70 protein-coding genes, 1 tRNA gene, 1 other RNA gene and 1 pseudogene (2 of these 73 cut by a window edge) are annotated in these 115,343 nt (G+C 60.5%); 47 read left to right on the forward strand and 26 right to left on the reverse strand.

What is annotated here, in order from left to right:
- From FYK55_RS16735 to FYK55_RS16755, 5 genes are all read right to left on the reverse strand, one after another.
- Positions 1 to 531, reverse strand: partial view of a PSD1 and planctomycete cytochrome C domain-containing protein gene (locus FYK55_RS16735; protein ID WP_150077688.1) — the beginning only. The gene continues 2,376 nt to the left of window position 1, outside the view; only the first 531 of its 2,907 coding nucleotides appear in the window; it begins with the start codon at positions 529 to 531; the stop codon falls past the left edge of the window.
- A gap of 379 nt (positions 532 to 910) precedes the next feature.
- On the reverse strand, positions 911 to 3,088 hold the full coding sequence (locus FYK55_RS16740; RefSeq protein WP_150077577.1) for a hypothetical protein: 2,178 nt from the start codon (positions 3,086 to 3,088) through the stop codon (positions 911 to 913).
- 85 nt (positions 3,089 to 3,173) lie between these two features.
- A complete protein-coding gene (locus tag FYK55_RS16745; protein WP_150077578.1) occupies positions 3,174 to 5,765 on the reverse strand; it encodes a DUF1553 domain-containing protein in 2,592 nt (863 codons plus the stop codon).
- Between the two features lie 156 nt (positions 5,766 to 5,921).
- The gene (locus FYK55_RS16750) at positions 5,922 to 7,280 is read right to left on the reverse strand and encodes a DUF1501 domain-containing protein (protein ID WP_150077579.1); all 1,359 of its coding nucleotides are present in this window, start codon (positions 7,278 to 7,280) and stop codon (positions 5,922 to 5,924) included.
- A 924-nt stretch (positions 7,281 to 8,204) separates the two neighbouring features.
- Positions 8,205 to 11,498: a WD40 repeat domain-containing protein gene (locus tag FYK55_RS16755; protein WP_161604567.1), complete on the reverse strand. Its 3,294-nt coding sequence runs from the start codon at positions 11,496 to 11,498 to the stop codon at positions 8,205 to 8,207.
- Between the two features lie 543 nt (positions 11,499 to 12,041).
- Here FYK55_RS16755 and FYK55_RS16760 point away from each other — a divergent pair.
- The 4 genes from FYK55_RS16760 (at position 12,042) to FYK55_RS16775 (ending at position 18,873) form a co-directional block, all read left to right on the forward strand.
- On the forward strand, positions 12,042 to 14,297 hold the full coding sequence (locus FYK55_RS16760) for a DUF1549 and DUF1553 domain-containing protein (protein WP_150077581.1): 2,256 nt from the start codon (positions 12,042 to 12,044) through the stop codon (positions 14,295 to 14,297).
- 268 nt (positions 14,298 to 14,565) lie between these two features.
- A complete protein-coding gene (locus FYK55_RS16765) occupies positions 14,566 to 16,719 on the forward strand; it encodes a serine protease (protein WP_201743732.1) in 2,154 nt (717 codons plus the stop codon).
- Positions 16,716 to 18,200 carry a DUF1501 domain-containing protein gene (locus FYK55_RS16770; protein ID WP_150077582.1) on the forward strand — a complete coding sequence of 495 codons (1,485 nt, stop codon included), beginning with the start codon at positions 16,716 to 16,718 and terminating at the stop codon, positions 18,198 to 18,200. Before FYK55_RS16765 ends, FYK55_RS16770 begins: the two co-directional genes overlap by 4 nt.
- 154 nt (positions 18,201 to 18,354) lie before the next feature.
- A complete protein-coding gene (locus FYK55_RS16775; RefSeq protein ID WP_150077583.1) occupies positions 18,355 to 18,873 on the forward strand; it encodes a CBS domain-containing protein in 519 nt (172 codons plus the stop codon).
- 139 nt (positions 18,874 to 19,012) lie between these two features.
- Here the strand turns inward: FYK55_RS16775 and FYK55_RS16780 are convergent, their stop codons facing one another.
- Positions 19,013 to 19,861 carry a DUF1559 family PulG-like putative transporter gene (locus FYK55_RS16780; protein ID WP_150077584.1) on the reverse strand — a complete coding sequence of 283 codons (849 nt, stop codon included), beginning with the start codon at positions 19,859 to 19,861 and terminating at the stop codon, positions 19,013 to 19,015.
- Between the two features lie 172 nt (positions 19,862 to 20,033).
- Positions 20,034 to 21,461, reverse strand: a complete 1,428-nt coding sequence (locus tag FYK55_RS16785; protein ID WP_150077585.1) for a hypothetical protein — start codon at positions 21,459 to 21,461, stop codon at positions 20,034 to 20,036.
- A gap of 310 nt (positions 21,462 to 21,771) precedes the next feature.
- Between FYK55_RS16785 and FYK55_RS16790 the strand changes: the two genes are divergently transcribed.
- The 6 genes from FYK55_RS16790 (at position 21,772) to FYK55_RS16815 (ending at position 34,571) form a co-directional block, all read left to right on the forward strand.
- Entirely contained in the window at positions 21,772 to 24,117 is a 2,346-nt protein-coding gene (locus tag FYK55_RS16790; protein ID WP_161604568.1) for an alpha/beta hydrolase family protein, read from the forward strand.
- Between the two features lie 69 nt (positions 24,118 to 24,186).
- Positions 24,187 to 26,733 carry a hypothetical protein gene (locus tag FYK55_RS16795; RefSeq protein ID WP_150077587.1) on the forward strand — a complete coding sequence of 849 codons (2,547 nt, stop codon included), beginning with the start codon at positions 24,187 to 24,189 and terminating at the stop codon, positions 26,731 to 26,733.
- Positions 26,734 to 26,851: 118 nt separating this feature from the next.
- Positions 26,852 to 27,940 carry an ABC transporter ATP-binding protein gene (locus FYK55_RS16800; RefSeq protein ID WP_201743733.1) on the forward strand — a complete coding sequence of 363 codons (1,089 nt, stop codon included), beginning with the start codon at positions 26,852 to 26,854 and terminating at the stop codon, positions 27,938 to 27,940.
- Positions 27,937 to 29,598: an ABC transporter permease gene (locus FYK55_RS16805; RefSeq protein WP_150077588.1), complete on the forward strand. Its 1,662-nt coding sequence runs from the start codon at positions 27,937 to 27,939 to the stop codon at positions 29,596 to 29,598. The genes FYK55_RS16800 and FYK55_RS16805 overlap by 4 nt, the downstream gene beginning before the upstream one ends.
- Positions 29,574 to 31,379: a HEAT repeat domain-containing protein gene (locus FYK55_RS16810; RefSeq protein WP_150077589.1), complete on the forward strand. Its 1,806-nt coding sequence runs from the start codon at positions 29,574 to 29,576 to the stop codon at positions 31,377 to 31,379. Before FYK55_RS16805 ends, FYK55_RS16810 begins: the two co-directional genes overlap by 25 nt.
- A 546-nt stretch (positions 31,380 to 31,925) precedes the next feature.
- Positions 31,926 to 34,571, forward strand: coding sequence for a hypothetical protein (locus FYK55_RS16815; RefSeq protein WP_150077590.1), 2,646 nt, complete (start codon positions 31,926 to 31,928; stop codon positions 34,569 to 34,571).
- A 404-nt stretch (positions 34,572 to 34,975) separates the two neighbouring features.
- Here the strand turns inward: FYK55_RS16815 and FYK55_RS16820 are convergent, their stop codons facing one another.
- Positions 34,976 to 35,704: a PEP-CTERM sorting domain-containing protein gene (locus FYK55_RS16820; protein WP_150077591.1), complete on the reverse strand. Its 729-nt coding sequence runs from the start codon at positions 35,702 to 35,704 to the stop codon at positions 34,976 to 34,978.
- A gap of 456 nt (positions 35,705 to 36,160) precedes the next feature.
- Between FYK55_RS16820 and FYK55_RS16825 the strand changes: the two genes are divergently transcribed.
- The 3 genes from FYK55_RS16825 (at position 36,161) to FYK55_RS16835 (ending at position 41,338) form a co-directional block, all read left to right on the forward strand.
- Complete coding sequence (locus FYK55_RS16825) at positions 36,161 to 38,626, forward strand: glycogen/starch/alpha-glucan phosphorylase (RefSeq protein WP_150077592.1); 2,466 nt, start codon at positions 36,161 to 36,163, stop codon at positions 38,624 to 38,626.
- Positions 38,627 to 39,003: 377 nt separating this feature from the next.
- Positions 39,004 to 40,827, forward strand: coding sequence for a multiheme c-type cytochrome (locus tag FYK55_RS16830; protein WP_150077593.1), 1,824 nt, complete (start codon positions 39,004 to 39,006; stop codon positions 40,825 to 40,827).
- Positions 40,828 to 40,942: 115 nt separating this feature from the next.
- The gene (locus FYK55_RS16835) at positions 40,943 to 41,338 is read left to right on the forward strand and encodes an endonuclease domain-containing protein (RefSeq protein WP_235908758.1); all 396 of its coding nucleotides are present in this window, start codon (positions 40,943 to 40,945) and stop codon (positions 41,336 to 41,338) included.
- Positions 41,339 to 41,552: 214 nt separating this feature from the next.
- On the opposite strand, the gene FYK55_RS16840 is transcribed toward FYK55_RS16835, so the two are convergent.
- From FYK55_RS16840 to FYK55_RS16850, 3 genes are all read right to left on the reverse strand, one after another.
- A complete protein-coding gene (locus tag FYK55_RS16840; protein ID WP_150077595.1) occupies positions 41,553 to 44,549 on the reverse strand; it encodes a tetratricopeptide repeat protein in 2,997 nt (998 codons plus the stop codon).
- 453 nt (positions 44,550 to 45,002) lie between these two features.
- Positions 45,003 to 46,244 (reverse strand): DUF1559 domain-containing protein, encoded by a 1,242-nt coding sequence (locus FYK55_RS16845; protein WP_150077596.1) that lies wholly within the window; start codon positions 46,242 to 46,244, stop codon positions 45,003 to 45,005.
- Between the two features lie 538 nt (positions 46,245 to 46,782).
- Positions 46,783 to 46,986: a hypothetical protein gene (locus FYK55_RS16850; RefSeq protein ID WP_150077597.1), complete on the reverse strand. Its 204-nt coding sequence runs from the start codon at positions 46,984 to 46,986 to the stop codon at positions 46,783 to 46,785.
- A 218-nt stretch (positions 46,987 to 47,204) separates the two neighbouring features.
- On the opposite strand from FYK55_RS16850, the gene FYK55_RS16855 reads away from it, so the two are divergent.
- Both FYK55_RS16855 and FYK55_RS16860 read left to right on the forward strand, forming a co-directional pair.
- Complete coding sequence (locus FYK55_RS16855) at positions 47,205 to 50,267, forward strand: FG-GAP-like repeat-containing protein (RefSeq protein WP_150077598.1); 3,063 nt, start codon at positions 47,205 to 47,207, stop codon at positions 50,265 to 50,267.
- 435 nt (positions 50,268 to 50,702) lie between these two features.
- Positions 50,703 to 53,783, forward strand: a complete 3,081-nt coding sequence (locus FYK55_RS16860) for an FG-GAP-like repeat-containing protein (protein WP_150077599.1) — start codon at positions 50,703 to 50,705, stop codon at positions 53,781 to 53,783.
- 234 nt (positions 53,784 to 54,017) lie between these two features.
- Here FYK55_RS16860 and FYK55_RS16865 read toward each other — a convergent pair whose 3' ends face one another.
- Both FYK55_RS16865 and FYK55_RS16870 read right to left on the reverse strand, forming a co-directional pair.
- Positions 54,018 to 57,032: an FG-GAP-like repeat-containing protein gene (locus FYK55_RS16865; RefSeq protein ID WP_150077600.1), complete on the reverse strand. Its 3,015-nt coding sequence runs from the start codon at positions 57,030 to 57,032 to the stop codon at positions 54,018 to 54,020.
- Positions 57,029 to 60,022 (reverse strand): FG-GAP-like repeat-containing protein, encoded by a 2,994-nt coding sequence (locus FYK55_RS16870; protein ID WP_150077601.1) that lies wholly within the window; start codon positions 60,020 to 60,022, stop codon positions 57,029 to 57,031. The genes FYK55_RS16865 and FYK55_RS16870 overlap by 4 nt, the downstream gene beginning before the upstream one ends.
- A gap of 582 nt (positions 60,023 to 60,604) precedes the next feature.
- Here FYK55_RS16870 and FYK55_RS16875 point away from each other — a divergent pair.
- The 5 genes from FYK55_RS16875 to FYK55_RS16895 all read left to right on the forward strand — a co-directional run bounded on the left by FYK55_RS16875 (position 60,605) and on the right by FYK55_RS16895 (position 67,678).
- Positions 60,605 to 60,988 (forward strand): hypothetical protein, encoded by a 384-nt coding sequence (locus tag FYK55_RS16875; protein ID WP_150077602.1) that lies wholly within the window; start codon positions 60,605 to 60,607, stop codon positions 60,986 to 60,988.
- Positions 60,989 to 61,099: 111 nt separating this feature from the next.
- A complete protein-coding gene (locus tag FYK55_RS16880) occupies positions 61,100 to 62,470 on the forward strand; it encodes an HlyD family efflux transporter periplasmic adaptor subunit (protein ID WP_150077603.1) in 1,371 nt (456 codons plus the stop codon).
- On the forward strand, positions 62,467 to 63,741 hold the full coding sequence (locus FYK55_RS16885; RefSeq protein ID WP_235908759.1) for a hypothetical protein: 1,275 nt from the start codon (positions 62,467 to 62,469) through the stop codon (positions 63,739 to 63,741). Before FYK55_RS16880 ends, FYK55_RS16885 begins: the two co-directional genes overlap by 4 nt.
- A gap of 499 nt (positions 63,742 to 64,240) precedes the next feature.
- Entirely contained in the window at positions 64,241 to 66,529 is a 2,289-nt protein-coding gene (locus FYK55_RS16890; protein ID WP_161604571.1) for a mechanosensitive ion channel domain-containing protein, read from the forward strand.
- Between the two features lie 399 nt (positions 66,530 to 66,928).
- On the forward strand, positions 66,929 to 67,678 hold the full coding sequence (locus FYK55_RS16895) for an SDR family oxidoreductase (protein ID WP_150077605.1): 750 nt from the start codon (positions 66,929 to 66,931) through the stop codon (positions 67,676 to 67,678).
- Between the two features lie 13 nt (positions 67,679 to 67,691).
- On the opposite strand, the gene FYK55_RS16900 is transcribed toward FYK55_RS16895, so the two are convergent.
- The 3 genes from FYK55_RS16900 to FYK55_RS16910 form a co-directional block, all read right to left on the reverse strand.
- Positions 67,692 to 68,447 (reverse strand): AraC family transcriptional regulator, encoded by a 756-nt coding sequence (locus FYK55_RS16900; protein WP_235908760.1) that lies wholly within the window; start codon positions 68,445 to 68,447, stop codon positions 67,692 to 67,694.
- Positions 68,448 to 68,673: 226 nt separating this feature from the next.
- Positions 68,674 to 70,272 (reverse strand): sodium:solute symporter family protein, encoded by a 1,599-nt coding sequence (locus FYK55_RS16905; protein WP_150077606.1) that lies wholly within the window; start codon positions 70,270 to 70,272, stop codon positions 68,674 to 68,676.
- On the reverse strand, positions 70,269 to 70,538 hold the full coding sequence (locus FYK55_RS16910; protein WP_150077607.1) for a DUF3311 domain-containing protein: 270 nt from the start codon (positions 70,536 to 70,538) through the stop codon (positions 70,269 to 70,271). Before FYK55_RS16910 ends, FYK55_RS16905 begins: the two co-directional genes overlap by 4 nt.
- A 317-nt stretch (positions 70,539 to 70,855) precedes the next feature.
- Here FYK55_RS16910 and rlmKL point away from each other — a divergent pair, with 317 nt between their 5' ends.
- Positions 70,856 to 73,042 carry a bifunctional 23S rRNA (guanine(2069)-N(7))-methyltransferase RlmK/23S rRNA (guanine(2445)-N(2))-methyltransferase RlmL gene (gene rlmKL / locus FYK55_RS16915; protein ID WP_150077608.1) on the forward strand — a complete coding sequence of 729 codons (2,187 nt, stop codon included), beginning with the start codon at positions 70,856 to 70,858 and terminating at the stop codon, positions 73,040 to 73,042.
- A gap of 300 nt (positions 73,043 to 73,342) precedes the next feature.
- On the opposite strand, the gene FYK55_RS16920 is transcribed toward rlmKL, so the two are convergent.
- Positions 73,343 to 74,923 carry a sulfatase family protein gene (locus tag FYK55_RS16920; protein ID WP_161604572.1) on the reverse strand — a complete coding sequence of 527 codons (1,581 nt, stop codon included), beginning with the start codon at positions 74,921 to 74,923 and terminating at the stop codon, positions 73,343 to 73,345.
- A gap of 444 nt (positions 74,924 to 75,367) precedes the next feature.
- On the opposite strand from FYK55_RS16920, the gene FYK55_RS16925 reads away from it, so the two are divergent.
- From FYK55_RS16925 to FYK55_RS16935, 3 genes are all read left to right on the forward strand, one after another.
- On the forward strand, positions 75,368 to 76,678 hold the full coding sequence (locus FYK55_RS16925) for a 3-keto-disaccharide hydrolase (protein WP_150077609.1): 1,311 nt from the start codon (positions 75,368 to 75,370) through the stop codon (positions 76,676 to 76,678).
- Positions 76,679 to 77,221: 543 nt separating this feature from the next.
- Positions 77,222 to 81,025 (forward strand): hypothetical protein, encoded by a 3,804-nt coding sequence (locus tag FYK55_RS16930; protein WP_150077610.1) that lies wholly within the window; start codon positions 77,222 to 77,224, stop codon positions 81,023 to 81,025.
- A gap of 424 nt (positions 81,026 to 81,449) precedes the next feature.
- Positions 81,450 to 83,054 (forward strand): protein adenylyltransferase SelO, encoded by a 1,605-nt coding sequence (locus FYK55_RS16935; RefSeq protein WP_150077611.1) that lies wholly within the window; start codon positions 81,450 to 81,452, stop codon positions 83,052 to 83,054.
- A 56-nt stretch (positions 83,055 to 83,110) separates the two neighbouring features.
- Here FYK55_RS16935 and FYK55_RS16940 read toward each other — a convergent pair whose 3' ends face one another.
- Complete coding sequence (locus FYK55_RS16940) at positions 83,111 to 83,677, reverse strand: hypothetical protein (protein WP_150077612.1); 567 nt, start codon at positions 83,675 to 83,677, stop codon at positions 83,111 to 83,113.
- A gap of 575 nt (positions 83,678 to 84,252) precedes the next feature.
- Here FYK55_RS16940 and FYK55_RS16945 point away from each other — a divergent pair.
- Positions 84,253 to 84,996, forward strand: coding sequence for an ABC transporter ATP-binding protein (locus tag FYK55_RS16945; RefSeq protein ID WP_150077613.1), 744 nt, complete (start codon positions 84,253 to 84,255; stop codon positions 84,994 to 84,996).
- 16 nt (positions 84,997 to 85,012) lie between these two features.
- Entirely contained in the window at positions 85,013 to 86,692 is a 1,680-nt protein-coding gene (locus FYK55_RS16950) for a hypothetical protein (RefSeq protein ID WP_150077614.1), read from the forward strand.
- A 29-nt stretch (positions 86,693 to 86,721) separates the two neighbouring features.
- Here the strand turns inward: FYK55_RS16950 and FYK55_RS16955 are convergent, their stop codons facing one another.
- Positions 86,722 to 87,552 (reverse strand): OmpA/MotB family protein, encoded by an 831-nt coding sequence (locus FYK55_RS16955; protein WP_150077693.1) that lies wholly within the window; start codon positions 87,550 to 87,552, stop codon positions 86,722 to 86,724.
- A gap of 590 nt (positions 87,553 to 88,142) precedes the next feature.
- On the reverse strand, positions 88,143 to 89,600 hold the full coding sequence (locus FYK55_RS16960; protein WP_150077615.1) for a DUF389 domain-containing protein: 1,458 nt from the start codon (positions 89,598 to 89,600) through the stop codon (positions 88,143 to 88,145).
- Between the two features lie 553 nt (positions 89,601 to 90,153).
- On the opposite strand from FYK55_RS16960, the gene FYK55_RS16965 reads away from it, so the two are divergent.
- A tRNA-Asn gene (locus tag FYK55_RS16965) sits at positions 90,154 to 90,226 on the forward strand.
- Positions 90,227 to 90,525: 299 nt separating this feature from the next.
- Here the strand turns inward: FYK55_RS16965 and FYK55_RS30120 are convergent.
- Positions 90,526 to 91,575 (reverse strand): competence protein CoiA, encoded by a 1,050-nt coding sequence (locus FYK55_RS30120; RefSeq protein WP_150077616.1) that lies wholly within the window; start codon positions 91,573 to 91,575, stop codon positions 90,526 to 90,528.
- 402 nt (positions 91,576 to 91,977) lie between these two features.
- Between FYK55_RS30120 and FYK55_RS16975 the strand changes: the two genes are divergently transcribed.
- From FYK55_RS16975 to FYK55_RS17000, 6 genes and pseudogenes are all read left to right on the forward strand, one after another.
- Entirely contained in the window at positions 91,978 to 93,156 is a 1,179-nt protein-coding gene (locus tag FYK55_RS16975) for an exonuclease domain-containing protein (protein WP_150077617.1), read from the forward strand.
- Positions 93,157 to 93,333: 177 nt separating this feature from the next.
- Positions 93,334 to 93,651 (forward strand): annotated as a pseudogene (locus tag FYK55_RS29750) (GNAT family N-acetyltransferase); the annotation flags it as partial.
- Between the two features lie 282 nt (positions 93,652 to 93,933).
- Positions 93,934 to 95,379 carry a hypothetical protein gene (locus tag FYK55_RS16980; RefSeq protein WP_235908763.1) on the forward strand — a complete coding sequence of 482 codons (1,446 nt, stop codon included), beginning with the start codon at positions 93,934 to 93,936 and terminating at the stop codon, positions 95,377 to 95,379.
- A gap of 864 nt (positions 95,380 to 96,243) precedes the next feature.
- On the forward strand, positions 96,244 to 96,852 hold the full coding sequence (locus FYK55_RS16990; RefSeq protein WP_150077620.1) for an AlbA family DNA-binding domain-containing protein: 609 nt from the start codon (positions 96,244 to 96,246) through the stop codon (positions 96,850 to 96,852).
- Complete coding sequence (locus FYK55_RS16995; protein WP_150077621.1) at positions 96,849 to 97,535, forward strand: hypothetical protein; 687 nt, start codon at positions 96,849 to 96,851, stop codon at positions 97,533 to 97,535. The genes FYK55_RS16990 and FYK55_RS16995 overlap by 4 nt, the downstream gene beginning before the upstream one ends.
- A 344-nt stretch (positions 97,536 to 97,879) precedes the next feature.
- Positions 97,880 to 99,190, forward strand: a complete 1,311-nt coding sequence (locus FYK55_RS17000; RefSeq protein WP_150077622.1) for a hypothetical protein — start codon at positions 97,880 to 97,882, stop codon at positions 99,188 to 99,190.
- A 247-nt stretch (positions 99,191 to 99,437) separates the two neighbouring features.
- Here FYK55_RS17000 and FYK55_RS17005 read toward each other — a convergent pair whose 3' ends face one another.
- The 4 genes from FYK55_RS17005 to FYK55_RS17020 are packed head-to-tail and all read right to left on the reverse strand — an operon-like array spanning position 99,438 to position 102,074.
- On the reverse strand, positions 99,438 to 99,803 hold the full coding sequence (locus tag FYK55_RS17005; RefSeq protein WP_150077623.1) for a hypothetical protein: 366 nt from the start codon (positions 99,801 to 99,803) through the stop codon (positions 99,438 to 99,440).
- A complete protein-coding gene (locus FYK55_RS17010; protein ID WP_150077624.1) occupies positions 99,800 to 101,341 on the reverse strand; it encodes a recombinase family protein in 1,542 nt (513 codons plus the stop codon). Before FYK55_RS17010 ends, FYK55_RS17005 begins: the two co-directional genes overlap by 4 nt.
- Positions 101,338 to 101,835: a DUF2924 domain-containing protein gene (locus tag FYK55_RS17015; RefSeq protein ID WP_201743734.1), complete on the reverse strand. Its 498-nt coding sequence runs from the start codon at positions 101,833 to 101,835 to the stop codon at positions 101,338 to 101,340. Before FYK55_RS17015 ends, FYK55_RS17010 begins: the two co-directional genes overlap by 4 nt.
- Before the next feature lie 32 nt (positions 101,836 to 101,867).
- Positions 101,868 to 102,074 (reverse strand): hypothetical protein, encoded by a 207-nt coding sequence (locus tag FYK55_RS17020; protein WP_150077625.1) that lies wholly within the window; start codon positions 102,072 to 102,074, stop codon positions 101,868 to 101,870.
- A gap of 79 nt (positions 102,075 to 102,153) precedes the next feature.
- On the opposite strand from FYK55_RS17020, the gene FYK55_RS17025 reads away from it, so the two are divergent.
- The 9 genes from FYK55_RS17025 to FYK55_RS17065 all read left to right on the forward strand — a co-directional run bounded on the left by FYK55_RS17025 (position 102,154) and on the right by FYK55_RS17065 (position 113,303).
- Positions 102,154 to 103,038 (forward strand): hypothetical protein, encoded by an 885-nt coding sequence (locus FYK55_RS17025; protein WP_161604573.1) that lies wholly within the window; start codon positions 102,154 to 102,156, stop codon positions 103,036 to 103,038.
- A 195-nt stretch (positions 103,039 to 103,233) separates the two neighbouring features.
- Positions 103,234 to 103,821 (forward strand): RNA polymerase sigma factor, encoded by a 588-nt coding sequence (locus FYK55_RS17030; RefSeq protein WP_150077627.1) that lies wholly within the window; start codon positions 103,234 to 103,236, stop codon positions 103,819 to 103,821.
- 84 nt (positions 103,822 to 103,905) lie between these two features.
- Positions 103,906 to 104,199: a hypothetical protein gene (locus FYK55_RS17035; RefSeq protein ID WP_150077628.1), complete on the forward strand. Its 294-nt coding sequence runs from the start codon at positions 103,906 to 103,908 to the stop codon at positions 104,197 to 104,199.
- A gap of 18 nt (positions 104,200 to 104,217) precedes the next feature.
- Positions 104,218 to 107,136, forward strand: a complete 2,919-nt coding sequence (locus FYK55_RS17040) for a hypothetical protein (RefSeq protein ID WP_150077629.1) — start codon at positions 104,218 to 104,220, stop codon at positions 107,134 to 107,136.
- Between the two features lie 6 nt (positions 107,137 to 107,142).
- A complete protein-coding gene (locus FYK55_RS17045) occupies positions 107,143 to 108,468 on the forward strand; it encodes a DNA modification methylase (protein WP_150077630.1) in 1,326 nt (441 codons plus the stop codon).
- A 433-nt stretch (positions 108,469 to 108,901) separates the two neighbouring features.
- A complete protein-coding gene (locus FYK55_RS17050; RefSeq protein WP_150077631.1) occupies positions 108,902 to 109,555 on the forward strand; it encodes a hypothetical protein in 654 nt (217 codons plus the stop codon).
- A gap of 76 nt (positions 109,556 to 109,631) precedes the next feature.
- Positions 109,632 to 111,524 carry a terminase gpA endonuclease subunit gene (locus FYK55_RS17055; protein ID WP_161604574.1) on the forward strand — a complete coding sequence of 631 codons (1,893 nt, stop codon included), beginning with the start codon at positions 109,632 to 109,634 and terminating at the stop codon, positions 111,522 to 111,524.
- Positions 111,525 to 111,848: 324 nt separating this feature from the next.
- Positions 111,849 to 112,670: a hypothetical protein gene (locus tag FYK55_RS17060; RefSeq protein WP_150077633.1), complete on the forward strand. Its 822-nt coding sequence runs from the start codon at positions 111,849 to 111,851 to the stop codon at positions 112,668 to 112,670.
- Positions 112,671 to 112,736: 66 nt separating this feature from the next.
- Positions 112,737 to 113,303: a hypothetical protein gene (locus FYK55_RS17065; RefSeq protein WP_150077634.1), complete on the forward strand. Its 567-nt coding sequence runs from the start codon at positions 112,737 to 112,739 to the stop codon at positions 113,301 to 113,303.
- Between the two features lie 96 nt (positions 113,304 to 113,399).
- On the opposite strand, the gene FYK55_RS17070 is transcribed toward FYK55_RS17065, so the two are convergent.
- The gene (locus FYK55_RS17070) at positions 113,400 to 113,735 is read right to left on the reverse strand and encodes a hypothetical protein (protein ID WP_161604575.1); all 336 of its coding nucleotides are present in this window, start codon (positions 113,733 to 113,735) and stop codon (positions 113,400 to 113,402) included.
- A 355-nt stretch (positions 113,736 to 114,090) separates the two neighbouring features.
- Between FYK55_RS17070 and FYK55_RS17075 the strand changes: the two genes are divergently transcribed.
- The 5 genes from FYK55_RS17075 to FYK55_RS17095 all read left to right on the forward strand — a co-directional run.
- Entirely contained in the window at positions 114,091 to 114,333 is a 243-nt protein-coding gene (locus FYK55_RS17075; RefSeq protein WP_150077636.1) for a hypothetical protein, read from the forward strand.
- Between the two features lie 272 nt (positions 114,334 to 114,605).
- Positions 114,606 to 114,863, forward strand: a complete 258-nt coding sequence (locus FYK55_RS17080) for a hypothetical protein (RefSeq protein WP_150077637.1) — start codon at positions 114,606 to 114,608, stop codon at positions 114,861 to 114,863.
- A 141-nt stretch (positions 114,864 to 115,004) separates the two neighbouring features.
- Positions 115,005 to 115,217, forward strand: a complete 213-nt coding sequence (locus FYK55_RS17085) for a hypothetical protein (protein WP_150077638.1) — start codon at positions 115,005 to 115,007, stop codon at positions 115,215 to 115,217.
- A gap of 8 nt (positions 115,218 to 115,225) precedes the next feature.
- Positions 115,226 to 115,294, forward strand: an RNA gene (locus tag FYK55_RS17090) — hammerhead ribozyme type II.
- A gap of 32 nt (positions 115,295 to 115,326) precedes the next feature.
- Positions 115,327 to 115,343, forward strand: partial view of a winged helix-turn-helix domain-containing protein gene (locus tag FYK55_RS17095; protein WP_161604576.1) — the beginning only. The gene runs 481 nt beyond the window's last position; 17 of the gene's 498 nt are visible here — the first part of the coding sequence; the start codon lies at positions 115,327 to 115,329; the stop codon falls past the right edge of the window.

Below are 115,343 nucleotides of genomic sequence, written 5' to 3' on the forward strand. Positions count from 1 at the left end.
CCCCAGCAGGTCCTGGTACAGTCGACGAATCAGGACCTCCCGGCTGGCCGGTGCGGACAGGGAAAGCCCCCTCTGCCGCAAACGGTCGATCACAAAGTCGTCGATCGCATTGCGCGACGTTTGACCGGAAGTGGCATCCAGAGTCGGCCTTTCCGGTTGACTGATCGGACGGAACGCCCAGTGCCGCTCGTAGGCCGCCCCCTGGGCGATCCATTGCCGAAACAGCGCCGCCTGTTCGTCGGTCAGCTCCTTGCCAGAATCCGGTGGCGGCATCCGCAGGTCTTCGTCATCAGCCCCGATCCGATCGACCAGGCTACTTTCTTCGGGAGCCTCCGGAACAATCGCGCCGCTGTCGATTGCCTCCTCACGAATATCCAACCGCAACCCTGATGCGCGGGCCTGCTCGTCCTGACCATGGCATGCAAAACATTTGTCCGACAGCAACGGACGGATGTCCCGGTTGAAATCGATCGCCGCTGACGTCGCCTCCTCGGGCGGCCCGGCGACGGCCGGTACACCGGCCGACAGCATCAAGCCTGTGATCCACAAGCACCAGCGGATTGATTGCCAATGCGTTGAAGACGGTTTCCGTGGACGGCTCCGAAATTCGGCCGATCCGCGGTTCGAAAGGGGCCGATCCGGACGGTTGGAGAGGTCTCGGTGACGAACGGCTGGATAAAGTCGCACGGGGTTCTCGGGGCTGGGTCCAAAGACGATCGCATTCATTGTGGCAGCGGTTGCCGATCGAGGCGACGGCGGCACGCCTGCAGATTCTACTCCAACGGACACCGCAGGCCCCTGTTATCCCGGTTGCGGGAAAGATGTCAAACCCGAACCGACTCTGACCGGTGGGCGAGCCCGGGCAAGCCCACCGGCAGGGACCTTTCGGCCCTCCGGGCCTGTGCTGAGGTCACGATCCCTCCGCGGCTCCGGTCACTTCAAAGGTCACCACGTTGGTGGGCACAAACGCCGTGATCTCCTGTTCTTTGGCTGCGTTCTTGGCGGCCTCGATCTCTTGATCGGCGCGTGCCACGGCGGCCTGAAGGGCTTCCTTGGGTTGCGTCGAATTCGGATCGTCTTGGAGCTCCTGCAATTCCTGGCGATAGGCTTGGGCCCGCGCCAGACGCTGGGGGTTCGGCTGGATCTTGACCTTCGTTTCGCCCTGCATCCAGATGGAATAGTGTCCCACCGCTGCTCCCGCAGCGACTTTGAGTTCGACCGTCGCGTCCGTTTTGTCCGCCGCGACGCTGAATTCGGCGGCACTCACCCCCGGCGGCAGATCGCGAGGCCGTAGCAGGCACACGGCTTGGCCGCCTTCTCGACGCGTCACCGTGACCGGCAGCTTCAGCGTCTCGCCTTGCTTGACCTTCGGTGTGGCCTCCGCTGACAAATGCAGCGAAATCGGTGAGAGATCATCTGCCGAAACGAACACGGGCAATGACGACGTGATTCGTGAGCGGACAAAATCACGCCCGGCACCGCGGGCGTGGACAATGCAGACGGGGACGGCGAGAGACGTGTGAGAATCGTCAACGCTGGTGCCGACCACCCGAATGTCCGCCCGTGCGGCACCCGCATCCTCGGCGGCGACCAGTGTCAGACAAGCCTGATTCTGATTCTTCGCAATGACGATCGGCGCGCACTGCACGCCGTCGGGCAGACCTTCCGCAACCACCTCCACCGCACCGGCCCAACCGTCACGTCGCAGCACAAAGACCTGAATCGTTTCCGCGCCGCCTCGGAACAGCTTGGTGCCGAACGGCTTGGATTGGCTCGCGTCGCGATGGGGATAGCTGCGATAGGCGACCAAATCAAAACCTGGATTCGGCTCCGTCAACCGCAGGCGGTACCATTGCCGCTGCCGCAAGGTTTCGCCAACATCCAAATCCTGCAACACCAGGCGATAGGTTGCCGACGCAGGCGCCGTGAAGGTCAAACCCGGATCGGACGTTCTGAGTCGCACGGCGGCGTCGCCCACGGCCTGCAAGTCATCGACCGTTGCCAGGTCGTGATACGTCGCCGCAGATGACGAGTCCGGATCCGAACTGCTTGGGTCAACCGCGAGACGTTCGACCTTCTGCACCGTCAGCCGGCCATCGGTCGGTTCACCCAGCCGATGCGAGATCACATCGATCGCAACGACCTGATTCGCTTCCGCCGGAAACTCGAACAGATTCTCCCCATGCTTTGGGGCGAACCAATAGGTCCCTTCGTGCGGTACGGACAGCGTTTGCACCTGAGCGGCGGGATCCGCCGGTTCATCGATACCTCCCTCGCTTTCGGCCGTGATCGACTCGGGTGTCCAGACTCGCGGCAACGTCCGTGCATCCTTTCCCAAGTCGGCGAGGACGAGCTCTTCGGCCGGTAGGTCGCGGACCAACAATTGGTAGAGGTGCTCCGGGCCACCGTGATACAGGACGTCATGCACAGCCAGCACGTGAATGCCACTGGTTTCTGGTAGGTACTCCAGGATCGGGTCAAAGCCGTCGGCACCGCGAGAAACCGCCACCAATCGATGCTGGGGGTCGTACAGCTTCAGGTACCCCAACATCTTGGAATCCAGCCGTTGCGCCAACAGATCGACGCGAACCGATTTTCCCCTCGTCAATTCAACCGCGTAATAGTCCAGCGCCTCCGGGGACGTGGAAGCGGTCGCCCAAGTGTCACGCGCCAGGGGAGTCGGCTGTCGCGGATCGTGGCTGGCCGCGACCTCCGCGGTGGGCCGTTCAGAGACCAGGAAGGCGCGAGCGTTGGAAACGCCATGACGTCCCACCGCGCGAACTTCGTAGCGTCCCGGTGGAACCTCCTCGGCAACCTGGACGCGAAAGCTCCCGTACTCGACTTCCGGCGATTCGCTCAGCGGCAGTTTTTCGCCCGTCTTCACCTCCGCCGAAATACCGGGGTGTGAAAACAGCAACTGATTCACTTCATCCAAACGATCCCCGGCGACGACTCGCATCTCAACGGTGGAGCCGACTTGGGCGCCGCTGCGCGAGACCGCGCGCAGCTCGATGGGCAAGAACTGCGCCGGCGACATCCCGGCGCCGATCAGCACCAGACACGCCACCCCCAAAAGTCGTTGGCTCATCAAGTTGGCAACCTGAAAGAGGTTTGTGGCAGCGACATCGATTCACGTCCTTCCGGGCGTCGCATCGCGAACGCCGCTGTCGCGGCTAATGGTTGAACAAAAACTCTTTGGAATTGATCAGAGACCAAATCAAATCCTCGTACGCCTTTCGGGAGTCTTCTTTGCGGCTCAGGTAACTGACCATCGCTTTCATTTCTTCGTCGGCCGGCTCCCGGCTCAAAGCGATCTGAAACAGTTCTTCCACCTTTTGCTGGTCCGTACGCGATGGGTCCGCCGCGAGTGCCGCCGCCCGGCCGCCGTCATCTGACAACTTGTTCTGCATCTGTTCCGAATTCAGCAGGTGCAAACTTTGCGTCAAATTGGCGTCCTGACTCCGTTCGCATTCACAGGCCGTTGTCGAATCGGGCCGACCAAACACGTCAAGAAAGTAAGAATCGAATTCGGTGTCCGGCAGTGAGACCGCGCGCACGTTTTGCGGCATCCCGGCGAACCGGGTAGGCGTCCCGGTCACCTGATCAACCGCGTCCAGGAGCACTTCCGCCTGAAGCCGCTTTGGATAAAAACGCGAGTAGCTGCGTCGGTCCCCCAGGTTTCGCTCCATCGGCTGGCTGTCCAACGCATACGCTTTGGAAACGGTGATCATTCGGATCAAGGCTTTCAGGTCGTACCCGGACTTGACCAACGTGTCGGCCAGCGCGTCCAGTAACTCCGGATTCGACGGCGGATTGGTGACGCGTAAGTCATCCTCCGGCTCGATCAATCCACGCCCCATGAAGTGCTTCCAATACCGGTTGGCAATCGCGCGTGCGAAGTACGGGTTGGAAGGGTCGGTCATCCAATCGGCCAATTGAACCCGCGGGTCCTCCCCAGGCCGAGGCGTGACCGGCGGAGCATCCAATCCTGCGGGCGGCAACGGTTTGCCTGTTTTCGGATCGGGCAATTGAGCCGCAGCGACGCGCGTCACGTAATCGGGCTCAGCCGGATCTCCGTCGGCTTTCTTCGTCACCGTCGTGAAAAACGCGGCCATCTGTGCGTAATCCGAACGGCTCCACTTTTCGTAGGGGTGGTGATGACACCGAGCGCACTGGATCCGCTGGCCCAAAAACAGTTGTGCCGCATCTTCGACGCGTTGATTCACATCGTTGACCTGTTGGTACCAGGCGACCGGTGGATTGCTGGCCACGCTGCCCGAAGCCGTGATGATGTCGCGAACGAATTGATCGTAAGGCTGATTGGAGTAAATGCTTTGCTGGATCCAATCGTGAAATGCCATGGTCGACAGGTGCAGTTCACCACGCTGCCGGCGATTCTTCAAAATGGCGTTCCACTTGTTGGCGAAGTACTGGGCGTGATCAAAACTGTCCAGCAGATGATCGACCCAGCGGGCACGTTTGTCCGGGCTGCCATCCGACGCGAACGCTTGCGCTTCCTGCAACGTTGGAAGCCGGCCGGCGATATCCAGGGTCACGCGACGCAGATAGGTGGCGTCGTCGCACGGTGGTGAGGCGGGGATCCTCAACGAGGCCAGCTTCTTGAAAACCAGTTCGTCCACGATGTTCCGCGGTTCCGGAAACTCCATTTGCGACGCTTCCCCCGCCAACGTGCTTGTGGACGTCAGGGGAATGTCCGCTCGAAACACGGCAACCTGTCCTTGGAAACGCGCCATCACGGCGACATCTCCCACGAACTCCTGCAGTTCCACCAACCCTCGCGCATTGACCTCGGCCATCTCCGGATCGTTGGATTCGTACACCGCCCCGCGCGTGACATCCTCGCGGCTGCCATCGGAATAGGTCGCCACCACCGAAAGCTGCTGCCTGGACGATGGCGAAAGTCGCCGGTGGGGCGGAAACACTTCGATCGAAACAACCGTCGGCTCGTCCCCGTTTCCGTAGGGCATGCCTTGGGCGATCCAACGTCGCAGCATCCGATACTCGTGACTATCCACCTGCAACCGCTGACCTCCGCCGTGAGGCGATGCGTTGGTGGCTTTCAATAACAACAAGCTCCTGTCGGGAATCGCCGGCGAGATTCGCCTCCCACGCGACTCATCGATCAGGTGGCGATAATCCTCGCGCGGTTCAAATCCCAACAAAGACAACTTGAACCCGTTTTGTCCGGCCGCTTTGCCGTGACATCCGCCGCCGTTGCAGGATAACTTCGTAAAGATCGGAACAATCTGTCCGGGAAAACTCAACGGCGGATTGGCCGTCATGTCAGCCACGACCAAGCTTGTCGCCACCCGCGTGCCCTCCGCGGATTCGGCGACGATCGTGCAGGCACCGTCGGCCAGAGGAGTGACAAAGCCTTCCTGCGAAACCTCAACAATCCCATCGGGATCAACCGTGTAGGTCACCTCGCGGGTAGCATCCGTGACATTTCCCGACGTGTCCGATCGACTGACGATCAACTGCAGGCGGGCATCGCGTCCCCGCAGCTCCAAGTCTTCCTGACGGTGATCGAACGCCAACGCCGGACCGCCCGAGTTCGCGGAAGAATCAACACTGTCGGTGCCCCACGCGTCACCGTGCGACATCCCACCCGCAATGACCCAGGTGAGTGCGGCCGCGTGCCAAAGGAATGCACCAGCAGATCGAATCCGCGCGGGGCCGCCGCGGACTTGAACGAACCGACTGGCAACGAAGACGAGTCCGTCAGTGACTCTTTCGGTATTCATTTTGGCGGCGGGGGAGGTGGGCGGGATTGACGCCGCGGGTAGCCGGCAGCGTCACGGGGAAGGCGTGTCGGAGGGAGGCAGGTCCAAACGCCCGGTCGCTTCAGCCATGCTGCGGCGGACACACGACGCGGAATGTTCGGACCGAGTGGTATTCCGTCAGATCAATTCACGGATCGGATCGCGGTCGACCAAATATTGGGGACGTCCCGTGGGATCAGGGATCGTCGTCGTCGCCGTGTCGATTCCCAAATTGTGGTACAGCGTGGCGACGACTTCCTGCATGTCGACCGGCCGCTCCGTGGGTTCCTCACCCAGGCGGTTGGTGGCGCCGATGACTTGTCCGGTCCGCATGCCGCCTCCTGCCAAATAGGCGCAGCTGACACGTGTCCAATGGTCACGACCGGCACCGGCATTGATCTTGGGTGTCCGTCCGAATTCGCCCCAGACGGCGATGGTCACGTCGTCCAACATGCCGCGCTGATCCAAATCCTCGATCAGGGCGCTGAGACACTGATCCAATTTACCGCCATGGTCTCGCACCAGATCGAAGTTTTTGCCGTGGCTGTCCCAGCGACCATAGCTCAAACTGACAACGCGAGCGCCGGCTTCAATCAACCGCCGAGCCATCAGCAAATGATCGTTGCAGGTGGGGGCGCCGTCGTACTGGTACTGGTAAGGCTTCCCATCGCCGTAGCGTTCGACGATCTTCGGATCTTCTTTGGAGAGGTCCAATGCATCGATCAGCTTACTGCTGGTCAGCACGTCCAGGGCACGTTGGCCGAATGCATCCATCCCCTCCATCGCGCCGCTGATGTCGATGTCGCGTCGCAACGTGTCGATCTCGTTCAACAACGCCCGGCGGTCCGACAATCGTTCCAACGTGATCCCGTTCAGCGTCATGTTCTTCATCCCCGGACCGTCCGGCTTGAACGCGGCGTGGGCGGTGCTGAGGAATCCGTGGGTCCCGGAATCGGACCACGGCTTGTGCTGCGTCGGCGCGGCGAGCCCGATGTTCGGCGGAACCGACGGATCGACCGGGCCGAACAATTTTGAAACCGCGGCGCCGATCGCGGGCCGCCCCCCGATGCTGCGCAAGTCGTTGGGCTTCCAACCGGTCAGACACTGCACCGCATCATGACCACCGCTGCAACCGACGACGCTGCGGATGAAGGCCGCCTTGTCCGCCATCTGCGCCAGACGAGGAAACACTTCGCAAATCTCAATGCCCGAAACATTGGTTTTGATGGGGCTGAACTCGCCTCGAATCTCGCTGGGCGCCTCCGTCTTGATGTCCCACATGTCTTGATGTGGGGGGCCGCCGGCCAGAAAGATGTTGATGACCGATTTGTGCGAGGAACCGCGGGGGTTGCCGGCGGCCATCCCGGCTTCGGCCCGATACAGATCGGCCAACGTCAATCCGCCGGCCCCGAACGACAGCCCGCCGATTTTCAAGAAACCGCGGCGGCTGACGCCATCGCAATACCGACGGCCCGGGTTCGCCATGATGGACAGCATGATTCTCGCCCTGAAGGTAGGAGGTGGGGCGGTGGCCGGATGTGCATCCGACCGAGGTGGGGAGGGATCTGCTAGGGGAGATCCGCCTACCAATATAAGCCGCTGAAGGCCGGCGCAGCAACTTTAGGTCGCGAAATACCGGCAGGTGGACTGGTGAATCCTCTCCCGACAAGATAACGGCCTCCCCGCACTCCGCTGAAAGAGGGGGTCTCGCACGGGTCAGAAAACGATGCGAGCCATCGCCGCCACTCGGCGGCGGAGCCGCCAACGCAGTGCGTTCCCAGGCAGGAGCCTGGGAACGAGGTGGCTGCTTACAACTGCCACCACCACCGCCCTGGTTCCAAGGCTCCCGCCTTGGAACCGGCTGCAACTCAGGCTTCGCCGGGCCACCAGCACGACACGTCACCGACCCTCGGCGGCAGAGCCGCCGATCCAGTGCGTTCCCAGGCGGGAGCCTGGGAACGAGGTGGCTGAGTGAAACCACTACCACCACCACCCTGGTTCCAAGGCTCCCGCCTTGGAACCGGCTGCAACTCAGGCTTCGCCGGGCCACCAGCACGACGCGTCACCGCCACTCGGCGGCGGAGCCGCCAACCCAGTGCGTTCCCAGGCGGGAGCCTGGGAACGAGGTGGCTGAGTGAAACCACTACCACCACCGCCCTGGTTCCAAGGCTCCCGCCTTGGAACCGGCTGCAAGTCAGGCCTCCGCCTGACGACTAACGAGACGCCTCAACGAACATCGGCGGCGGAGCCGCCAGCTCAGTGCGTTCCCAGGCGAGAGCCTGGGAACGAGGTGGCTGAGTGAAACCACTACCACCACCACCCTGGTTCCAAGGCTCCCGCCTTGGAACCGGCTGCAAGTCAGGCTCCGCCTGACAACCAACGAAACGCGTCACCGACCCTCGCCGGCAAAGCCGCTTCGAATCACTCCCATTCCGCGATCTTTTTCCCGTCGGACAGATTCCAAAGCCGGACGACGCCGCTCTGGCCGCCGGCGACCAACCGTTGTCCGTCCGGTGAAATGGCGACCGAAAATAGAAAGTCACCGGCCGCATCAAAATTGCGAATCGTCTTTCCGTTGGAGCCATCGGCCAAACGGATTTGACCGCTCCCACAGGCCGCGACGAACTGGCTGCCGGAATCGACGAACTCAATGCCCGTCAACTCCTGCGGAAAGCCGCCGATGGTTCGCAGGGTCTCCCCGGTCCCGGAGTCCCAGACTCGGACGGATTGATCCGCACCGGCCGATGCCAACGTTCGACCATCGTTTTGCCAAGCGACGGCAAGCACGTGATGCGTGTGGCCTTCCAACGTTCGGATCAATTCCCCCGTGGCGACGTCGGTTAGCCGTAGAGTTTTGTCGGCCGCCGCGGACGCCAGCGTGTGTCCATCGGGAGAAAACGCCAGACCAAGCACGCTGTCGGAATGCAACTCGCCAAAATCACGGAGCATTTCACCGGTCTGCGTGCTGAAAACTTTTACCGTTCCCGAACGACTGGGCTCACCACTCCCGACCGCCACGGTCAATCCGTCGGGACTGAAGTCGATCGCCGTGACACGATCAACGATCACTTGCGGGTCTGTGACGGCGCCGATTTGGCGACGCAGCTCCCACCGGAACCGTGTTTCCTGACATTGGATCGTGGCATCGGAAAGCCGGATCAACCGTTCGGGCAGCAGCACCACCTGAGGCGTCAGGGACGGCGCGACCAGCGAAACCTGGGCGGTGGCGGCAGACTCAAGATGGTCGACCGGGCGACCGTCCGACAGACGATAGATCGTGGACGTCCCATCGCGGTGCAACGTTGCAAAGCGTTGACCGTCGGGCCGAACGCTGCAGTCGATGACGCTCTTGGCAGGTCCCACGAGTCGCTGCTGTTGTCCGGCCAACTGCTGCTCCAATCGAGTCTGCCGCCGCGTTGCCGCCTGCAGCCGTGATTGATGTTCCGGAATGACGGCGGCGGCCCGATCGCGGGCCTTGGTCGCTGCATCGACGGCGCGCTGTTGATTCTTCAACTCCTGTTCGCTCTTCGCCTTCTCCGCTTCAGCCTTGCTCACCGCCTCGTTGGCCGTCTTCAATTCCTTTTCCGCAGCGTCCTTTGCAGCTTTGGCGGCAGCTTCCGTTTGGGTCAATGCTTCAATTTTGGATTGCAAGTCCTTCACCGACGCCTGAGCCGACTGCAGATCGGACTTGGCCTTTGCCAACGCGGCGGCGGATTGCTCCAATTCTTTTTCAGCGGCTTGCCGGGGGGACGGATCTTGGTCATTCGGTTCTTCGTTTTTCGGTTTGTCCTTCTCCGTCGGTTCGTCGCCGCTGGCCGATCCGGAATCCGCATTCGAGTCTGCAGACTTCGAGTCGGCAGGCGTCGAGTCTGCAGGCTTCGAGGGTTCCGCGGCGTCTTCATCACCGACATCGCTGGGACCCTTGCTATCCGGCATTGAACCCTGGTCCGGCTCACCTGCCTCAGAAGCCGCTGGCAGGGCTGCCAGTTTCGCTTCGGCGGCGCGTACGTTCTGTTCCAGATTCGGGACCACCGCAGAGAGCGAATTCACTTTGGCCGTTGCCATCTGCATGGATGCCTTCGTGGAGACGATCGCTTGCGCGGCGTCGGCAGCCTGTTTGCCGGCTTTCTCTGAATTGCTTTTGGCCTGCTGGACGGCTTTCACCGCATCGACCAGCTTGGATTCCTTGTCGGCATGCGTCTTGGCCAGTTCGTCACGTTTCTTGACGACGGCGGCCAATGCTTCCTCTTCTTTCTTCAGCAGTCCGTCCAACTCGCCGGTCCGGGCGTTCAGCGCGGCCACGATGGTCTTTTGCCGCGCCACATCATGTTCGGTTCGATCAATCGCAAGTTGTTCGCCGCGAGTTCCCTGGCAGGTCTGCACGATGTTCCCGGAAGCGATGTCGCACACCCGAGCGATCCCGTCAGAACCACCCAGGATCATTTTTGACTCATTGTCGAACACCGTGATAGTTCCGACGGGAGCGGGAACATCGATGGTGCGAATGATCTGATTGTTTTCGGCATCGATGATCTTCATGCCGCCCGACTCGCTGGCGATGACGACGGCGGCTTTGGGACTGGACAGAACGGCGATCGCTGCCGCATCGTTGACTTGTCCCAACGAATCGTGGACCACTTCCAATCCGGCGTCTGATTCTGTCGCAGCCTGGTTCACCTTCATCAATCGCACGCTTCCCTGTTGATCCGACACGGCCACATGCGCACCGTCGCGGCCAACCGCCACCTGGTCGATCGAAAGTGCCAGATCGTTGATGCTGATTGTCGCGCCGGTCGTGGCGTCGTAGACGGCGATCGTTCCGCCGGTCGTGCCCGCGATCAGACGCGGTGCGGTTTCGACCCATGCGAGTCCAGCCAACGGCTCCCCGAGCGAACGGATGGTGACCTGGGGTTGATTCTCGCTGAGATTCCAGATTTCCAGATCGCCAATGGCGTTGACGATGGCGACCCGATCGCGCGACGCGTTGAAAGCCACCCGCCGAGCCGTCCGACCTTGCAACGGATTCGCGTCGTCGTCCGCCACTCGCGTGCGTTCCCACAAACGTACCGAACGAAATCCGCCGGTCGCGATCTGACGAGAATCCGGCGAGAACGCGACGGACTGCACCAGGTCCACGTCGGCCACCGGACCGACATTCAGCGAGGCGTCGACCAGACGCGCCTCCTCCGCTTGAGTTTCCAAATCCATCAGGATCACCCGATTTCCCCGGGTGAAGGCCACCAGATCGCCCGCCGGTGAGAAATCGATGGCGTACGTGGGCCGCACCGATTCGGGAACCGGTTGCCATTGAATGGACTCGGCGGCTGCATCACTTCCCGATGCGCCTTGCTGGATCCAAAGACGCAGCAACCCCAACTCTTCCGGCGTCAGCGCGGAAGCCCCCACCGAATTATCCTCCGGCGGCATCAAGGGTTCTTCCTCACCGGTCACTCGGGACATCAGCAAGCTTGATGCGGCGTCACCGGCCACCACCGCCTGTCCGCTATCGCCACCGTCCTTCAGCGTCGTGATGGACTCCAGCATCAGGCCCCCTTCGGCCTCGCCCTTGTGATGACAGGCCACACAATTCCGTTTCAGGATCGGCAGGATCTCACTGCCGAAATCAACCGGATCGGTTCGCTCCAGTTCGGCGACTTTCAGTGGCAGGTCGGCTCGGGCGTCCGCCGAATCGAGGATGCCGTGAAGTAAAACCATTGCGATCGTCGCAGCAAGCCAACCGCGAGACCACCACGGACCGGGATGCGCGAGGCAACACTTCGAGAGGCAACGGACCAGGCCGTGCTGGGGATGAACGGGGCGCATGGTGGGACCGGTGGGCAGGCGGGAGATCAGGCGGGAGGGGCCTACCAATTTACTACAAGTGTTGCGCGGATGAGCAAGACATCGGGAAAGTTCCCACCCGGCCACGTCTCGGACGCTGTGACAGACGGATGTCCGAGTCGATCGATGGAATCACCTGCTGAGACGGACGATCCGCCATCACGCACAACCGTCGGAGAATTTGACAGTGATTCTCCCGGTCAGTAGTCTCATAGCAGTCCAGATGGACTCTCCCGCCCCCGGGTCCAGCCGGGAACCCATCCCACCTTGTGACGCACGCCGATGCGAGACGACCTGTCCTGTCGGGGGCCCCTGCTCCGCGCGGCGTTACGCCGCGTCGTCGGTCTTCTGCCAATGACGATCCGGCTCCTAAAGATCCGGCTCTCAACGATTGCCCGATCGCGCGGGCTCGGCCTGATGATCGGACTTTTGGTGACGGCGCCTGGTTTGGCCGGCGACGTCACCGGTCAGCCCGAGTTTCAAGGTCAGCCCGAGCGTCCCAGCCCGGTCGGTCCGTCTGAGCAGATCGACGGTGACACGCCGCATTTCACCAACGACATCGTTCCGATCCTGACGAAGGCCGGATGCAACACCGGTGTCTGCCACGCCAAGGCCGGTGGTGGTCAAAACGGGTTTCAACTCTCCCTGCTAGGGTTCGAGCCGGACGAAGACTACGACCATCTGGTGAGGGAGGGACGTGGCCGGCGGCTGTCTCCGGCCGCGCCGGACCAAAGCTTGTTGCTGTTAAAGGCGACCGGGCGGCGGCCGCACGGAGGTGGCGTGCGTATCGAGCCGGACTCCATTCACTACCGGCAGCTGCATGACTGGATCGCCGCCGGAGCCCCACGCGGTGCTGCCGACGCTCCGCGGCTGATGTCGCTGGAAGTCCAGCCGCCGGACGAAGTGCTTGCCAAGGGCGCCAGCCGACAGATCCGCGCGATCGCACACTACTCAAACGATTCCGAGCGAGACGTCACATCGTTGGCGCTTTATGAATCCAACCAGCCGGCCATGCTGGAAACGTCGGACTCGGGACGGATCGACGCGTCCGACATTCCCGGTAAAGCGGCGATCATGGTTCGTTACCAGGGTCACGTGGCCGTCTACAACGCCGCCATCCCTGCCGGTGCCACGGTGGCTCCGCTTGCCGATCCCGAAAACGTTGTCGATCGATTCCTATTTGCGAACCTCGGCAAGCTGGGCATTCCCGCTGCATCGGTTTGCAATGACGCGACCTTTCTGCGTCGAGCCACCTTGGACATCGCCGGTCGACTGCCGACGGTGGCTGAAGCCGAATCGTTTTTAAGTAGTGACGATCCCGAGCGGCGTCGCAAACGGATCGATGCGTTGTTGGATAGCCCGGACTACGCGGACTTCTTTGCCAACAAGTGGACAGCGTTGCTAAAGAATCGCCGGGATGATCGCAGCGACATCACGTCCAATTTCGCTTTCCACGCTTGGGTCCGTGACAGCTTGCTGGCCAACCAGCCGTACGACCAGATTGTCCGCCAACTGCTCGCCGCGACGGGGACTGTCATCGGCAACCCGCCAGTCGCTTGGTACAAGCGGGTGAAGGATCCCAAGCAGCAGATCGAAGACGTTGCCCAGCTGTTTCTTGGCGTCCGCATGCAATGCGCCCAATGTCACCACCATCCGTTCGAGCGTTGGAGCCAGGACGACTACTACTCGCTGGCCGCATTCTTTAGCCAAGTCGGACGCAAGCCGACCGCGGTGCGGGGCGAAGACCTGATCTTTCATGAGCGAGGAATCGCCCAAACCCAAAATGTCAAATCGGGACAATGGCTGCGGCCGGCGGCGTTGGGCACGGATGTCGGTGAGATCCCGGCCGGAGAGGACCCGCGGCTGCGACTTGCCGATTGGATGAGCTCTGCCGACAACCCGTTCTTTGCCAAGGCCCTGGTGAACCGCTATTGGAAACACTTTTTCAGCATCGGACTGATCGAGCCGGAGGACGACATCCGCGACACGAACCCGCCCACCAATCCTGAACTTCTGCAGGCCCTGGAGCAGGAGTTCATCGCGAGCGGTTTCGATTTGAAACAGTTGATCCGCGTGATCACCACGTCCCGGTCGTATCAATTGAGTTCGCACACGAACGAACTGAACCGGTCCGACCGCCAGAATTACTCCCACCACTATCCGACGCGATTGCAGGCAGAGGTGTTGCTGGACGCGATCGATCAGTTGACCGGCGCCCGCACGGATTTCGCCAACCTTCCGATCGGAACGAGGGCCGTCGCGTTGCCCGACAACAGCTACAACCGGTCGTCGCCGTTCTTAAAAGTATTCGGTCGACCAGACAGCAGCAGCGTCTGCGAATGCGAACGCGTCCAGTCGGCCAGCCTGGCGCAAAGCCTGCATTTGCTGAGCGCTTCGGACATCCAAAACAAACTTGCCTTTCCCGGCGGTCGCGCCGAACGGCTCTCGCAGTCCGATGGGGTTTCACCGGAGAACGCGGTCGCCGAATTGTACCTGGCCGCTTTCGGTCGCTATCCCAGCCCGAGCGAGAACGACTTGGCCGTCCATTACCTGCTCGAACCGCGAAACGATTCCGACGGCAAGCCGCTGGGCACACGCGAAGCCCGCAAGCAGAATCTGCAAGACCTGATCTGGGCATTGATCAACACCAAAGAATTCATGTTCAACCATTAGCTGCACCGCACCACATTCAATCAATCACACCGTCGTAGCTACGCTCGCCAGAGCGTGGCTTTCCGCCGCGATCGCCACGGCGGCTACGGGATTGAGCGAGTTTTCAAACAAGGCCGTGATTTGCAGTGCAAAACGCGGCAAGGCGTTGGCCGCCGGTTGAGGCGAGTAGACCCGCGGCTTGCGCCATGCGGCCCACCCGAAGGAGCGCCGTCCAGCGAGAGACTCTCCGATCTCCAAATGAAATCGGCGGGCTTGGCGAGACTATTTGATGACCCTTTTTCCAGGCGGATTGATGAACGAACCGATGACAAATTCACTCGGCCGGCTGGCACGCCTCCGGGCGATGGTGTGGCTGGTGATGCCATGTCTGGCATGCTTGTCAATCAATTCGGTTCCGGCGAGGGCGCAATCGGTGGGTCTGCCCGCGCCGCGTTTGTTGGCGACCTTTCCCATGGGCGGTCAGGCCGGATCGGAGGTCGAAATCACAATTCGTGGCGAATCGATCGACCCGGCAAGTGAGTTGGTCTTCTCCAACGACGGCATCCGGGCCGTCGCCAAGCGGGACGAGAAAGGAAACGCGGTTCCCAATACCTTCCTGGTCTCGATCGCCGAGGACTGCCCCACGGGGATTCACGAGGCTCGCGTGCTGACTTCGCTGGGGCTTTCCACACCACGCGTGTTCACGGTTGGCCACCTGAGAGAAACGACTCAGACCGAATCCTCGACGTCACCCGAATCGCCGCATCCCCTTGCGATTGATTCGGTATGCAACGCGGTGATGCCCGTCCGTGCCATCAATCACTATCGCTTCACAGCTTCCGAGGGCCAACGGATCTTCATTGAGTGTGCCGCGCGGCGAATCGATTCCAAGCTGCGACCGGTCGTGATCCTTTCGGACACGCTGGGGCGCGACCTGTTGGTGGAGCGGACCGGCGACCCCTTGGATTTCACCGCCCCCGCCGATGGCGACTACTTGATCAAGGTTCATGAACTGACGTTTCAAGGCGGTGCGGACTTTTTTTATCGGCTCGCTCTGAGCGAACTGTCGGACGAAGCGAAGCCCGTGCCGGATGCGGGGACCGTCGCCGTCAGTGCCGCTTCCTGGCCGCCGGAATCGTTCACCCCCGGCGACTCGTCGCCGGAAACGGAACCCAATGATCAAGCGACGGAGGCGCAAACGATCACCCCACCCTGTCAGTTGGCCGGCACGTTCTTCCCTGCCGCGGACGTGGACGTGTTTGAATTCACGGCAAAGAAGGGACAAACGTGGTGGATCGAAGTTGGTTCGCAGCGCCTTGGCTTGCCGACCGATCCCTCCGTCCTGGTGCAACGCGTCGTGCCGCCGCTTCCTGAATCCAAACAACAGCCGACCCTTGTTGATGTGGCGTTGCTGAGCGACATCCCCAGTCCGGTCAAGGTGTCTGGCAACAACTACGCCTACGACGGGCCGCCCTACAACGTCGGATCGTCCGATGTGCTTGGAAAGCTGGAGATCCCCGAAGACGGACTGTACCGGCTTGAGCTTTCGGATCTGTTTGGCGGGACGCGTCAAGATCCACGAAACCGGTACCACTTGGTGATTCGGCAAGCGTCGCCCGATTTTGTCCTGGTCGCGTGGGCGATGCACATGGAACTGAGGAACGGTGACCGCAACGCGCTTTCCAAACCGATCGCGTTGCGACCGGGCGCGACCATGCCGCTGGAAGTCGTCGCGATTCGGCGCGACGGGTTTGACGGGGCAATTGAACTGTCGATGGACCTGTTGCCGCCGGGGGTGACGGCGGACGGTTTGACGATTCCCGCCGGCCAGTCGCGGGGCGTGATGCTGGTCACCGCCGATGCGGAAGCACCGCCGGGCTGGAGCCGAGCTCGATTGGTGGGACGATCCGAGATCGATGGCAAACCGGTGACCCGAACCTGCCGCCTTGCGTCCATGGCTTGGCCGGTGAAAGACGCCTGGGCGGAAATCCCGCATCCCAGATTATTGGCGGACGTCCCGGTCTCCGTCGGAAGTGCCGAGATCGCCCCGCTGACCGTCCAGCCCCGTTCGCCGGAAACGATTCAGGTTCAGGAAGGCCAGTCGCTGACCCTGCCAGTCGATTTGATCCGTCGGAGCGAGTTTTCGGGGACGAAAATTCGCCTGGAAGTCATGGGGCACGGTTTTGAGAAACATCCAAAAATCGATTTGGATTTGAATCAAGACAGCGCCGATGTCGTGCTGGACCTGGCCAAACTGAAGGTTGCCCCCGGCCAGTACAAAATCGCCCTCTGCGGTAGCGTCGTCGCGAAGTACTCGCCGCAAGCGATCGCCCTGTCGGACCTTGTTGACGCGCCGACCAAACCCGTTCCCACCAAAGACATTGTTGACATTGTCGTTTCACGCCCGTTCACCATCGAAGTCCAGCCCGCGAAGAAACCATGAGCCGATCCATCAGGCAACGCCGCGCGGAGGACGCTGCGGCGCCTTCCTCCACACACTGCCCCGGTCCCTCGGGCGATCCCCTGCAACGCGGAACTCGCCGCAGCTTCATGCGGATGGGCATCGCCGGGTTCGCCAGTTTGAGCCTTCCCGGGATGCTGCGTTTGCGTGCGGCGAGCCCGACGGCACAGCAGGCGAAAACAGCGGTCATCATGGTCTGGCAACCCGGCGGGTGTTCCCACATCGACACCTACGATCCCAAGCCGCTGGCCGGGACCGAGTATCGCGGTCCCTTCGGCCGCATCGCGACCAAGGTGCCTGGAATGCAATTCACCGAGTTGCTTCCCAGACAAGCCGCCATCGCGGACAAGTTCACCGTGCTCCGCAGCATGCATCAAACTGCGGGTGGACATCCCGCCGGTTCGATGCAGCTGCTGTCGGGCGATTCCGATACCCGCGACAAGCCCAAACCCCGTTTGCCGGATTGGATGTCCGTGGCCAATTACCTGCGCTCGAATGATCCCGCGGGGAACGACCCCGAGCGACGCAATCCGTTGCCTCGCTACGTCGGTATCAATCCGCCCACGCAGTACAACGGCCCCGCCTATCTGGGCGACGCCTATTCGCCCTTCGCCGTCACCGGTGATCCGAACTCGCCCGACTTCGTCGTTCCCAATATCGGGCTGACCGATTCGCATCAGGTCCGGCGACTGAATCGGCGCGTCGACCTGCGGCAAAAGCTGGACGACTTGTCGCGGGCATTCGACGAGTACGGCCAGGCCGGAACGCTGGACGAATTTGAATCCCAGGCGATGGCGCTGCTGACCAATCCCGAAACCAAACAGGCGTTCGACCTGAGCCAAGAAGACGACGCCACGCGGGACCGCTATGGCCGCAACACTTGGGGACAACAATTGCTGCTGGCCCGCCGGCTTGTCGAAGCGGGCGTGGAGGTGTTGACAAGCAGCTTGCGGGGTCCGCTGTGCGGCCGGGTCCAGAACTGGGACGATCACGCGGTCAATCATCACGTCTTTGATGCCCTCAGATTCCGCGCCGCGGCCTACGACCAAGCGGTCACCGCCCTGATCGAAGACATTCACGAGCGCGGTCTGCAGGACCGCGTCCTGGTGGTGGTGACGGGGGAGTTCGGTCGGACCCCCAAGATCAGCCATCAGCCCAGCACCGGCGCCGGAAACGCCAGTGCGCCCGCCGGCACCCAGCAACCCGGACGTGATCACTGGCCGCGCGCGTTTTCTAATCTGTGGGCCGGAGGCGGAATCCAGCCGGGACAATGCATCGGCGCGACGGATCGACGCGGCGAAGACGTGATCGAACGGCACTGCGGTCCCGGCGACTTCCTGGCCACCCTTTACCATCACCTGGGAATCGACGCTTCCAACGTCTTCCTGGAAGATTTCAACGGTCGACCGACGCCGATCGTTGATCACGGAAGACCGATCAAGGAGTTGATGCGTTCGACGTAAAACCTCCGCAGCTTTGGAAGGTTCCTTACGAATTGCCGGCCAGATTCGCCAAGGCGGCGCGCCAAGTGCAGGTAAAAAACTTCGTGGAACGAGCTTTTCTGGCACGGTCTCCACGCTGGAACGATTCACAACTCCGCTTTGACCGAACTGAACGATGAGTACAAAACAGACGATGAGCACGAAAGAACTGACGGCCGTGGATGTGATGTCTTCGGCCGTGCGGACGGTCCCGTCCGACATGACGCTACCGGATTTGGAGAAGGAGCTGATCCGGGAAAAAGTCAGCGGGTTTCCGGTTGTCGATCAAGGAAAGCTTGTCGGCGTCGTGTCTCGGGCAGACGTCGTTCGTCAGATTTGCGCCGAACGAAGTGTGGCCGAGTACGTGTCCGATTTTCACTTCGACGAAACCGGCTTCTTTGAAGACAAGATGGAATCATTCAAGGACATCGCGGATCGTGTCGGTGAGCGAATCGAAAGTTTGAAAGTGGGGGACGTGATGATCAAAGACCCGCTGACGGTGCCAACCGGGATGCCGGTCGAACGGGTAGCCAAACAGTTCATGGAGCACCGTGTGCACCGTTTCCCAGTCACCGACCATGGCGATCTGGTCGGCATCGTCACGACTTCGGACTTGGTCCGTCTGATTGCCGACCGGCGATTGGTGACATCCTGAAATCCGCAGCCGGCCGGCCTTCGTCGATTCGTTGCGTCGCAAACGAAACGTCAGCGGAATGGCTGCCGGAACTCTCTCGCGTCCAAGTGGCCTTCGGCAAGCAACCCCGCCGGGAAAGTCATCGCGACGCCTGGGCGAATCAGTGCTTCCCAATCAGGTCAGGCACCGTCGCGTTCGGATCGACGTCTGCCATCGTCGCACCCGGCAGCCTGGCAACGTCCTCACCGCCGGCTCCCAATTGAAGATAGAAGCCAATGCTCTCGACGATCGAGTGCGGCAGCGGGGTGCGGCGATCACAGATTTCCGACAGCGTCAATTCGCCGTCTGCGTTTCCGTCCAGATCATCGAACACCGTCGACAACGCGTCGCGATTGGCGAACGAATCCGCCGTTTCCTCAACGGACTTCGCATCGTCGCTCTTGCTCAACAAGTTGGCCACGGCATCTTCCGCGCTGCGTCGGATCGCGGCGAAAGCCGCCGCCCGATTCTCGTCGGCTCCCGGCGTCGAAAGGACCAACATGTCATCGTCACTCGGCGCCCGCCCGGCATCACAACGGAGCAGCAACGAATCACTGGCCGTCAGCCCCGGAGCAACCGGAACACACCCGATCCAAAAATCACGCTTTTCCGCGGAGTACTCCCACTCATAACCGAAACCGACCAGCGTGCCTTCCCGGGAAAGGCTCAGCCCGTGGGCGGCAGCCTGGACCGACCAGAATCCGTCCTCCGGCGAGATGCGACCGGGAAACGACCCCGTCTCTCGGTGGTAATTGAAGACGGCAATTCCGATCTGCTTCAAATTGTTGGTGCAACTGGATCGATTGGCGGCCTCCCGAACTTTTTGGACCGCCGGCAGCAGCAATCCGATCAGAATCGCGATGATGGCGATCACCACCAGCAACTCAATCAGGGTGAAGCCGCCTCGAACGTGGTGCCCTTGAAGAATTGCTCGACGAGATTCGGAAGGCAATATGGCCTGACGTGACATGGGATCGTTCCTGGGTTGAATGTGAAGTAGCCCCGTGAAATGGCTGATACTTCACGCCCGAAATCGATCCTTCCGTCCCGCCAAAAAAAATGCCAATGCGGCCTCTTCGCCGGAAAATTGCCGAAGCAACGTCTGCGGCCCGTCTCGGATCGCCCGCATCCCAGGTCACTCCTCAACCGCCGTCCAGCTTCTGCAAATCGGCTCGGCTGTCTTCATACGTTTCACAAAAAGCCAGTGCCCTCGGGTCGGGTTCCCGTCCCCAGATCCGGCAAGCCTGTTCGTAAAGCCCCGGCCACCAATTGCGGTGTTCGGTCAATCCTTGTTCGCGGTACTCGCGCCAATGACTGAGCACCTTCGTCCAGCAGCGGTCGCCGTACTGAAGTGACTCATTGAGCGAAGCAAATCGGGGAACGTACCAATGCCGGCCGATCTGGGCGTGCAAGACTTCATCGGCCCAATCAAAGTCCTGAAAAAGTGCCGAAAGCGGATCACCACTCTCCTTAGCGACCTCCCACTCGTATCGTTTTCCCGTCCGTGGCATCAATCCCTGCTCGATAAAGAACAACACGCCGTGCCGCTCCCTGGCATCCAGCTGCAAGTTCAGGTTTCGTGACCATGTAAAATTGATCGGGATCTGACGCCAATCGATTCCCTGCGACACAAACCCGACCTCGCCCATCATGGCGTGCCGCGCTTCGTCCCAAAGCTGTCGCGACATCTCCTGGTGAAACTCCCAAGGCTCCTCGTTCTTTAACTCCACCAGAATGCTCGCCATCATTTCCGGAACATCCAACTCGCGAAGCCGCTTGTAATACATCATCAGCGTCTTATCACGCGCTGAAAAATTCGGGTCGTACAGAAAAGCCTCCGGGTTGACGCCGGCGTTGTACGGATCGATGAACCGTTCATCCCGTCGCGGTTCCTTTTCGAACGTGACCGGCTGTTCCGCTCGATACGGTTCGGGAATCTCGCCGTCGGGTGCCGCGGTCCCATCGATGCTGCCGGCGGCCGCAAGGCACTTCGTCAAAAACTCTTGCCACGGTTCCAGGTTCGGCTGTTGCCGCGCGTCGATCAGGCACCGGATCGCTTGCCGTCCAAATTCCAAGACGTCGGTCAATTCGAATTGCATCAACCGAGCAATCCGCACCGTCGGCGCGTCGGCCAGCGGATGTGCGTCTCGCTGCAACCGCTCGCAAGCGGCCAGCAACTCAGGCAAGACAACCTGATAGACTCCGACCAACAGCTCGTCGCCCGTGGCCCCATCGATCTGGTCATGCATCCGTTCCAGCGCCGCGTGCGGAACGTCCTCCAAACCCAATGGCGGTTCGCGCATTTCTCCGACGCGACGTCGCAGCAGCGTCACCTGTTCGGACAGCACGTAGGCATGGTGGCTGAACGCCATTTTCAATTCATAGATGGGCTCGCCGGTGATCCGCGCGGTCAACGATTCATGCAACCGCTTGAAGCTGTAGTGCAACCGCTTCAACCGGGCGACACTCTCCTCCAAACTCCAATCGCTTTCGGCGGCTCGTTGCAGCGAGCACAGCCCGGCGAGCGGCGGAAGGGATTGGTAGGTTTCGTATTGGCTGGGATCAAGCATGGTTTCGATCCGATCAGGCAGAGTCTGCGATGGGGAAGCAATGGGCGAGGCGATGCCGGTTGATGGCGATGGGAACACCGGCCAAATCGTTTGGCCTTGGAGCACAGCCACCGGCAGGCGACGGCAGTTACATTGAAGCAAAACGCATCGGCTGCTCATTGCCAATCGGCGCTGTTCACCCCAACCACCGTCGGCGATCCAATGTACCGCACGTCGCGGCGCCGACGCGTCCGCACGGTGGGCGATCACGGTCCTGCAAAAAAGAAACCCGAAGGAAAACATTGTGAACTTGCATCGCCTTGGGATTTTGATGCCGCGATTGATCGTCGCTTTCGCACTGTTATCCGTCGTCCCACCCTCAACAGCATCCGAGACGCTCCCGGGAACCCGACCGTTGACCACCGGTGACCCGCTGGATGAACAGATGGTTGCGGGAATCGACCGATTCGTGATGCGGCGGATCCGCCAAGAACGTGACCTGCGACCAGGACGTTGGCGATTGGATTTTGACAGTCTGGAGAGCTATCAGCGGAGCTTGGCAACTTATCGCGACAGATTGCGGGAATTGATCGGCGCGGTCGGCAACCGCCCGGACGCGGCCGGTTTGGAATTGATAGCGACGACCATCCAGGATGCGCAGGTCGCCCAGAACACCGCCATGACAATCACCGCGGTTCGCTGGCCGGTCCAAGATGCGATCACCGCCGAGGGATTGTTCTTGCGTCCCACGGATTCTCCGGTGGCCAGGGTCGTCGCCATTCCGGATGCGGACTGGACGCCCGAAATGGTCAGCGGCTTGACCGAATCACCTTCACGGTTTGCCGCGGATCTGGCGTCGCTCGGTTGCGAGGTGCTGGTGCCAACGCTGATCGACCGCGACGTCCGGTTCAGCAAGAACGACGCCATCGGACGAAAGACGAACCTGCCGCATCGTGAGTTCGTTTACCGCACCGGCTTCGAAGTGGGGCGTCACATCATCGGATACGAAGTCAACAAGGTGCTGGCCGCCGTCGATCAGTTGGAATTGCGGAACCGCAATGATCAAAGAAATCTCCCGATCGTCGTGATGGGTGTGGGGGAAGGCGGACTGCTCGCGTTGCACAGCGGCGCGCTGGACACACGGATCGCTGCCACGGTCGTCAGCGGGTACTTCGATCAACGCGAAAGAGTCTGGCAGGAACCGATCTACCGGAATGTCTGGGACCAATTGACGCTCTTTGGTGATGCGGAGATCGCAGGAATGATCGCCCCGCGGCATTTGCTGATCGAATCCGGGAGCGCGTCACCCGAAGTCGACGGACCGCCCCAGACGGAACTGCGAAACATTGCGGCTCCGGGTCAGATTCGTCGTCCCGATCCGGCCTCCGTCGCCGTTGAACTGGAGCGTGCGTCCAAACGCTGGCAACGACTGCGTGACGTCGCGCCCTCGCAAATCGGTGCAATCGAGAGGCAGGTTTCCACGTCCGCCCCGTTGTCGTTGCCGGTGACCAGGGACGTGCTGCGAATGTTGGATGTGCCAATGCACTCCGTCGACGCGGACGCAGGGACGCTGTCCGACTCGCGAACGGGTTTCTCGGCAGCTCACCGGCAACGGCGGCAACTGCGAGAACTGGTCGCGGACACCCAGCGGGTTTTGCGGAGCTGCCACCGGGAACGTGAACGTCGATTCGAAGCGGCCGACCGAGCGTCGGCGGACCGCTGGGACCAGACATCCCAGGTCCTTCGAGAACAAGTTCACCAGGAACTGTTCGGCCAATTGCCCGTGCCGACGATGGATCCCGATCCCCGATCCAGGTTGATCCTCCAGACGGACGATTTCATCGGCTACGAGATCTCGTTGGACGTCTATCCGGATGTGATCGCCGCGGGGATCCTGCTGTTGCCCACGGGGATGAACCCCGGTGAGCGTCGCCCCGTCGTGGTTTGCCAGCACGGCCTGGAGGGCACACCGATGGAGACAATCGACGGACCGGGGTCCAAGGCGTACCGCGCCTACAAGTCATTCAGCGCCCAACTGGCCCGCCGCGGATTCATCGTCTACGCGCCCCAGAACCCGTACCGGGGCGGCGATGCCTTTCGCGTGCTTCAGCGAAAATCGAACCCGATCGGGCTTTCACTCTTCAGCTACATCATCGAACAACACCGGGTCGCGTTGCGGTGGCTGGCGACATTGCCCCACGTGGATTCGCAACGCATCGGTTTCTATGGGCTTTCCTACGGCGGCAAAACAGCGATGCGCGTCCCGATGGTGCTGAGGCCGCAAGCGGGGCAACCGGGCTACTGCCTGTCAATCTGCAGCGGTGATTTCAACGAATGGGTTGCCAAGAACGTTTCGGTCGATGCGCCCTTCAGCTACCTGTGGACCGGGGAGTACGAGATTTACGAGTGGAATATGGGGCACGTCGCCAACTACGCCGAACTGGGCATGCTGATCGCGCCACGCCCCTTCATGGTGGAGCGGGGTCATTCCGATGGCGTGGCGATCGACGAATGGGTGGCTTGGGAATACGCAAAAGTCCGCCGGCACTACGACCAATTGGGAATCGGTGACCGAACCGAAATCGAATTCTTTGACGGCCCGCACACCATCCACGGCCAACGCAGCTTCGACTTTTTGCAACGACACCTGGATTGGAGGCAAGTTCAGGCCCCGTAGCCATCGCGCGTTCACAATCGTGTAGACTGCCCCGGTCGCCTCCGCCCCTTCTTCTGGCCGCCCCACGCCATGCCACGTTCCGTGTCCCGCGTTCTCTTTTCTCTCGCGTTCGGTCTGCTGTTCCAAGCCTGGGGTTCCATAGCAGCGGCCCAATCAACGGCAGCGGCCCAATCGCAATCGGCCCAACCCGAAACCAACTTGCTGGTTTCCCCGGCGACCCCGGCCCGCAACGTCACCGGTCGCTGGGCCACCATGAGTGTCACCGGCGCGAATCGATCCGATACCGACGCCGTCGAAACAGCGGTCGTGATGCTGGGCGACGCAACGAACCAGCAGTTCGCGCGAGAGTTCTGGATTCCCGCGAAGGCCAAACGTCAATCGTGGCTGCCCGTTCGGATCCCCGAGGACATCCCGATGGGGCAAAGCCAATTGACGATGTCGTCGATTCACCTGAAACAGACTGACGGCGGTGAAGCCTTTCAGAACAATGCCGTGGGGATGCCCACCAGCACCCGATCGCTGCTGCTTTCCTGGGAATCTTCGCGCACCGGAGTTCTGTTGGAACCGTCCGACCCCGACCAAGGGACGGACGAGCGAATGGATCAACTGCTGAGAACCATTTACGCCGCGCGCGATTCCCTGGGAGTCTCTAACCAAGATCTGGGGATCGTCAACTTCAGCGGATCCTTCCTGCCACCGGTTCCCAAGCCGTTGGACCCTTTGGATCAATTGGTGATCGCGGGCGATCAGATGCTGTTGGATTCGAGCGCCGTCACGCAGATCCGCTCGTGGGTCCATTCTGGCGGAAGACTCTGGGTCATGATGGACCAGATCGATTTCGATGCGGCCCGCGCCCTGGTCGACGGCCTGGAGACATTCAGCCCGGTGGACCACGTCGAATTGAATTCGTTGGCGTTGCGGCAGTCCAGCCAACTGGCTCCGAGCGACGAGGCGACCGTCGACGAGTGGACATCCGAGAAGCCGGCCAAGCTGCTTCGCTGTCTGGTCGAATCCGGTGAAGTCGCGTACCGCGTTGACGGTTGGCCGGCGGCCGTCTGGCTCCCATTCGGAGAAGGCGAGATTCTGTTGACGACCCTGGAAGCCAACGGTTGGATCCATCCCGACCGCCCCACGACAGCCCTCCAGACACTCGCGACACGTTTCTTCGTCGCACGACTGGAACCGGTACAACCGAGTCTGGAATTGGCAACTTCGTTAAGCGACCAGATCGGATATCAGATCCCGCAGCGATCGGTCATCGCGCTCGTGCTTGGGTTTCATCTGCTGGTTCTCCTGGGTGCCGGGATTGTTTTGATGCAGCGTCATGCGTTGCACCACCTGGCGTGGCTGGTTCCTGCGACCGGAGTGCTGGGCACCGCGGCGCTGCTGTGGATCGGCACCCGGCAAACGTCGGTCGTTCCGGCGACAATCGCCACCGCCCAGGTCACGCAAGTGTTGCCGGGCGGTTCCGAAGGCCGCGTCGCGACGGTCGCCGCCATCTACAGTGGACAAAGCCAGATGCTGGAATTGTCCGCATCGCCGCAAACGACCACACGATTGCCCGACCTGGAAGCGTCCAGCGAAATGCGGCGCTTGGTTTGGGATGACAGCGGACGATCCAATTGGCAATTCGTGTCGCAACCGCCCGGCGTGGTGCGACAGGTGCGTGCCGACTCCACCGCCCTGTTCCCACGCCCCTGGATGCTACGCGGGACCTTCGGCCGCGACGGGTTCGAGTCTCGTTTGATCGGCTTGGAAGGCAAGCAGATGGACGACGGAGTGATCGTTGCCCTCGGACGTCCGACGCTTGCGGTCGACGTTAACAGCGAATCAACCGCCGCCAGCGGCTTTGATGACGTGATGTCGCCCGACCAGTTCATTGACGACACGTTGCTCAGCGATGTTCAGCGCCGGCGGCAACAACACCTCCGCGAACTGATGTCGGATGAACCACCGTTGATCGGTCCCACACCGACGCTGCTCGCCTGGACGGACCCGCTTGGTGGCGGCGTGACCATCGGCGGTGACTTCAACCGCAAAGGTTCGATGCTGGCCGTCGTTCCGGTCGAACTGGAACGCCCGTCGGCCGACACGCCGTTCCGCGTCCCGGCCAGTTTCGTGCGGCTGGAATCCGTCGGCAGCGGAAGCGGCACGACCTCTTTCTTCAATTCGGAAACGGGCAAGTGGCTGGCCGAAATGAATCAGCCCACTCAGACCGTGCTACGGTGCGTGCCGCCCTCGGTCCTGCTGCCCTGCCGACTGTCGCGGGCGGTCATGGAAATCAAGATCAAGGCCCCCTCGCGGCAATTGGAAATCCAAGGCCGTGTCGACGGCGAATTCGTCACGCTGCACCGTGTGAGCAATCCGGCAGGCGTGTTGCGTTTCGAAATCGATCAAACCGATTCGCTGCAACTGGATGCCGACGGCGGACTGGTCATCGCGATCGCGGTGTCGGAAACGGCCGAACAGCGGGAAGCCGCCGAAGAAGAATTATCGGCAGCGGACGAAGCGGACTCGGACGAATCCGATGACGATCGCGACACCGACCCGGCTCCCATCCGCAGCCCGTGGCAAATCGATTACCTCCACGTCAACCTGGAAGGAATAACCCTGTGACCGTGCGAATCGTGACCTCGCGAGTTTTCGCGTCACCGCTAACCGGCTACGTGCCACCGGGCTGTCGCCTCTTAGCGCGAATGTCCGCATCGGACGATCCTGACCACGGGAGGCGACCGTGACCGATCCCGAAGTGGTTGTCCAAACACACGACCTGACCAAACAGTACGGCGAATTCACCGCCCTGGACTCCCTGTCGATGCAAGTCGGTCGAGGACAGATCCTGGGCTTCATCGGCCCCAACGGCGCCGGGAAAACAACGACCATCCGAATTCTGGTTGGGTTGCTCAAGCCGACCAGCGGCAGCGCCAGCATTGCCGGAGCCGACTGTCTGCAGGATGCCCGCAAGATCCGACGATTGGTCGGCTACATGCCCGACGACTTCGGTTCCTACAACAACATGCGCGTCAGCGAGTACCTGGATTTTTTCGGCGCCGCGTACGGCATCGGCCGGCGGCGGCGGACCGAGCGCATCGACGAAGTCCTGGAAATCACGCACGCCTCGCACATGAAGGACCTGTTCGTCGATGCGCTCAGCCGTGGGATGCAACAGAAGGTTGCCATCGCCCGAACCTTGATGCACGACCCCCAGGTGTTGATCCTGGATGAACCGGCCAACGGACTTGATCCGCAAGCGCGCATCGAAATGCGTGGCATGCTGCTGCGGCTCTCTGGCTTGGGTAAGACATTGATCGTGACCAGTCACATCCTGCCCGAACTGGCTCGTGTTTGTGATCTGGTGGCGATGATCACGAAAGGCAAATTGCGTGCATTCGGCACCGTGGACGACATCATGCGAAACGTCCGCCAGCGGCGCACGTTTGAGATCCTGTTGTTGCAGCACGATCAGGTCGATCGCGTCGCGGCCCTGGTGCGAGACTGGTTTCAACAACACGCGGCGCAGGAGACTTCGGGCCAGACGGATGTGACCGGGGCCGAAGCCGAAATGATGGTTCGATTCTCCACCAGCCTGAACGATCAAGCCATTTCACCGCTACTCGGGCACCTGGTCAGCCGAGGCGAGCCGGTCGCACAGTTCCGGGAAGTCACGGCGGACCTGGAAGACGCGTTCCTGTCCGTGGCGGGATCCGATGACACGACGCCCGGAAGTGATTCCCAGGCCGCCGCAGACGCCACCGAAGCCGCCGCCGCGGAACGTCGATCGTCGCACCCGACCGGGCCGACGAAGGAGACACCTTCGCGATGAACCCGGTGATTCGGCGCGAGTTTTTTGGGATCCTCCGCTCTCCCAAGGCCCTGGCAGTGCTGGTGGCGCTGACCGCCGTGTTTTCAGCGGCCGTGCTGATGTACTGGCCCGCCGATGCCTCGGTCGACCTGAGCGGCAAGACGTCCATCCACGTGTTTCGGATCTTCGGGTACGGGCTGTTGGCCGGTGTGGTTTTTCTCGTTCCGGCGTTTCCGGCCACGTCCATCGTGAACGAGCGCAACAGCGGCACCCTGGCGTTGCTGCTGAACTCACCGCTGAGCGCCGCATCGATTTACTTCGGCAAACTCTCCGGCGTGCTGCTCTTCAGCCTGTTGGTGTTGTTGTGCAGTTTGCCGGCTTCGGCGGCATGCTATGCGATGGGCGGAATCGGGCTGTGGGATCAACTCGGGATGCTGTACCTGGTTCTGTTCCTGTTGGTCGTGCAGTATGTCACCATCGGAATGCTGGTGAGCAGTTACGTCCAGTCCAGCGATGCCGGCGTTCGCATCACCTACGCCATCGTACTGGGACTGCTGTTCGCGACGCTGCTGCCCGCCGCGTTCATTCGCGGCACCGGCGGTTGGGGCACGGCGCTCGGTTCGGTCGCCTCGGCGATCCGTTGTCTTTCGCCGCTGCCGGCGGTGATGGAGATCATGCGGCACAGTGACGTCGTGTCGACGGGGCTGAAAGAAAGCTCCAACACCAGCGGCTTTCTGCTCGCATCGATTCTCAGCAGCGTTATCTTCGCCGGGTTGACGCTGTCCCGGCTGAACTACCGGATCTTCGATCGCTCGCGTTCGCAAGGTGTGATGACCGACGAACGCGGGCTGCTGGCGCGGATCGTTCGGCGGTTGGTTTACATCGTCGATCCGCAACGACGAAAACGTGGGATCCCCTGGTACCTGAATCCCGTGATGGTCAAGGAGTTCCGTTGCCGCCGGTTCGGCCGGTCTCAATGGTTGCTGCGGCTGGTCGCGGTGTGCGCGGTGGTTTCTCTGGTCTTGACGTTCCTGGCGGCGACCAGCGTGACGTCCTGGGGCGTCGACCGGATCGGCAGCCTGCTGGTGTTGTTGCAGGTCGTGCTGATCGTCGTGTTGACGCCCAGCCTGGCGTCCGGGCTGATCAGCAGCGAACTGGATAGTGGCGGCTGGGATCTGCTGCGGTTGACCCCGCTTTCATCCGTCCGGATCGTGTTCGGCAAAATCCTGAGCGTGTTTTGGACGCTGGCTCTGGTCTTGCTGGCGACCCTGCCCGGGTACCTGATGATGATCATGATCCAACCTTCGATGTGGCTGCAGGTGAAATTGGTGCTGATCTGCCTGGCCTGGACCGCGGCGTACGCGTTGGCGGTGAGTGCCGCGATCGGCAGCCTGTTTCGGTCGGCCGCCGTCTCCACCACAATCGTTTACATCGTCGTGATCGCCTTGTTCTTGGCGCCGCTGTTGATTTGGCTGGGCCGTGACGCACCGTTCGGCCACGACACGGTGCAGAAGGCGTTGCTGATCACCCCGGTCGGGGCGGCACTGAACGTCATCGAAGCGCCGGGCTTCGAAAACTACACGCTGCTGCCTGCGGCCTGGTGGATCGCCGGAGCGGTCACAGCATTGATGGCACTGGTTTTGGGAATACAAGTATGGCGACTGACACGTCCGGTATGATCGACGCCAAGGGCTTGCTCCGACCGCGGATGCTCGCGTGGTTGGCCGGCTGGCTGTTGCTGGTCGGTCCGGCGGTCGGCCCGGTGGCCGGCCAGTCAATCCTGGATGAATACGAGCTGCCGATGTTCGATCGGCCCGAATTGCCGTTCAGCAAGATCCAGTCGGTGTTTCAGCCGGGGCTGAAGGAATTGTGGCTCCGGGCACTGCAGCGACCCGATGCACAGTTGCAGCGAACGGTGATCGACACCATCGCGATGGCGCACCGCAAGGGCCTGCCGGGACTGGAAGAAACCATCCCGCGGCTGGTCGAACTTGCCAAACAGCCGAACCAGAATCGGGACGTCCAGCGATCGATCGCCCAGACACTGGTCACGCTCGATGCCCGCCAACACGCATCGTTGCTGCAAGGACTTTCGGTCCGGCACGGCCTGTCGTTGGCGGAGATCGTCGAACCGGCGTTGGCGTCGTGGGAGTTTGGCGAGATGGAAACGGTTTGGGTACAGCGGCTGCAGGACCGTGACGTTTCCGATCAGATGCTGCGGCTTGCCGTTTCGGGTTTGGGTGCGTTGAAAAGCGAACGCGGCACCGAAGCTCTGAAACAGGTGATCCGCTCGCGACATTCATCGAATTCGTTACGGGTGGCTGCCGCCAGGTCGCTGGGACAGATTCACGACACCTCACTGACCGAGCTGGCTGAAACGTTGACCTCCACGCCCTCGACGCCTCCCGAATTGAATTCGTTGATGGCGATCGAGCTGTTGTCGAATCACGAGGACGCCCAGGCGATCGATTTGTTGTCCGGCATGATCGATGCTGACAGCACCGCCATTCAGTCGCGAGCCTTGGAACGACTGTACGCGATTGATCCTGAACTGGTGAACCAGCGTGCCGTCCAACTAATCGCCAGCGACGATGTGAATGTCCGCCGCTTGGCCGCGCGAGCCATGCTGGCGTCCGAAACCGTGGCCAGGGTTCGCCCGCTGGCAAGGCTGCTGGACGACGTCAATCCGAGTTTGCGACGTGAGGTCGCGTCGGGACTGATTGACTTGGCGAAACAGGAAGACCTGCGCGGTGAGATTCTGGACGCGACGATGGAAGTGTTGAACGACGATCGCTGGCGAGGTTGCGAGCAGGCATGCGTCGTGCTGACCCATTTGGACCACAAGCCCGGCGGGCCTCGAATGGTCCAGCTGCTGGCACACCCACGCGGTGAAGTGCAGGTCGCGTCCGCGTGGGGCCTGACGCGGTTGCGGGTTGAGGCGTTGCTGCCCGACATGCTGGATCACGCCAAGTCCGTGTACGCCGGATTCCAGTCCGGCGAAATCACGTCCTCGCAACCCGGTGCCACCTATCACTTGGCGCATCTCTTCAATGCATTCGGCGACCAACAGTTTGAGCCGTCGGAAGACCTGTTGAAGAAGTTCATCCCCAAGCAGTTCGACCTGGGCATCATGCCGAGGGCGGCGGCGGCCTGGGCGCTGGGAATGATCCATGAAGGCGATCCCGATCAACCATTGGTCGACCTGTTTGTCGAGCGTCTGAGCGACGTGCAAGGCGATTTCCCGGAAATCGAAGCTGTCCGCTCCATGAGTGCCGTCAGCTTGGGTCGGATGGAGGCCAAGTCCGCCCTTCCGGTGCTGCGCCAATTCGCCGGCACCAACATCGCCTGTCGGTGGGCGATTGAACAACTCACGGGCGAAGAACCGCCGCCGATCCAAGACGTCATCCAAAACGTCGGCGGCTGGATCCTGGCTCCGCTGGAGGATAGGCCCGGCTCCTAGCGAATCCCCGCAGGTTCGCATCACGGCCGGCGGCAATCAAACGGCCGGGCCGATGGACCTAGCGTACGGTTTCTGCTTGAAAACCCGGCCCGTTGGGCCCGTTGGGCCCGTTGGGCCGGGCTGGACAAACGACGGGGCGTTGCCCCGTCCGGGGACTGTGCACCTCAACGACCCGCGCCGAATTCGCCGTCCCGTCCGGGGACAGAGCACCTCAACGACCCGCGCCGAATTCGCCAGGCCGAAGGCCCAGCCATATGCCTAGCCCAGCCCGGAACGGGCTGGGAATTCCAAACCAAACAATCCCCGAGGGCCAACGGCCGGGCCGTTTGTCCGCCCGCGGGGTGACCCCCAGTGTGGCCGCCGATGGCGGCGAACGGACAACACACCGCCAGGGGGCAATGCTACTATAGGCAAACCACCCGGGATCGATGCAGTCATCCTGGTTCCTCCCTGCAGCTGATTCCCGGGGCTTTTCCGATGTAGCGACGTCCGCAGTGCGGACGCGGATCCTTCCCCGTCACGATCGACCGTCAGCGAGAAAGTCCGATGCAAACGAATTCCCCAACGCGCCCAGCCCACCGTCCCTACCCTGCACGTCTGACCCGCAAACGCGCACGTCCCAAACGCCGGCGCCGTTCCGCTTCCCTGCGGCTTGAGACGCTTGAAGACCGAAAACTTTTGGCGGCCTACACCGTCACCAATCTGGATGACAGCGGTGACGGATCGCTTCGCCAAGCGATCATCCAGGCCAATGAGAACCCCGGCGCCGACACGATCGACTTTGCCGCCAGCGCCCGCGGCACCATCGAACTGGCCAGCCAACTGGTGATCACCGATGACGTCACGATTACCGGACCCGGGACAGACGGGTTGGTCCTGAGCGGCAACGGCCAAACGAGAGTCCTGGCGGTGCTTCCGGCCGACGTGGCAATGGCCCCCTCGATGACGCCATCGCTGGAAGAAGTCGCATCAGCACCTTCGGTCACCTTGGAAAAGCTTTCGATCACTGGCGGTCGGGCGGTCGATGCGCCCGGCTTTGACGCTGCCGATCCGACCAACCCCGGCTTCGCCTTTGGTGGCGGCCTGTACAACCTGGGCGGCTCGGTTCAACTCGATCGAGTGCACCTGTATGAAAACAGTGCCCAGGGCGTGGTCACCGCTGGCGGTGCCGTCGCGAACGAGTTTGGAGGATCGCTAACGGTGTCGCGAAGCGAGTTTTCCGGCAACACCTCCTCTGGCTTTTTGATCGCGGTCGGCGGCGCGATCACGTCGGACCTGGGACCGACGCGTGACGGGGTGACCACGGACCAACCGACGGTTTCGATCGAACGGAGTTCGTTCGTCGCCAATCAAGCGGCCGCCACAGCGGGATACATTGACGGTGTGGGCTTCAGCGGTCTGGGCGGCGGCGGCGCGGTGCTGAATGTCACCGGCACGATGACGATCTCGCGAAGCGATTTCGAAGGCAACGTGGCCACCGGGGGCATGGGCATCGAACAAGCCGGATCCACTTCCGGCGGCCCCGCGTTCGGTGGCGCTGTCTTGAGCGGCAACGCATCCCCGTTCGGATTTGCTCCGTCGACCCTACAGATCAGCCGCAGCACGTTCACCGACAACGCGGCGATCGGCGGGACGGGTTCGGTCGCCGGTCTGCAAGGCGGTCATGCCGGTGGTGGCGCGGTTGCCGTCGGCAATGCGGGGACGGCCGAGTTGAGCCGCAACGAATTCGGCGGCAATCAGGCTCTCGGTGGGGACGGCGGGATGGATGCCGACGGCGGCATCGGTACCGGCGGCGCCGTGAACGCATCTGGCATGGCAACGCTGATGCTGCAGCGAAACGCGTTCCTCGGAAACTCGGTCGAAGGCGGCGACGGGGCTGGTACCGGTACTTCGGCGTCCGGACGTGGCGGCGCGTTGGGCGTGGAATCACTCGCTTTGGCGGGTTTCCTTCCCGAACCGGCCTCGGCCGAAAGCCACCGGGATCGCTACCTAGAGAACGTCGCTTACGGCGGCATCGGTGGCGGCATTTACAACGAAGGTGAACTCCAAGCCGATCGCATCGTCGTCGCTTCCAATCACGCCATCGCTAAGTCGGATGTGACGATCGATTTCGTTCCCGGATACGAATTCCTGGGGGCGGCCTTGGGCGGCGGCATCTCCAACCTGGGCACCCTCGACCTCGCCTCATCGCGATTAGCCGACAACACCGCGGTCGGCGCGGACGGAGCATCGGGCCCCAACATCCTGATGCTTCCAGCGGGGACGGCGCTGCCGCTTTATCCGGGGATCGCCGTCGGTGCGGGACTCCACAACATCAACCAGGCGACGGTCAGCCACAGTCGCATCAGCGGCAACACGGCGTTGGCGGGCGACAACAACCTGGGCTCGTTTGCCGGCGTCGCCAACGGCGGCGGCGTTTACAACGACGGCAGCCTCAGCATCGGCCACAGCGTGTTGGTCAACAACGTGGCACAGGGTGGCGAGAACAACGTTGCCGACATCAACGCCGGTGGCGGTTACGGCGGAGGAGTCTCCAGCGGATCGGTCACCGCCCTGGTCGGAGTTCGGACCGCCGAACTGTCGGTCCACCACAGCCAGTTCCTGGGCAATCAGGCCCTCGGCGGCGAAGGCAACACCGGTCTGTTTCCCATCCCGCCAGCACACGCCCCCGCTGGCGGAACCGGAGGCGGCGTGCTGGTTTATCAAGGCACCGCGGAGATTTCCAAATCGCTGATCTCGAGGAACCTGGCCGAAGGCGGTGCGGGCGGACTGGGCGCGGGCGGCGGCGTGTTCGTGTTCGGTTTCGTCGGCCCGGTCGGCGCTCAAATCAGCGGATCGGTCATCTCAGGCAACCGCGCCGTTGGCGGCGACGGCGCGGCGGCGATGGGCGGAGGAATTGCCTCGGGCAGTTTGGGGTCGCTGTTCGGAGGCGATGTCACATTGGAGGTCAGTCGCACCCTCGTGCTGAAAAACCTTGCCGAGGGAGACGACGCCTGGGGAGGCGGCCTGTTCAACGATAGCGCTTCCGACCTCCGCCTGGAGCGATCACTCGTGTTCGCCAACCACGCGGTGGGCGAACCGGGAGACGGAATTGGGGGAGGGATCTACAACCTGGGTGACGTCGCATCGGTTCGGTCGAAGATCTTCGCCAACTGGGCTTCAACGGAATCGGACGACTGCTTCGGCTGCTAGCTGAACAGCGCGACTTGGCGTGAGCCGCGTAACGCTAGCCGCGGGTTTGCACGCATCGACCGGCGGCTACCGCCTTACCGCGCATTGCACTGCAAATCAGGGTGTTTTTGATTGACAGTGGCACTGTCCAGGTAGGCTTTGTGTAAAAACCAGCAGCCACGCTCGCCAGAGCGTGGAAGATGCAACATCGCCACCGTCTGCCGACGGTGGCGACAACGGTTTCGTGATCGACGAGGAATGTCGCCTTTCGCTCCGCGAAAGGAGCGGCACTGGTCCCCTCGCACTCCAGGCGACGCCGTTCCTCTGCACCAAGGCAGGACAGAAAACGTCCCAAAACCAAAAGAAAACCCCGCCGGGCATCCGGCGGGGTTTTGATGTTTCGAACCGTGTGGTCGCAGAACAAATCAACGGCGGGACACGCTGCGTCGTCGACGGACGCCGGCCAATCCCAACGCGGCCAATCCCCACACGGCCAGCGAGGTCGGTTCGGGAGCCGGGTTCGGTGCGGGAGTGGGTCCTCCCGGCGGAGTGGTGGAACCACCCCAAATCTCGATGTGTGAAATCTCTTGAAGCTGTCCTTGCTTTCCGAGCAAGCCTTCGTTGTTGAACGTCAACGGTTCGGTCCCGTTCCAGCCGACACCGTAGGGCGACGTGTCACTCAGATCGTAGACGACAAACCCGGTACCGCCACCTTTGACGATCAGGAACACCGGCTCTTCGGTATCAACGATCAAACCAGAATCGTGAGACAGCGTTCCCTGCGTCAGTCCCGAATTCACCAGGTCGGTCAGGTCATAATTCCCTGACAGCGGGCCGATGCCGACGCCACCGTTCGACCCGGGCGTCCACTTCAGCAGCTGGGTCCCCAAGTCAGTAATTTTGTTGTACGGATCGGTGCTTCCGGACAAATAATCCAGAATCCCAGACTCGCCAGGATTCCGAGGCGAAATGGGAGGCGTGCTGGTCGGGATGATGTTGGCAGCGGACAGCATGACGCCCGCCGAAACTTGGCCGGCGAAAACACAGGAAGCTGCCAGCACGACGCCGCACAGAAGCGATTTATTCACAATGCCCACGGTCAAAACCTTCGATTGTTTCCAATTTGCCCGGGGACCCTGAAACGGGAGGTTCATTGGGAATTGATCCCGAGGCAAAACTCACGGAGCAGACTATTCAAGGAATTCAGATTCGATAGCTGCCGGGCACAAAAAACCAAGAAAATTACCCAAATTACCAATCTTCGGGATGCAAAATGTCCTATGGAGAGGCCGACTGCGCACCCCAAGCCACCCACAAATGCTGACAATGACCCACCCGATGGAAACAAGCACACCCTTACACTATCCAACAGGGGGAGCCGCCAGGCCGGCCCCATCCCCTTGCCGGACGTCACAAGGGATAAGCTAGAGCGGCATCCGGCCTTTGTTTCCTGGCCGGGTAAAACGGCTGCCGCGTGGCGCTGGAACAGCGGGCGGAGCAAGTCCTGCGGAGCCCCCGGAGGCTTTTCGCGAGCCTCGCTGCTCCCCAGCCTGCATTCCCTTTCGTGACGCACCCTCTGAGACGCAGCATCACGCACAGGAGCGACCTCAATGAGCAAAACCACTCCGGAAAGTGCTTCGATCGACAGCGACGTTGACGCCTTTCGTCAACGCATGATTGACAACCTTTGGCACACCCACGGCCAGGCCATTCAGACGGCCGACCGGCACGATGCCTACATGACGCTGTGTTACACCGTCCGCGATCACTTGATCGATCGCTGGCGCAAAACGGTCGAAGCCCAGTACAGCTCCAACCCCAAATTCGTCTGCTACCTGTCGGCGGAATACCTTCTCGGAAAGCAACTTCCTCAGAACCTGCTGTACACCGGCACCACCGAAGTGGCCCGCCAGGCGCTCACGCCCTACGGGTTGGACTTGGACGATTTGATGCAGTTCGATGTGGAGCCGGGACTGGGCAACGGAGGACTGGGACGTTTGGCCGCTTGCTTTCTGGACTCGTTGGCCACGTTGGACATGCCCGCCATCGGCTATGGGATCCGCTATGAGTTCGGCATCTTCCGACAAACGTTTCGAGACGGCTGGCAAGTCGAGCAGCCCGATGAATGGCTGCTGCACGGGAACCCTTGGGAGTTTCCTCAACCGGCCGACATGGTGGAGGTCGGGTTTGGAGGCCACGTCCAGCCGTACACGGACAACGAGGGACACGAACGTCGTCGATGGATTTGCAAAGAAAAGGTTCTCGGCGAACCCTGCACCACGTTGGTCCCCGGATACGGGACGCAAACCGTCAACATCTTGCGATTGTGGCGAGCCCGCGCCACCGAGGAATTTGATTTTCGGCTCTTCGACGAAGGCGACTACGCGCGGGCCATGGAGCAGAAGATCTATTCGGAGAACATCAGCAAGGTGCTGTATCCGAATGACGGGACGCCGGAGGGGCGTCAACTGCGTTTGCGGCAACAGTACTTCTTTGTTTCCTGTTCGCTGCGGGACATCATCCGGCTGTACCGGCTGAAAAACGCGTCCTGGGACCAATTCTCGGACAAAGCCGCAATCCAATTGAATGACACCCACCCGGTCGTGGCCATCCCCGAATTGATGCGACTGTTGTTGGATGAACATCTCCTGGAATGGGATCAAGCCTGGGAGATCACGCGCAAGACCTTTGCCTACACCTGCCACACGTTGCTGCCCGAAGCATTGGAGACCTGGCCGTTGGAGCTATTCGGCAGCTTGCTTCCGCGCCACCTGGAAATCATTTACGAAATCAACCATCGATTCTTGAGCCAGGTGCGTCAGCGGTTCCCGGGCGATGAAGGCCGGGTGCGACGCATGTCGATCATCGGCGAAGGACCTCCGCGTCAGATCCGGATGGCCAACCTGGCCAGCGTTGGAAGCCATGCCATCAACGGCGTCGCGGAACTGCAATCCCGCCTGCTTCGCGAGCGGACTTTGCGCGACTTCGCGGACCTGTGGCCGGACAAGTTTCAGAACAAGACCAACGGGGTCACCCCGCGCCGCTTCCTGCGGATGGCCAATCCTCAACTGTCCGAATTGATCGACGCGACCATCGGCGAAGGCTGGCTGCGTGATTTGGAACAGCTCAAAGGAATCGAACCGATGGCGGACTCGGCGGACTTCCGAGCCCAGTGGCGCGTGATCAAACAAGCCAACAAGCACCGGTTGAGCGAGGTGTTGCAAACGACGACCGGCTTCTCTGCCGATCCGGATTCGATCTTCGACGTGATGGTCAAACGTCTGCATGAATACAAACGACAATTGCTGAAAGCCCTGCACATCATCACCTTGTTCCACCGAATCAAATCGAACCTTGGTGCCGATGTCCCTCCGCAGACGTTCATCTTCGGCGCCAAGGCTGCGCCGGGTTATTGGATGGCCAAATTGATCATCAAGTTGATCAACAGCCTGGCAGAGACGATTAACCGTGATCCGGACGTGCGCGACCAGTTGCGCGTCCTGTTCGTGCCCAATTTCAATGTCTCGCTGGCGGAAAGGATTTATCCCGCGGCCGACCTTTCCGAACAGATCTCAATGGCCGGTAAAGAAGCTTCTGGAACAGGCAACATGAAGTTCGCACTCAACGGCGCCGTGACCGTCGGCACGCTGGACGGGGCGAACATCGAAATCCGTGAGCGGGTTGGCGAAGACAACTTCTTCCTGTTCGGACTGACCGCCGACGAAGTCTTGGACCTGAAGGAACGCGGCTACCGACCACGAAATTATGTCGAATCGGATCCGGAACTCAGCCAAGTCATTCATCTGATTGCCGACGGACGATTCTCCGGGGGAGACCGAGAACTGTTCCAACCCATTGTCGACTCGTTGCTGGACCACGATGAGTACCTGGTGCTGGCCGACTACCGTGCCTACGTCGACTGCTGCGAACGAGCCTGCCAGGCTTATTTGGATCCGGATCGATGGACCCGGATGTCGATTCTGAACACCGCCCGCTGTGGCTTCTTCTCCTCGGACCGCGTCATTGGCCAATACTGCGAAGACATCTGGAACCTGAAACCCGTCATCCCGAAGTGATCCCGCTTCGTCTCCGACGGAGGAGCCCCGCGACGACGCGGGGAGGGCACGTCCGGCGCCGTTGATCTCAGCGGGTTCTATCAGCTGACAGCGCCGCTTTGCGTGAGCCGCGGGTTTTCTCGCACCAACCGGCGGCTAGCGCCTTGCCGCTCATTGCACTGCAATTCACGGTGTTTTTGATTGAAAGTGACGCAGCCTTTGACCCTCCCGAAGTCCGACTGTGCCTGACACCGGATTGTCAGGCACTGCAAGCCCGCTGGCCATGCCCACTGTCGAGCAATCAGCGCATTCGATGCCGAAGATTTGGCAACCCGCTAGAATCAAGTGGACTCCGCGATCCAGGCTGCCCTTGCCGCCAACGCCAAAACCCTTCCTTCATGACCTTGCCCAGAATGCTTGATCTTCGCCACAAGCCCTTGCTCGCGACGCTGGTCGGTTGCTGGACCGCGGCCCTGTCACTCAGCTTGTTGCCCGGCCGGATCGTGGCGGCGCCACCGCTGAACGTCGAGCACTCGGTGAACTACGTCGGTTCTCAGAAGTGCGTGGAATGCCATCGCGACCAGTATCAGACCTACCTGGAAACCACGCATAGCCGATCGATGGAAAGTGTGGATCCGGACAAGGAGGTCGCACCCGCTTCTTTCGAACACAAACTGTCGGGCAACCTGTACGAAGTCCTTCGCCGGGACGGCCAGCTGATCCATCGTGAGATCATCCGCGGAATCAACGGGCAACGGCTGGCTGAAACCGACCACCCGATCGTGTACACCATCGGCTCCGGCGACCATGGCAAAAGCTACGTGTACCAATCGGGACCGTTCTTCGGGCAGTCGCCGTTGTCGTGGTATGAGAAGACCGAAACCTGGGCCATGTCACCCGGTTATGACTTGCCCTATCACCCCGGGTTCGGCCGCAAGTTGAATTCCGAATGCTTCTTCTGCCACGTCGGCAATATCGACCGGAAGCAAGGCAACCCAAACGTTTTCTCGGTCCTGGAGGAAACGATCGGCTGCGAACGTTGTCACGGACCCGGCGAAATGCACCTGCAAAAACATCGCGGTGCGACGGTCGCCGCGGGGCCCGACGAGACGATCGCCAACCCCGGACGGCTTCCCCGCGAGCTTTCCGAAGCGATCTGCCAGCAATGCCATCTGCAAGCCGCCGGCAAATCGGTGCGGGCCGGAAAGGACGAATGGGATTACCGTCCCGGATTGCCCCTGACGGATTTTCGCATCGACTACCAATACCGCCTGGGCGATGACACGATGCGTGTCGTTGGCCACGTCGAACAGCTGCATCAAAGCGAATGCTACAAGCAAACCGAAACGCTGACGTGCATCACCTGCCACGATCCGCACCACACACCCAGCCCTGAAGATGCTGCCCAGCACTACCGCTCCATTTGTCTGAACTGCCACCAGGAAGACTCCTGCGGAAAGCCACACGCGGAGCGGATGCAGCAGGCGAATAACGATTGCTCGATCTGCCACATGCCGGCAAAGGACACGGAAGTCCCGCACACTGCATTTCGGCACCACCGAATCGGCATCCATACGGAATCCGCCGACGACTCGGTTGCGATCGCCGGACTGACACCGGTCCTCGATACCTCCGCGCTGACCAACATTGAATCGGCTCGCTGCCAGGCGTTGGCAAAGTTCCAAGTTGCCCAGGCCGAACCGGACAATGCCAGTTTCGCGGACTACGGAATCGAAGCCGCCGGGACGTTGATTCAGATCAAGAACGCGGATGCCTCCGACCCCGATGCGGACACGATCCTGGCGTTGCTTGCTCGCAGCCAGGGCCAACCCAAAATCGCCCAGGACCTTGCCACCGGCGTGGTTGACGAAGAGCTCAAACCGACCCGTGCCAGAATCGAGTCACTGCGACTGCTGGCTCAATTGGCCTACAACCGAGGGGACTTCAACGAGTCGGTGGAGCGTTACCGACAACTCATCAGCCTGCAGCAAGAACCGCACGACTATTTCCAGCTGGGCATCGGCGAGCAAAACAGGGGCAATTCTGAAAAGGCGATCGAGGCATTGCAGACGGCCGTCGATCTGCAACCCACGCTGGTCAACGCGCACCGGGCACTCAGCACCATTTTCCAATCGCTAGGCCGCGACACCGACGCGGCCCGCCACCAGTCGCTAGCGGAGCAACACGCCGCACGCCTGCAACAACTGTGGGAGAGCCGGTAGACCCGGAAAGTCAAACTTTATCCTCCCGCTTGCGGGAGGGTGAAGTGATGCGCTGACTTGAAACTGCTCTTGTAGAAAATCAATGGCACAAAGTCGAACCTCATCGAATTCCAGAGTGATCAACTCGCGTGACCGAAGGCGGCGAAGCACTAAGTCAGAAGGTCTGCTTTGGAGCATTCTTCGATCCAAGCAGCTATGTGTTCTGAAGTTCCGACGTGAACATCCCGTCGGTCCGTTCATTGTCGACTTCGCCTGTGTGTCGAGAATGCTTGTCGTGGAGGTCGATGGCGGATACCACGACCAGACAATCGAAGCCGATCGTGAACGACAAGAGTTGATTGAACAATCCGGATGGCAGATCATCCGCTTTACAGATAGAGAAGTTGAAGACAATGCCGAAGCTGTCGCACGTGCCATCGCAAATCACATGGGGATTCAATACGAATTTAACCCAAGATCTCGAAGGGGTTCGGGGAACAAAAGTGGTTGCTCCAATCCGCGTCAAAAGTGATGGATCGACACCAGTGCAAACGACCCAGAACAAACTTCACCCTCCCGCTTGCGGGAGGGTCGGAGCCGAGGCACGAGGCTCCGTGGAGGGCAGAATCGGAAGCGATGTTGAAACTCATGAGTTGGCGACAACCCTCCCCGCGTCGTCGCAAGCTCCTCCGCGACCCTCCCGCAAGCGGGAGGGTGAAGTGACGGGATAACAAGACCGGAGCCCGCTACCGCTGGAAAACTTCTTCCTGTTGCTCAACCAACAGGACCTGGCAATCGATCGGCACGTCCCGGAACGTTTGCTCCCTGCCACTGGGCCAGTTGACGACCAGCTTGTCGATCTGCGTCAGGTCGCCCAACCCGAATGCGACCACGGGTTCGTTGCGGCACAAGTAGCCGTCGCCTCCCACGATCCAGTTCGTCCAAACCTTGCCGTCGCCGTGCACCTGCACCTTGGCGCCAATGGCATCACGCTCTGACTGGGCACCAACCAACTGCACCTTCAACCAATGATGGGGAGTCTCGGTTCGATTCAAGACCAAGGCCGTTGGCGCGCCGAGGTGCGTGATCAGCAAATCCGAACGGCCGTCACGGTTGAAATCCAAGCGGGCCATCCCGCGTCCCAAGTACTTTCCGTCCCAATACCCGCTGCTGTCTTGGACGTCCGCCAGGCGAAACTCTGTCCCCACGTTGGCAAACAATTGCGGTGACTGTTCCAGAGGTTCCCCCGGGGCCTTTTCGATGTTTCCGTTGGTGACCGCCAGGTCGGGCCGCCCGTCCAGGTTGTAGTCGATCGCCTGGCATCCGAATCCCAGCACATCGGAGCTGGCACGGAACAGATTGTATTGAACACAACGGTCTTCAAACGTGCCGCCGCGGTTGATGAACAGGCTGACGGGTTCCTGGTAGAAGTTCGCGATGTGAATGTCCATCGTGCCGGAAGCGTCAAAGTCGGCAACCGCAATGCCCATCGATGCCGTCGAGGTGCCGCCATGTCCGAAGGCGCATCCGGTGAGCGCCGCGGTATCCACCCATTCGCTGTCGGCCGATCGGACCCACAGGTGGTTGGGCCGAATGTCGTTGCCGACAAAGATGTCATTGCCTGGCTTTCCATCCCAATCCGCGATCACCACTCCCAAGCCGGTACTGGGCGCACCGTCGGCTTGACTGACCAACTCGGTCGTCCAACCGCCCTGGCCGTCATTGATCGAAATGCGATCCGTCCCGGGATTGAAGGACCCGGGCGAAACTGTTTCGATCTCTCCTTGCTCATTGACCGGCGGTCGATCCAGCATCGCCCGATCTTCGACGTAGTACAGTGACAACAGATCGGGCAACGAATCCCCGGACAGATCCGCCAGCGCGACGGAACTGATCAAATCACGGGATTCCGGATCGGCATCAAACTCCTTGCGACGAAAGGTTCCGTCACCGTTGTTGATCAACAAGACCTTGTTCCCGATGTTGCCGACGACCAGATCGGCAAACCCGTCTTGGTTCCAATCCCCCGCCGTCACACCAATGGAATACCGGGTGTCACCGGTTCCGGACGGACCGGTCGTGTCCACCACCGCAACGCCGTCTCCCCGATAAAGCAGATTGGATTGTTCCGCGATCAACTCCGGAGGATCGCCTCCGCCCTGCGCCAGGTAGAAATCCAAACAGCCGTCCAAGTCATAATCCAGGACGGCAACGCCTCCGCCCAACGACTGGTACAGGGCAAATCGGTACGGCTGTGGCTGGCTGGCGACATGATAGGTGTGATTGAGTCCGATCTTGGCGGCCACATTCTCGAAGGTTGGCTTCGCCAGGGAATTCACATCCACCACGACGGGGCTTTGCCGGGGATCACCCACCGGCTCTGGCACGTCCAATTCCGGCATCGGGTAGCGGGACAGATCCAGCCCGCACAGACGTTCGCTTTGTGACGGAAACGCCCGATCAGATTGCAACAGCTTGGCGCGCTTCGAGTTCAGCTCGGCAACCTTGTCTTCGCCCGCCTGACGATAAAAGGCTTCAAAGAGTTGCCAAGTCACCGCCTCCAGCGGACGTCCCAATGCTTCCAACCCTTCGCTGAGCGTCGCAAAGGAATCCAGGTCCGGCGAATCGGACTGTCCGATCTGGTTGCTGGCCAACGTCACGTCTCGCAGCGCGACGTAACGGTCCATCCAGCGTTCCGCCTTCTCGGTCTCGCCCAGCGCCGTCAACGCCTGGTTGATTCGTCGCATCGATGCCAGGTCGGTCGGATCGCGCGAGAGTGATTCGCCCAAGGCCCGGACCGCCTGTTCAAACCGTCGCTCACCCAACAGGTACGCACCGACGGCGGCCCAATACTCGGAATACTCCCGCACGGAATCGTCCGCGTTGGACAGCCACCAACGGAACTGTTCCATGTTCTGCGCCTCAATCGCCAGCAAGCCGTAGAACGCCATGATCGACGGGGGGATGTCATCGGAAGCTACCGCGGGCTCGAGGACTTCCAATGCTTCGTTGAACCGACTGGCGGTGTACAACATCCTTGCTTCGGCGGCCGGACCGATCGGAAAGTACTGTCGCCCTTCTCCCTGCGGCTGGTTGGGATCGGTGAAGATGGCATGCCCCAGAATCATCAATGCGTGCAATTCGTCCTGCTGCACGTCGCCCAGTCGACACAGGGTTTGAATGTGGTCGGCAGCTTCGTGACGCCGACCCTGGCGGTTGTACAAGTAGGCAAGTTGCCGATGGGCAACGGCCGCCTGGGGAACCCGCTGCAGCACTTTCAGGTACCGTCGTTCCGCATCGTCAAAACGTCCCAACTGCATGCACCAATCCGCCGCTTGCCCCAAAGCTGGCAATCCCGCTTCGGGATGATCCTCGGGGATCGATTCCAACAACGCGACGGCCTCGTCCAGTTCTCCCTGGGCAGCTTTTGCATTGGCCAGCCGGAACAAAACCTCCACGTCCTCCGGATCGGCCAGCAGGATCCGCTGCAATACCGCGGCAGCCTGAACATGCTTCCCAGAAGAGCTCAGGTCGTCCGCCTTGGCAATCTGGTCCTGGCGGTTGAATTCAACCGGCTCCGGAGCGACGGCCTGCTCGGCCGAATCACGTTCGACGCTTCCAGCTTTCTCAACGCCCGGCTGGACGGACGACTGATCGCCGGACCCTCGCGGCGTGCCGCGATCGCATCCGGTCGCCAGCAAGAGTGCAAGCGTGGTGGCAAAGGCGGTGAAACAAAGCTTCATCAAGACCGATGGCGAACAGGTGGTGAAGGTGGCAGTCCGGCGGAGACTTACCCGAGAACAGAATTGTATCGGTTCGTTACGCGGTTCGGATCGCGGATGAATCAAACCGGGGATGGTTGTCGATGGTCGGCAACAACCTTTACCGCTCCCGCTTGCGGGAGGGTCGGAGGCGAGGCACGAGCCTTTGGGGAGGGTGTCTTCAAGAATCCGCTGAAATCAATCGCGCCGGACGTGCCCTCCCCGCGTCGTCGCAAGCTCCTCCGCGACCCTCCCGGAGGGAGGGTGAAGCAAAGCTGCACGACTTCCAAACGGGAGGGTGAAGCAAGACGCTGAACTCCGTCCGCCGCCGGTCACTACGCATCATGGGCCAACCAGGGTCGGCGGCCCACAAAAAAAGCGGGCGTGATCTTTCGACCACGCCCGCCAGATTCAGTCAAGGAAACAGGAACCGGATTACTGGTTCAACGCTTCTTCGATCGTTTCCTTGGATGCCTTGGTACCCAGGGCCCCCCAAAGACCGTAAGGACTTTCCCGACCGGCACCACCGTTCGTTCCGCGACCGTCGCCGTTGTCCCGGCCGTACGGCACGTGATTCTGGTCGCCGGATTCGATCGAGTCGGTAATGAACGTCACCGCACCATCGCCCATCAGGATGTGGGCACCACCTTGGTGGAAGCTGGATGCACAGTACGCACCACTCCGTCCGTGCCAACGCTGGATGTTGTAGCTGTTGGGCGGAGTGATCGTTTGGAACGTACTGAATTCAGGCCGACCATCCGACCAACGACGTCCACGACCGTGGTTCGGGTTGGACTCGTAGCAAGGCTTCGGGTCACACGTACTCAAACCACCAGTTGACGTGTTGGTGTTGATGTACGACGGACGCTCGGGATCCAGATACTGCTTCCAGTTGGATGGAGGCAGATCCCAAACGGCGTTGTCGGCAGCCATTTCGGTACCGGCCGCACGCAGCGTGTTGTCGTTGACGATGTTCTCGCCACACATGATTGTGTTCGAGAGGCCGTCGGTGATGTCACGGAACTTGGTGAAGTGACGTGCGCGGAAGACACCGCGTGCCCAACGTGCCGTCGCTTCCTCACCCCAGCTTCCGTCCGTCTGCGAACGACCCTGATCGTCGAATCCACCGTGAGCCTGTTCGAAGATCGCGTCCCCGGCACAAGCTGAGTAGTTGGTGAAGGCGACCCGGTTGAAGGTCGGCTCGGTGCCGTCGCTGGGACAGCGATACATCGGCACTTGCGTCAACCAAGGCTGATAGTCTTCGTGCCACGGATTGGGTCCCATCGGCGGGAAGATCGGCTGACCAGCCGACGTCCGCGTGGTGCCGTCGCGTTTCAGGTCCAGGGGATTGGAAATCTGTTCCCACAAACCCTGCTGCTCCATGAACGGCAGGCTGCCCACCGTCCAGCTGAGCCAAAAGTAGTTGCTGAGGTCGCCGTTGCCGGTGCAGTCTTTCGTACCGCCGGCATTCATCGGCAGGTTCTTGTAGGCCGAGTGGTAGTTGTGCAATGCCAACCCGATCTGCTTGAAGTTATTGCTGCACGACATCCGCCGGGCCGCTTCACGCGCCGCTTGGACCGCTGGCAATAACAGGCCGACAAGAATACCAATGATGGCAATCACGACTAGCAACTCGACGAGGGTAAAACCCTCTCGACGAGGTGTAGAACGTCTCATCTGACACTCCAAAAAAAAAGGAAAAGGAAAACCGCTTGCGCGGCAACGTAGTAGGGTAACCCCTAATGAACGGTAACTGCCCGTAAAAACCGCCTAGACGACAAAAATTCGGCCGATAACACTCGCTGGGAGTACCAGAAGTATCGGCGCCGGTCAATCGAACCAGCCATCTAATCCAGATCCACCGAACGACCGCCCCCCCCTCACAAAGGGGAGCTCGATCGATCCATACTTGCCTATCGCTCTCCGCCACCCGTCCACCCGGGGGAACCGGAATGGCTTTCTGGGTGAGTGACGGCTTTGCAATCGTCACTTTCAGGCTGGCTGATCTCGAGATCGCTACCCAGGATCAACGACGCCCAAGATCCTTGGCGAAGTCAAATCGCCCGCGACATCCTGCGCTGACGATCTAGCACTCCAATGCCCCGAGACTTAAACCGACGGAAAAACGTCAAACGAACCGAACGAAAATTTGACAAGAAGCGAAAAGAAGACGTGGCCCCGAGGAGCAAATGCTCACTCCGCCTCAAACCACCCGTCAGTTTCCTTCTTGACGCATCCGCTGATTCTGCTTGTTGTACTCTTCCATGTAATTCTCAGCCTCGGCTTCTTCCTCGGCGGTCATCGGGGCCGCTTGAGACGAGTCGTAAGTGGCTTCGCCACCGCTACCGCCGCAACCGGGCAGAGCAGCAAAGACAGCCAGAGCGGCAAACGCAGACGGTAAAATGAAACGTCGCTTCATCAATAAGCTCCAAAAGGATAAATGCTGGACGAGAAAACCGTTTGCCCCTAATCGGGCAATCGGACGCCTAGGAAGGGCTTAAGCAGCCGATTTTCATCCATTAAATTGGCATCGTCAACAAGTTGGGGGGGCGACCGACGGTTTTGTTGAGACAAAACAAATTTTTGTCGGGCCGAAACCTGCGGTCATTGAGTCCCTTATTCTTTTCATTGATTTTGATGTCCAAACCCAACCCCTCAGCTCCGATCGGATCACGGATTGGGGCGTTGTTGTTGGGCCTGTCGCTCTGCGGGGTCGGCTGTGACCGCGACGATTCAACCGGCGGATACCCGCGTTCGCGGGACGACCGGCCGAGCGTCTCCGTACCACCGACAACGGAATCCGACGAGGCTGAGCACGCTGCGAACGCGGCAACCGATCACCTGAGCCAAGCCGTTGCCGCGTTCCGACGCGGTGATTGGTCAACCGCCGAAGCGGCCCTCCGCCGCCATCTGCTGGCCCGCCCCGGTGACGCCGCCGCGCTCGAACTTGCCGGCGATCTGGCGTCCCGCCAGGGAGATGCCGCGAAAGCGGCGGCGATGTATCAAGCCGCGCTGGATGCCCAAGCCAGCCTGCCGGCCGAACGCCGGCAAAGCCTGATGGAAAAGCACGCCACGCACCTGATGGCCGACGGCCGCGCGTTGGACAGCTTGGCGGCCCTGCAACAGCAGGTCGCCCAATATCCCAACGATCCCGAAGGCCGGACGGATTTGATCGGCTTGGCGGCGGTGCTGGGTGTCGTCGACGCGGCCCTGCCTTCGATGCGTTGGCTGGTCCAACACGGTCGTGGCGATCCAGACACGCTGCTGGTGCTCGCGCAACCACGCAGCGCCCAACCCGATGGCGAATTCTGTCGCAAACTGCTGCGGATTCGGCCCGACGATCTCCGTCCGACCTACGGGTTGGCGCGATTGGACGCCCTGAAATTGGATTGGCAACAGGTTGCCAAGCAGTTGCGCCCCGTCGTCGCCCAGCACCCGAACTTCCTTCCCGCTTACACGCTGCTGGGCCAAGCGTTGGTGGAATTGAATCGGAGTGAAGAGTTCCAGGAGTGGCGAGAACAGGCTCCGACCGAGGCAGCCTCGGATCCCGATTACTGGCGCGTCGCGGGTTGGTGGGCGCAACAACAAAACGATCATGATTCGGCCGCCCGCGCCTTCTGGGAAGCGTTCCGACGTGACAATGCGGTCGACCTGGAAACGCTCTCCGGATTGTCACTGAGCTTGCAGCAGATCGGGCGCGGGGACGATGCCGAAGCGATCTCCGATTCGATTCGCAGAAGCGCCGCACTCCGCAACGCGCTCAAGACGCATCTGGAACGCAAAGAGCGTTCTCAATCCGCGGCCATGAGCGTTGCCGACGCGATGAACGACTTGGGACGACTGTGGGAAGCCGTCAGTTGGGCGCGATTCGCCGCCACGCTGCCCGAGGATCGCCTGGCCGACCTGCGAGATCGCTACATGGCGCTGCATAAAAAACTGAATGCCCAGACGCCTTGGCAAATCGACGATGCAAAGCTCGCCTCGCTGGAACTCGGTGACCTGCCGGAGTATCGCTGGAGCGACGGCGACTCCCTGAAAGCTCCCCGGCGCCAAGTCAGCTCCGGAAACATCGTCTTCGCAGATCAGGCGATCCAGCGAGGATTGATCCACACCTGCGAAGTTGCCCCGGAAGCCGAGACGGAAGGTCACTGGATCTACCAAAGCGTTGGCGGTGGTATCGGTGTGATCGATTATGACTTGGACGGCTGGCCCGACGTCGCCGCGGCGATGTTGGATGGCACGCCCCTCCAGGAGGATTCTTCCCCCAATCGTCTGTTTCGCAACCGGGACGGACAGTTCACCGAATCGGGGCCGGCTGCGGGCTATGTCGACACCGGTTTTGGACAGGGGATCGCCGTGGGCGATTTCAACAACGACGGTTTTCCGGACCTGCTGGATGCCAACATCGGTTCCAATCGGCTGTATCAAAACAACGGCGACGGCACCTTCACCGAAGTCACCCAGTCGGCCGGTTTGTCCGGCGCGGTCTGGACGTCTTCGGCGGTGATTGCGGATATCGACGGAGACGGCAACGCCGATCTGTTCGAGGCAGATTACTGCGCTGGCACGGCGCCTTATGAACAACGGTGCGAAACCGGCAGGAAGAAAACGGGCACCTGCCCTCCGCTGAAGTTTGATGCCGAACTCGATCGCGTCTGGCGGGGCCGCGGCGATGGGACCTTTGCCGACGCCTCCGCAGAATGGATGCAACAGGCTTCGCCTGGGCGAGGCTTGGGGGTGGTTGCCGGCAACTTCGATGAGCGCCCCGGCTTGGATCTGTACGTGGCCAACGACATGACCGTCAATCACCTCTGGTCGGCCGATGCCCGAGTGGACGGGCAGGCGGACGAACTGGTGGATGGACCGGCGGACGGTTTCCGGTTGGTGGACCTGGGAGCGATCCGCGGACTGGGGTTCAGCGGTCAATCGATGTCGCAAGCGTCGATGGGCATCGCCGCCGGAGACCCCGACCGGGACGGCGATGTCGACTTTTTCCTGACCCACTTTGCCGATGATCACAACACTTTCTACGAACAAACCGGCCCCGGAGTCTGGAGCGACCGGACGTACCAGACCGGTCTGTCCGCCCCGTCGATCAAGTTGCTGGGTTTTGGCACCGCGTTCTGCGATTTTGACAACAACGTGCTGTTGGAATTGATCATTGCCAACGGCCACGTGGACGACGTGGACCGGGACGGGATCACCTACCGCATGCGACCCCAGTTGTTTCAACAGGCCGGCGATGGCCGCTGGAACGAAGCCGATCGCGAATCGCTCGGGCAGTATTTTGATGGCGATCACCTGGGACGCGCCCTGGTGACGATTGACGTCAACCGAGACGGACGATCCGACGTCGCCGTCACGCACCTGTACGAACCGGTTGCTCTGCTGGTCAACCAAACACCCGACGTGGGCGGATCGGTCCAATTAACGCTCAAGTCCACCGCGGGACATCGTGACGCCATCGGTGCCAGCGTCCGTGCCCAAGTCGGTTCAACGTCCACGTTCGCCCCGCTGACCGCCGGAGACGGGTACATGTGCAGCGACCAACGCGTTCTGAAAATTGGAACGTTTGATCAGGATCAGCTACAGCACGTCACGGTCCGTTGGGCGTCGGGGCACGAAGAAGATTTCGGCACGCTTCAAGCCGGCAAGGAGTACCTGTTGGTTGAAGGAGCGGGGCAAGCACATGAGTATTGAACAGGAAATATTTCACCTTCCCGCTCGCCCCACACGGAGGTCGCTCAGTTTGTTTCACCCTCCCGCTTAGCCCGCTCGGAGGTTGTACAGTTTGGTTTTCACCCTCCCGCTTGGAGGTCGTGCAGCTTTTAATCACCCTCCCTCCGGGAGGGTCGCGGAGGAGCCCCGCGACGACGCGGGGAGGGTTGTCCGGCCCGATTGATTTCAGTGGGTTCACGAACACACCCTCCCCAAAGGCTCGTGCCTCGCCTTTGACCCTCCCGGAGGGAGGGTCAATTTCAGAAAAGCATGCTTTTTCCTGGCTCGGAAAGCTGCACGACCTCCTTGCGGGAGGGTGAAGTGACTTTGGTAGCCGAAAAACTCGGCATTTAAATTAAGGCCACATCGACTCGGCAACACTTTCTTTTCAATCACCAGGATCGATGAGCGCAACAAATGATCCGATACGCCTTTCTTGGCGCCACGCTGATCGGCTTGACCGCCGGCTGTGGACGCGAGGATTCCGACGCAACCGCGGAAGCCCTGCTGCGTCGCAAACGCCAACGGGAATCCGCCGAATTGGTCCGCCCCCAGACCATCGACCAACAAATCCAGACGGCTGAAAGCTACCTGGCCGATGACAATCTGGTGGCCGCCCGGCAGTCGATCACGGGGCTGCAGGGACAGCATCCCGACGACCCCCGCGTGATCTTGCTGGCTGCCCGGATCCAAGCGGCGGCCGGTCAAACGCAGCAGGCCGTTGACACGCTGGCCCCCTTGGAACGTTCCGACGACACCGATCTGCAGCAGCAGGCGTTGTGGACCGCGGGCCAATGGCTGATCGATGCCCAGCAGTACGACGCAGCGCGTCAAAAACTGGATGAACTGCTGCATCGAATCGTCGCCGACCGCTCGTTGACGCACGACCAGCGCGTTGAGGCGGTCGTCCCCGTTCACCGCAAACTGGCTTCGCTCTTGAACAACCAGGGACGGCGGATCGAAGCGGGCATGCACCTGCGCGCCCTGGCTTGGATGGATCGGATCAGCGAAAAGGAATTGTTCGCGATGATCACTTACAGCGATCCGTTCATCGATCTGTCGATCCCCAAGCCCGTCTTTGGGAATCGGTTGCCGCCCGCGGCGCTGGCCGAGGCCAAACGACTCCGGGCCGACGGAGACGTTCAACAGGCCGCAAGCTTAACCGAGCGATTGGCCCAAGCCCACCCGGACTCGACGGCCATCGCTGCCTTCCTGGGTCGCGTGTACTCCGACCTGCAAGACCAGCAGCAGCTCGATCGGTGGCGGCGTGATCTCCCAACGGGTATCGAACGCGAACCGGAATACTGGCACGCGTTGGGTCTGTTGATGCAACGTCGGCAACAACACGATTCCGCGGTGAGATGTTTTGCCGAGTGTGTTCGTCGGGATCCCACGGATCGATTCGCCTATGCGGCAATGGCCGGTTCGCTGCGATCGGTCGGCGATGAAGCGGCTGCCCAATGCGCCGAGGAAAGGGTGCAGTGGCTCTCGGAAATCGCCGACATCGCCAAGCAGATCGGCCGCGAACCCGGAACTCCCCAACAGCTCCGTCGGATGGCCGACCTGCTGACATCACTCGACCGCCCACTCGAAGCCGCCGGTTGGCGACGGCTCGCCGGCGATACCTCCGAACCGCCGCCTGCCATCGATCCGACGGGGCCACCGGGGCCGACCGGATCGGTAGCGAAACCGGAACCAAATCTGGCGGCAAGCAAAGCGTTCGACGCGACCTTGGACGATCCCTGGGACCCGTCGACGCCACTCCAGCAGTGGCAGCAATTGGTGACCTGCGGGATCGACCTGGACCGCTACCCGCTGCCAACTCCACCGACGAATCAACCGTCCGCTGACGCGCCCCAACCTGCCGATCTAGCCAGCGAAGGACCGCCGTTGGATCTCTGTGACGTTGCCGATGCCGTCGGTCTGAACTTTCAATACGACAACGGTGACGACCCCAGCGATGACAAGATCCTGATCCACCAATTGACCGGCGGCGGCATCGGTGTCATCGACTTTGACCTGGACGGCTGGCCGGACCTGTACCTGACCCAGGGCGGCGGCGATGCCTTTGTCGCTGACGGTTCTGACCCGAATCGACTGTTCCGCAACCTTGCCGGCACACACTTTGACAGTGTCGAAGCCAGCTCGCAAACCGATGATCGCGGCTACGGCCAAGGGGTTGCCGTCGCGGATCTCAACCAGGACGGTTTCCCCGATCTTGTCGTCGCCAACGTGGGACCGAATCTGATCCTCTTCAATCAAGGCGATGGGACCTTCGTGCGGCAAGAACTGAAGGGGATTGCCAGCCAGGGTGATTGGACCACCTCGCTCGCCGCAGGTGATCTGTCCGGTGACGGGCTGCCGGAAGTCGTCGCAATCAACTACATCGATGATCCCACGGCGCTGGATCATCCCTGCACTCGGGAATCCGCCTACTGCAATCCGGCACGGTTTCGCGCCGCGGCCGATCAAGTTTGGCAGGTCGCCACCGACGGAACGCTTCACTCTTGGGATGGTTGTCGTGGCATGCCCGACATGCCCAGCTTCGGATTCGGTGTGGTGTTGACCAACCTGGACGACTCGGCGGGCAATGACCTGTACATCACCAACGACACTCGCGCCAACCATTTTTGGCGCAGTCGCCCCGACGAAGCTTCGGGAGAGTATCGGTTGAGCGAAAATGCGTTGATCTCCGGATGCGGCGTGGGGCCGGCCGGCGCACCCCAGGGAAGCATGGGAATCGCTTGCAGCGACTTCGACGGCAACGGCACGCCGGATCTGTACATCACCAACTTTTGGAACGAACCGTCGGATTGCTATCTGCAACAAACCGCGGGTCTGTTTGTCCCCGCAAGTCGAACCCAAGGCGCCTACGAGGTCAGCCGCAAAACGGTGGGATGGGGCACGGTCGCCGCCGATTTTGATCATGACGGCTGGGCAGACCTTGCCGTTCTCAATGGGCACGTCCAGGACAACCGCCATCGTGGCCAGCCCTACGCGATGCAGCCCCAACGGATGCGCGGCAGTGCGGCCGGCTTTCACCCCCTGGAGCCGCAAAGCGATGACGACGCGTACTGGTCCACGCCTCGCCAGGGCCGAACGTTGGCGGCGTTGGATTACAACCGCGACGGCAAAGTGGATCTGGTCGCGAATCATTTGGATTCCCCGGCCGCGCTGCTGGAGAACCGGACGCGGTCGGGCCATTGGGTCCGCTTGGAATTGGTGGGCGTGGTCGGCGAACGGGATGCGGTCGGAGCGGTCGCCCGCATCGAAGCGGCGGGTCATCAATGGACCACGCGTGTTACCGGCGGTGACGGATTTCTGTGCCGTCATGAATCCGTGCTGAATGTCGGAGTCGGCGACGCAACCCTCATCGACTCGCTGGAGATCACTTGGCCGTCCGGACAGCGGCAAACGTTTTCCCAGTTGCCGGCCGATGGGCAGTACTTGATTGTCGAGGGTCAACCAACGGCCGAACCACGTCCACAGCCTGAGTAGAGTGCTTGATCGCTTGGTGTTGCACGCGTCGTTCAAACCCAGACGGAGGCTGTCGCGCCTTCGGGGCTGGCGGTGGTGGTGGACTCTGACCGGTGGGCAAGCCCACCGGCAGGGAGCTTTCGGCCCTCCGGGCCTGTGATGGCCCCAGTCCCGGAGGGACGACAGACCAATGCCGGCGGGCTTGCCCGCCGGATAGCGACCTCCGCACTCCCCCAGTCCCGAAGGGACGACAGCCTAAGGCCGAGCGACCAGCGTTCCTGAGTTCTCGATCGCCAGGTAGCGGCGGTCAATGTCGACGTCGACAAACTGCTGCACACTGCCGCTGGGCCAATGCACCTGGATCTGGTCGATCACCTTGGTCTGCCCCAACCCGATGTGCACCACGGCTTCGTTCGTGCACGCCAAGCCATCGCCACCGGTCACCCATCCGGTCCACTGCTGCCCCTCGGAACGGACGCGAACTTCCGCGCCGATCGCGTCGCGTTCACTGGTCACACCGATCAGTTCCAGCTGGACCCAATGCTGGGCCTCCGAGCGATTCTGCAACAAGGCGATCGGCTGATCCAAGTGGCTGGCCACCAGGTCCATTCGCCCATCCCGATTGAAATCACCTTGGGCAAGCGTTCGTCCCAGCGCCTCGGTTTGCCAAAACGGACCGGCCGCGGCCGCATCCTGCAAGACGAACGCCCCCGCCTTGCCTCGAAACAATTGCGGCTTCATTTGAAACGGCAAACCGTCGGGCCTGGCGTCGTAAACATGACCATTCAACACCGCCAGATCCAGCCAACCGTCGTTGTCAAAATCCGCGGCTTGGGTGCCAAAGCCCAACACGCCAAACGACGGTTCCACCAACTGGTAGGCATCCGCCTGGTCGGAGAAAAACCCGGACTCCGTCTGTTTGAACAGATTGACCGGTTCATCACGAAAATTGGTGACGTGCAAGTCCAAGGTCCCGTCGCGGTCGAAATCTCCCGCGGCGATGCCCATGCAAGCCTGGCTGTTGCCGTCGCGGCCGACGCTGCAGCCGCGGATCCCCGCCGATTCGACCAATGTGTACGTCGAACCGGACGAATCACGGCCGGACTGGCTGGTCCAGTAGTGGTTCAGGTCTCCATCGTTGGAAACAAAAAAGTCATTGCCATTCTGGCGATCAAAGTTGGCAATCACCGTCCCAAATCCCAACTTCGGTGCTTCGGTCAGCGGGCCTGTCATTGCCTGCCACACTTCGAAGCGGCCGTCCGGCAAGCCACGTAGAATTCGGTCGGCGGCTTGATTGAAACGTTGGGGCTGACAGAGCAAATGATCATCCTCGCAGCGAACTTTGTACGCCTCGGGGTCATCGATGTAGTTGATTTCGATGATTTCCGGCAAGTGATCGCCGGTCACATCCGCGACCGCTATCGATGAAGTCCATTCGGGGCGGACATCCGAGATCAAATGCTCGGCCGCGGAGAACGTTCCGTCGCCTTGGTTCAAGTAAACCCGGTTGATGCCAATGTTGCCGACCAACAAGTCGGGGAAGCCATCCTGATTGACATCGCCAGCGCACACTCCCTGGCAGTAGCCCCGGTCACCCGCCATGGAAGCCTGGGTGGTTTCGACAAATGAGTCACGGTCCAACCCGCGAAACAATTGATTCGGTTCCGAACCATCGGAATCATTCGGAACGCCGCCGGACTGCGCGACATACAAATCGCTGACACCATCCAGGTCATAGTCGATCACGGCCAGACCGCCACCGTTGATCTGGTAGGCGTACATGGCTCCGCCGCCGGTGTAGCCACCTTGAAAGCGGGTGCGGATTCCCGAGGCCGCGGCGACGTCCTCAAACCGCAGGCCTTCGCGGATCTCCGGTGCAGAAGGGACTTGTCGCGCCAGAGCCACATCCAATTCCGGCAGCGGCCACGAAGCGAGATCAAAGCCCAGCATTTTCCGGAGTCGCGCCTCCGCGATTCGTTCCTTCGCGGCGCCTTGCTCCCATGCGGTTATCATGGCGGCTCGACGGTTCAATTCGGGAATCTGCTGTTGAAGCTGGCCCGACATCTGCGCGGCGTACATCCACCACGCCGCCGACTCCCAAGGACGCGTCAACTCCTGCAGCGTGTTGGAGATCCAGCGAGCTTGTTCCGGGTCGGCGTCCTTGGCAATCCGAAAAATCTTGTCCAAATCGGCCAGCGTCTTGCGAAGCTCGGCCGCCCGATCCTGGCCGTCCAGCGATTCCAACGATCCGATCATCTCTCGTAGCGACTGGCGGTCGGTCGGATCGCGGCGCAGGGCTTCCCCGTAGGCCCGCACCGCTTCGCGATGTCGCTCCTGGTGCGCCATCCATCGCCCCACCGCATTCCAGTACTCCGGCTGCTCTTCGATTCCCTCGGGCAACTGATCAATCGATTCGGCGAACGTGTCGAACTGTCCGCGTTCGACTAGCAGTCGACTGCGAAACGCGGCCGCCGAGGTGCTGTCGGGAAACTTTTGGGTCAGCTGCTGCAAACGATCAAGAATCTGCTGCCAATCCCCCTTCGCGACTTCGTAGCTGTGGCGGGCCTTCCCGAGTGAGAACAGGGTCAATTGGGACGCGTCGACGATTTGATCAAAGGACGCCAGTGCGAAGGGACCGCGAAGGTCAATCAAACTCAGAATCTCGTTCGGCCGAATCGCTCTCAACCGGATCAACTCGCGAATGTGTTCGCTGGCCTCCAGACGGCGCCCCTGCGCGTTCAACAATTCCGCCAGCGATCGATGGACCTGGACGTCGTCCGGCATCAGCTCAACGGCGCGCCTCAAACTTTTCTCCGCCGCTGCGTAGTCGCCGCATCGCAAATACCAGTCGAAGGCGCGCAACAGCACCGCGGCCGGATCAAATTCTCCGGTCTCCGCCAAAGACTCCGCAATCGCGGCCGCCTCGCAGTTCTGCCCCATCTGATCGTGCAGCGCCATGGCAAGTTGGGATGCCCGCAAATCTTGCGGCGATTCAATCAAGATCGCCTGAACGACCGACAACGCCTCGCGATAATTGCCCCGCTGTTGCAATTGCAGGGCGGTCTGAAATTTCGACGGCGTGTCATTTTCCGACGTTGACTCGGCCGTCACCGGTTTTGCCAAGTCCTCTGACGGGCGACTTCGATCACATCCGGCAAACAGAATCCCGATGCAAAGCAGAATTGCCGGCACCCATCCGCGCGAAACTGCGGGCCGCGAAGGTGCGTCGAGTGGCCTGCCAATCTCGGGCGGGCAGTGCGTGATTCTCATCGGGCAGCATCCATGCGGAACGGCTCGCCCGCCCCTTCGATCAACAACACATCGTGTCCCGAATCGGTCGCACCAAACCGTTCGGTCCAACCACTCGGCCAGCGCACCGTCAGCTGGTCGATCCGATCGACGAAACCGACGCCGAAACTGACGCAGCGTTCATTGGAACACTGGAATCCGTCCCCGGCCAACAGCTGGCCTTCCAACCGGCGATCGCCAATCTGCAAGCTCACTTCGGCACCAATGGCATCGCGGTGCGACCTGGTCGCTTTCAAAAAGAATCGACTCCGCCGACATTCCGTTTCGGTCTCGTTGCTCAACAGACTGACCGGTTCAAACAGGTGCGTGATCAACAGATCGGTCCTGCCGTCGCGATCGGCGTCCCAGGTAACAACCGCTCTGGCCAAATGCTGACGGGCGAAGTACTCCCCCAACTGCCCACCGGTGAGCTCGTTCCAGCGACCATCCGGCCCCCGGTCAAACAGTTGCACCGGTTGACGGAAAAAACGGTCCTTGTGGGTAAAGTCATCGATATCGCCGTTGGCCACCACCAGCTCGGGACTGCCATCATTTTGGAGATCCACCCACTGGGTCCCATACCCCAGCATCCGCTGTGACGGCGCGGCCAGCCCGACACGACGCGATCGATCCGCCCACGTGCCCTGGCCGACCTGTTCGTAGAACGTGTTGTGATCACCCGAGAAATGGGACAACAAAAAATCCACGTCTCCGTCCTGGTCAGCGTCGCCGGCCGCGATTCCCATCGAAGCCTGCGACAGCGAGCGTTCATTGACGGCCAACCCGCGGAGCATGGCTTGTTCGGAAAATCGCCAGGCATCCGATTCGGCGTCCCGTGACCAGTAATGATTTGCGGTCATGTCGTTGGCGACATACACATCCAAACTCCCTTGCTTGTCCAACTGCCCGACCACCAGACCGAATCCACGCCCCGGTTGATGCTCACCCAGCCATTGGGAAGTGGCGTCGACGAACGTGCCATCCCCTTGCCCACGCCACACCCGATCGGGTTCCGCATCGAATGCCAGCGGATTGCAGGAACGCGGTTGCCCGACTTCGGGATCCATGCATTGCTGGTGGTAGGGCGCCTCGCCGCCGCAGTAACTGACTTGGAACAGATCGGCGTGACCGTCATCATCCAAGTCCACCAACGCGGACGACGTCGTCCATTCTTTCCCCGAAAGCCCGGCCTGGTCGGTGACATCCCGGAACGTCCCGTCACCGTTGTTTCGATAGAGTCGATTCGTCCCGATGTTTGCCACCAACAGATCCGGGAACCCGTCGGCATTGTAATCTCCCACCGTGACGCCCTGGGCGAACCCCTGGTCACCAACGTCCGCAAGACCGGTCTGGCGCACGAACCGCTCGTCGAGGTTTCGATACAGCTCATTGGCGCTGGAGTCCGATGCGCGCGGTTGACCGTCCATTTCGGTCAGGTAGAGATCGGGCCATCCGTCCAGGTCGTAGTCAATCACACCGGCGCCGCCGGCGCCGGACTGGTAAATCGCCAGCCCCGCCTGATCGCCGCTGACCTTCCCGATGCGGCAGACGTGATCCAAGTTTCTTTCGGCGGCTCGGTCGACCAGCTGAATCCGTTGCCCGCACGCCGCAATCATGCCTGGTCGGTGACCTTCCTCCGCTGGCAATTCAGTGTCACGGGAAAGATCCGACAGATCCAGATTGGCCGCGACCAATTGCTCTTCCGACTGCCAGGGTGTCCGCCCCGTCAAAGTCGACCGAACGCGTTTGTAAACTTCGTCCAGTCGCGGATCTTTGTTTTGCGTCATGCGAAATGCCGCTTGCAGGCACGCCGTTGCTTCCCACTTTCGTCCCAAGTCCTCCAGTGCGAGCGCAACGTCGACTGCGGCCGACTGCGAATTGTTCCGCCAGGACAAAAGCGAATCGACCGCTTCGCGAAGGGACGTGATGTTGCTGGCCCGCTTGGCCGCCAAACGGGAATCCTCGCTGCGTCCAAGCTCCGCCAGCGTCGCGGCCAAATGCGCCAAAGCCTCCCCGTCGTTTTCATTCAGCTCGACCGCCCGCCAGTAGGCCCGCGCGGCCGCAGAGAGGTCGTTGCGATGTTCCGCCCGTGAGCCGAGCGCCATCCAATACTGTGGCTCATCTTCCACTTCCCGGGGGATGCCTTCCATCCAACGCTCCACCGCATCCCAATCGCCCGTTTCGACCAACGCTCGACCGAGCAGCCCCTGCGCCGGTGTGAAATCGGGATGGCGATCGACCACCGATGCCAGGTCATCGACCACCTCATTCCATTTTCCGTGATAAGCCGGAAGACACGCCAAGGAGTACTTCGGTCGCAGATCGTCCGGAGAGTGCTCCAGCGCATACTCGCACGTCGTATTCACCGTCTGGGGGCGTCGGAGATCGGAGAGGATCACCAGCAGCCCGATGTTGCCGTGGCCGTGTTGAATCAGCCACTTCAGGTGGGGCGCACTCTGCCGTTGCAGCGCCAACGCACAGAACAGCCCCACCAGCTTTTCTCGAAGCTGGGCATCTTCCGGAGACGCGTCGACGGCCTTTCGTAGCGACTGCAACGCCTCAAACGGCCGCCCGACATTCATGTACTGCTGCCCCAACCGGTCCAACAACTCCGAGGACGGTTGGTCGGCACCGGCGATCGAGCGTTCGTAAAACTCGATCGCCCGCGCGGACTTGCCAAAATGCTCCGCAATCTGACCCCCGATTTCCAACGCGTCGGCATGGTTCGGGTCTTCCGCCAACAGAGACTGAACCACCTGCCCGGCCTGAGCATACTGTCCCCGCGACATCTGCAGCCGGGCAGTGGTCACCAGGTCCTCCGGATCCAGACGTTGCCCCGGCGAAGCGGTTTCGGACCAGCCGGCCCGATCGTGAACACCGTCACGAACGCGATCGGAAGACGGTTCGACGCGGCCACAACCGATTTCGGCCACGGCCACCATCACGAGGAACCAGCCACAAACTCGACTCACAAGTCAACCGCGCTCCGTTGAAACGTGAAGATTCAGAAACCGACACCACCCGGTCGATGCGTACGGTAGTTTAAAGCACCGCAAGCACCAATGTCGGAATCGAGCCCTCCGTTACGCATCAAGCGCGACAAATAACCGTCTCTCGAAGCCCGGAGGGCGTGCAGCTTTGCTTCACCCTCCCTCCGGGAGGGTCGCGGAGGAGCTTGCGACGACGCGGGGAGGGCTGTCCGGCGCCATGGATTTCCGCTGGTGCTTTAAGACACCCTCCCCAAAGGCTCGTGCCTCGCCTTTGACCCTCCCGGAGGGAGGGTGAATTTCAGAAACGCACCTCTTTTTCTCGCTCGGAGAGCGGCACACGTTTGACCGAATCTTGGGTGCCATGGCAAAAAATCTCCCAGTTTAGCGGTTTCTCCACCACCCGCACCGCGCCAGCGGTTACACCAAGGGGTAGGTGACCACGCGAGATCCTCTGCAATCACCGGCGCTTTGGAACGTCGTCGAGAGTCGATTTCCTGGGCCCGGTTTGCCGACAGGATGCTCATCGCCTCCTGCTTCCATTTCCCCACAATGGACGGCGTCACAATGGCAATCCCTCTCCAACGACGGGCCCATCAGGCCGGATACACCTTCAGCCATTCCCAATCGGCGGTGGAGCCGTTCCTCGCCCGCGCGGAATTTCCGCAGGCCTGCTACTGGCTGGCGACGGATGGCCAGCCGCGATTTCGTCGCATCGAGTGGCTCCGCCGCGGGGCTCAAAACACGGGCGGAGACTGGACGCGGGACTTTGAGCCGCCCGACGACCTCTCGATCTTTAAACTGCTCCATCCGTTGATCGCCTTGGGCGTGATGGCCGCCTCAGCGACGTGGCTGGTCTGGACGCTAGTCCACTCCGGCACCGGCTTGATGCCACAGTGGACGGACCTGTCGCCGACGGAAGTCAACCAGGTTCTGATCGGCCGCCGCTGAACCAAACCGTCCGACGGTTTGATGTACGATGGAAAGCCCACGTTGTCGTCGACTGCAGTGGCAACGCCCCATCTCCCATCGCAACTTGCTGTCCGCACCACGAGCCGTCCCATGGAACTCTCCCACGTCCGTCCGCCCCATTGCCTGCGTCCCGCCGGGCGTCTGCTGTTCGCCTGGCTCCTGCTGGTCATCGCCGCGCCGGCGATCGCGGAAGACCCGTCACCGAACACCGAAGCCAAATCCGTCAAGGTCGACGGCGTCTTCCAATCGACGCGACAGTCCGAGGTCGCTGCCGCCAATGAACACCTGACCGAATTGAAGATCGAACGCGTCCTGCCGCACGGGACCGAAGTCAAACAGGGCCAAGCGGTGATTTGGTTCGAAACCGAACCGCTGGACAAGTCACTGAAGAAAGCGGAACACGAACGACGGCTCGCCGAACTCGCACTGGAAGCCGATGAGTTTGACCACACGCAGTTCTTGGAGCAACTGAAGCTGGACAAGCAAGCCGCCGAACGCAAACGCGATGCAGCCCAACAAGCCTATGACAATTACCAGAAGGTCGACCGCGAGCAACAAATCGAGCAGGCCAAGTTCTCGCTCAAGAATGCCGAGTTCTCGCTGGAGAGCGCCAAGGAAGAATACGAACAATTGACCCAGATGTATGAAGAGGATGACTTGACCGAACAGTCCGAGGAGATCGTGTTGCGTCGCGCCAAACGCGCCGTCGAGGCCGCCGAGTTTTCATTGCAACGGACGAGCATTCAAACCGATCGGACCATCAAACAAACGATCCCTCGCAACGACGCTGACCAGGAAGAAACGTTGGCCCGGGCCTTGATGGAATTCAAGAAGTCCAACCAGGACCTGGACAACGCGCGCCGCAAGCGAGAACTGGAAATCAAACGCAAACGGACGGAACTGGAGGAACAATCCGAGAAGGTGGAAGAGATGCGGGCCGAACGCAAAGCCGTTGTCTTGAAGGCCGACATGGACGGAATCTTTTTGCACGGCGCCCTGACCCGGGGCGTGCTGCCCGCCAAGCCGGTCAACCTGAAGGAAGGGACGTCCGCCAGCCCCAACCAGGTTCTGGCGACCATCGTCGGCCCCGGAAAGATCCAAGTCCGAATCGATCTGCCCGAACAACATCTGGCCGTGGCGCGGCAGGCCAAAACCTGCCAAGTCGTGCCCAAGGGCTTGCCCGACACAACGCTGACCGGCAAAGTCCAATCGGTTGCCGAGGTCCCGTTCCTGCCCGGCAAATTCGACTGCCTGGTGTCGCTGCAGGGTCAAACGCCCGATCACATCAATCCAACCATGGGCTGTGAAGTGACGTTTCCCGGTACGGAAGAAGAGTCCGCCGAAGAGAAGGACGCCGACAATCAAGACGGTGGCGATCCGAAGGACGATTCGTCGACATCCGAAGAGTCACCTTCGGAAGAGTCGAACGACGACCCATCAAATGACCGAGACGATTCATGACCTGCGACCGCCCACTCCACCGGATCGCACTGCCCGCATTGGCCCCGCTGCTGTTGGCACTGCTGCCCCTGACTCAAGCCGTCGGGCAAGACGCGGTAGTGCAAGACACCAACGCGCAGGACACAGTTGCGCAGGACGCGGGCGCGACGGAACCAGGCACGATCACGATCGACGGAGAAGTTCGGCCGCTGCCGGACGTCGCCACAACTCCGCCCGACGAGATCCAGTCGGCCATCGATCGGGGCGTCCAGTTCTTGATCGACGACCAGAACCCGAACGGGTCCTGGGGATCGGCCACCCGAACCAAGGGTCTGAACATCTACGCCCCGGTGCCGGGGGCCCACCACGCCTTTCGCGCCGGGACCAGCTGCCTGTGCCTGGCGGCCTTGCTCGAAGTCGCCCCCGATGACGAACGGACCCAGGAAACAATTCGCCGCGCCGAAGACTGGTTGTATGACCACATCCGAAATCTGCGTCGCGCCAACGGGGACGCGATTTACAACGTCTGGGGTCACGCGTACGCCGTCGCGGCACTGGCCAAGCTGCATCGTCGGTACGATGGAAACGAATCCAAACAGGCCGAGATTGTCGAACTGATTCGCACTCAGTTCGACAGGTTGCAGCGTTACGAGTCGGTCGACGGAGGTTGGGGGTACTACGACTTTCGTTACCAGGCCAACCAACCGACATCGGATTCGATCAGCTTCGTCAACGGCGCCGTGCTGGTCGCTCTGGCCGAAGCACGCGACATCGGAATCGAACCGCCCCAGCGCATGGTGCAGCGGGCCGTCGCTGCCACGCAGCGTCAGAAGAAACCCGATTTCAGCTACCTGTACGGGGAGTACCTGAAGTACCGCCCGGCGCGTGGCATCAACCGACCCGGAGGCAGTCTGGGGCGGTCCCAGTGCTGCAACGCGGCGTTGCGGTTGTGGGGCGACGAATCGATCAGCGATGACGTGATTCAAACCTGGCTGTATCGGCTGTACGTCCGCAACGGCTGGCTGGACATCGGTCGCAAACGACCGGTGCCACACGAATCCTGGATGCAGGTGGCCGGCTACTTTTACTTCTTCGGTCACTACTACGGTGCAGTCTGCCTGCAGCTGCTGCCCCCGGAGGAGCGTGCTCCGTTCCAGGCGATGTTGACCAAGCTGATGCTGGAGCGTCAGGAAAAGAACGGCTGCTGGTGGGATTACCCGCTGTACGATTACCACCGACCCTACGGCACCGCCTTCGCGTTGATGACGCTGCATCGCTGCCAGCCGCAGTAGAGAAAGCCTGCTCCACCTCGTTCCCGGGCTCCCGCCCGGGAACGCACTGCAAGCTGGCTCCGCCAGCACTCCCCTCCAAACCAGCCGGCAGAGCCGGCAACACAGCCGGTTCCAAGGCAGGAGCCTTGGAACCAGGATGTGCGTCTGCCCACCTCGTGCCCGGGCTCCCGCCCGGGAACGCACTGCACGCTGGCTCCGCCAGCCCCCGAGTCCAAACCAGCCGGCAGAGCCGGCAACACAGTCGGTTCCAAGGCAGGAGCCTTGGAACCAGGATGTGCGTCTGCCCACCTCGTGCCCGGGCTCCCGCCCGGGTACGCACTGCACGCTGGCTCCGCCAGCACTCCCCTCCTCTCCCCTCCCCTTCCCACTCGGCCAAACCGATCTTCCCTCGGCCAGGGCAATTCGATTCAATGGCCGACGCTGGCGTCAAAACCCAATGCTCCTTGGTTCATCCGCCTCGCCAACGCAGTCCACTCAAACGACATCGACGGACCGTTCCATGGATGGAATTGCTCGCCTGACCAAATTCATCGCACGGCCAACCATCCGGCGGCTCGACGGGTTGGCTTTGCTGGCATTGGGATACTTACTCATCGGGCCACCGGTTCACGGCTGGACGCAATCCGCCGAAATCGCGTTGCTGCCGGGAGCTCAGCGCGCAGCCGTTTCCGAGTCCGCCGAACGTTCCCAACCGGACGCCGAAAACAGCGTCGATCTGGAAACGCAACAGCGAACGGCCCGGCAGAATGCAGATCGTGTGCGTGCCGCGATCGAGGCGCACCGCACCGCCGGCTCGACCGCCCCCACTGATTTGATCGACGAACTTCGGTTGTGGGAAGAAATCGAACTGGTCGCCGCGCAACGCGAATTGGTCCGCGATGAACTTCGAAATGCCGGCACCCCACCCGACACGGGACTCCGTCTCGAGGACGACCCTCCCGCCACGTATCTGCAATACGATCAGCTTCGCGATCGGCTGGCATCCCTGCGATCCCAATTGCTCGCGATCGAAAATGAATGGCAGGCAGAAAAGAACCTGCTGACACTTGCCAAACGCCAGCTTCTGGAATCGGAACAGCTTCGGCGCAGGCTGAATGACCAAATCGAATCCAGCGTCGCGCCGCAGCGGGCCCGTTTGCAGCGTCAACGATCGCTGGCGATGCTGGAAAGCCAACTGCTCTCCAGCCGATGCGAATTGCATCGCGAACAGGTCTCGCTTGATGCCGGTCAAGTCGCTGCGGCAAAGCAATCGGTCACGCAGTTGGAAGCGGTGGTTGCGGCGTACGCGGGGCGATTCATCATGACGCAGGCCGAATTGAACGAACGGCTGGCCCGCATCGATGAATTGGAAGATCAACTTCGACAACAGCTGGACCAGGCCGAGATACGACTGCGTCGCGCCATGCACCCGCACGCCGCCGGATCGGACGACACCGCGGCGACCACCTATCAGGTCGCGCACGAAGAATCAAAACTGCTGCAGCAAACGCTTTCGGAAGCCAACCTGATCAAGGAGTGTTGGCGGCGGCGTTACAAATTGGCCGCCGGCATCGCCACGGCAGAAGAGATCGCGACATGGCTGGAGGAGACGCGTCAAGCAAAACGCCGGATCGCCCACATCGCCGAAACGATCCAACTGCGAAACCGTCAGCGTCAAGAAAAGCTGATCGCCATCGGCGGCACCGAGGTGATCGGGACGACCCAGTCGGTGGCCCCCGCCGCCGCGCGTCAGGTCGACGAATTGAAGCACATGGTCGGCATTTACGGCAGCATCCAGGCCCTGGCCACCAACGGTGGGCGGTTGATCGATCGATTCATCGAAGACCTGGAAGCAACACAGCGGCAATTCTCGCTTGCCGACTGGACGCAATTGGCCCTGGGAGGCTTGCTCGCGGCGTGGGAATACGAACTGACGTCAATCGACGATGAACCGATCACCGTTCGAAAAATCGTGTTCGGTCTGACGCTGTTGTTCTTGGGTTACCTGTTCAGCCGCGCGCTCGCCACGTTGTTGGCATCACGCCTGTTGCCAAGGTTCGGATTGAGCGAAGCCGCCATCTCGGTGTTCCGAACCCTTTCGTTTTACGCGATGTTGACGGCTCTGGTCCTGCTTTCGCTGGACCTGGTCAACGTCCCGCTGACCGTGTTTGCGTTTTTGGGCGGTGCGGTCGCGATCGGTTTAGGTTTCGGCAGCCAGAACCTGATCAACAACTTCATCAGCGGCTTGATCCTGCTGGCCGAACGTCCGATCCGCGTCGGCGATCTGGTCAATGTCGACGGCATCGACGCCAACGTCACCAACATCGGAGCGCGCAGCACGCGGGTGCGAACCGGGGCCAACCTGGAAATCCTGGTCCCCAACAGCCGGTTCCTGGAAAACAACGTGACGAACTGGACGCTCTCCGACACTCGGATCCGCACCAGCGTTTGCGTCGGCGTTGCTTACGGTTCCCCGGTCAAAGAAGTGCTCAGCACATTGCGGCAGGTGATCGACGCCCATCCGCGCGTGCTCCGCGCCCCGGAACCGATCGTGCTGTTTCAAGACTTTGGCGACAACTCGCTGGCCTTCGAAGCGCACTTCTGGATCCACATGCGGCAAATGATGGACGCCGCCAAGGTCCGCAGCGAACTCCGCGTTGCCATCGACGAGGCGTTTCGGGAACGCTCGATCGTGATCGCCTTTCCACAACGCGACGTCCATCTGGACATCCAATCCCCGGTCGAAGTCCGCCTGGCGGATCATCCCGCTCCCGGCCTGGCCCACGGTACCGGACGCCACGCCGCCTGACGCGTTCGGTCCACCACGACTCCGCCGAGAGAGCTGGCAGAGCCAGCCATCCAGGACGTTCCCGGGCCTGAGCCCGGGAATGAGTCGACCCCCTGGTTCCAAGGCTCCCGCCTTGGAACCCGCTACAGGTCGGGCTCCGCCCGACGCGCCCGCCCGCCGAGAGAGCTGGCAGAGCCAGCCATCCAGGACGTTCCCGGGCCGGAGCCCGGGAACGAGTTGGCCTCCTGGTTCCAAGGCTCCCGCCTTGGAACCCGCTGCCAACCAGGCTCCGCCTGTCCCTACCCGAACCGTTTTTTCCTCCCGCCGGCTGTAAGCCAGCTTCCCGGGACGGGTATTGTCTGAAGCGACCTTACTGCAAAGGGTTCATCGAAAATCCACCCGCAATCTGGAGACTCCCAAATGGCATTTCACGTCGAAAACAAAAACGTCCTGGTCACCGGAGCCAACCGAGGCATTGGGCGTGCGATCGTCGAAGGCGCCCTGCAGCGGGGTGCCGCCAAAGTGTACGCCGCGGTGCGTGACCTGGATTCCGCCCAGCCGTTGGTGGCACAGGCAGGCGACAAAGTCGTCCCGATCCGGGTGGACCTGAGCGACGAAGCGTCGATCCGTGCGGCCGCCACTCAGGCCGGCGACGTCGATCTGGTGATCAACAATGCCGGCGTGCTGAAAACCGAACCGGCGCTCAGCGAGAACGCGATCGATGCGTTGCGATTCGAACTGGATGTCAACGTCTTCGGACTGCTCCGCGTGGCGCAGGCGTTTGCTCCGGTGCTGGCGTCACGTCCCGAAGCGGCGTTCGTACAGCTCAACAGTGTCGCCTCGATGAAATCGTTCAGCGATTTTGCAACGTACTCGGCCTCCAAAGCCGCCGCCTACTCGCTCACCCAAGCGCTCCGAGATCAGCTGGGCGCCCAGGGCACCCAGGTCGTCAGTGTCCATCCGGGACCGATCGCAACAGACATGGGACACCAGGCCGGGCTGGATGAGATTGCCGAACCGCCGTCGTTGGTTGCCGACGCGATCTTCGCGGCCTTGGAGAACGATGATTTCCACGCCTGGCCGGACACGATGGCCAAGCAGTTCAGCCAGCCCTACCAGCCCTTCGCCGAAAACGTGGTGGAGGCCGACATGCAAGAAGACCCCGCTTGAGCGACGTCCGCCGTCAGTCCTCCGACCGGCCGGCCAGGCGATAGTCGCGGGGCGACATCCCGGTCGTGCGGCGGAATTGCCGGGTGAACGCGCTCTGATCACCGTAGCCGACATCCATCGCGATCGAAGCGATCGGCGAGTCGGTTTGTCGCAAGGCCCGCTGCGCCCGGTCGATGCGGCGCTGCAACAACCACTGGCCAGTGGTCAGCCCGAAGATCCGCCGCATCCGCCGGTCCAACTGGTAGCGGGACATCCCGGCCACCTCGGCCAGGCGTTCCACCGAGGGCGCCTCGGCCAGGTTGCGATCGGCGTACGCGACGACGTCGGCGATGTGCTCGTATTCGTCACCCCCAGAATCCGGCAAACGCAAATCTTGGGAAACGCCAACCAGCCCGGCGATCGATCCGTCCTTGCGCCGCAACGGCAACTTGGTGGTCAAGCACCATCCCACGTCCCGCGTCGGGTAAACGTGTAGCTCCAATTGGGACACCAGGGCTTGTCCCGTGCGAAGCACTTGCCGGTCCTGCTCTGCGAACCCTTCGCCCAAGGGAGGCCGTAGCACTTCGGTCGCGGTTCGGCCAAGCAATTCCTGTTTGCTGGCGACGTTGCACCGCAGGACCAACGTTTGATTGACGACCAGGTATTCGCCACGCGTTCCTTTGATGAAGAACACGATGTCGGACAAATGGTCAAACAACTCCTCCCCAGTGAACGGTGCCTCCAGTTGGCCGAGCAATTCAGCGATCATCGGCGGAGCGGGATTCGGCATCAGGATTTTATTTCACCCTCCCGCTTGCGGGAGGGTCGCGGAGGAGCTCGCGACGACGCGGGGAGGGCCCGTCTGGGGGCATTGATCTCAGCTGGTTGTTCAAGACACCCTCCCCAAAGGCTCGTGCCTCGCCTTTGACCCTCCCGCAAGCGGGAGGGTGAATTCTAGAGAGGCACGTTTTTGGCGAGCGGTTGCACGCGTTTCACCGCAAACGCTTTGCCACCCACTAAGCCACTTCCGGATCGTCGAAGAACCGTGCCAGCGTGGCGTCGCTCGGTTTGGGAGTCACCAGCGACACCACGATCATGGTGATCAGTGAGCTCAGCAGCATCACCACGACCGGCATGACTTCGTATTCTTCTCCGCCGAAAGGCAGCTTCAGCACGAACGTTCGCAGGGCGTCCTGTTGCATCGCTTGGAAAAACAGGATGCACCAGCTGACGATCGCCGCGCAGATCCCGCTGATCGCACCCGCGGCGGTCAAGCCTCGCCAGTACAAAGCTGCGAACACGATCGGGAACAGCGCACTGAACCCGCTGAAACACCAAACGCCCATCGCGAACACGCTGCGGACGTTGCCCAAACTTAAAAAGTACGTCACCGCAACAATGCCGATGATGAACAACCGCGTGTACAAAACCTGCTGGCTGTCGGTCACGTTCTCCTTGCCCTTGTAGTGCGTCAGCACGTCGTTGGTGAAGATCGTTCCGATGCACAGGAACTGGCTGTCCAGACTGCTCATGATCGCCGCCAGAATCCCGGCGGCCAAGAATCCTCCCAACACCATCCCGGTTTGAGTCTTCACCAGGAACGGCAAGATCGTGTTCGGGTTGGTCGGCAGCGGTGGTTTCGGAGGCACCAGCGTTCCGGTTGCCCAGATCCCCACCAGCACACAGGGAACCCAGACGATCATGATGAACAGGGGGTGACAGATCACCGACAGCTTGAATGTCGCGGCACGGCGGGCGGTCATCCAGTGCTGGAACAGGTGCGGAAACATGCCGACCGACAGCGGAATCAAAAGATAAGTAAAGAACTTCATCTTACTCATCTCGATCCGGGTGATCTTTTCCTCCGGAACCGACTCGGCGAGGACGCGGAGGTTTGCGAACAGGCTTTCCTGTTTTCCCAATCGGCTGGCGATCACGTAGAACGTCACGATGCCCAACACCATGAACACGATGGTCTGCAGCGTGTTGGCCCAAGTCGTCCCTCGCATCCCGCCGAAAAAGACGTAGATCAACACCACGACGCAAATCACCAGCGATCCCAACCAGGGGGGAATGCCGCCGTTGAGCGCCATGTTGACGCTGCCATCGGGGCGGAGCGATGGAAACGCGTCCGGAGCCAGACCGGCCGTCAGCGATTGAACGACCGATCCGCTGCTGATCACGCCGATCAGCAGGTAGGGAATCACCAATCCGACCAGGATGGGGAACAACAGCAGTCCGATGAAATCGCTTTCCAGTCGATCGCGAAAGAATTCAATTTGCGTGGTGTAATGGTTGTGATGGGCGATCTTCCAGACCTTCACGCCGATCACGAAAAAGCACAGCGAGTGGATGATCCCGCTGCTGCTGGCCAGCATTCCGTAAACGCCAATGCCTTCCTTGAATGCTTCGCCGCTGCTGCCGACCAGGGCGAACGCCGTCATCGTCGTGCCAAACATGCTCATCAACAGCAAGAACGGCCCGATCGAGTGGCTGGCGACCTGATAATCTTCTTTCGTTCCTTTGAACAACCGCCCGGAGAACACTCCCAGGAATAGCAGAACCGCCAGGTAGGCCAGAATGATGATCAGTTGGGGGAGTCCGGGATGGTTCATGATGCCACCTCGTCCTCTTCGACCTCGGCGACCAGCTTCCGCTCGACGTCCTCATCGATCGGCCAAGCGATCACCGTCGCCAAGGCCCACGTCAAACTGGCTCCAATCGAAATACCGGCGTGCCACAGCAAACCAATCGGCAGGAAACCGAAAACGAGCGTGTCATCGGTCCAAAACCAATTGTCCTGGTGCAAGATCAACAGCAGCAGCACCAGGGCGGCGATGATCCAAACCCCAGAGGCTCCTTGGCGGGAAGATCGGTTCATTGAGAATCCGGTCGCGAGAGGAAAGGGAGGTGAACGGTCGGCGGGCAGCCAAAGAGTGTACCCAACGGGGCACCGGGCGCGAAAGTCGGGTCCGAGTCGTCTGACGTCCGGAAACTTCGCCGGCTGACGCCCGGAAACTCCGTGGACTGACGCACAGGAATTGCCCCGCGTTGGAAACGTCCACGCGAGAAACTCTGCCACTCCTGCTGGCTTCTGATCCGACAGCGGGTACAAAGCAGCACCAGATTGCCGTTGAATCACCTCGAATCGGCTGGCCTGCCGCCCCTTCGCCAAACCCCGCAGCCCAAAAAGTCTCTGTGCCCCCAACCCTTGACCTGATTGCCGCCTGCGCATTCGGACTGGAATCTGTCGTCCGCCGCGAGCTTCAGGATTTGGGGATCGAGGCGACGATCGGCCAATCCGGCCGTGTCCATTTTCAGGGCGATCTGAAAACCGTCGCGCTGGCCAACCTCCAACTGCGTTGTGCCGATCGCGTCCTGATCCGCGTGGCCGAGTTTCCTGCGCCGGACTTTGATGCACTGTTTGAAAGCGTTCGCGCCATCGATTGGGGTTCCTGGTTGCCCCGCGACGCGGAATTCCCGGTGACCGGTCGGTCGATTCAATCCGTTCTGTCCAGCGTTCCGGCCTGTCAACGCAGTGTCAAACGCGCCATCGTCGATGCCATGCAACGCGACCACGGCTGCGAGACCCTGGAGGAAACGGGGCCGAAGTACAAGATCGACATCGCCCTGCTGAAAGATGTCGCCACGCTGACCATCGACACCACGGGACGAAGCCTGCACCGGCGCGGCTACCGCACCGACATCTCCAAAGCCCCGTTGAAAGAAACGCTGGCCGCCGCGTTGGTGTTGCTCAGTTTCTGGAAACGGGACCGACCGCTGATGGACCCGTTCTGCGGAAGCGGCACCATCGCGATCGAAGCCGCACGGATCGGTCGGAACATTGCCCCCGGGATCGAACGTGCGTTCCGTTTCGAGTCCTGGCCCGATTGCTCCGCGGAACTGATCGCCGATCTGCGATCCGACGCAACCGCCGGCCAACTGGATTCGCTGGACGAACGCATCCTGGCCAGTGACATCGACGGACGCGTCCTGCGTGCCGCTCGCGACAACGCCGCGCGGGCGGATGTCAGCGACGACATTCACTTTCAATGCGGTCCGGTCAGCGAAGTCACCAGCAAGCGTCGCTTCGGATGCCTGATCACCAACCCGCCTTACGGTCGCCGGATCGGCGAAGATCGGGAAATCGACGCGTTGTATCGCTCGCTTCCCGACGTGCTGCGTCGTTTCCCGACCTGGTCCCACTACTTCCTGACGGCCTATCCAAAGTTTGAAGCCGCCGTGGGCCGATCGGCCGATCGGCGACGCAAACTGTACAACGGTCGCATCGAGTGCACGTACTACCAGTTCCACGGCCCCAAGCGAATCGTCCAGCAGCGCGAGCCCGCGGAAACGACCGCCGACGCCGCCCCGGTCAAACCGTACACCCACGCCGACGGACCGGCCGCCTTCGGCGAGTTGGACGCCAAAGCCTCCGAGCAGGCCGAACTGTTCGCCCGCCGGCTAAGCAAACGCGCCAAACACTTGCGGCGGTGGCCGACACGCCGCGGCATCACCTGCTTTCGCTTGTACGAACGGGACATCCCCGAGATCCCGTTGGTCGTCGATCGATACGAAGATCATCTGCACATCACCGAGTATGAACGGCCGCATGAACGTGACCCCGCCCAGCATGCCAACTGGCTGGACCTGATGGCGCGGACCGCCGCCGAAACGCTGGAGGTCGCACCGAACCACGTGCACTTCAAACGCCGCTTTCGACAACGCGACCACGGTCAACATGAAAAAGTGGACCAGACGGGCAACCGAATGCTGGTCAATGAAGGCGGTCTGAAGTTCTGGGTCAACCTGGACGATTACGTCGACACCGGCCTTTTCCTCGATCATCGGATCACGCGTTCGATGGTCCGCGAGGCGGCTCAGGGCACTTGGTTCTTGAACCTGTTTGCCTACACCGGCACTTTCACGGCCTACGCGACCGACGGCGGGGCGCGAAAGACGACCAGCGTGGACTTGTCCAACACCTACCTGTCCTGGGCCAAAGAAAACCTGCGGGTCAACGGCTTCCTGGATGAGAAACGACAGGACGGCCATCAATTCGTCGCCTCCGACGTTGCGGAGTTCATCGACCAGCATCCCGCCGGTGAACGCTACGACCTGGTCGTGTTCGACCCGCCAACCTACTCCCGCAGCAAAAAGACCGAGCAGGACTGGAACGTCCAGACCGACGCGCTGCCGCTGTTGGCCAAGCTCCTGCCGCTCGTCCGCAAAGGCGGCGTGATCTTCTTTTCGACCAACTTCCGCCGATTCAAATTTGACGCTGACGCGCTCGAGGTCACTGAGTGCCACGAGATCTCGCGACAAACGGTCCCCGAAGACTTTCGCAACCGACGCATCCATCGCTGCTGGAGGATCGTCAAATGAACCGGCGGCTTTTCTGAAATTCACCCTCCCGCCGGGAGGGTCAAAGGCGAGGCACGAGCCTTTGGGGAGGGTGTCTTCGTGAACCCGCTGACATCAATCGTGCCGGACAGCCCTCCCCGCGTCGTCGCAAGCTCCTCCGCGACCCTCCCGGAGGGAGGGTGCAGCAGAGAACCCATGACATTGATCGATGGGCTACGACTTCATGACGTAGCCGCCGCCAGACGGTGGCCGCACCGTAGCCACGCTCTGGCGAGCGTGGCTACATCGAATTCGCCGCCTCTGGCGCGCGGCACGAACCGGTCAGCGACGGCGACGATTGTTTCGGCGGGGAGGTCCCAATTCCGTATCGGCCGGCACGCCGAACTGCTTTTGCTTTTCCGCCAACTGCTCCAGCATCCGTTTCTGCACGTCCGCGTAGTCAGTGCTTCCGTAAACGCTCTGCAGCTCGTTGGGATCGTCCTTCAAATCAAACAGTTCCCAATCGTCGATCTTCTCGCCTTCCAGGGCGTAGAAGTGGATCAACTTGTAGCGACCGTCGGTGACGCCGAAGTGACGGGCGACGTTGTGAGCGCCCGGATTCTCGTAGTAGTGGTAGTAAAACACTTGACGCCAGTCGTCGGGCGTGTCGCCCTCCATGATCGGAACCAACGACCGTCCTTGCATGTCATCGGGAACGTCCACTCCCGCGATGTCCAAGAACGTTTCGGCAAAGTCCAGGTTGGAGACGATGTCGTCGTTGACCGAACCCGGAGCGATCTTGCCGGGCCACCGCGCCAACAGCGGCGTGCGAAGCGATTCCTCGTACATCCATCGCTTGTCAAACCAGCCGTGCTCTCCCAGGTACCATCCCTGGTCGGACGAGTAGATGACCACGGTGTTGTCCGCCAAACCGGCTTCGTCCAGGTAGTCCAGCACCTCGCCGATCCCATCATCGACGCTCTTGACGCATCGCAGGTAATCCTTGACATAGCGTTGGTACTTCCACTTGACGATCTCCTCTTCGCTCATCGAGGAACGCGCCGCTTCAAATGCCTTGTTCTTTTCGCCGTAGGCGGCGTCCCAAACCTTCTTCTGGGCTTCGTTCATGTTCCCGTAACCGCTCAGCTTCAGGTCGTTCGCGTTCAAGTGCTCTCGAACGGTCATCTCTTGCCGTCGGGCCGATTGCGTGCGACCGGAATAGTCGTCCCACAAAGTTTCGGGTTCGGGGATGGTGACGTCGTCCAACCAGTTCAGGTACTTCGGTGCCGGCCGCCAGTTCCGGTGCGGCGCTTTGTGCTGGTACATCATCATGAAGGGCTTGTTGGGATCCCGCTGCTGTTTCAGCCAGTCCAACGTTTTCTCCGTGATGATTTCCGTCGTGTATCCCGTGTGCGGCCGCGTGACCGGGCTTCCGTCGGAGCCTTCCGTGATCATGGGCGGGTTGTAATAAGGCCCCTGCCCTTTCAGCACGTCGTAGTAGTCGTAGCCCTGCGGTGTGCTGGCCAAGTGCCACTTGCCGACGATCGCCGTCTGGTAACCCGCCTTCTGCAACAACTTCGGAAACGTTTGCTGGTCGCCGTTGAAACGATTGCCGTTGCGGACAAACCCATTCAAATGGCTGTACTTCCCGGTCTGGATGACCGCGCGGCTGGGTCCACAGATTCCGTTGGTGACGTAGCAGCGATTGAACCGCATCCCTTCTCGCGCGATGCGATCCATGTTCGGCGTCGTGATCCGCGAGGGGTCATACGCGCTGAGCGCCTGCGTGCAGTGATCGTCCGTGAAGATGAACAGGATGTTCGGCTGGCCAGATTCATCGGCCGCGGTCAACCGGCTGCCCAGCGCGGGAGCCAGGCACAGTGCCGCCAGCAGCAGCATTCGGAAGGGGAGCAGGGTTCGCATGGTGTCGCTTCAACACGGAAGGGGCGGGAGGGGGCTGGGAGAAAGATGGTCATGATCGTAATCGTTCCTGCGCGGCGGAACAAACACCCGGCCCCTGGCACGCCCGAGACCACCAGATCCGAGGTTCGAGCCGCCGGCCCATTCAACGCAACGGTGGCGGGACGCCGGAAAACGTGGCCAATCGGCTGCCTCCGGCGGTCTACCTGGGAAAAATCCGGCCCCCCAGCGTGGTCGTCGCCGTCACCGCGAACTAGGATTTTCATTCACGGCGGGCATTCCCGTGGCCCGGAGTGACCGGCAAAACCGTTGCCAGTCCCCAAGCTCCACACTCCGCGTTGGAACTTCCCACGCCCGTTCGCTGTCCCCCGGTCGTGCTGGATCGACGGACCGAACCGCCCGCCGCCAAACCTTCCCGAACCTCCCCCACCACCGCAAACATCATCCATGGCCGTTTTTCGACTGTCTGTCCCTGCCGCATTCACCTGGTCGGTTCTGCTGATCGCCTTGCACTTGGCCAACAACGGTCGCGTCGTCGCGCAATCGCATGACAACAAGAAAGGCCCGGCCTACACCTCGCCTCCGGAAAACGACAAGAGCTTTCCGTTGATGGGAGAGTTTGCCGGTCAGATCAAATCCGGTGAAGACACACAACCATTGGCGTTGCAGATCCGCCCCATCGCCGGCAACCAGTTTCAAGCGATGGCGTACAAAGGTGGACTGCCCGGCCAACCGGATCATGAACCCGAAGCGATGCGTCTGATCGGACTCCTCTCAGGCGAGTCCGTGATCCTTTCGGGTGGCCCCTGGGCGATCTTCGTGGACGCCGACGGCTGCTCCATCGTGTCTTCCAGCGGCGAGATGCTGGGCCGGCTCGATCGTATCGAGCGTCAAAGCCCCACGCTGGGCGCACCAGCTCCTGAGAACGCCACGGTCCTTTTCGACGGTGAGGCCTTGGACCACTGGGTCGGCGCGCAACGGACCGACAACGGATTGTTGAAACAGGGCGCCACGCTGCGTCCCATGTTCCAAGATTTCGATCTGCACGTCGAGTTCCGCTTGCCCTACATGCCCCTCGCCGACGGACAATCGCGCGGCAACAGCGGGCTGTATCTGCAAAGCCGCTACGAATGCCAGATCCTGGACTCCTTCGGGACCGAACGGATGTTCAACGGCTTGGGCGCGCTGTACCGCCAAAAATCGCCGGATGTGAACATGGCCTTCCCGCCATTGACTTGGCAGACCTACGACGTCCGCTTCACCGCCCCGCGATGGGCCAACGACGGCACCAAAATTCGCGACGCCCACATCACCAGCTGGGTCAACGGTGTGAAGGTCCAAGACGACGTGGCACTGCCAACCAAGACCGGTGCTGGCAAGCAAGAGGAGCCGCTGCTGCTGCCGATCTTGTTCCAAGACCACGGCGACCCGGTCCGATTCCGAAACATCTGGATCATCGACCGGGGCCTGTCCTCCGCCGAGTTTCCGGTGATGGCGACCGAACAGCAGCAGCAAGCGGCGGCCAGCGTGGGCTGGGAATCGCAACCCAAACCCGAAGGCGAACAAGCCAAGGATGAAAGCAAATCCGACGGCGGTGACGAGGAAGCGAAGCAAGCGGACGACAAGGAATCGGACGACAAGCCGCAACCCTCCGATGAAGACCCCTCTGGCTCAGAAGGGCCCTCTTCGGAAGACTCAGCAGCCGCCGACCAATCGGACGCCCCATCCAAAGAAAACTCGGAATCCAAGTCCGAGTGATCCGCGGCTAATCTTTTCTCACCCCCCTGGTTCCAAGGCTCCCGCCTTGGAACCCACTGCAACGCAGGCTCCGCCTGCCCCGATGGACTGAGCTGGCAGAGCCAGCCCTCATCGCGTTCCCGGGCGGGAGCCCGGGAACGAGACGCTCCTCTTCCATCTGCTCCTGCCCCCCTGGTTCCAAGGCTCCCGCCTTGGAACCCGCTGTCCCCCACGCTCCGCCTGCTCCGTCGGACTGAGCCGGCAGAGCCAGCCCTCATCGCGTTCCCGGGCGGGAGCCCGGGAACGAGACGCTCCTCTTCCATCTGCTCCTGCCCCCCCTGGTTCCAAGGCTCCCGCCTTGGAACCCACTGTCCCCCAGGCTCCGCCTGGCCACCCCAGGCTCCGCCTGCCCCACCGCCGCCGAAACGGCGCGAACTGACCTTGCGCTCGACCGCGGTTTCTAGCTAAGGTCCCGACAGCGCCTCAAGGTGGGGGGAGTGCGCCCGGAGCGGCGCCCGACGCGTTCTTTTCAATGGATGACCGGCGTCAAGCAAGGATGTGACCGTGGAGACCGAGAACTATTTGCTGGATGACATCGAGCGAAGCCAGCAAGAAGAGACACGACGGAGACGCGAGAATCGGTCGCGACGCTACCGCCGCACACTGATGATCGGGCTGGGCTTCCTGGCCCTGATCGTATTGGCTGCCCCAAGCTTGATCAGCCATACCGGCGTCGCCAGTACGATGCTAGCCACCAGGGCCGACCAGCAAGGCTGGGTCGCGACCGCCGACGCGATCGACGTCGGCTGGATCACCCCCTTGTCGATCCGCAACCTGACCCTGGTTGGGAAAGAGCGCGAGAGCAAAATCCAGATCGAGCGAATTGATACCTCGCTGACGGTGCTGGACCTGTTGCGATTGGACGTCCAGCAGATCGGCGAGATCACCGTCCGCGGCGCCGAGGTGGACTGCACGGTGTTCCCCGGTGGGTCATCCATCGAAACTGATCTGACCGACCTTTTGACAACCGATGACTCCGACGCATCGGAACCGGTGCGGGCGGACATCCGCGTTCAAAACTTGAAGGCCAACATCAAGGACGCTCAAACAAAGCAACGGTGGGTGTTGGATCAATCCAACCTGGACGTGCTGATTGACGGACAACGGATCGAAGGCGATCTGGCGGGAGTCGTCGAAGAACCCGGCGGCAGCGGCGGGGCCATCCAAAGTCACTTTGTCTGGCACCCCGTCACCAATCCCAATCTTGCCGTCCCGATCACGCCCGTCTCCGGCCATCCCGACGCGTCGAACAACCCCGAGTGGGAATTGTCGCTGAAAGCCGAGTCGTTCCCGTTGTCGGTGATGAACCTGGCTTCCTGTCGATTCGGACAAGCCGCCGCGACGATGCCCGACCAATTCTTCGGCGACACCACGGGAAAAGTCCGCTTGACCGGTCGCCCCGGCGGGACCATGCAAGCCGCCATCGGTGACTTGCGGATCCGCAACCTGCAACTGTCCCACTCGGCGCCCGAGGATGCCTCGCCAAAACACTGGAACAACGAATTGGCCACACTCGATGGCGAACTGTCTCTCTCCGGCGGTTGGCTGTTCGGACACGGATTGGAACTGACAACCGACTTCGCTTCCGCAACGCTCGACGGGGCCTTTCCGACCACGATGACCTTGACCGGCGCCGAAGACAATCCGCTCAGCTGGCTTCAAACCCTGGACGGAAAAGCACGCGTGGACGTCGACTTGGCCGCACTGGATCGTGCCATGCCCGGCCTGATCCCGTTGCGATCGGACGCCCAATTGGTATCGGGACGACTCAGCGGCTCCATCGAGAATACCTTGCCCGGCGCGCCGGCGGCGGAGACAGCGATCCCCGCGGGTGCGTCTGCGGATCCGTCCAGCGGCCGAAAAAGCAACTTGGAACTCCGCAGCGACGCGATCCGCGCCCGCGCGGGCGGTCGAGCCGTGGTGATCGAACCGATCAAGTTGACCGCCATGGTCAGCAGCGAAAACGGCGCCCTGCGAGCCGACCAGTTTGCTCTCTCCAGCTCGTTCGCCAGCGCCTCCGGCAGTGGCACCCTACAGCGCGGCGACGCCGACCTGGAAATCGACTTCGGCCGCTTTTACACCATGCTTCGCCCGATCATCGACCTGTCCGAAGGCTCGCTCGGCGGAACGGCATCCGGACGCATCCGCTGGAACGTCCGCCCCGGCAATCAACCGGACGTGGAAACGTGGCAGCTGCGTGGCGATGGCGAAGCCAACAACTTGCTGGTCACCCTGCCCGGCGGCACCCGATTCAAACGCGCGATTGTCCGCGGCGAAGTCTCGGCGGAAGGTCGCTGGCGCGGTCAGAGTTTGCAGGAATTGACGTCGGCCGACGTCACACTGCATAGCACCGGCGTTTTGGCAAAAGCCGCGTTGGTCGAACCGGTCCAGAACCCGTCCGCCGATTCGATGTACGCGGTGCGTCTGTCCGGGGACGGTCGGCTGGAGAATCTGGCCGAATCCTTGCGTCCCTGGTTGCCCGAGTCGATCCGCGACGCGGAAGGACGCATCGTCGGCTCGGCCACCGGCCAGATCAGCCGGTCCAAGGGATCACTCTCGCGCGCCGACTTCGACTTGTATCAACCGCGCATCGCGTATGCCGATCAGTGGTTCAGCCAACCCAACGTGACCGTCCACTTCCAAGGCGTCCTCGACTGGCCCAGCGGTAGCCTGGCGGCTCAAGACCTGACGGTCGTCGGCGAAGCTCTCTCGTTGGCGGTGCAAGGAGATGCGGGACCGGAACAGACCAACCTGGACGTCGCCTGGAAGCTGGATCTGGAACGGCTGCAGCAAAGCGTCGGTGCCAGCGTCGCCCGCGCACGCCCCAACCCGGTCCAGCCGGCTAGCTATCGCGCCACCCGCGAAGAACCGTACCGTTGGTCGGGTCAGTGCCAAGGCAAGTCAAAGATCACCGGCGACGGAAACCAATGGACCATCGACTCCACCGCCTCGGCGACGTCGCTGGCGATCGCGGCGCCGCGAAAAGCCCAACCGGTACCACCCGGCACACCACGGCTGCGCGGCGACGGTTCCGACGGCGATGACCAGCGACTGTGGTACGAGCCCCGCTTGCAGGTCCAAGGCCCGATTGAGCTGAACGGAGAAACCGGCGCCGTCAAGATTTCCGAACTGCAGGTCGCCTGCGACTGGTTCGCCGGAACGCTAACCGGCAACCTCGACCGGAAAGACGACCAGACCAGCCTGGTCCTGCAGGGCCCCTCGAAGTGGAAAATGGATGTCGTTGCGGCGCGACTTTCCGAAATGGTTGGCACCCGCATCGAAGCGACGGGACTGCACGAAACGCCGTTCAAATTGAAACTGAAAACCCACCCCGTTGATCCGCTGACGCTGGCGCTCGAAAGCGAACTCGGTTGGGAAGCGTGCAAAGTCGCCGGTGTGTCTTTGGGTCGAGCAACGCTGCCGTTCAGCTTGTCGGAAGACTCGTTGAAGATCGCGCCGGCAACGATCCCGATCGTCTCCCTCGCGCCCAACCGGTCCGGCATCGATTCACCGCGCGGCGGCGGCGCGGCGTCCTCCGGTGGGAACCTGGAATTTGCCGCGGAGGTTCATTACGCGACGACACCGGCAACGATCCGGGTGAAAAGTGGTTCCAAGATTGATTCGCTGCAAATCACCCCGGAGACCGCGTCCAGTTGGCTGGCCTACCTGGCACCCCTCGCCGCCGGTGCAACTCGGATCGAAGGCAACCTGAGTGCCACACTGGACGAAACGTTGATCGTCGTGGGCGATCCGTCGGCCAGCGTGGTGCGTGGCAGCTTGGACATCCGGCGGATGCAGTTGGCTTCCGGCCCGCTGGCCAACCAATTGGTCCTGGGACTTCGGCAGATCAAATCGTTGACGCAACTCGCCTCGGGAAAACCCGCACCCGCGGCCGACGGCGAAAAAGCGTTGATCGAGATGGCGCCCCAAACGGTCGACTTCAGCTTTGAGAACGGCGTGGCGACTCACCAACGAATGTACTTCCAAGTCGACCGGGCTCAGATCATGACCAGTGGCCGCGTCAACTTGCAGCAACAATTGGACATGATCGCGCAAATCCCCTTGGATGCACGCTGGCTGGGCAACGATCTGCAGGGCTTGGCCGGCGAAACCTTGACCTTTCCGGTCACCGGAACGCTCTCGCAGCCGCGTCTGGATCTGGCCGCCGTTCGCGACGTCGTCACCCGGCTGGGAAGCAAAGCGGGCGCGGAGCTGATTCAGAATCGATTGGACAGCGTCATCCAAAAGCAGCTCGGATCGGGATTGGATCAATTCAACTCCGGCCTGGAAAAGATCCTGGGTTTCTGACCAGCCCACCACGCCCGACCATCAGGCCCGAGCCATCAGGACCGGAGGGCCGCTTGCCGGTCGACAGGCCCGGAAGGCCGACAGCCACCTGCCGGTCGACAGGCCCGGAGGGCCGACAGCCACCTGCCGGCGGCCTTGGCCGCCGGTTTCTTCCACCCCGTCGCCAGCCCCGAAGGGGCGACAGCAATGCCTCGGTGCGCCGACAACCTCCACGCGCCGGCCAAACATCCAACGCGTCGCAATCGCAAGCTGGATGAACAACCCACGACTACATTCGCAATGCCATTGCTTTTCCGCAATACTCCTTAAAGCGACACGCGGCGTCACCGCCGCCCCCTTGGCTGCCAGACTTCGGCGGCCTCACCCCCCGACCGGTCCGATCCGCCGGTGCGAGGCATCACGAATTTCAAACGAACGCAATCGCATGTCCGAAACCACCTGGCTCAGCGAGTGGGACGAACTGGCCTTTGACAACCGCTTCACGCACGAACTTCCGGCCGATCCGGAAACCGCCAATCAAACGCGACAGGTGCACAACGCTTGCTACTCGCGGGTGACGCCCAAGCGGGTCGCCGCCCCTGAACTGATCGCCCACTCCCCCGAACTGGCTTCGCAATTGGGAATCCCCGACGCGTTGATCCGATCGGACCAGTTCGCCCAAGTCTTCGGCGGCAACCTGGTGCATCCTGCTATGGATCCGTTCGCGATGTGCTACGGCGGTCATCAGTTCGGCAATTGGGCCGGACAACTGGGCGACGGCCGGGCAATCAACTTGACCGAATGCATCGACCGCAACGGAGTCCACCAAACCCTGCAACTCAAGGGCGCCGGACCGACACCCTACTCACGGTTTGCCGACGGGCTGGCGGTGCTCCGCAGTTCGGTCCGCGAGTTCTTGTGCAGCGAGGCCATGCATCATCTGGGCGTTCCGACCACCCGGGCGCTCAGTCTGGTGCTGACCGGCGATTGGGTCACCCGCGACATGTTCTACGACGGCAACCCGCAACAAGAACCGGGGGCGATCGTGTGCCGGGTCGCCCCGAGCTTTGTCCGCTTGGGCAACTTCCAACTGTTTGCCAGTCGCGAGGAGGAGCAGACACTTCGCCAATTAGCCGATTTCACCATCCGCAACGACTTTTCCCACCTGGGAGAACCGTCGCCGGAAGTCTACGCAGAATGGTTTGCGGAAATCTGTCAGCGCACGGCCGAACTGATGGTGCATTGGATGCGTGTCGGTTTCGTGCACGGCGTGATGAACACCGACAACTTGTCCGTTCTGGGGCTGACAATCGACTACGGCCCGTACGGATGGCTGGAAGACTACGATCCGAACTGGACGCCCAACACCACCGACGCCCAGGGGCGACGTTATCGCTACGGAAACCAACCGCAGATCGCGCAATGGAACCTGGCCCAGTTCGGCGGGGCCCTGCTGCCGCTGGTCGACCAGCGTGTCGAATCGTTGCAGACGGGATTGTCGCATTACGTGCAAACGTTCGAGGAAGGCTGGAACGCGATGATGGCTGCCAAGCTGGGACTGGATCGCTTCCGCGGTGAAGACGACTTGGCGCTGTTTGGCGACCTGCTGCAAGTGCTGCAACTGGCGGAAACCGACATGACACTTTTCTATCGCGAACTGGCCAAGGTCCCGTGCGAGTCCGAGGTCGATGCGGTTTGTGATTCTCTCAGCGACGCCTACTACAAACCCGAAGAAGTCACCGACGAAGTCCGTGAACAAACGCAGAACTGGTTTGATCGCTACCGGGCCCGCGTCCGCAGCGCCGACATCTCCGACGCCAACCGTCGCGAGCGGATGGACCGAATCAATCCGCTGTATGTGCTTCGAAACTACCTGGCACAGCTGGCAATCGATCGCAGCGAACAGGGTGATCACGCCGGCATCACCGAGTTGCTGGACGTCTTGCGTGACCCGTATCGGGAACAGCCCGGTTGTGAACGGTTCGCTGAGAAGCGTCCCGAGTGGGCGCGACATCGTGCGGGTTGTTCGATGCTGTCCTGCAGTTCTTGACACAGCGAGCGTTGCGGGTCCGTGGTGTTGGCCACAACCTGCCGCAGCTTGAGTTTTCACCCCGAAGCCGCCTGCACTCTCGCCCTGAAAAGCTTGACGAACTCGCCGTAGGACGCCCCGCCAAAATCACTCCGTCGCGGCACAAACAGATACAGGTCTTGTTCCGGGATCACGATCAGCCCCTTGCCGACGGTCATTAGCCGTACCGATTCCAGGGGAAAGCGGTGCGTCCCGGCCGGGCCGCACCAGATCAACGTCGTCTCGCCCAGTGAAACTTCGACCTCCGCCCCGCTGACGACCCCGTGGGCGGCGAGCTCGCTTCGAGCTGCATTGCGTGGTCCGCGAATCAGCGTCAGGTAGATGACGGTGGCCAGCCCCATCACCACGACTTCGCGGACCGCGATGCCGATCGGCCCCGGGACGGGCGGCATCAGACTGATCCCCAGCGCCAGGGCGATCATCACCATCGAGGCCAAGGTGACGCGGCCGCCGCACCGCCACAGCAAGAACTTGGACTCCGCGTAGCGGATCATCCGTTGATCCAAACGAAATCGCGCGACCGGCGCATCGGTCGGCGCGAAGGTCGCGGCTTGATCCGGAGGCGCCTGGTAGGGATTGATCATGAGTCGGAGCGTATCAAAAAACGACGATCGTCGCCTTTCGCTCCGCGAAAGTAGCGCAGCGACGCTCGCTCCCCCCTGGTTCCAAGGCTCCCCCCTGGTTCCAAGGCTCCCGCCTTGGAACCCACTGCCCCGCAGGCCCAGCCTGCCGCCAACCGGGTGAGATAGCAGAGCCAGCATCCATCGCGTTCCCGGGCGGGAGCCCGATCGTCGCCTTTCGCTCCGCGAAAGTAGCGCAGCGACGCTCGCTCCCCCCCTGGTTCCAAGGCACCCGCCTTGGAACCCACTGCTCCCGCAGGCTCCGCCTGCCTTCCCCTCACAACTCACAACTCACAACTCACAACTCACAACTCACAACTCACAACTCACAACTCACAACTCACAACTCACAACTCACAACTCACAACTCACAACTCAACGCGCCATCCGCCCGCGGAAGGCCACGTTCCCGCCCCCGCGGAGGTGTTCTCCCGGAGAACGTGTCTGGACTTCATTCCGGAAGCAATTCACGCCCCGTTCCGTAACCTATTGTTCCAAAGATCTCTCTTCATGAACCGCTCACAACCGATGCAATCCGAATGCTGCGTTGTCATCAGCTGCGAAAACTGTACGAAGACCACCTGGCCGTCGACGGAGTCTCCTTCCAGCTGGAGCCGGGCGAAATCGGCGGATTGGTCGGTCCCAACGGCGCGGGAAAAACCACGACGATGCGGTGCCTGGCCGGATTAATCCCTGCAACCGGAGGCCAACTGGCGGTCGCCGACTGCAACCTTGCGGACCACGATTCGGCCAGCCTGACGGAACTGAAACGCCGTCTCGCCTACGTCCCGGATGATCCACCGCTGTTCGACGACCTGACCGTCGGGCAACACCTGGAGTTTATTGGCCGGATCTACAACGTTCCCGATCGCCGCGCGAAGGCCAGCGAGCTGCTGGAGTACTTCCAGCTGGACGACAAGGTCAACGCCGGCGCGACGACGCTTTCGCGAGGCATGCGGCAAAAACTGGCCATCTGCTGCGCCTACCTGTACGACCCCCAGGTGTTGCTGCTGGACGAACCGATGACGGGCCTGGACCCGCCGGGGATCCGCCGCTTGCTGCAATCGATCCGGGACCGGGCGGCCGCCGGCGCCACGGTGATCATCTCCAGCCACTTGCTGGCCATGATCGAAGACGTGTGCACGCACCTGATCGTGATGCAGCACGGCCGGCTGCAGTACTTCGGCGACGTCCAGTCGCTCCGCAACGAATTCCCTTCGGCCACCTCCTTGGAACAAGCTTACTTCGAAGCGACCGCCCGCGAACTCTCCGCGTGCTCGTGACCTCACCAGCGGCATCATGCAAACACCCCACCAACACCTGCTGTGGTTGACGATCCACCGCGGGATCTTTCGGCTGCGACGCGGCGTTGACCGCATGCGATCGCCGCGGCGGATCCTGGCAACGATTCTCGCTGCGCTGTTCCTCAGCGCGTACGTTCTCAACGGCTTTTTCGTCCTCTGGTCGCGACGCACGGCCGATCCCCAGTCGCTCCGGCTGTGGCTTTCCGGCGGCATGATCCTGTACCTGATCTATCACAGCGTTCGCTGCGTTTGGACTGAGAAACAGGTCGACATGGAATACACCGATGCCGAGAATCTGTGGCTCGGCGGGGCGCCGCTGAAACGATCGACCGTGGCCGCGTACAAAGTCAACACAATGATGGTGTCGGCCTTGCTGAAGACATTCTTTCTGTCGGTGGTGCTCGCTCCGGATGTTTCCCATTTCGCGTTGCTATCCGTCGGCGTGTTCGCTGCGTTGGTACTTTTGGAAACCGCGCGGATGGTCTGGCAACGTTTGCTGGGCGGATTGTCGGAACGTCACCGCGTTGCCGCCCGCGTCTCACTGACCGCGGTTGGGATCGCAGCCCTGATCCAAATGTTCGGCCACATGGTCCGCATCACCCCGCCGGGCTCGGACCCAGGCCATTACGTCCTGAACAGTTTTCGCGCCGTGGGGTACGTCGCCTCCTGCGACATCGTCCAATGGCTGGCGATCCCCTGGCGGCCGGCCGCGCTGCTGGCCACCACCTCGCAGATCACCACGCACACGGCGGTGCAACTGCTCGCCGCGGTTGCCCTGATCCCCACGGCGATCATCGCCTTGGTCCGCATCGATGGCTGGGCGGAACGTTGCAAGCTGCAACGCGAACAAGCACGCTTGGCCGCGGGCGACTATATCTCTCCGCAGCAACGGATGACCGGCCAGAGGACCGCCTACTCCGCCGACACGCTGGCCGACCGGATTGAATCCCTGTGCCCGGAACGTCTACGTGACGCCGTCGCGCTGCTGTGGCGTCAAGCACTTTCGATCCGTCGCTACGCGGGCACCATCGTGTTCAGCTTCGTGCTGCCGACCGTTCTGTGCCTGTCGCCGCTGCTGACCGGCCGCGCCGGAAACCAGTGGGCGTTTGTCGTCGCCGGGATCGCATTGTGCACCATGCTGCTCGCACCACCGGCACTCCGGTTGGACTTCCGACGCGACTTGAAACGGATGTTGCTGTTGCGTTCACTTCCGCTGCGCCCCATCCATGCCGTCCTGGGGCAGCTGACCCTGCCGGTCCTGATCACCATCGGGTTCCAATGGATCACGCTGTTGATCGCCGGTTTGCTGGTGTCGCCGGGCTGGTCGCAAATCATCGTTTGGTCGGGAATGCTTTCGGCGCTGGCCGTGTTCACCTTCGCGGCCGAGAATGCTTTGTTCCTGGCTTACCCGCACCACGAAAGTGCGCAGGGGTTCGCGATGGTGGTTCGAGCCAACGTGATGTTTGTCGGCAAAGCGACCGTGATCGGTGTGGCGGTGGCCGCCCTGATGTTGTGGATCACGCTTTGCCGGACAGCCTTTGCCGATCCGGTCAGCACGCCGATTTACGTGATCGGCGCGATCGGAGCCTCGTGGGCAGTCGCAGCATCGGCGCTGTCGATCACGGCCTGGTGCTGGAATCACTTTGACATCTCTGCCGACCTTCCACCGGAATGATCCGGCGAGCGGACCGCGTGCCGGGGACGTCAGAACGTCTCGGGATAGATCACCAGTTCGATCCGGCGGTTGGCCGCGCGACCGGCGGCCGATGCATTTGACTGTGCCGGCTGGTTGGCGCCTTGCGCAACGATGAAGAACTGCCCCAGCGGCATGCCGGCGCGTCGCGTCAGCAGGTCCAAAACCGCGGAGGCCTGGGCGGAAGCAAGTTGATGGCTGGCCGCAGCTCCTCCGGCGAACGCTTGAGCGTTGTCCGTGTAGCCTTCGATCCCGATCCGCTGCCGCGGGAACACGCTTCGCAATTGCGCCGCGACCGGATCCAGCACCTGGGCCGCCTGTGGAATCAATTGCGCGGTCCCCGGAGCAAACAGCTGGTCGCTGGGAATGGCGATCCGCACCCGGTCACCGTCTTGCCGCACCGGCAGACCGCCCAGGTTCAGACGCGAAGCCAACTGATTCAAATTGGTGTTCGGCTGGATCGACGCACCGCCGCGCAGCTGCGTCGAAGCCTGAAAGCCGCGAACCGTGTTTTGCGCTTCCCGCGCCGCGATCGATGCCGTTTCCAATTGTCGTGTGGTGTCGGCTAGCTGTCGCCGCACCAGATCCAGCTCTTCGCGATAAACCTGAGCCTGCTGTTCGCTTTGAGCCAACTGCGTGTGCAGCTGGCGATTGTTGTCATCCAGCAATTGGACGCGTCGGTTCAATTCTGCCAGTTGGGAATCGGCCGGATTGACGGCCTGGCCGGTGACCGGCGGAGTCATCGGCGTCGATGGCATCGGGTAAGCCCCCGGACCGGCAAGGTACGGATTCTGGCTGCATCCGGCGGCCAGGCACAGCGCAAAGGCTCCGCCCAACACCATGATTTTTCGCCAGTTTTCCCGAGCGTTCACCGCTGAAACCATCCTGAACCGAGGGAATCGGACGTCCTCCGTAACGTCCACCGGTCCTACATCTAGAAAGCTGCCCGCCAAACATCAAGACCAATCACCCACAACGCCGCCCGGCCAGTCATCGGCAAGACACCAGATGCCGGCAAAGGCACAAGTCAGCGGCAAGGCGCTAGCCGCCAGTAAAAGCAACAGTCAGCGGCAAGGCGCTAGCCGCCGGTAAAAGCAACAGTCAGCGGCAAGGCGCTAGCCGCCGGTCCAGAGCGAGAATCTCCCTCTCCCCCTGGTTCCAAGGCTCCCGCCTTGGAACCCACTGCCCCGCAGGCTCCGCCTGCCGCATTGCCAATCGCCGCGGGCCAAGTGAGCTGGCAGAGCCAGCCTTCACCGCGTTCCCGGGCGGGAGCCCGGGAACGAGTGGACCCAGCGTTCTCCCCCTGGTTCCAAGGCTCCCGCCTTGGAACCCACTGTCCCGCAGGCTCCGCCTGCCCAACCGCCACGCTCCGCCTGCCCAACCGCCACGCTCCGCCTGCCCAACCGCACCGACGAACAGGCCCCAACACCCCTCACACCAACCCCACCAGCACCAACAACATCAACGCCACCAGCAAAATCACCACGCGAATCGCCCAGCGGTCCTGCGGACGGATCCCGCCGCTGTGGGCGCGGATGCCGCGCAGCCACAGCACCAACGACGATCCCACCATGATCGTCAGCACGTTGATCGAGACGACCAGCAACGGCCCCCACACCGGAATCCCCGCGGGCACCGGTTCCCACAAACCGAACGCCATCTGCAGCCCGGCGGTCGACAGCGGTGGAACCAGCGCCGCGGCGATCGCCGCACCCGCGAGCGCGGAAGACAGATGGGATCGCGTGCGGGCGTAAGCGGCGGCCATTCCGCCCACCAGACCGACGCAAAAATCGATCACCGACGGATTGCAGCGAGCCCACATCTCGGTGGCATGCTCCGGTGACCAATCCGGCTGGTCGACCGCCCACACCAGCGTTCCAAACAACCCGCTGGTCAGCAGGGCGCCGGCAAACCCCAGCACGATGGAAGTGAAGGCGTCGCGGAACAACGGCCGGTTGCCGATGGCGATCGCCAAGCCGGCACCCAGAATCGGCGTCATCAGGGGTGCGATCAGCATCGCGCCGATGATCACCGCGGCACTGTTCTGCAGCAACCCGAAGGAGGCGAGCATGCTGGAGGCGCTGATCATCCCCAAGAATTCCAGATTCGGCTTGGAGCCGCTTTCCAGGTCCTGCTGCAACGCGACCCGCTCGTCCCGATTCAGCGACGGAGCCACCGAGTCGGACCAGCGCCGCAGCCTTCCCAGCAGCGACGGCACCACCGATTGTCCTTCGCGGACCAGCATCACCGAAGGCTGCAGCTCCCGTTCGATCAGCCGCCTTCCGGCCTGGTACGTCAGCGAATCCTTCCCCACCGAATCGACGCCAAACACCACCGCGGCTTCGGAGGGAAAGGTGAACGCGTCGATCTGCTCGTTGACCGCGGCCGTTTGTCGCTCGGAATCCGTTTCGGTGGCGGCGCTGGCATCGACGGCCCAAGCCGACGGCGTCATGCCCAACAGTTTGCGGCAGACCCGCTCGGTCAGGATGCGGTGACCGACGTAGCCGCCGAACAGGTGCGCCTCATCGATCGGCGGATCGGTGACCGCGTGCAACCACACGGTGGGGAACGGAGACGATTCGAACAGCTCGCGTTGCCGGTCCGCTTCCCCGGGCGCGTAAATCAGCACCAACAGCCGGCAGCCGACGTCCTGACAAAAGCTCAAAACATGGTCGGTTGCCGGATCGATCGTCTGAACGTCCGTGGGCTCGCCGTTGGTTCGTGTCAGTTTGTCGGCCAACACCGATTCGACGTGTTTCTCCAACACGCGGCGGTCGGTGCCCAACACGACGGGAACGATCGGGGCATCCAAAGCCTCACCGAACACCACGCACCAGGGCGTTCCGTCGCTGAGTTGTTCCTCAGACCGCAACAAAAAAACGACGCTCATCGATCTCCTTGGCAGACCGGACCGCCATCAGCCCGGCCATCAAACGCCACTCAAATTGCTAGCACGCCCCGCAATCCACGCAGACGCGCCCGGGGACAGAGCACCATCCCCGCCTGGCACCAAGCACCCGGGGACAGAGCACCAATCCTCAGCCAGGGCCATCCACCGCCGGGGACAGAGCACTTCATCCGCACCCGGGGGACAGAGCACACCTTAGCCGATCACCACTGCCGCGTGGTCCGGCCACCCACAAGCAGCCCGCTCGGCGTGACGGTCGCCGCCGGGGTTGCGTAGCAGACCGGCCGGCGAGGCAGGCGCCTCGGTCTCCGGCGCTCCGGACCAGCTCGCCGTCATGGCGTCCGGCACCGGAAAAACCGGTCCAAACCGGTCGACTGGACTGCGGCGTGGGGGATGAGAATCGGCTGGTCACCGGCGGCTGGAATGCGAACAACCGGAATCCGAAGGGGACGCCGAACAGAGCTTGCGAGCGGCAGGGAGGCAAAGTAAACTCCCCGACCCGTTGGCGAGAGAAATTCTCACGTCAGCGAACCAATCCCCTGTAGCTCAGTTGGTAGAGCAGGCGGCTGTTAACCGCCTTGTCGCAGGTTCGAGTCCTGCCGGGGGAGCCTTTCTAAAAAGCGGAATCCGTCCGCCCCACCAGTTAACGCACAAAGCCGAGAGCAATCGCCCTCGGCTTTTTTGCGTTTTCGCCCGTGTTTGACGCACTTTTGCGAAACGGCGAACTTCTGAGAGCGCTCTCGCGCCGTCGACGTTTCGGTCGTCACCGGCCGCCAACGACAATTCTCTCCCCAAACTCTCGCGCTCTCTGCGCAGATCGCCCGTTCTGGTTAACAACCCGGTTGGTTTCGGGGTCGGAATGAACCGGACGCGGAAAGAGCTTCACCGGCTCTCGATATATGCTCGTCTAGCAACAAAATGATCTCGTGGGTGAATAGCACCAATGAGCTTGATCCACGACAATTGGTACTTCCAACCTTGCGACGAGCTGGTGACATAGAATGGGTGTTTTCGACAGCAGCTCCTTTCCCAGGTAGTGTTCGCCAAAGATCGCATCGCAATGTGGACAGCCTTGGGACAAGTAAGAGGTCTGCGCTGCACGGCTATATCTATCCTTGATCTCGCCGAACAGCAAATGACTCCACTGCGAGTCGCGTTTCAAACGATCGAGGTATTCGAAAGCTTCTGGGCAGTATTCCGGCCCCTTAGGAAACCCGTCGTGAAGATACGCCTCGACAGGGTCACCGTGCCGAGAAAGCGGTGAATGTGAATCATTCGAGACCTGAAAGACATGCGACTGTCGATTGCATTTCCAACAGTCGTAGTCGAACACCTCCAGATCAAGAACCTGTCTTGAAGCGGCTATTGTGCGGTCGCAAAACCGAAATTTCCCAGAAAGCATAGCTCTACCAAACTCGGATAATGGAAGTCTCATCACTTTTGGGATGCTTCGATCATCGCAGTTGATCTCGAACATGGGCACGTCCCGGTTTGGCAATGCGCCCTTTGGAATCTTTCGAAAGAGCCAAGCACACCTGATACCTGATCCGACGTAGCGGGCATGACGTCTCTCTGTTTCGTTGAGTGTCTGAGATGACCACTGCACTTCGAAGGCGACTTTCGATTCATTACGCGTAGCAAGCACGTCCGCCCGCCAACCGTCTCCGGATACTTCCACATCAATTTGCCAGCCGGCCTTTGCGCCCCCTATGGCGAGATGCTCCTTCGCCCTTAAGTGTTCCAACGACTCGGCAGGTGTATTACATCCGGACCGGCGCACGTGATAAAAGTGCCGAGTTCCCAACTTGCTTTCTCGCGCAAAGCACCTACGGCCACAACACGGCAGAATCGCTTCGAGATGCCCTTTACGAAGATTGCTTCGAAGATCCTGCCACTGATCTTCCGACAGTAACGGAGCAATAACACTGTCGTCGTTGACGATGGCCTTGAGTGGCATGGTGCCCCGGCACGTAGATGGCAGATGACCTCACAGAATAGCTAGTCCTACCGAGAATCTAGCGAGGGGTCAGAGTGATCGCTCTGCGCAGCATGCTTCTTCTTGTCAGCTTCACAAATTGGCGATCATTGCTTCATCTTTATCGCCGCTCTCGCACCACGCACCGCAAGCAACTATACTTCTGCCCACCAACGAAATAAGGAGCGGAACCGGGGCGGACTTTTGAGCAGATTCAACTTCCACGATCACCTTCTTCGCCGAGACCATACGCTCTTAGGCGGGATTCTCTTCGGCAGATCGTACTGCGGAGCCGCTTCGGCAATCGGCTTCGGAGCCAAGAACCAGCCAACACATCGGTTGGCCAATCCTTCTCGAGGAACTGAATAGCAGGGGCAAGCGGGCATGTTAGGCGGAAGGGCGGAGTACGCGGTCGTTGATGTGGAAACGACCGGATTCGGTAAGAAGGATCGGGTGATCGAGATTGGCGTCGTCGTGCTCGATTCTCGGCTACGGATCATCGACGAGTACGAAACGCTGGTAGATCCCGAGCGGGACCTTGGCCCGACTCACATCCACGGCATCACACCGAAGATGATTTCCATGGCTCCGTCGTTCGGCGAAGTTGCTCACGCAGTCGCCAAACGAATCGAGAACCGGGTGATCGTGGCTCACAATCTGATGTTCGATGAACGGATGATTGGCCAGGAGTTCGGGCGTCTGGATGCACTTTTCGATCCCGGCCGCGGAGTGTGCACTCTGAAGTTGACGGGGCAAAAGCTTCCCGCCGCCTGCCAAATGCTTGGCGTCAGTCCACCGCAGCACCACCGCGCCCTAGCCGATGCCAAGGCAAGTGCCGCGCTATTGAAGGCGTTAAAACCCGCGGCGGAAGCAATGCCTTCTAGACTGGCGAATGTGCCGGGCGAACTCTCGCAACGGACACATCGGCGAAGCACAGGTGAAAGTTCGCCCCTGTTTGAGCGACTGCTTAGCCGACTTGTCTACACCGAAGAAAATGCTCGCCTACTTCAGTACGTGGATCTTCTCGACTGGGTCCTCGATGATTTCCTGGTGACCGACGACGAACGAAAGCATCTGAGCTACCTGGCCGACGAACTGGGCCTCTCACACGCGGACATCGCACGAGCTCACCGCCAGTACTTTCAAGCCATGGTGGCGGGTGCCGAGAAAGACGGCGTCGTCACAGAAGAGGAACATCAGATATTGTTTGCGGTTGCGGAAACGCTGGGGCTCGACACGTCGGAAGTTCCGCAGCCAACTAACGACAAATGCGTCTCCGACCAAATTCCCGCCGGTGCCGCCATTTGCTTTACCGGAACGTTCGTCGGTGCCGACGGAAACAAGGTATCTAAAAGCGAGCTTGAAAAGCTGGCTGCCGACTGCGGCTTTACTGTTGTTTCAGATGTCACTAAATCGAATTGCGATCTTGTCGTAGCGGTCGATCCGTCATCGTCGTCCGGGAAAGCCAAGAAGGCGAGGCGATACGGAAAGCCGATCGTTGAATCAGGGCGATTCCTTGAAATTGTCGCCGAAAACAAAATCAAACTTTGCCTACCTGATTGAGCGAAATTGACGTAGTGACCTATGCGGACGAACCGGTGTCGGCCATCGGAGCACCAAAGATTAAGGGATAGAAAACTAACGTCGGCAATCAATGTTTGAGTCAGTAGGGGGCAGGATCTGATGGATCACGAAATTGTCGTTCGACCAATTGAGACGGCTCGGGAACTGGACTCTGTGATGGAGATCTATCGGACCCAGAAAGCATTGTTAGGATTTTTTCCGGACGAAGCTTTTAAGCAGCGAGCCGACGCCAAGCAAATCTTTATCGCTTGGTCTGGAGGCAATGCGACTGGGTACGTGCTTTTCGCAACCAACCAGCGATACGAGGTTCGCATCAACCATCTATGCGTGAAAGCCGAATTCAGAAGTCGCAAGATTGCAAAGCAACTAATCGCTGCTCTCGTAGCTGCCTACCCCGACCGCTCTCGAATCAGACTCAATTGCAGAGCTGACTATGACGCCGCCAACGTCTACCGTCGCCTTGGATTTTCTGAACTGCGTCGATTCCCTGGCAGAAAACAAAATGGCAGCGAGCTGATTTCTTTTGGATTAGCCATCAATGAAACGCCGCTCTTCGACGCACTAGATGATCCCAGTGATACAGCAACGGTTTTGTGTGACACGATGGTTTGCATTGACATCGAGGACCCAAACCGACCGCACCACAAAGCAAGTAGCGGACTTCGCGCTGATTGGCTGGCAGATGGGATCAATTTGAAAGTTGCCCCAGAGGTCATGGCTGATCTCGGTCGACAGGATGAGCCATTGCGAAGCGAAATGATTTCGGCTGTCAAGAATGGGTGGGATCAAGTCGCGGCGGACCACCTAGAGGTAGAACAACAATTACGCGAAGTCCGCCACATCATGGGCGAGCCAAAAGATGATTCGAGTGCATCGGACCAGCGGCACATCGCTATCGCGGCAGCCGTCGAATCTGCGGCATTTGTGACACGCGATGAAGAAATCTTGAGTTTTCGTGAACCGATCCTCTGCTCTCTCGGATTGCGTTTGCTTTCGCCGTCGGAATTCATCACGCAATACGATTCGGTTTTGAACTCGCATCGTTATCAATTTCGCGAATTGTCTCGGTCGGGCATCGAAAGGACTCGCGTTAGATCGGTCGATGAATTCGACTTGAATTTTTTCATCGACCAAACTGACGGCGAACATTTGAAGTCGTTTCGCGCCGCACTAGACGCCATGCTTGCCGATCCGCGAGAGTGGGAAATTTATCGAGTCCACTCTCGGACCAACGAGAACATCGCACTAATCGCGATACGAATCGTATGCGACGGTGGACGACAGATTTGTCGAATTCGTTTGAATCGTTGTCTTTTGGGTACACGTTTTGGCAGGGTCCTCGCGGAGTACTTAGCCGATCAACCGCTCGGTGCATGGCGAAGCGGTGAACGACGAGTTGTGACAATCACGGATCCGTGTCCTTCGCCGCTCATACTGGACGCCTGTTTGAGACGTGGATGGATCCCGGCAGATCGATCGCTGTGGCGGATCTCTTTGCCGGGTTGCTGGACGCAAGACGGCTTGCAAGCCGAGTTGTCTTCGCTGCGAGACTCGTGCAACGTTCCTGAAAAAGTGACCAAACAGGCTCTGCGATTCGTTACTTTGGATCATTCGGCTGCCGGAACCGAATCCAAAACCCAGCGACTAGAACAGTTGATCCATCCTGGCAAAGCCGATTTCGGTCAACTTCCAAACTGGGTTATTCCGATACGCCCCCGATGGGCGCAGGAACTTTTCGATTTTCGGCTTTGGGATCTACCGCTCCTTGACCCGGACACATCACTGGTCATCAATCCTGACTCGGTGTACTACAAACGCCCGAGAAATAGTCCAACAGCATCGCTTGGTCGAATTCTGTGGTACGTCAGCGGCGACGAGAACAAGGGTGGTGGCCGCGTGCGAGCATGTTCAGCATTGACCAGACGTGTCGCTGGTACCGTCAAAATCCTGTTTCGGGAGTTTCAGCGATTTGGCGTCTACGAGTGGCGTCACTTGATGGAACATTTCAAAGACCCTGACGCTTCGGGGATTGCGATTGAGTTCAGCAGCACCGAATTATTCGAGAACCCGGTTTCCCGTGACGACGTAAACGACATTTTGGAATCGCATGGAATGAAACGACAGATTTTTGCCTCCGCAGTGGCGATTCCCGATGCGGCGTTTCACGCAATATATGTACGATCACTGCGAAACGAGACCTAGCCCATGCTTTTTCTTTCGATCCACCCAGAGCATGTCCAGGCAATCGTTGAAGGACGAAAGTCGGTTGAGCTTCGCAAACGCAAGCCGAGTATCGCTCCCGGTTGCATGGCGGTGATCTACGCTACAACCCCGAAATGCGAGGTCGTTGCTGTCGCCACTGTGGTGGCTCTTCAAGTTGGAGAGCCAAACGAGATTTGGCGGAACTCTGGCAAATTGGCAGCAGTGTCCAAACAAGATTTTCGTGAATACTACGAAGGTGCTGAGAAGGCGGTTGGCATACATTTATCCAACATCGCGGTACTGAGAAAACCGATTTCATTAAAAGAGCTTCGCCGACGTTGGTGCGGATTCCAACCTCCGCAGCAGTATCGCTACTTGGACACGTCGCAACAAAATTTCATCGCGACGAGAGAGACTACGCAAAGCGGCTGCCCAACTCCCCCCAACTCCCTAGCAACCGGCCTCCGACCTTCGTAGTGGTTTGGCGAAGAGATGGTACGAAGTTTCTATCGCCCGTGTATCAACAGGGATCACTGTGTTCCGATCAATGACATTGAAAAACCTTGGGCGATAGACATTTCGGGACGAAGGTCTTCCAGTCCTGCCGATATCGGCGCGATATCTCGAGAGCTATTCGAACTGGCGGGCGATGCAACCGACATCAATTCAAGGCTTTACGAATCTGCATCGGTGCCCTTGAATGCCACACCTCTACAGCGGTATGTTGTCCGGGACAGAGCTATAGATCAAGTTTTACATGTACCTTCCGCGGTACATGGAAATACGGATGACTACTTAGCCATCAGGTTGAAGACTTAAAATGCTAATTGGCGAAAACTGGCTGTTAGTCGGAGTCCATCAATCATGAACAAAGACGACTTGCGTCAAGCGATCACGCTTGGACGCGAGCAACGAGGAACCGAGTTCAAAGGCCCAGGCAAGCGGACTGACAAACACTTCCGCGCGAGGGTAGTACGCGCCATTTTGGGCATGTCCAACAAGCCAGGTGGCGGCAATGTGATTATCGGCGTTGACGATGACGGCTCCGCCTTAAATCCCACCGGTCTCACTGCCGATGAAATCTCAACTTGGTCATATGATGACTTGGCAAGCAACGTTTCTACCTACGCAGACCCCTACATTGATTTCGACGTTTCAGTGGTACAATTGGACGGCGACTCATTCGTTGTCGTAACGGTTAGTCAATTCGAAAGACTCCCGGTAATTTGCAAGCGTGATTACCAGGGCGTTTTGAGGAACGGCGCGATGTACGTTCGGCGTCGCGGCAAGAACGAGACTGTTGAAGTACCATCGCACGTTGAGATGAGAGAGGTGTTGGAACGGGCTGCAGAGATTGTCGCACGAGAGATCGTTGCATCACACGAAATGCTCACGACGAGCAGACAGACCAAGGAAGATGCCTTAAAGACTTTCTCTGCCAAATTTGACAATGAGGCCGAGGATTTGCTGTGACCACTTTGATAGAGAAGATTCGATCGCGTGGCTCTTGGACTATCCGGATTCGGCCGATTGAGTTCGAAGCTCATCGCGTTGACAGACTCGCGCAATTAGTTGACGCCGTGCAAACTTCTCGCGTTGAATTGCGTGGCTGGGATTTTCCGCATATCGACCCTAATACAGTTCCGGTCCGAATGAGCGAGTATGTCGAACAGCAGACTGACTGGGAGCAGTACGTCGAGCTTTGGCGAGCCTACAAGAGCGGTCAGTTCATCTCGGTAAGTGGCATGTCTTGCGATTGGCGAGACCAATCCAAAACACTATGGCCAGCGGAGCCTGGCTGGCGATCTGGTACTTCGTTAAGCGCTGAGAGTAGTATCTTCCGGTTCGTGGAGGCGTTTGAGTTTGCTGCAAAGTGGACACGAGCCGTGCCGGTAGGAGAGGAGATGTCAGTTTCTGTAAAAGTCGCCGGGTTACGAGATCGTGCGTTGCAACTCAGCCCGGACCGGATGGCCTCGCGATTCAACTACACGAGTTCTGTCGACGAGTTCACTTGGGAAGAACAATACTCAACGTCCGCCGTGTTCTCGTCTCCAAGGGAAAACGCTGTAGAGCCAGCAACAGAGCTGTTCGAGTTGTTTGGTTTGGATATCGATAAGTCGTTCATACGTGATATGCAAGCTAAGCTGCTGGGTTAAAAATCCATTTGTGCAATCGCACGCGGCATTATGGGATCGCTTGAGCGGTTCCAGAGTCTACACCGCGCGGTTTCACAGTTGGAAAGTCGCCTCTCCGTGGCGGTGACGGTAGTTTTCATTGCGAAGCCTGTATAAATCTTGACAATTTTCATACTTCACTCGATTGCACATTCTCCATCTGGGAGAATTGGACAGAATTGCCATGGGTTACGATATCCGAAGCGTCACGACACTGAACTCGCATCAACGATCTCACCAAGGCCTCATCGGCTGTTGGGCAGTATGATGCCGTCGGATGCAGATTGACTGGACCGATGCAGCACCCAACCAAACGACGTAGTCAAATGATTCACGCGACTCGATTACCGAACCCGCTTATCATTCAGCCACCTACTGGCCGTAGCAAGCTGGGCGTTTTTGAATTCGATCCTCGACAAATCAACAGCCCCAAAGGCATCCCTGCCAACCCGGTTGACTGTGGAACAAACCCAGCTTTCACCTCCAAGCTACTCAACGGAACCAAAATACCCAGTTTGATCTTCGATGCTTGGCCGTTCTTTCACGCGGCAGCAAAGACCGAGCTAGCAAGATCGTTTTCTGCAGGCTGTTCGGTCTATCACGGAATGGCGATCACGGGCGTTCATGGCAACATGGTGCGGTGGGATCAACCCACACTCCGCATTCGGCGTGGAGGTATTCTCTCGCGAAAGGATGCCTCAAGGACTTATCTTTCTAGTCGATTCGGCGAGGCGTGTGCCTACCTGTTCATGAAGGACGGCGGTTTCCACTACTGGGACCATCTCCCCTCTTTGGTTGACCGAGTTATGGGAATTGGAGTATCGCATCCTGAGTCGGTTCATCGCGCAAGGGTAATCAAGAGTAGATTGAAAGCAGCACAGAAGAAAAGGAATCAAACTGGGGTAATGAGGCAGCCTGACTTTGTTTTCGAGAAACCTAATAACGAGCGTGCGCTAGTTGAGTCTAAGGGGCGCATGATCACTCCGGGGAAACGCCCACGATTTAAGCGAGATCTTAGAGAAGCTCTTAGCCAAATATGTGTTTGGCAGTCACTTATCACTGGTAAGATAAAGGCTTATGGCATAGGGACTTATTTGAGAGAAGTTGGTGACCAAGGCGACGAGTCTCTTCTAGCCTACGTCGACCCGCCTGGTAACAACGACGATGAGTCAATTATCGAATTTCCGGACGACGCTGTTCGCCGCGGCAACTTCGGTGCATGGCTTAACGGGATGGGTCTGTCGAAAGCAGCTTATTCCTTGGCATTCATCGAAGAGAGAGCAGGTGAACCAGTAGAGCTGCCAGTGATAAAAGTTGCAAATCTCGACATTGCAATTTCTGTTACGGATGGTTTTAGTCCATGGTTAGAATACCCGATGATTTACGATCACGACTTCAACTTCTTTGTTCCGGGTGCTTTGGTGCTTGGAATCGAGCTAAGCCGAATGCGTGTTTTAGAATCTGCGATCTCAAATACGCAATCGCTAGAACTCTTGGAGCTCCCCGACTTGGCGGTTGATGACATCAATTTCTCGCAAATCGAAGGCATATACGGAAGCGTATTTCCGGATGGGTCATTCTTCGGATTGGTTCGGGGCGTCGGTCATGAAATCCGAAGTGAAGTGTTCAAACTCTAATTATCGCGATAACCAATTCAAAACTGACTGGATCCGCCACCTATGCGGATTGGCCAATTGCATGTGATGCATCGGCTGGACAAGTTTCGCTGACTTGCCGCCCCCAAGAGTCTCTATCGGTGCCCACGACCGACGCGAGCTTCGCTGCTCCGGCGGTCATCACCGGAGGTTTGGTTGACCTGCATTTGCTGCAACAGACTCATCTAATCGCCAGGATACCAGAGACTGCCCACGAGCACGTCCCGGTTCACAACGCCCTCCACATCTGCCGTTGTGCATCCCAACACGCCGTAGCCGCAATCGGCCGAATATCGTGCTCGGAGATGCAGGATTCACCTCGCTTGACCGGTGGTAGCCGCAGAATCTCCTCCTGAATATCCGGAGCCAACAACAACAGATCCATGATCTGCGTCAACCTCGCCCGGCTCACGTAACCCAGCCGCGCGATCTCCGCCTGGTCGGCCACGACGCCGTTGCGGATCAACTGGTCCAACCGAATCGCCAGCGCCATCAACTTCGTCACGCGGGGCAACCTGGCGGGAGACTCTTCGTTGCCGGAGCGTCCTGACTTAGCCTTCGCCCCAAAAGCCACCTTGTGGTTGGTCGTCGTCACGCCGCCTCCTCCGCTTCGCTTGTGAACTCATCCGCCAGCGACCGGACACCCGTCGGTCGGTACGTGATCGACAGGTCGCCGCTGCGACCGTCGTATATGATCCGTTCGATGAGCAGTTCCACGATCCGGGCCTGATCGCGTGGTGGGAGAGCGGCCCAAACGCCATCGAACTGTGTCAGCGATTCCAAGACCTGCGCGTCATCGACAACGGCATCGCGGAGGGTGCCCAATTCCGCGTCGATCTCTTTCATCCGGGCTTCGGCCACCCGGATTCGCTCGTGGACGTCGGCAAGGCGACCGTCGTCGGGATCTTCGCCTGCCAATCTGCCGAGTTCGGCAAAGTCCATCCGGATGTCATGGTTCAGCCCGGCTTTCTCGCTCGTCAGTCGTTTGATCCCGCGCTCACGTTGTTGGCGGATTTCCTCTACCGTCGTGTCGACCACAGTAGGGTCGGATCCGATCCGGCTAATTTGGTCGACGATGAACGCCTCAATCTCCCCGGCGGGGATGGATGGCGACGGGCAATTAGCCCAACCGTTCTTCTGGGCATGCTGGCAGACGTAATACCGGTACAGCCGGGTTCCCTTCTTTGAGAACGAATGGCTCATCGCGCAGTCGCAAGCGCCGCATCGCACAAGGCCGCGTAAGAGAGCGTTGTGCTTGTTTCGGACGCCACGGCCCCCACTCTTGCCATTGTTCTCCAGTTGCCGCTGGACCGCCGTGAAGAGATCGCCATCCACAATGCCCGGATGCTCACCGTCGTGGGTTTCATCCTTGTAACGGATCTTCCCGATATAGGTGACGTTGGTCAGCAGTTGATAGAGAGACGACTTGTTGAATCGCCGGCCGCCCCGCTCTGCCCCCTTCTTCGTCTGCCAGCGTTTGGTGCGCCAGCCCCGGCCGTTGATCTCCCGGGCTACATCCAATAGCGACTTCCGCTGGCGGTACATCTCGAAGATCTCTCTCACCCGCTCTGCTTCCGTCTCATCGACCACCAGTTTTCGATCCACGACGTTGTAACCCAAGACGGGCATCCCGCCGGACCATTTCCCCTTGCGCCGTGCCGCGGCGATCTTGTCTCGGGTTCGCTCCGAAATCATCTCGCGTTCGAACTGTGCGAATGACAACAGCACATTGAGAATCAGCCGCCCCATCGAGCTGGCCGTGTTGAACGCCTGCGTCACGCTGACGAATGCCACGTTCTGGCGATCGAATGTCTCCATGATCTTGGCGAAGTCCATCAGGCTGCGGCTCAGACGGTCCACCTTGTACACGACCACGCAGTCGATCTTGCCGGCCTCGATGTCATTGATCAGCCGCCGTAGCCCGGGACGCTCCATGTTCGCGCCGGTGAATCCGCCGTCGTCGTAGCGGGTCGTAATGCACGTCCAGCCTTCGTGTCGCTGGCTTTCGATGTACGCTTCACCGGCGTCACGCTGGGCATCCAGCGTGTTGTATTCCTGCTCGAGGCCCTCCTCGGTCGACTTCCGGGTGTAGATGGCACAGCGGACGGTCTTTTTCGCGCTTCCCTTGCTCATGACTTGCCTCCGTTGCGAAGTCCGAAGAAATGGAACCCGTTCCAGTGTTTGCCGGTGACGGCTTTGGCGACGGCGGTCAATGATCTGTAGCGTTCGCCCTCCCATTCGAAACCGTCCTTCAGGACCGTCACCATCACAGCCCGGCCCTTGTAGACGCGGCGGAGCGTCGTGCCGGGCAGCAGTTCCCTAGTCGGTTGCACCTTTAATTTCTTTGTGATGGTGCGATCGTCTGAGCCGGTGAAAGTCTTAGGTGGCCTCGGCGGTGTCATCCGCAAATCGGCATCGTTGGCGATTTCCAGCGCACGCCGCCGCGCTCTCTCGGAGAGGTCACCCTCCTCATTGGCCTGCATCCGCCAGGCGATCCGTTTGACCAACCACTGTTTGTTTCGAGCGTTGGTCGATTCTCCGAACACGCCGGCGTACTTCTCGCGAAGTTGGCCGACGGTCATTTGCCGCATCTGGGCGACTTCTTTGTCAATGTTCAGTCTTGCCACGTGTGAATCTCCTTTTTGGCGTCTCTGGACAGTTAACCCGTGTGGACACTGAGCACCGTTTCCGCGGACGGATCAAGCGGCTGGGGCGCGGGTTTCAGAGAGGATTCGGAAGAGTTTTCACCCGTTTGCGAGGCTACCGCGTCCCTTCCAATTCGAAGGAACACGCCGGCGAAGATGCTGACGATCTCGTGGCAACGCTCATCCGGTGACATGTCCGCAACATCCGTGCAAAGCAACATCGATCTGCTTGGTTTGGAAGGTCAGAGTGGGTTGGCGGGAATCCGCACTCTGCCGGCTTGTCCATGAAATGCCCGCCTCATGCTGTTAACCTACCGGTCGCCGATTTGGGCACTCCCATCGAACTTTCAACTTTTTCTTGGCATGCCTCACAGCCCCATGGTTCCCGAGCCATTCGTTTCCCCGGTCGTTCTCGATGAAGCGATCCGGATTCTAAAGACGGACGAGTACCGTGCGTGGACGCCGTTTGAGTCCAAGGGGCTCACAGAGGAGGCACTCCATCGATTGATCCAGGCGTGGATGTTCGAAGGCAGGATGTCGGCCCAAGTGGTCATTTTTGATACGGGGATGCCGCGTTACACATTCCGAATCAAGGTGACGGGAGGATGGCAACGGTTGGAGGTCGTAATGCAGGCGGTTTTCGATCTCAACCGAGTCGCCCCTGAACTGATTGATAGGCGACATTACCAACAGAGCAAATTCGAGGTCCGGACAGAGAATTACCACGAAGTGAGGTTCCGGCATTCTGGCGAAGATGCTGCCAGGGATTGCCAATCAGAATCGGGTGAGGCATCGATACGGCAGACCATCGTTGAGGCTTCCAACAACTCATTACGGGGAAAGGTTCATATCGACCAATGGATAGACCTTGAGGAGCGACAGAGTCCGGCACCACAGGCAATCGCCGCCGCCCAGGCGATCGCTTCCCCGGAAATTAACGTCAACATCGCGGTTCCCCCGTCCCCGCCGGCACGTCCCCATCAACCAAATCAGAAACTTGAGCAACCGGGCGAGATCTATCACGAAGATCTCATGCAATGCGTTCAGAGGAATCTGAATGCGTCACCTCGCGTGACATGGCGTGAGATGCCCAGCGCGGTCGCTCGAGAAGGGTTCTTTCCTCACTCAAAAACGACTTTGAACGATTGGTACAAAATCTGGAAAACCAATCGCCAAAGTGTCTAGTTGTCCGCGGATGTCCGCCACGCGGACAGATGCTCATATTGCAGCATGATTTACGGCATTTTTCGCTAATTTGCAGTTTTTCTTGTCCGCCGGGCGGACATCCAGATTTTCGCTCCAGCGGCGTGAACCGTTCCCGTGTGCCGGCCACCGAGTGCCGGTAAACGGAACCCGGTCACAGCGAACCGCTGCGAGAGAATGGATGCCACCCCCAATCTGGACTGCTTTGACGCATTCACTGCCCGCCTGATCCAAGCCAAAGCCCGTCAGCTGATCGGACGGGCCGGACTGACCGAATCGGACCGCGCCGATCTCGTCCAAGAGTTCTCGCTAAACCTGCTTCGACGGCTGGATCGCTTCGACCCACATTTGGGCAGCTGGCAGAAGTTTGTCGTGATCGTCTGTGAGAACTACTGCGCCACGATCCTTGAGCACAGGGCCGCGCAGAAACGCAGCCCGGCAAGAGAAGCCGGATCCCTGAACCGTCAGGTGAGCGACGCGGACGGAATCGCCTGTGAGGCCGGCTCACTGCTCCCGGAATCCCAATACGGACGTCGCTGTGGACGCTATCCATGCACGCACATCGAACAAAGCGACCTCATCCAAGACATCGCCGACACACTCGACGGCCTCTCACCGCAGCTTCGCCAAATCTGCAACCGACTGAAGCGTGAATCGACCGCACAAGTTGCCCGCGACATGGGCGTTCCTGTGAAGCGTCTTTACGCACGCAAGAAAGCCATCCGTGAGCGGTTCGAAAGAGCAAACCTCAAAGAATATTTGTGAATTGATGGGACGACTCAGCCGGCGGTCCGGTAGGTCAATCGTAGGCACCGAACGCCAATGAGCATCCAACGGAATCACCACACCATGACAACTCAAGTCTTTCGTTACGAGTTTGCCGGCGACATCGATTTCGCCGAGGTCGAGTCCTCCCTCGTGCTGTCGATCATGGCAGTCGAGAGCCTGCACGGGGCGTCCGAAGTGAGACTCGACGCTGCCCACGCGATCGACGAGGACAAACGCAACTGCGTGATCGATGCCTCCACGGAGGTCGGGCGCGATATCAACCGTCTCTTCGTCGGCTTCCTCCGGCGCGAATTCGGGGAAGACGCATTTCAGGTCGAACGACTCAGCGAACCACCCACCAGGAAAGCCTCCTAACTCCAAACGGGCCGACCCATGGACGCGGCAAACAACGCTTCACCGGATGATTCGATCGAAACGGAGGGCAGTCGGTCTGCCACCGATCCTTCGCAATGCGATGCTAATCCGCGACGCCGGGAGGTGATGGCATCGTTCGAAGAGATCAAACGATCTTCGGCCGACCGGTGCGGTGAAATCATCGCCGCCTTAACTCCATTGCCCGCCGATGTGGTTTCAAAAGCCGCGAGCGATCACCCCTGCCCGGTCTGCGATGGCAAAACGGTGATATGGCCCGACGAGCGAAATGGCGGTGCAAACCATCACGGACGCATCGCTTGCCGGAATTGCACTGACAACAAGCCCACGGGCGACATCATCGCCACTGTTGCCGCATTCAATGAGGTTAGACAGGGCGAGGCCGCAAAACGAATTTCCCAGTACTTGGGACTATCTCCTCAGGAGGGCGGCAAGCCACCGGAACTCGACATCATCGAGGCGGTCGCGAAAGATAAACGGATGCCAATCGAGGCGTTTCGGCAATTCAATCCCAAGCCGGCGACCCGAGGGAGAGACCGAACGCCCGTGGCGCGAGTCGGAGTCTACAACGAGGCGGGGGAGATCCATTCGTATTTCGACTTTGCTCCGGGTAACAAGGGCTGGTTCCAGCGAGGGAAAGGGATGTCGGGACTTTTCCTGCCCGGCAGACTTCCCCAGTCTGGAGAGTGCTGGTTACTGGTCGAAGGAGGTAAAGACGCTTCCGCGGGAATCTCACTGGGCTATCACGCCTGTGGACTACCGACCAACAAGATGGATCCGAAATACGCCGCCCTCTTCCGCGGTGTGGATGTCATCGTGGTTCCCGATCTGGACAAAGCGGGCTGGAAGGGCGCGAGCGCGACCGTCGGCAATCTTCTTGGAATCGCTTCGTCGGTGAAAGTTGCCAGGCTGCCCGGCACAATCGTGGAATCGGGCGGTGACGATCTCAGAGACGCCCTTCGGCGTCATGGGGAAGACGCGGTCAAGCAAGCGATCGAAACCGCCGAGCCGTGTCGGCTGGAAAACGGCATGGGAAGCCCGAATGACCGTCCAGAGGTTGTGGTCACGCTCGCTGAAGCGGAAGTCGCCGCCGAAACCGTCGAACACCTGGGCAAACTCGGTTGGTCGTCCCCGTGGGTTCCAGAGCAGGATCGCGAAGCGGCCAAGCTGTACACGCGCGGTGGGCTCCTCGTCCACACGGTTCCCAATGAAGACCCGGAGAGCACCGGGGAGTTCGTCATCAGGCCTCTGCCGATCTGTCTGACTCGCGAACGCATCACGCTGTGCTGCCAACTTGTGACCGAACGGCAAGTCAAAGACCGTGTCGAGGTTTCGCCTATGCGGCCTCCGAAGTGGTTGATTGATGCCGTTCACAACCGCGGCTGGTATGACGGCCACATCAAGCCGCTCGCGGGAATCGTCCAGGCTCCCACCATTCGCACCGATGGGTCCATCCTGCAGAAACCTGGCTACGACGAGACCACCGGAATCTACTACCAGCCCAAGGGTGAGTTTCCGGAGGTTCCGGACCAGCCAACACGTGAAGATGCGGTGGCCGCCATCAACGATCTTTTCGACGTTGTGGTCGACTTTCCTTTTGTTGACGGAGCTGATCGGTCGGCATGGCTGTGCATGCTGTTGTCGATGGTCGGAAGACCATGTGTTCGCGGTTGTGTGCCCTGTTTCGTGTTCACCGCAAACATTCGCGGAAGTGGCAAATCGCTCCTCGTCGACTGCGGCTCATTGATCGCCTACGGTCGGTCAGCGGCCCGTCACGCGTTCACACGTGACGACGACGAAGCCAGGAAACTGATCACCAGTGTCGCTCTGGAGGCCGCACCGAGCGTGTTGTTCGACAACCTCGATGTGCAACTCGGCGGAGCGGCCCTCGACGCGGCCCTGACGAGTGAAAAGTGGCAGGGGCGGGTTCTGGGGTCGAGCCGAACGACCGGCGAGCTGCCGCTGAAAACGATCTGGTGTGCGACCGGCAACAACATGGCCTTCGGCAGTGACGTCGCCCGGCGCGTGCTTCCCATCCGCCTGCAGAGCCCCCTGGAGGCACCGGAGGAAAGGACAGGATTTGAGCACACAGACCTGCTCGGTTGGATTGCGAAGAACCGGCCACGTCTCGCCGTCAGCGCCCTGACGATCCTCCGGGCCTATTTCGTCGCCGGATGTCCAGATCAACCCGGCGGAAGTTGGGGATCGTTTGAAAGTTGGAGCCGAATCATCCGTGGCGCAGTCGTTTGGGCCGGAGCCGACGACCCGCTTGCAACACGTGAAGCGGCCACAGCGAATGATGACTCTCGCGGCCTGTTGGCAATGCTCATCACGGGTCTTGAGGAAGCAGACCCCGATAACGCTGGCCTCCGCACTCAGGACATCGAGCGGTTGGTTAGCCACCGCACCGACGAAACCTCCCCGTGTCCAACGCTCGTCGAGGCTGTGCGGGAAGTCTGTGGTGAACGCTTCAACTCGAGGAAATTTGGCCGTCAAATGCGAAAGCTCGTTGGTCGCATCTGGGAGGGACGGAAGATCACCGACGAAACGGGGAGCGGCAAGGTCCGGCTGTGGCGGGTTTCCCACGAGGGGTTTAGGGGGTTTCAGGGGTTTCGCACACCAATCTTACACGCGGAACGTGTTGTGTCGCATATAGACCCCTGTGACACACAGCACAGCGCACAGGAACCGGGGGAAACAAACCCTCAAAACCCGCGAAACCCCCGGCCTCATTCCAAATGCCCGAAATGCAGCGGCGAGTTGGTCCCAGCAGACCTCGTCATCGGCGAATTCCGCAATTGGGACTGCTCGTCTCCATCATGCGACGGAGTGGTTCCCGTCCGAGAAGTGTCTTCAACCGACCGGGCAATCGACCAACGTTCAAACGCCCAACCATCATTCCTCTCCAATCAAGGATGAATCGAAATGAAGATCGAACTGTGGCCTCTCGATAAAGTTGTGCCCTACGACAACAACCCACGGCTCAACGACGGCGCTGTCGACGCGGTGGCCAAGTCCATCGGCGAGTTCGGATTCCGGCAACCGATCGTCGTCGACGAAGACCACGTCATCATCGTCGGCCACACGCGCTACAAGGCGGCCCAGAAGCTTTCCCTCGACCGTGTGCCTGTCCACGTTGCCAAGGGGCTCTCAGCCGACCAGGTGAAGGCCTACAGGCTCGCCGACAATAAGACCGGTGAATTGGCCGAATGGAACCTCGACCTGCTACCGATTGAACTGGCTGACCTGCGCGACGCCGAGTTCGATGTGAGCTTGCTGGGGTTCAGTTCCGATGAGTTGTCATCGTTGTTTGACCCTGGCGTTCAAGACGGCCTGTGCGATCCAGACGACGTCCCTGAGCCACCAGATGACCCTGTAACGCGTCCGGGCGATTTATGGGTTCTCGGCGACCATCGGTTGTTGTGTGGCGACTCAGCGAAGCCTGGGGACGTTGATCGTTTGCTTGATGGACAGCCCGTTCATCTGGTCAACACCGATCCTCCTTACAATGTTCGTGTGGCCCCGCGAAGCAACAACGCACATAAGGCGGGTTCGAGGGGACTACGCGCTCAGAACTGCAGCGGAAAGACAACTGGAAAGCTACGTGCCAAAGACCGTCCGCTGGCCAACGATTTCATCAGCGACGAAGAGTTCGACAAGTTGGTCGACGCCTGGTTCGGCAACATTGCTCGGGTGTTATTGCCAGGTCATGCGTTCTACATCTGGGGCGGCGGCTATCCAGGCAGCGGTGGCGCGAAAGGCAACCATGAAACGTATCCGCAGTTCATGCGTGCCCACGGGCTCAAATACGCGCAGCTGATCATCTGGGATAAGGAGCACCCGGTGCTCACCCGCAAAGACTTCATGGGAGCCCACGAATCATGCTTCTATGGTTGGCGCGAAGACGCAGCCCACCGCTACTTCGGACCGAACAACGTCAGCGACCTGTGGCGGCTCAAGAAGGTCAACCCGAACAAGATGGTTCACTTGACCGAGAAGCCGGTCGAACTCGCTGTGCGTGCCATCCAGTACTCCACGCGGACCGGTGAGAACGTGCTGGACTTGTTTGGCGGTAGTGGATCGACAGTCATTGCCGCGGAGCAGACCGACCGGCAGGCGTTCTTGATTGAACTCGACCCGATGTACTGCGACGTCATCGTTGAGCGCTGGGAGACGTTCACAGGACGCAAAGCAGAGCGTCAGTCTGCAGCAGCATCAGCAGCCTCTCAGGAGGCCGTGGAAGCACGGTGACCCGCGATGCTGAGACGACTACCAATCGAAAACGATCGACGCACGAAGCCGTCACTGACCATCCCAGCGGCTATCCAGCTCAGCGTCGTTGAATACGGACTCGTGTGGATGGCACCACTCGCGCTGCTTGAAAGCCCGCTGGAGATTGCGCTGCACCACGCTCTGTCCTACCAATGGATGCTGTTGGCGACGGGCTCGGTGTATTCAAATAGAGACACTTTTTCCACATTCCACCCAGCAGAGGCATTGGGCACCAAGTGGCAACCTAGCGAAGAAAGGAAGCATAGGTATCCATATTTGCAACAATCTAGAGAAGCTGCGTCACACAGGCCCCCTGGGGCTCTTGGGTCCTTCCCGGGACATAGGGGCAATAGCGGGGATGCGAGGCCCAGCGTTTGTACGGGCAGCACGTTAAATCAGGGAAGTAAGTAACATGGCCGATGGAGACCACGCAACCGAGCCGATGCCCGAGGATGCCGCTGCGAGGGTCGATCGGGACCTGATCGCACGCGCTTACAAGAAGCTAGTCAACAAAGAGGATCTTACCAAGCCCGAGCGTGCGGCGCTCAAACGCCACGAGCGGGAGAAAGAGGAACATCTGCGTTGGCAACACTACAAGGCCATCCCGCAGAAACACTGGCGCAAGATGTCCGGCCGCCAAACCAAGGTGCTCAATGAGCAGGCCGCCCGTTACGGCATCCCCTTCGGCGGCGCTCACATCAATCTCCCCAACGTCGTGCGTGCCCTCCATGACTTCTTGGCCGAGAACGCGTACAAGCTGGCGCGGGACGAAGATGATCTCATGCAGGGCGCGGGTAGCCCGGCACTGGAACGCTACCGGGAGGAACGGGCCGCGATCGCCAAACTGGATCGCTTGCAACGTGAACAGCAGTTGCTTCCGCGAGACGAGGTTCGTGAAGCCCTGGGACGCGTCGCAGCGATCCTCCGCGGTGCCGGTGATTCACTGCAACGCCAGTTTGGTTCTGCTGCCGTGGATGCCCTCTACGAAGCACTCGATGATGCCGAGCTAGAACTGGATCGTTTCTTCGGCAAGCGTGACAGCGGGGAGGCCGATGGGCGTTCCTAGTGGAACAATCGCCAGCCCCGCGCAGCAAGACTTGCACTGGTTCCTTGCGCAGTCACGGCCGCGCAAACGTCGTTCGATGAGGGAGTTTGCCGAACGGGAGATTGTTATCCCCGACGGACCTTATTCGGGACGCCGCTATCGCTGTCATAGGCAGCCCTATGCCGGTCTGTGGTTCGATGCGATCGATTCCGGCAACTGGTCCCGGTGTGTGGCAACCGGCCCCACACAGTCCGGTAAGACGCTCAGTTGCTTCGTGATCCCTCTTCTCTATCACCTGTTCGAGATCGGCGAGACCGTCATCTGCGGCTTGCCCGACATGGATATGGGAAGCGATAAATGGCGAGAAGATATCCTGCCGGTGATTGAGCAGTCAAGCTTCCGCGACCTGCTTCCAAAGCGCGGGGGCGGTAGTCGTGGCGGGCGCGTCGAGTCACTCAAGTTCGCCAATGGGGCAACTTTGAAATTCATGTCGGGCGGCGGCAGTGACAAGAGTCGGGCTGGCTTCACCTCCCGTGTGGTCGTGATCACTGAAACCGACGGCATGGACGAGGCCGGCAACGCAAGCCGGGAGAGCGACAAGATCACGCAGCTCGAAGCCCGGACGCGTGCTTATGGCAACCGCAAACGCATCTACATGGAATGCACGGTGTCGACCGAACAGGGACGGACGTGGCAGGAATACCAGAGTGGTACGCAGAGCCGAATCCTGATGCCCTGTGCCCATTGCGAGTCTTGGGTGGCCCCGGAACGCGAACACCTCAGCGGCTGGGAAAGCGCCGGAAGCCAGGCGGAGGCTCGCACATCAAGTTCATTCTGCTGCCCGCAGTGTGGTGAGCTCTGGAATGAAGCCCATCGAATTGAGGCCAATCGCAATGCACGGCTGGTCCACGAGGGACAATCCATCGATTCATCGGGTTGTGTGCAAGGTGACCCCGCGCCCACCGACACGCTGGGCTTCCGCTGGTCCGCGGTCAACAACCTGTTCACCACGGCCGGTGATGTCGCAGCCGACGAGTGGCGTGCCAGCCGCGCGGTCGACGAGGAGAACGCCGAACGGGAGATGCGGCAGTTCGTGTGGTGTGTGCCGGTCGCTCCGAGCAAATGGGAGGAGACATCGGTCGATGCCCATGAATTGTCACAGCGGATGGCTGGTCTTCCCCGCGGTGTGGTGCCCGAGGGGACGTTCCGCCTGACTGCCGGAATGGACCTAGGCAAATACCTCAACCACTGGATTCTCGTCGCCTGGTCCGAAAGCGGCAGCGGACAGATCGTCGATTATGGACGCATTGAAGTGCCCACCGACGACTTGGGCGTTGAGAAGGCCACCGCGGTCGCGCTGCGTGAATTCAAGGATCTGGCTCAGTCCGGCTGGCCAATCGGCAACGCCCACGGAGAGATCGTTCGCCCCAACCAGGTCTGGGTCGATGCGGGCTACATGACGCCGGTTGTCTACGCGTTCTGTCGTCAGATGGGGGAAAAGCGTTACCGTCCCGCCGTCGGCCGCGGCGTCGCCCAGCAACATCGCCAGTGGTACAACCGCCCGAAGACCACCGGATCGATCGTCAAGCACATCGGAGAAGGCTACCACTTCAGCTACCTCCGCGCCGAACGACTGCAACTCGTGGAGATTGATTCCGACCACTGGAAGAGCTGGGTCCATGCACGTCTCACGACGCCGCTGGAGACTCCCGGGGCGATCAAACTCTTCCAGGCTGCCCCACACGAGCATCTAGCGTTGGCCAAGCACCTGACGGCCGAACAGAAGGTCGAGGAGTTTGTCGCCGGCAAGGGCGTCGTGGTGAAGTGGGAACGCTTGCGCCGTCAGAACCACTGGTTCGATGCCCTGTACAACGCCTGTGCGGCGGGCCACTTCTGTGGCGTGCGGCTTGTTGAAGAACACCGGGTTCGCCGGCCGAGGCGGTCGCTGCGGCAGATGGCGGCGGACGTGGGGAATATCGGGGATCGGTAGAGACAGGGTTCTATGTCTCGTCGTGACAACGCGGAGCAGGAATCGCGCAGGACGGCAAATGCGCCACGCTGCTCCAAGCGAGTTAACGGCTCGCGAAACCGGCGTGGGCTATGGTGTGAGTCGAAAACTGCTTACACCACCAGCTGAATTTGTGGAACTGACCGCTTTAAACTGCGGAACTAGCTCCAACTTGATCAATCTACTAAACTTTCCTGGGCAATGAAGACTGCTTGAGCGGCCTTTGAAACAGACAGTCGAACGCCCGACTCCGCAAAGGCTACCGCTCCATGATGAACCTGTCTTGCGTCTTGGTGTCAAAACTGTATGGCACGACCTAGCAATCGCATCGACGAAGAACTTGTCTGTATCGACTCCGTGTGCCACGTTCTTGAAAGCACACTTGGTTTAGTCGTCGGCACTCCAGCGAGAGTCGAGCCTGGGAAAGACCCGCCGGATTTCTGGGTTCAGGTCGACAATGTTGACACTCCTGTTGAGGTTACAAGCATAATACAGCGAGCAGCGTTCAGGCATCACGCGCGGCAAATGGCGAAGACGCTCAAAGAGAGAGCTCTTGATGCGAGGGTTTTGAGCGGAACATATCTGCTGAAATTTCGTCGATTTCCGCCAGTACCTCATCCACGCCGAAAATGCGACCAGCCCATGTATGACGCAGGCTTGGACTATATCACCGACACGGCGAACCTCGACGAGGAAATTGAGCAAGTCATTTTCGCGGAGAGTTCCAAACAAATCGTTCTTAGAAAGTTCAGTCCATTCGGAGCCACCGTTGAAGAGATCCTTACAAATACAGAATGGGCATTCGAATCACAAGAAAATACCCGAGATCTCATTGACGTGGCAGCCCAGGCGAAGATTGAAAAATTGAGCAAAACCGGCCATTCGCCGAGGGACACCATCCTCGCACTATACGACGCATACGCATTTCTTTCATTCGACGAAATCGCCGAATGCACGGCGGACCTATTGAGTCTTCAGGCATTCGCAGCGGTTTACTGGGCATCCGCGTTCGCCGGTCGGAATAATTTCATCTATCCTGATCAGCCGGGGCGTGACGGCGGGTTTATTACAAGCACTATCGCGGAGTGGCGAGGCGCAAACTCCCTACCAAGCGAAGGCAAAACTTGAAATGCCTGGAGAAAGCGGCTCACGGCGATCGCTACGCAAGTTCCCAGTATTCCATGGTGACGATTGATGACGCGAGAACGGGCATTCGTTAAACGCCAACGAGACGTCAATGCGTTCGCCGAACTATCGCACGGTAACGCGGTAATACTCGAGAACGCGCAAAAGAAACGCGATGGTTACTTCTACGAGGCTATGGCCTCAGTTGTGCTGTCCGCGTTCAAATTTGAGGCTTTTCTAAATCATCTCGGCCCGCGGGTATTCTCTTTCTGGGCCGACGTTGAACGGTTGCCTCACGCAAACAAGCTTGAAATCCTGGCGACTGAATTAAACGTGACGATCGATCGTAGTCGCCGCCCCTTCCAAACATTGACGGAACTCTTTCGGGCACGCGACGGAGTCGCACACGGCAAACCGGAGTTTCTCGAAACGAAAACCGAAGAAACGGCAACGCGAGAGGAACTACGGCGACGCAAACCGCTCACAAACTGGGAAGCCGTTTGCACCATTGAATTCGCAGAGCGAGCGCATGGAGATACCGAGGAGATTGCACGGATGCTTTGGATCGCAGCAGGCTTTGATGAAATGGAGCTTCACCAATCCGGCCATTCGTACTCGATTTCGAACGTGCAATAAGAGCAGAATTGGCTGGTGGCCACCACCTCCGGTCACGCTCCCCGGTGTGCGTCCCCGCTGGAGCGTCCTACGGAGGGCACGAAATCCACTCGTATGTCATTCGTCTTCGGGAGGATCGCTCGGCTTCTCAGTCAGCATCGAGTTGACGGCGTTCACCAGCGTGATTGCCTCACGCAACGCCGCCGCGCGTTCGTCGGGTAGCGTTTCGAGGTAGCCGTCTGGAACCTCGTATTGCCGCCTCCATGGTTCGACTGTTGGAATTAAGCGGACGCGGATTCCCTCAGCGTCTCCACCGCCGCTAGTATCGGACAACAAGATGTCCTTAAGGCATGAAGCGAGGTCCACCGCACAGTCCAGATCACCGAAAACATCGGGGGATCGGTAGACACACTGCTCATACCGACGGAAGCAGCTAGATTTCTTCGACATCATTTGGCTCTTTCGAAATCAGGAGAACGCTTTGACGTGAGACGACTGACTCACGGCGACGAGCAGGTGCTGCTCTCTTCGAATGGAGCCTCCGCTTCCGACACTTAGCGCGCTAATTCCTGTTGAGCAAATCGATTTTTTGCAGATTCGCTACGTGAGTTAAACATGGCAGTCCTGCGGGCCGACGAAGTTCGGTTGGAAAATTGGCCGCGCGCACCAGCCTCCGCTCGCGCTCCGCGTGAACATTCTCGGAAACCGACGAAAAAGCTGCGGAAATAAGGCAGATCCGCTTGCTGCGTCGCCCGCCCCATGGCTCATGTGTGTAACGGCAACCGACACACGAACCGGAGCAGACCAGATGCCCAAGAACGAAACCGAAACGGACCTCCGCAAGATCTTCGCAGCCATGGACGCCGACCGCGCCCAAGAGATCCGCGAGGCCTACTACAAAGCGATGGAGGGCCTGTACGCCTTGGCCGAATCACTCGAAACCGAGGACGCAAAGCAGCCGGAGACGGCCGGACCGCTTCTGGAAGAACACTTCCGTGCAGTCGCCGCGATCGATGCGATGAAGGGCAGCCGACTGGGAGCGGTTCTTTAATCGCATTCGACGATTGTCGCCAACGCAGGGCCAATTCGTCCGGCGTTTTCTCGTTGGGGCCACACGTTTGCGCCCGGTCGCGTCGTAGTGCCGTCTGCGACTGACCCTGCGGCCATCGCACTGAACCGCACACCGTGCCCGCTGTCGCGTCACGTGCGGTCTCTTAAAAGCTGTCGAATGCTGTCGGATTCAGCTTGATGCGTTTCCAGCCCCATGGCTCATGTGTGTCACCGCAAGGCGGTTTTCAATCCACACACAAATGGACCATGAACATGGACATCGACACCCTGATCGAGATTCTCAGCGACTACCGCGAAGAGTTCGGCGGCGACGCAGAGGTGCGTCTGATGACGCAGCAGTCTTGGCCTTTCGAGAACGGCATCTGCGGGCTCACCAGCGGCCGCGAGCTGAACGATACGGACGACGATGACGACGAGGACGTCGCCGACGAACAGATCGTCTACATCGTCGAGGGCGGGCAGCTTGGCTACGGCAGCAAGCGAGCCTGGGAAACCTGCCGCGACTGCTAACGGCCGGGCGTGCGCGGCCCACGGAAAGAGTTTCTGGAAATGCTGCAGATTCTCTTTCCGCAGCGCTTGCTGCGGGCCGGACCGCATGGCTCATGTGTGTTAACGCGAAACGCCCAACCCCACCGACACGGAGACGCAAACATGAACGACGCGACACGCCAGAACGTCGACGACGCCTACATCGCCCGACACGCCCGCGCGACCGAGCTGCTCGGGACGCTGCAACGGATTGTCGAGGACATGCCGGCCCCGGGCGGCGAGACACGAATCAACTGGGGCGACGTCGGGTCACTGGGATACCTCTGCGAAGAGCTTGAGTACCTGAGGGAGCATTTGGAACCGACCGAGGAGTGATCGACCGAAGCCGAAACGCCGGCGTGGGCCGGGCGTCGCGGCGGGTGGTACCCGCCGCCTGATGATGGCAGCCACCCATCGAAGATTCCAATCGAGCGGAGACAGACGAATGAAGAACGCAGACGT

The sequence above is a fragment of the Roseiconus nitratireducens genome, assembly GCF_008629675.1.
In the GTDB taxonomy this organism is placed as follows: domain Bacteria; phylum Planctomycetota; class Planctomycetia; order Pirellulales; family Pirellulaceae; genus Stieleria; species Stieleria nitratireducens.

Coding starts and splice junctions, on each gene's coding strand:
- FYK55_RS16740 (WP_150077577.1), bottom strand. CDS start 3,088: ATGAGCCAACGACTTTTGGGGGTGGCGTGTCTGGTGCTGATCGGCGCC.
- FYK55_RS16745 (WP_150077578.1), bottom strand. CDS start 5,765: ATGAATACCGAAAGAGTCACTGACGGACTCGTCTTCGTTGCCAGTCGG.
- FYK55_RS16750 (WP_150077579.1), bottom strand. CDS start 7,280: ATGCTGTCCATCATGGCGAACCCGGGCCGTCGGTATTGCGATGGCGTC.
- FYK55_RS16755 (WP_161604567.1), bottom strand. CDS start 11,498: ATGGTTTTACTTCACGGCATCCTCGATTCGGCGGACGCCCGAGCCGAC.
- FYK55_RS16760 (WP_150077581.1), top strand. CDS start 12,042: ATGATCGGACTTTTGGTGACGGCGCCTGGTTTGGCCGGCGACGTCACC.
- FYK55_RS16765 (WP_201743732.1), top strand. CDS start 14,566: ATGACCCTTTTTCCAGGCGGATTGATGAACGAACCGATGACAAATTCA.
- FYK55_RS16770 (WP_150077582.1), top strand. CDS start 16,716: ATGAGCCGATCCATCAGGCAACGCCGCGCGGAGGACGCTGCGGCGCCT.
- FYK55_RS16775 (WP_150077583.1), top strand. CDS start 18,355: ATGAGTACAAAACAGACGATGAGCACGAAAGAACTGACGGCCGTGGAT.
- FYK55_RS16780 (WP_150077584.1), bottom strand. CDS start 19,861: ATGTCACGTCAGGCCATATTGCCTTCCGAATCTCGTCGAGCAATTCTT.
- FYK55_RS16785 (WP_150077585.1), bottom strand. CDS start 21,461: ATGCTTGATCCCAGCCAATACGAAACCTACCAATCCCTTCCGCCGCTC.
- FYK55_RS16790 (WP_161604568.1), top strand. CDS start 21,772: ATGCCGCGATTGATCGTCGCTTTCGCACTGTTATCCGTCGTCCCACCC.
- FYK55_RS16795 (WP_150077587.1), top strand. CDS start 24,187: ATGCCACGTTCCGTGTCCCGCGTTCTCTTTTCTCTCGCGTTCGGTCTG.
- FYK55_RS16805 (WP_150077588.1), top strand. CDS start 27,937: ATGAACCCGGTGATTCGGCGCGAGTTTTTTGGGATCCTCCGCTCTCCC.
- FYK55_RS16810 (WP_150077589.1), top strand. CDS start 29,574: ATGGCGACTGACACGTCCGGTATGATCGACGCCAAGGGCTTGCTCCGA.
- FYK55_RS16815 (WP_150077590.1), top strand. CDS start 31,926: ATGCAAACGAATTCCCCAACGCGCCCAGCCCACCGTCCCTACCCTGCA.
- FYK55_RS16820 (WP_150077591.1), bottom strand. CDS start 35,704: ATGAACCTCCCGTTTCAGGGTCCCCGGGCAAATTGGAAACAATCGAAG.
- FYK55_RS16825 (WP_150077592.1), top strand. CDS start 36,161: ATGAGCAAAACCACTCCGGAAAGTGCTTCGATCGACAGCGACGTTGAC.
- FYK55_RS16830 (WP_150077593.1), top strand. CDS start 39,004: ATGACCTTGCCCAGAATGCTTGATCTTCGCCACAAGCCCTTGCTCGCG.
- FYK55_RS16840 (WP_150077595.1), bottom strand. CDS start 44,549: ATGAAGCTTTGTTTCACCGCCTTTGCCACCACGCTTGCACTCTTGCTG.
- FYK55_RS16845 (WP_150077596.1), bottom strand. CDS start 46,244: ATGAGACGTTCTACACCTCGTCGAGAGGGTTTTACCCTCGTCGAGTTG.
- FYK55_RS16850 (WP_150077597.1), bottom strand. CDS start 46,986: ATGAAGCGACGTTTCATTTTACCGTCTGCGTTTGCCGCTCTGGCTGTC.
- FYK55_RS16855 (WP_150077598.1), top strand. CDS start 47,205: ATGTCCAAACCCAACCCCTCAGCTCCGATCGGATCACGGATTGGGGCG.
- FYK55_RS16860 (WP_150077599.1), top strand. CDS start 50,703: ATGATCCGATACGCCTTTCTTGGCGCCACGCTGATCGGCTTGACCGCC.
- FYK55_RS16865 (WP_150077600.1), bottom strand. CDS start 57,032: ATGAGAATCACGCACTGCCCGCCCGAGATTGGCAGGCCACTCGACGCA.
- FYK55_RS16875 (WP_150077602.1), top strand. CDS start 60,605: ATGGCAATCCCTCTCCAACGACGGGCCCATCAGGCCGGATACACCTTC.
- FYK55_RS16880 (WP_150077603.1), top strand. CDS start 61,100: ATGGAACTCTCCCACGTCCGTCCGCCCCATTGCCTGCGTCCCGCCGGG.
- FYK55_RS16885 (WP_235908759.1), top strand. CDS start 62,467: ATGACCTGCGACCGCCCACTCCACCGGATCGCACTGCCCGCATTGGCC.
- FYK55_RS16890 (WP_161604571.1), top strand. CDS start 64,241: ATGGATGGAATTGCTCGCCTGACCAAATTCATCGCACGGCCAACCATC.
- FYK55_RS16895 (WP_150077605.1), top strand. CDS start 66,929: ATGGCATTTCACGTCGAAAACAAAAACGTCCTGGTCACCGGAGCCAAC.
- FYK55_RS16900 (WP_235908760.1), bottom strand. CDS start 68,447: ATGCCGAATCCCGCTCCGCCGATGATCGCTGAATTGCTCGGCCAACTG.
- FYK55_RS16905 (WP_150077606.1), bottom strand. CDS start 70,272: ATGAACCATCCCGGACTCCCCCAACTGATCATCATTCTGGCCTACCTG.
- FYK55_RS16910 (WP_150077607.1), bottom strand. CDS start 70,538: ATGAACCGATCTTCCCGCCAAGGAGCCTCTGGGGTTTGGATCATCGCC.
- FYK55_RS16920 (WP_161604572.1), bottom strand. CDS start 74,923: ATGCGAACCCTGCTCCCCTTCCGAATGCTGCTGCTGGCGGCACTGTGC.
- FYK55_RS16925 (WP_150077609.1), top strand. CDS start 75,368: ATGGCCGTTTTTCGACTGTCTGTCCCTGCCGCATTCACCTGGTCGGTT.
- FYK55_RS16935 (WP_150077611.1), top strand. CDS start 81,450: ATGTCCGAAACCACCTGGCTCAGCGAGTGGGACGAACTGGCCTTTGAC.
- FYK55_RS16940 (WP_150077612.1), bottom strand. CDS start 83,677: ATGATCAATCCCTACCAGGCGCCTCCGGATCAAGCCGCGACCTTCGCG.
- FYK55_RS16945 (WP_150077613.1), top strand. CDS start 84,253: ATGCTGCGTTGTCATCAGCTGCGAAAACTGTACGAAGACCACCTGGCC.
- FYK55_RS16950 (WP_150077614.1), top strand. CDS start 85,013: ATGCAAACACCCCACCAACACCTGCTGTGGTTGACGATCCACCGCGGG.
- FYK55_RS16955 (WP_150077693.1), bottom strand. CDS start 87,552: ATGGTGTTGGGCGGAGCCTTTGCGCTGTGCCTGGCCGCCGGATGCAGC.
- FYK55_RS16960 (WP_150077615.1), bottom strand. CDS start 89,600: ATGAGCGTCGTTTTTTTGTTGCGGTCTGAGGAACAACTCAGCGACGGA.
- FYK55_RS30120 (WP_150077616.1), bottom strand. CDS start 91,575: ATGCCACTCAAGGCCATCGTCAACGACGACAGTGTTATTGCTCCGTTA.
- FYK55_RS16975 (WP_150077617.1), top strand. CDS start 91,978: ATGTTAGGCGGAAGGGCGGAGTACGCGGTCGTTGATGTGGAAACGACC.
- FYK55_RS16980 (WP_235908763.1), top strand. CDS start 93,934: ATGATTTCGGCTGTCAAGAATGGGTGGGATCAAGTCGCGGCGGACCAC.
- FYK55_RS16990 (WP_150077620.1), top strand. CDS start 96,244: ATGAACAAAGACGACTTGCGTCAAGCGATCACGCTTGGACGCGAGCAA.
- FYK55_RS17000 (WP_150077622.1), top strand. CDS start 97,880: ATGATTCACGCGACTCGATTACCGAACCCGCTTATCATTCAGCCACCT.
- FYK55_RS17010 (WP_150077624.1), bottom strand. CDS start 101,341: ATGAGCAAGGGAAGCGCGAAAAAGACCGTCCGCTGTGCCATCTACACC.
- FYK55_RS17020 (WP_150077625.1), bottom strand. CDS start 102,074: ATGTTGCTTTGCACGGATGTTGCGGACATGTCACCGGATGAGCGTTGC.
- FYK55_RS17025 (WP_161604573.1), top strand. CDS start 102,154: ATGCTGTTAACCTACCGGTCGCCGATTTGGGCACTCCCATCGAACTTT.
- FYK55_RS17030 (WP_150077627.1), top strand. CDS start 103,234: ATGGATGCCACCCCCAATCTGGACTGCTTTGACGCATTCACTGCCCGC.
- FYK55_RS17035 (WP_150077628.1), top strand. CDS start 103,906: ATGACAACTCAAGTCTTTCGTTACGAGTTTGCCGGCGACATCGATTTC.
- FYK55_RS17040 (WP_150077629.1), top strand. CDS start 104,218: ATGGACGCGGCAAACAACGCTTCACCGGATGATTCGATCGAAACGGAG.
- FYK55_RS17045 (WP_150077630.1), top strand. CDS start 107,143: ATGAAGATCGAACTGTGGCCTCTCGATAAAGTTGTGCCCTACGACAAC.
- FYK55_RS17050 (WP_150077631.1), top strand. CDS start 108,902: ATGGCCGATGGAGACCACGCAACCGAGCCGATGCCCGAGGATGCCGCT.
- FYK55_RS17055 (WP_161604574.1), top strand. CDS start 109,632: ATGAGGGAGTTTGCCGAACGGGAGATTGTTATCCCCGACGGACCTTAT.
- FYK55_RS17060 (WP_150077633.1), top strand. CDS start 111,849: ATGGCACGACCTAGCAATCGCATCGACGAAGAACTTGTCTGTATCGAC.
- FYK55_RS17065 (WP_150077634.1), top strand. CDS start 112,737: ATGACGCGAGAACGGGCATTCGTTAAACGCCAACGAGACGTCAATGCG.
- FYK55_RS17070 (WP_161604575.1), bottom strand. CDS start 113,735: ATGATGTCGAAGAAATCTAGCTGCTTCCGTCGGTATGAGCAGTGTGTC.
- FYK55_RS17075 (WP_150077636.1), top strand. CDS start 114,091: ATGCCCAAGAACGAAACCGAAACGGACCTCCGCAAGATCTTCGCAGCC.
- FYK55_RS17080 (WP_150077637.1), top strand. CDS start 114,606: ATGGACATCGACACCCTGATCGAGATTCTCAGCGACTACCGCGAAGAG.
- FYK55_RS17085 (WP_150077638.1), top strand. CDS start 115,005: ATGAACGACGCGACACGCCAGAACGTCGACGACGCCTACATCGCCCGA.